We start from the raw sequence: 115,343 nt of genomic DNA, 5'->3' as shown, positions 1-115,343 counted from the left end.
AAACCACGGTACTCTTGCCGGCTTCTTCGACCGACTGTACCTGGGTGGCCAGTCCCTCCAAGGTCTTGCCCAGCCCGTTCAGCCGTTCCAGGTGGGACCCCAATTGTCCTTGGATCCGGGACACTCGGGACCGGAGATTCTCAACGGCCACCCGGTTGGACTCCGCACTCTTCTCCGTCTCCGTGTGCCGGGCCTGGGACTGATCCGCGGTCTCCAGATGGCTCCGGTTCAGTTGTTCCACGGTGCCGGCGAGAGCCTCCAGGGCGCCGCTCAGCTTCTCGATGTCCCCGCGGCTTTCCTCGATTCTCTTCCGAGCCTGCTGGAAGCTGGACCTGACGGCGTTCCGCAGCTTCTGGTCCTCCTTTTCCAGCTCCCCCTCCAATCGTTGGGAGTCGCCGCTGAGGCCCAGCAACCGTGAACTGAGACGCTTCAATTCCTCCCGCTCGGCGTGAAGGTACTCCCGATTCACGGATATCCGCTCCTCCAGAGTCTGGAAGCGGTCGTTGACGTACAGGCCGGCGAGTGCCAGTGCGGTCAGACCGGCCAGGATGCCCAGGACGGGCAGGAGGCCGATCCCCGCTGAGCGGATGGCGGATTGTGGGCGGGACCGGGTGACGATTCCCGGTGTCGTCGTCTGAAGGGTGGACTTCCGCGTCTCCACAGTTCCGCTATCGGGGAGTGTTTTGTAACGTTTTCCGGTTGTTTTTTCCTGTTTGAGAACCAAATATAGCAGATATCGTCCAATCTCTTGTGCCCTGGGGCTCAGGACTTGCAGGGACCGGCCGTCAGCGGAGCGGGTTCGATCCCATCAGACCGGGAGGGAGTGAAAATGAGCGAATTGAACGTCGGAATCGTGGGACTGGGCTGGGTCGCGGGAGCCCACATCGAAACCTTCAAGACCGTCTCGGGGGCGCGTGTCGGCGGCGTCTCCTCCAGGCGCCGGCTGGACGAGTCGGAACTGGAGGCCACGTACGGCGTCCCGCTGAAGGCCTACGGCAGCTACGAGGAGATGTTGGCCGATCCTGAAATCGACGTCGTGGACATCTGCACCCCGCATCATCTGCACGCCGAGCAGTCCATCGCGGCGGCCCGGGCCGGCAAGCACCTCATCATCGAGAAACCCCTCTGTCTGACGGTCGAGGATCTTGCGGCCATGAAGCGGGCCGTCGAAGAAGCCGGCGTCGGGGTCTGTGTCTGTTTCGAGTGCCGTTTCAGCGAGCACTTCACCATGATTCAGTCCTGTATTTCGGAAGGCCTCCTGGGCCGGATCCACTACGCGGAGGTGGACTACTATCACGGCATCGGACCCTGGTATGGGCAGTTCGAGTGGAACGTCAAGAAGAGGTACGCGGGAAGCAGCCTGCTCACGGCCGGCTGCCACGCCTTGGACGGGCTGCTGATGTTCATGGGGGGCCGTGTCGAGGAGGTGGTGTCCCACGGAAATCGATCCTCCAACTCCATTTTCTCTCCCTACGAGTACGACACCACCAGCGTCACCCTCCTCAAGTTCGAGGACGGCCGGTTGGGCAAGGTCGCCTCGGTGGTGGATTGCCTCCAGCCGTACTACTTCCATATCCACTTGGTGGGGAGCGAAGGCAGCCTGCTGGACAACCGGATCTACAGTGCCAAATTGAAAGGGTTGAGCAAGGAGGCCTGGAGTACTCTGGAAACCCAGTTGATCGATTCGGGAGACGTGAGCCACCATCCGTACGAACCCCAGTTCCAGGCCTTCGTGGACAGTGTTCGAGAGGGCCGCGCCATGCCTTTGACCGGGGTCCGCGAGGCGTGGGAGAGCCACAAGGTGGTGTTCGCGGCCGACCGGTCGGCCCGGGAGGGGCGGCCCGTCAAGCTGGCCGAGTTCGATGCGATCTGACCCGCTGGGCGCGGCAGATTGCTTCGGAGGGGCCCTTGTAGCGGCCCTCTTCCGTCCCGCCGAAGCTGGTCGCTGGTGGTGGCGCCGATTTTCCAGCTACCCTTTCGGCGCCTGCCGGATATGGATGTCCTGCTGGGGAAACGGAATCTCGATTCCCGCGTCGCCCAGGGACTTGTAGGCCCGGGTGTGAAGGGCGTCGATGGCCCTGCCCCGCAACTCCGCTTCCGCAATCCAGCAGAGCAGCTCGAAAATCAGTCCCGAATCTCCGAACTGGCGGAACCGCACGCGCGGCGCGGGTTCGGGCCGGACCATGGGTTCCTCCCGCGCCACGGCCAGGAGCAGGTCGCGCACCTGGTCCACGTCCGATCCATAGGCGACGTTGAGCCGGAGACGGACTCGCTGGTGAATCGCGGGTCCGCCGCTCTCGTTGACCAGCGTCGAATTGGCGATGGCCGCGTTGGGAATGGTGATTTCGATGTCGTCACGCGTCAATATGCGGGTGCTGCGGAGTCCGATATGCGTCACCATACCCCGTTTGTTGCCGTCGGTGAGCACGATGTAGTCGCCGATCTTGTAGGGAGCGTCGGCAAGAATGGAGACGCCCGCAAACAGGTTGGCCAGGGTGTCCCGGGCGGCAAAACCGACGGCGAGGCCCATGATTCCGGCTGAAGCCACCCAGGCCGCGATGTCGATTTCCCAGGTCAGCATGCCCACGTAGACGGCGGCGCTGACGAGCGCGACCTTGCTTCCGATGGAAAACAGGGGGAGGCTGGCCGGTTGAACGGCCCGAAACCGGGTTTCATGCTGGCTCATCCAGCGGAAGACGATTCCGGCAAGGGGCATCGCGGCAAACAGCCAGATCAGGACGATCAGGGTCTGGATCAAGTGAGCCAGGAGATTCACCACCTGGTCGTGCAAGCCGGACACTTTGAGGGCAACGTAGAAGCCGATGAGAACCGTGCTCCGCATGACGGGGCGGTGGAGTTGATCGATGATGAGATCGTCCAGCTCGGTCTTGGTGCGCCGCGTCAACCGGTAGAGCAGCGTGCTGACCAACTTGTCCACCAGGCGGGCCGACAACAGGCCGGCCACGGCGATCAGGAGCGCCCACAAGATTCGCTCCAACGACAGTTGGACCAGAGACTGCCAGACCGTCCTGAGTGGAATCAGCCAGTCTTGATCGAGCATCGACTCATTCTCCCTGACTCGGACACGGCGCAACCGGGCTCCCGGTCCGGCGGTCCGTTGCCAAGCCGTGGCGCCATCCGTTACCTTATCGTACCCCGCGCTGAAGCAGGTGTCCCGTTTCAGCGGACGGGCGCGGGAGTATGGGGCTGAAGATGGGCAAGTTCGCCGGATAAACGAGAGAGGGGCGATTCCGTGTACAAGGTGATCATTCTGGGTTCAGGCTGCGCCGGTTCCACGGCCGCCATTTACGCCGCCAGGGCCAATCTGAATCCGCTCGTCCTCGAGGGACATGAGCCGGGCGGACAGCTCTCCCTGACCACCCTGGTCGAGAACTACCCTGGTTTTCCCGATGGGATCGACGGTCCGGAGCTGGTCCAGAGAATGAAGGAACAGGCCCAGCGCTTCGGGGCCGAATACCGGATGGAGACGGTGGTCGAAGCGGATTTGAACCATCCCTTCACGGTCCGGACGGAAGCGTCCAGCTACCGGGCCCTCTCCTTGATCATCGCCTCGGGCGCGTCGGCCCGGCTCATGGGACTGGAGTCGGAGAAACAGCTCATCGGGTACGGCGTCTCCACCTGCGCGACCTGCGACGGATTCTTCTTCAGGGACCAGCGCGTCGCCGTCGTCGGCGGGGGCGACAGCGCCATGGAGGAGTCTCTCTTCCTCACCAAGTTTGCCGCCAGCGTCACCGTTATCCACCGTCGGGACGAGTTGAGGGCCTCCAAGATCATGGCGGCCCGCGCCCTGAGCCATCCCAAGATCAATTTTATCTGGGACACGGTCGTGACCGATATCCTGGACCCGGGAAAGAAACGGGTCGAGGCGATCCGGCTCCGCAACGTGAAGACCGGCGAGGAAAGTCAGATCCCAATGGAAGGAGTGTTCGTCGCCATCGGGCACACGCCCAACTCCCAGGCCTTTCGAGACAAAGTGAAGACCCACGGCGGCTACATCTCCGTCCACGGCGGCTCCCGGACCAGCGTCGAGGGGGTCTTCGCCGCCGGTGACATTCACGACCACGTCTACCGCCAGGCGGTCACCGCCGCCGGGGCGGGTTGCCGGGCGGCCATCGACGCCGAGAAGTATCTGGAGAATCTGGCCCATTCGGACTGACCGGTCCGCCCGTTCGAACCTTCCTTGGCACGGAACCGGCGGTTTCAGCCGCGCTTTCTGAGTTCCCGCTTCAGTATCTTGCCGGTTCCTCCCTTGGGCAGGCCGGGCACGAGTTCGACGATCCGGGGGACCTTGAAGGAGGCCAGCCGGCGCCGGCAATAGGAGACGAGCGCCTTCGGAGTGACACAGTCCGGCGTTCTCGGGACGACCACCGCCTTGGGGATCTCTCCCCAGTGCTCGTCGGGAACCGGTATCACGGCGCATTCCAGGACGCCGGGATGGGTCAGAAGCACCCGTTCCACCTCCAGGCTGGAGATGTTCTCGCCGCCGCTGACGATGATGTCCTTCTTTCGATCGACGATCTGAACGTAGCCGTCCGGGTCGATGGTGGCCAGGTCGCCGGTCCGAAACCAGTTCCCGGCCGCCGCCTCCGGCTCCGCCTGTCCCCAATAGCCCTTCATGACGCCGTCGCCCCGGATGGCGATCTCCCCCAGATCGCTGCCGTTCCAGGGAAGGGAACGGCCCTGCCCGTCCAGCAGCGCCAGTTCCACGCCGGGAATGGGGTAGCCGGTCATGGACTGGACGGCAAGGCGGCGCTCGCCCTGGACCGCGAGATGGCTCTTGGGAAACGAGAGCGTCACCACGGGAGAGCATTCCGTGAGGCCATAGCCGGCGACGCACCGGCAGTCGAAGGCCGCTTCCAATTGCTCCACGAGCCGGGGATTGGCGGCTGCTCCCCCCAGGTTGATCAACCGGACCGAAGAGGTGTCGAACCGATCCCGTTCGGAATGGTTCAGGAGCGAAATGGCCATGGTCGGCACCAGGAAAAAGAACGTGACGCCATGTTCCTGGATCAGGCGGTACGCGTCGCCGGGATGGAAGCGCTTCATGAGGACGTGCCGTCCTCCCAGGCAGGTCAGGAACTGGGGCGTCCCCCAACCGTTCACGTGGAACAGGGGGATGGTGTGCAGTTGGGTGTCCTCTTCCCGGATACCCAATGCCAGGGACACCTCCAGCGCATGAAGGTAGAGGTTGCGATGGGTGAGCATGACCCCCTTGGGTAGAGCCGTCGTGCCCGAGGTGTAGAACATCTCGGCGACGTCCTCTTCGTCGACTCCGGCAATGTCCCGGTCCGGCGCGCACTCGCCGGTTTCCATCAGGCGCCGGTAGGAGCCGGGCTCGACCCAGTCGAGGGACGGACCGGGCTCCAGGAGCAGGAAACGCCGAACGCTGTTGAGGTCGCGGCGAATCTCCTCCACGACGGGGAGAAAGTCAGGATGGAAGATGAGGACCCGAGCCCCCGCGTCGTTGAGGATGTGGCGGAAGTCGGCGGCCCGGAGACGGGTGTTCAGAGGGAGGAGGATGCAGCCGGCCAAGGGGACTCCGTAATAGGCTTCCAGGAGCGGGTGCTGGTTGTATGAGAGGAGAGCGACCCGGGAGCCGGCGGGGAGCCGCCAGGAGGAGAGGATGGCGGCCAAGCGATGGCAGCGCCGGGAAAACTCGCGGTAGGTCCAGCTTCGCCCGGCGTCGACGATGCCGGCTTTGGAACCGAATTGGTCCCTGGCGCGGTAGAGAAACCGCAGCGGAGTGAGCGGCACCCTCATGGCAGGCTGACGAAGATCTGGCGCGCCAGTTCCTCGCTGAGTCCGTGCTCGACTCCATTGACCCGGACATAGACGGGTCCGTTGAAAGGGTCCCGCCTCACCAGGTCCAGCTTGACGTCGGGGAAGATGCCGATGGAGGCCAGGTGGCGCAGGACGTTGGGGTCCTTGTCGCGGACCCTCCGCACCCGGGTTTCCTGGCCGGCGACCATGTCCCAGAGCCTTCCCACCCGTTCCAGGTCGATCTCGCCTTTCTTGGTGGGAATGGGATCGCCGTGGGGGTCCTTGCGCGGGTATCCCAGCGCCTGGTCGATCTTCTCTTCGAACTCCTCGGAAATGACGTGTTCCAGGAGATCCGCTTCCTCGTGCACCTTGTCCCAGGTGTAGCCCAGGACCTCGGACAGGTACAGTTCCAGCAGCCGGTGGTGCCGGATGATCTCGAGCGCGATCCGGGTTCCGGCCGGAGTCAGGCGGACTCCCTTGTAGCGCTGGTATTCCACCAGCTTCAGGTCGGAAAGGCGCTGGACCATGTTGGTCACGCTGGCCGGCCGGCATGACATGGCGGCGGCGACCCTGGAGGTCGTGACCAGCGAGTCTCCGGCGGCCAACTCGTAGATGGCCTTGAGGTAATCTTCCATTGCACGGCTGATCACCGGTGTCGTCTTGGCTGCCATGATCCTGGCCTGTCCGGCTGCGTCGCTGTTGCCGATCGATACCGGCCGGAGCGGGAAATCCGGCCGGCGGCGTCACAGTATAGCAGCCCGCCGGATGGGAGTCGGGCTCCCGGGGCGTTGGCGGCGGGGGCTGTGGTAGGCTCCCACCGTTCGGAGTGAACCACCGGGAGGGGATGACTGATGACCCACGTGATCGCCGTGCTGCCGGGGGACGGCATCGGTCCGGAGGTGATCGCCGCGGCCGTCGAAGTGCTGGAGTGGTGTGGACGCAACCACGGTCTGCAACTGGATATTCGCACCTTTCCGGCCGGAGGAACCGCCCTGGAGCGCTACGGGGACCCTCTGCCCGATTTTGTTCTCGCTGCCTGCAGGGAAGCGGATGCCGTACTGGTCGGGGCGGCGGGAGATTCCCGGTTCGACTCCAATCCCGCCCCGATGCGTCCCGAACAGGCTCTGCTTCGACTGCGCAAGGAGTTGGGGCTGTTCACCAATCTCCGGCCCGTCAAGACCCATCCGTCTCTCCTGGATACTTCGCCGTTCAAGAAATCGATCATCGAAGACGTCGACATCATGATCGTTCGAGAGCTGACGGGCGGGATCTATTTCGGTGAGCCGCGGGGCAGCGAGCGGCGTTCGGGCGTCCGGTGCGCCTACAACATGGAGATCTACCACGACTACGAGATCGAACGGATCGCCCGGGCCGCCTTTCAACTGGCCCGGGAACGGCGCCGCCTCGTCACCAGCGTGGACAAGTCCAACGTCATGGAGAGCTCGCTGCTCTGGCGCACGGTGGTGGAGGAGGTCGCAAACGACTACCCGGATGTGGGTTTGGAGCACATGCTGGTGGACAACTGTTCCATGCAGTTGATCTCGCGGCCCAGGCATTTCGACGTGCTTCTTTCCACGAACCTGTTCGGGGACATCCTCAGTGATGAGGCGGCGGTGCTGGCCGGGTCCATCGGCCTGCTGCCGTCCGCCAGTCTGGGGGCTCCGGCGGAGGGGGTCCGGAAGGGGCTCTACGAGCCGGTCCATGGCACGGCGCCGGACATTGCCGGAAGAGGACGGGCGAACCCCTTGGCCGCCATCTCCAGTGCGGCGCTCCTGTTCCGTTATTCCCTGGGACGGGATGACATCGCCCGCCGGATCGATTCGGCGGTGGAGACGTGCCTGCACCAGGGCCACCGGACCGCCGACCTGGCGCGGACCGGAGAAGAGTCCATCGGGACCCGGGCCATGGCCGAAAAAGTATTGGAGGCACTGGCGGCGAACCCGGACTCGATGAGCTGAGAAGTCAAGATCGGCCAGAGACCCGTGGCGGCGCCGGCCGCGGCACGCTAGGCATAAATCGACATTTATGGTATGATTGCCCTCAACCTATGCGCAATAATCCGAGAGAATTACTGTTGAATATGCACCGGCAACATGTCAGCGGCTGGCAACAGAAGGACATGTTGACGTTGAGAGGCGTCTATGCCGAGCAGGCGGTGGTATTTGAGAAGGTTCCGCCTCCCCGTTTCTCCGATTTCAAGACATTTGAGAACACGCTTCATCAATATTTCAGTCAGGTCCACGACATAACGTTGCTAACCGACAATATCCAGATCGAGTTCAGCGGCGACGTCGGGTGGATCACTTCCCAGTATCTGATGGCGTATCACGCCAAGGGACGGCTCCAGCGGGAGACGGGCCGTTGGACCGAGATCTATCAGCGCGAGAACGGAGAATGGAAGCTCACTCATTTCCATTCCTCCCCTGACCCCTTCAATTGACCGCCGGCGGCGAAAATCGCCTCTGCCCGATTCCGGTATCCCCGCTCTTCTTGAATTTCGCAGTTTCCTCGTAGAGGTCTGCCAGACGTGCGGCCAGTGGTGCCCAATCGTAGTGTTCGGTCACGGTGCGGCGGCCTGATTCCGCCAGATGAGCCGTGAACGCCGGGTTCCTCAGGAGAGCCGAAATCCACATGGCGAACTCCGCGGGAGTCTCGGCGACGAGGGCGTTCTGCCCGTGGATGGCGCGAATTCCCTGGAAGGCGAGAGGAGTCCCGACGACCGCCTTGCCGCAAGCCCACGCTTCGAGGACCTTGCCTCGGATTCCGACTCCGGTGCGAACGGGAACCACCACGACCTGGGCGCGGGCATAGTACTCCCTCAGGTCCGGTACGAATCCGGTGACGGTGATGGCCGGGTGGTCGTCCATGGCCAGGATCTCCGGCGTGGGGGAGGACCCGACGATATAGAGGTGTGTCTCCGGGATCTCCTCCATCAGCAGCGGCAGCACCCGGTTGACGAAAAACAGCATGGCGTCCACGTTCGGTTCATGGCGAAAGGCGCCGACATAGAGAATGGTGTTGGGCTCGACCTTGCCCGTGCCGGGAATGAAATAAGAGGTGTCGACGCCCGTAGGCAGGACCTTCAGTCTCGCTCCCGGTACGAATCCTTCCAGGTAGGTCCGATCGACGGTAGTGACGCAAACCACCTGGTCCATGCGTCGGCACACCCCGACCTCCCGGAACAGGGTCTGAAGCGTGTCGTAGTGTCTCTTGACTTTGGAGAAGAAATTGGAGGCCAAGCGAAGGCGGCTGTAGTGGGCGGCGTAGTTGACTTCCATCTCCGTGAGCATTCTGGGGACCCGGACCGGAACCAGGTCGTCATACTGGGCCATCTGGGGCCATTCGTAGTGAATCAGGTCGAACTCCTCTTCTTCCAGAACCTTTTCGAACCGGCGGCGGAAATCGGGGCAGTTGAATTCCTCGAAGGGTTCATAGGGAAAAAGGGAGACCGGCTCGAAGTCTCTCCGCGGAACCAACTCCAACCTCGTGCAATAGGGGCGCAACTGATCGACGCCCTCGGACCCGTCGACGCTTTCCGTGAATGAGATCAGATGAATCTGGTGCCGCGCCGAGACGCGGCTGAGGAACTGGAAGACGCGGCCGGCTCCGCCGTGCTGTCCCAGAACGGGAAGATAGGCGCTGACCACCAGAATCTTGAGGAAGCCGGCGGGCGTGGGAGATGGGGAGGAGCGTCCCGGCTTCCGGTGCACGTAGGTCAACGGCCTGCGGCAAAGGTCCATGAGGGCGCGGTCCGAATGCCGCCGGCGCGGTTCGCGCCAGCGAAGCCTCAGGACATCCGGAAGCCGCCTGAAAGCCCGGAAATATTCTCCGGGCCTCAACTCCTTTCCCAGGTGCCAGGGGTAGAGCAGGAGGTGAGGCAGGAGGGTCCTGAGTTGGAAGTTCTTCCACAGGTACCAGAGTTTCCGCTCACCCAACAGCTGCTTCAGGGACTCTGGCGTGAACAGCCGTGAGCTCGTGCTCCGGTGGCGATGGAGGACCCGGCTCCCGGCAGCCAGGAGACAGGTCCAGCCCCGCCGCCATGCCCGGTAGCTCAGATCGGTGTCTTCCAGATAGGCGGGAGAAAAGATGCCGGAGAATCCCCCCAGTTCCAGAAATCGAGAACGGCGGAACGCCGAGGAGCCGCCTCCGGCCCAGAAGACCGGAAGGCATTTCCGGGTCTGGTGGGACTTCCTCAGCGGCTCGTGGGACAGGTGGAGGAAACCTCGGCGCATCCGGGCCTGGGTGTTGCCCGTTTCCTCCCGCCTCTTCTCCGGAGGAAAGTGGATCTGGCTGGAGACGGCGAAGACCTGCTCGTCCGAAAACGGGTCCAGCAGTGGTGGAAGGAAATCCTCCTCGACGATCATGTCGTTGTTCAGGAGAACCACGATCTCGTGCTGCGCCAGGGCAACTCCGCGATTGTTGCCTTCGCCGAATCCCAGATTCGAGTCCAGCTCCAGGATGCGGATTCGGGGCAGATGACTCCGGACCCAGGAGACGCTGTCATCCGGGCTTCCGTTGTCCACCAGGATGAGCTCGTGGGGTTGTCCCGTGGAGCTCACGGCCCGCTCCAGGGCCGGAAGACTCTCCTGCAACAGCGCCTTACCGTCGTGGTTGAGCACGATGATGGAACAGAGCCCGAGGTCCGGCGGCGAGTCCGCCTGCCCCGGGCGCCGGGCCGATCTCAGCCCGAGATGGCGCGCGAGATCCGTGAGGATCAGAAGCAGAGCCAATCCCAACTGCAAGGGCAACAGGCCCAGCCACACGAGGGACTTGACGATCATGGCAGCAGCTCTAAGGATGAGACGACGGCTCCCAGTTCCCTCCGGTCGTCCGACTGTTCCAGCCGATAGGTCCGGCCACAGTTAAGAAGAACCTTGACCATCCTGTCCTCAGGTGGCTGTAAAGGAAGGAAAAAAGTGAGATCGAAGCTGCTTTTCGGGTTCATGGAATGTTCGCCCACGCAGATCTCGTCGACCCAGAATCGGATCCGATTCCCCTGTGGGCTGAAGCCTTGAATCCGGAGGCGCGAGACGGGCCCTCCGAGCTGGAGATAGCAGACGGCTTCCTGTGCAATCCACCGATAACCAGGGGGACCTGGCTCGTGGCCGTACCAGCCCCGGTCGAGCTGGTGGGAAAAGGATTTTCGCGTAAAGTCGATGTGGGACTCGAAGTCCTGCCACACGACCTGGGACGAGTCCCCGTCCAACTGAACCAGCCGGGTCTTGAGCTTGAGACGCAGCCCGGAGCGGGCGTCGGGACGGCAGAGGATGCCCCAGAACTCGGCATGGGGGTACCAACCCAGACCCAGATAGGCGGGAATGGATTTCAGGGGCGAGAGGTGGGACAACTGGTCACGATCCAGGCAGCAGGGCAACTCGTGCAGGAGGGCGAGACCGCTGTCCTCGATGCACTCCCGGAGACGGCGAGGGGTGAGCAGGGGAATGTTGGCGGTCGAACCGTGCTCCTTCAGGAACGACGGACGGCGGCGCCGATGGATCCAGTCGGCCAGCCGCACCGGAAGATAGTGCGCGAAGTAGCTGCGGGAATGGGCGTCGTAGGGATACCAGGAGTTGGGAGTCGTGAAAAGAATCGTGCCCATGGGCTTGAGCACGCGGCGCAGCTCCTTCAGAAAACGAATCTGGTTCGGGAGTCCACCCGGCAGATGCTCCAGAACGTCGAACGCGAAGATGCAATCGAAGGACCGCCTCGCGAATGGGAGCGACAGGCCGCTGGCCTGAACGTACGATCTCCGGGCCGCGGGAATCGAAAATCGGAGGACGTGACGATTCACGTCGACGCCGACGTAGTGGCCGCAACGCTCCCGGAGGACTTCCCCCATGCTCCCGACGCCGCAGCCGGCATCCAGGACCCGCTGTTTGCCCAGGTCCAGAAGGAACACCTCCTCGAATGAGCGGAGCAGGTCGAGATTGCGCTCGCGTCCCCGATTCCAGTAATCGACCCATTGGGCGACTGCGGCCGGGTCCTGGGCCCCGAAGATCTTCTCTGCCGTCTCCTCGAGGCTGGATTCGGTCATGGGAGATTGAAACTCCGTTACCCGGAATGCATCAGTATGAAGAGGTGCAGGGCTTTGGGAAAGCCGAAGCAATATGGAATCGGGACCAGCGACATGGCCAGCATAGGGAACGGAGAAGTCGGAGACAAGATCGTGGCGGCAGGTCCGATTGGGGAGTCGGTTCGCGCCAGGCGGGTCCGATCGCTGGCTCTTTCGGTCTGTTGGATCGCCGCCATTCTCCTGCTTTGGTTTTCGCGGCTCGGGGCCGCGAGCGTGGAGCGCATCAATCTCTTCGAAATGGTCCGAGCCGCGGACCGCATCTTCTGGGGACGATGCCTTCAGGCGGAATCGGGCCGGGAACCGTCCACCGGTCTTCCCATGGCGACCTATACCTTCGAGGTCCTGCGGGGGATCAAGGGAGCCCAAGCCAACGAGTCTATCCGGTTTCGGCAGTTGAGCGGCGGCCCGGCCGGAGGTATCCGCGGCCTGCCCGAGTTCTCCCCCGGCCAGGAAATCCTCCTGTTCCTCTATCCCGACAGCCGATTGGGACTCACCAGTCCCGTGGGCCTGGCCCAGGGCATGTTCCGGGTGGGCAAGGACGGCCGCGGGGGACAGGCCGTATTGAACCGGGTGGGCAACGCCAATCTCCTGCATCGGGCGAGTTCCGGCCAGATTCGCGGTTCGACTCTCAGCGCCGGGGAACAGGCGGCGTTGCGGCCTGGAACTCCGATCTCTCTGGATCGGTTCGAGTCGGTGGTTCGGAGAATCGATCGCTATTGGGTGGCGCTGGAGCCCACCTCAAGATGACGACCCGCGAACCCGGCCCGCGCCCGGCTCCGGGGGCCGGCGCCTTCCTCGTCACGGGGCTGATCCTCGCGCTGGGATCATCCCTCTTCGCCGGCGGACCCCGCGACGTTCTTCGGGGCGGACGAGTCCTCAAGTGGAATGCCGGCAAGCCGGTCCTGTACCTGATCGATCAGGAGTTCTCCGAAACTCGATGGGCTCATCTGGGGACGCGGGTCCACGAGGCTTTTCAGGTGTGGGAGGACGTGGAGACCTCGACGCTCCGGGTCCGGAATCCCGAGCCCCGGTTTCTGGAGGAGAACGTCGATGGTTCCAACTTCACCGAATATGCGGGAAGCCGCCGCCCCGAGAACCTCATCATCTTCGACCAGGACGGCGAGATCGGCAACCTTGTATTCGGAGAGGGGGCCGGCGAGAACATTCTGGGATTCGCCGCGATCCGATTTGCCGACGAAGACGCCCTTGAGTACGAGTTCGGGTACACCGTAATCGGCAAAAACCCGGCATCCCAGCCGGACGATTTCTACCGTGTGACGATGCACGAGATCGGCCACCTCCTGGGATTGGACCATACCCAGGGGGGCAGGGAATGGTTCGAAAGCGGCGATCTCGGGGATCTGGGCTTCGTTCCGGTGATGTACCCCATAGGATCGTTCTTCGGACCGAACGAGCCGCTCCTGGACGATGCAATCTGGATCTCCTGGCTGTATCCGGAGGAGTCTTTTGCTGCCAATACCGGCACCATCCGGGGACGGGTGCTGAGGCGGACCGGAGCCCCCGTCCTCGGCGCCAACGTGGTGGCGGCGGCGGTGGAACTCGATGCGGCAGGCAAGCTGACGGAAGTCAAGGGTGGGCAGGTGGGGGTGGTCTCCGATTTCCTGGTTACCGATGACGGTTCCTATCAGTTGCCCGGCCTGCCGCCCGGCACCTATGTGGTCTTCATCGAGCCGCTGAATCACCAATTCACCGAGGGCAGCTCGGTGGGCCCTTACGATGTCCGTTTCACCGGATTCCCCAAGGATTTCTACAACGGCGCCGGCGAATCGGGGACGTCGGAGGACGATCCGGCGGAGAAGGTGGTCGTGGAGGTCGCCGCAGGCGAAGTGGTCTCCGGGATCGATCTGCAGACCAATGAAGAAGTGAATCAGCTCTCGCTCCTCGAAGACGACGGGGAGATGATTTTCGAATTTCCGGAAGGATTCTCGTTTCCGTTCTATGGCACCACCTACACCGAGGTGGTGGTCAACAGCGATGGGAACCTGACGTTCGGGATCGGCGACGGCCAACCCGGAGTCCCCAGAAGCCGAAGACGTTTCCTCGACGGTCCTCCCCGCATCGCCCTCTTTTTCAGCGATCTGGACCCCGAGGCCGACGGTGAGATCCGGGCCGAGGCCGGGGAAGGGTCTCTGAGCTTCATCTGGGACGGGGTCCCCGAGTTCACCCTGGGGGGGCGGCGTCCCCCGAACGACTTGTCGGTGACCCTGTTTTCCAACGGAGACATCCTGCTGGACTACGGGCAGGTGGACGTCCTCCCGGACCCGGATGATATTCAGGCCATTGTGGGCATCACTCCCGGTTCCCGCGCCGCCGCGCGATCCGTCGACTTCAGCGAGGAACCGGTGGCCTACCGGTTCGGGCCGTCGGGTCTGTACCAGGTTTTCCCGCAGAACGACTTCGATCTGTCCGGCCGGCAGGTTCTCTTCACCGCTCCCGGCCGGGAGCTGCTCTTTCCCTTCTATCGGGGGGACACCAACGATTTCAGCGGTTTCGCCGTCACCAACGACTCCAGGACCGACGCCGTCATGGCGGTGGAGGTGTTTTCGAATCAGGGTGATCCACTTTTCCCCTTGAGTCCCAGCGTCCGCCGGGTGGGGGCCGGTCAGCAGTTGGCGCAACTGGGCAGGGAGTTTTTCGAGGCCCAATTGAGCGCCCGGCGCGAGGGCTGGATGCGGATACGATCATCGACGCCCGAGTTGGCCGGTTTTTTCCTCTACGGCAACGGCCTCACGGGGCCATCCACCAAGATGGATGGAGCGGTGGCGTTCTCCTCCGGTTCGCGGCTGCTGTATTTCACCCGGATCTTCGAAGGTCCGGGCGCATTTCCATCCGAAGACAGCGATCAGGCGGCGCGGACAACGCTGGCCTTGGCGAATCCCGCAGATCAGCGGTCCACCGTGCGCCTGACCCTGTTCGGATCGGACGGAGTTTCACTGGCGGGTCCGGAAATCTTCAATCTCGCCGGCCAGAGCCGGCTGGCAGGGTCGATTACGGAGTTTTTCGGTCCGCTGGGGGGCGTTTCCCATGGTCACGTCCGGGTCGAGGTCACGCAAGGTCCCGGGGTGGTGGGATTCGAATTGATCGAGTTGGGGGACACGGTCCTGGGGCTCAACGCCACCGAAACCGGAACGGCGCGAAGTCTCTACTCGGCCCAGTTGGCGAGCGGGGAAGGGACCGGAGACGCCGGCGGGTACTTCACCAGCATCAAGCTGATCAACTCCGGGGAAGAGGAAACGGACGTCCGGCTGGTGGCTTTTCAATCGGACGGGATGCAGTTGGGCGGGCCCTACCGGCTCCGACTTGCACCCCGCGAGAGCTTCCAGGGGAACGCGTCGGAGGTCTTCGGCCTGGAGGCGCCGCCGCAATCGATCCTGGTCGGTTCCGTAGCGGTGGACAGCACACATCCGGGATTGATCGGCGACGTCATTTTCGGAGACCCCGTCGGCGGGGAATACGCGGCCGCCCTGACACTGCAGACCGAGCCCCTGCGACGGGCGGTCTTCAGCCAGGTGGCCAATGGCGAGCGCAGGCCCGGAGATACGTTGCCGCCCATCTTCACCGGGATCGCGGTCTTCAATCCGGGCGACGTCGCCACGGATGTGAGCCTCCAGGTGTACGACTCGCAGGGAGTCCTGCAGGGTGAGGCCGGCGGGATCGCCATGCAGCCCAAAGCCAGATTCTCCGACCTGATCCAGAACCTGGTTCCCCCGACCCGGGGCCTCCTGGGCGGATTCGTGGTCCTGGAATCGAGCCCGGGCCGAGTGGTCGCCCAGGAGCTGTTCGGCAACGGCCGCACCTTTCTTTCCTCGGTTCCGCCCTCCTCCGGACACTGAGACACCACGATCCGTCAGAGCTTTCTGATAGAAACAAGCGGCCAGCATGGTCAAGGCAGGCCGCCCTCCAGCACAGTCGCACTTCGCTCACGAGAGTGAGGCCAACTTCGCCCGGTTTCTGGACTTCTACCGGGTCGAGTGGCGTTACGAGCCGGTCTGTTTTCCCTTGGACCACGATGCCGAGGGCCGGGTGATCCGGAGTTTCACGCCCGATTTCTACCTGCCGCAGTTTGAGCTCTTTGTGGAGTTGACCACCATGAAACAGAGCCTGGTGACTCCGAAGAACCGGAAAATACGGCGGATGCGCCAGCTCTATCCCGACCTGAAGCTGAAGGTGCTCTACGGGCGGGACTATCGGAAGCTTCTCTTCAAGTTCGGAACTTTGGCATGAGCGAGATTCTCTCCCCGACGGTGAAGAAGCCCTTCCATTCCGTCGTCGATGAGATCGTGTACGACGAGGCCACGATTCTGAAACGGGTCGTGGAACTGGCGCGCCGGATCGAACGGGACTACCGGGGCCGGGACCTCATGGTCGTGGGAATCCTGAAGGGGGCTTTGGTCTTCACCTGCGATCTGATCCGGAGCATGACCACACCGGTCAGTCTCGATTTCATCTCCGTCAGCCGCTACCATCCCCGGCGGGACCAGGGCCGGGTCCGGCTCCTCAAGGACCTGCAGGAGGAGATCACCGGAAGGCATGTGTTGCTGGTGGAGGACATCATCGATACGGGTCTGACCGCCCACTCCCTTCTCGGACTTCTGACTCGGAGGAACCCGGCGTCCATTGAGATCTGCACTCTCCTGGACCGGCGGGATCTTCGACTGGTGGAGGTCCCCATCCGTTACGTGGGATTTCAGGCCAGTGGCGCATTCCTGATCGGGTACGGTTTGGACTACCAGGATCGATACCGCAATCTTCCCTTCATCGCCAGCATGGACCTGGACGCCGCGCGGCTCAGGGTTTCGCAGTCGGACGAACTCGAACGGGAAGACCTTCTTGTCTACCAGGCTGGCTGAACTCAAGCAGGAGTGTCACGCCGCCAGCGGTCGATCCGCCTTCGATCCCGCTTGGTCGGACGGCCCTTGACGCTTCGTGGCGCGGGCGGCATCCCTCCGAAAGGGTCGGCGGGGCTCCGGAGCGGCTCCACGCTCAGATCCTCGTACAGGGTGCGGGCCTGGGTCTTGGGAACCGGTCTGCCCTGGATTTCCTTGACCCGCAGGGCGCGGGTCCGGCCCTTCAGGCGCACCTCGATGCGATCCTCTACCGACACCTTCCGGTGGGCCTTGGCCACGGCGCCTCCCACTCGGACCCTTCCCACAGCGCAGGCCCGAGTGGCTTGGCTCCGGGTCTTGAAGACCCGGGCCACCTGCAGCCACTTGTCCAGGCGCACCGGCATCCGCCGAGTCTACCAGTCCGGGTGGGCACTCATGGCCCGTCCGTCTCCGCCGCGGGCCGGTTTCGTCATGCGTCTGCTCCCCAAAGCCGGGGATTGTTATGATAAAGGCGACCATGTGACCGGCCGAGTGTGCGACGCTGGGCGAAACATGCAGACGGATGACCCGAAGCGAACTCCCGACTTACAGCTTGCGGACAGCCCTGAAACCCGTCCTGCCCGAGTCCGGTTCGTCCAGGTCCGGAAGGTCGTGAGGGGCACGGCGCGGATCGAGTCGGACCTGCTGGCGGTCGAGGAGCCCCTGGAGATTCTCCTGGGATACACCTCCCGGGAGAAACGCGTGGAGAAGACCCTTTCCATTACCATGCGCACGCCGGGGCACGACCGCGAATTGGCGGCCGGATTCCTCTACACGGAGGGAATCGTCCTCCGGCCTCAGGACATCGAGGGGGTCTTTCCTTCCAGGAATTCGGAGGGCGATCTCCACAACGGGGTCCGGGTCGACCTGCGGCCGGGGGTCGATTTCGACGACACGCGGCTTGACAGGCACTTCTACACCACCTCCAGTTGCGGCGTCTGCGGAAAGGCATCGCTCCAGACGCTGCGGGTCCACCCGTCCCGGAAGATCCTGGCGGACCGGCCGAGAGTGGACAGCCGGGTGATCGAGGGGCTGGGTCCGGCGTTGAGGGCCGGGCAGAAGGTGTTCCGGCAGACGGGAGGCTTGCACGCGGCCGGCTTGTTCGATGGCGGCGGCAACCTTCTCTCGTTGCGGGAGGACGTGGGCCGCCACAATGCCGTCGACAAGCTGATCGGCCGGGAAGTTCTGGAAGGACGGCTGCCGCTGGAAGACCGTCTGATGATGGTCAGCGGACGGACCAGCTTCGAGATCCTTCAGAAAGCGGTCATGGCCGGAATCGCCATGGTGGTGGCGGTGAGTGCGCCTTCGAGCCTGGCGGTGGCGCTCGCCCGCGACTTTGGGATGACGTTGGTGGGCTTCGTGCGTCCAGGCCGATTCAACGTCTATGCACACGCCGGGCGGATCGCTTGGAAATCCGCTCCAGTCGTTGCGGAGGGGTAAAGGTGGCTCAACAGAGTTCAGCGCCGGGGAAACGAAACCGGTTGTGGAAATTGCTTCTGGCTGCGCTGGTCGTTGTCATGCTTCTGATGATCCGGAACGATATCGGGCCGTTTCTCAGGCAGGTTCTACAGACCGTTTCCGAGCTGGGCCCCTGGGGTCCGGTGGCCTTTCTCCTGGCCTACGTGGCGGCGACGGTCCTTTTTCTGCCGGGGTTCATACTCACTCTGGGGGCCGGTTTCGTCTTCGGGCTCGGCTGGGGGACGGTTCTGGTCTCCGCTTCTTCGACCCTGGGCGCGACGGCGTCCTTCCTGATCGGCCGCCACCTGGCCCGCGATTGGGTGGCCGAAAAGATGCGGGCCTTTCCCCGTTTCGCCGCCGTCGACGAAGCGGTCGCCGACGAAGGATGGAAGATCGTGGGATTGACCCGGCTCTCGCCCGTGTTTCCCTTCAATCTGCTCAACTACGCGTTCGGGATCACTCAGGTCAAGGTTCGACACTACGTGTTGGCATCCTGGCTGGGCATGCTTCCCGGGACCATACTCTATGTCTATATCGGTTCCCTGGCGGGCGATCTCGCGATGTTGGGCCAGGAAGGACGAACCCGGACGCCCGCGGAAACGGTGTTCTATGTCGTCGGCTTTCTGGCGGCGGTGGCCGTAACCGTCCAGGTGACCCGGCTGGCCCGCCGGGCCTTGGACAAGAGGGTGTCGTAGCCGTTTGCGCTAACCGGAGGGACGAAGCGAAATCATTTCGTTCCGAAACAATGGAAATGCTCCATGCCTGAATCGAGATCCGTTGAAGTGTTGCCCATGGATTCCCACAACCGGCGCCTGGTCTCCCGGGTCCATCCGGGGGATTGGACCAACCCCGAACCGGCGGGCCGCTACAACCTGGTGGCCATCGGAGGCGGAACCGCGGGGCTGGTCTCGGCGGCCGGAGCCACCGGCCTCGGCGCGCGTTGCGCCCTGATCGAGAAGCACCTCTTGGGAGGCGACTGTCTCAACGTGGGATGCGTTCCCTCCAAGGCTCTCATCCGGTCCTCCCGGGCCGTAGCCGATGCCCGTGAGGCCGGCGCGTTCGGGGTCGACGTTTCGGTCGGGGAGAAAGTGGATTTCGCCTCGGTCATGGAGCGCATGCGCCGGCTGCGCTCCGGGATCTCCGCCCACGACTCGGCCCAGCGCTTCCGGAAGCTGGGCGTGGATGTCTTTCTGGGAGAGGCCCGTTTCGTGAGCCGGGACGCGGTTCAGGTGGGCGGGCACACGTTGCGCTTCGCGCGAGCCGTCGTCGCTACCGGAGGACGGGCGGCGGCGCCACCCATCGAGGGCTTGGCGGAATCCGGTTATCTCACCAACGAGACGCTGTTTTCATTGACGGAGCTGCCCCCGCGGTTGGGCGTCATCGGCGGCGGTCCCATCGGATGCGAGATGGCGCAGGCGTTCGGCCGCTTCGGATCCCAGGTCTCCGTTTTCCAGTGCCATCCTCAGATCCTGGACCGGGAAGACGAGGATGCTGGCCGAAGGGTCCAGGACGCATTTCGCCGCGACGGGATCCGACTCTTCCTCGATTCGAAAGTGTTTCGAGTGGAGAGCCGGGCGGGCGAGAAACGGGTTCATCTCGAGTGCAACGGTCAGACACGGCAGGTCGCCGTGGACGAAGTGCTGGTGGCCGCCGGGCGGGCGCCCAACGTGGAGGGGCTGGGCCTGGAGGCGGCCGGCGTCGATTTCGACCGGCGCCGCGGCGTCGTGGTGAACGATCAACTCCAGACCAGCAACAAACGGATCTACGCGGCCGGAGACGTCTGCTCCCAATACAAGTTCACTCATGCCGCCGACGCCCTGGCTCGGATCGTCATCCAGAATGCACTCTTCATGGGACGGAAAAAGGCCAGCGCCCTCACCATCCCCTGGTGTACCTACACGGATCCGGAGGTGGCTCACGTGGGCCTGAACTGCAGGGAGGCATCCCGGCAGGGGATTCCCTATGATCATTTCGTGCGTGATTTTGCCGACGTGGACCGGGCGATCACCGACGGGGAGGAAGGTGGCATGGTGAGCGTCCTGGTGGAGAAGGGGACCGACAAGATTCTCGGCGCCACCGTGGTCGCCCGTCATGCCGGTGAGATGATCAACGAGATCACGCTGGCCATGGTCGGCGGCCTGGGCCTCAAGACCATCTCCCAGGTGATCCATCCGTATCCGACGCAGGCCGAGGCCATCAAACAGGTGGGAGACGCCTTCAACCGGACCCGGCTCACGCCCCGCGCGCGGCGGGTCCTGTCCCGCTGGTTCGCCTGGACGCGCTAGGAGTCTGCGCGGCAGAAATGATCGTAGCGAGAAAGTGGAGAATCGAGGCCAGATTTTCACGATTTGGAGGTGCATAGTCGTTCTATTCGCCGAGAAATCGGGGAAATATGGACCGATTCTACGCTTTCGCAGTAGATTGATTTCTGCCGCGCAGGCTCCCTAGTCCGCCCCGCAGCGAAGAATGCCAGACCACAACACCGGATCCGACAGGCCCTGGTTTCGGGTGGGAGTGGACATCGGGGGGACCTTCACCGATGTCGTATTCCTCTCGGAGCAGGGAGGCGTCCACGTCAAGAAGATCGTGAGCACGCCCGACGATTACAGCCGGGCCGTGCTGGACGCGGTCGACACCGGTCTGCGGGATCTGGAGCTGACGGCCGGCCGTCTCTCCGAAGTGAGCCACGCCTTCACCCTGGCCACAAACGCCATCCTGGAGGGCCGGGGGGTGAAGACGGCGTTGATCACGACCGACGGATTCCGGGACGTTCTGGAGATCTCCCGTCTCAGGATGCCGCGCCTGTACGATCTCTACTACCGCAAGCCTCCCCCGCTGGTGGAACGGCGTCTGCGGCTGGAGGTCCGGGAGCGGGTGGACTACCGGGGCGAGGTTCTGATTCCTCTGGTGGAATCGGACGTGGAGAAAGCCGCCCAAGTGCTGCTGGATGAGGGGATTCGCTCGGTGGCGGTCTGCCTCCTTCACTCCTACGCCAATCCACGCCACGAAATCCGGATCGGTGAGATTCTGGAAGAGCGGATTCCCGGGCTCAGCCTGTCTCTCTCCAGCCGGCTTCTGGCCGAAACCGGCGAGTACGAGCGAACCAGCACCACGGTGATCAACTCCTACATCCGCCCCATCGTGGCCCGCTACCTGGGGCGCCTGGATGAGGGGCTTCGAGACCTGGGTGTGGGCGTCCCCCTGACGGTGATGCAATCCAACGGCGGCAGGGCGTCCGTCCGGATGGCTGCCGAGGCGCCCGTCCATTGCGTCGAGTCGGGACCCGCCGCCGGCGTGGTGGGCGCCCATCATCTGGCGGCGAGGCTGGATCTTCCCAACGTCCTGACCCTGGACATGGGGGGCACGACCGCCAAGTCCTCCATCATCGAGGACGGAAATCTCCTGCTGTCCCGAGAGTACGAAGTGGGCGGGGGAATGAGCTCCGGGCATCGATTGCTGAAGGGCTCCGGGTATATCTTGAGGGTTCCTTCCATCGACTTGGCGGAAGTGAGCGCAGGCGGCGGCAGTGTGGCCCGGGTGGACAAGGGAGGGGCGCTCTGCTGCGGGCCCGACAGCGCGGGCGCGGTTCCCGGTCCGGCTTGCTATGGCCAGGGCGGCGATCTGCCCACGGTCACCGACGCCAACCTGGTTTTGGGCTTTCTCAACGGCCGCTACCTGCTGGGAGGGGATTTTCCGGTCTTCGCGGACCAAGCCCGGGCGGTTGTGGAGCGCCGGCTGGCGGCTCCGCTCGGTGTCTCCGCCGTCGAAGCGGCCTGGGGCGTCCATCAGGTGGCCAATTCCAACATGGCCCGGGCCGTCGCCGCCGTCTCCAGCGAACGGGGCCGCGACCCTCGCCGGTTTACCCTCATGGCGTTCGGAGGGGGCGGTCCCCTTCACGCCGCGGGTCTGGCCCGGTTGTTGCAGATGACCCGGATCATCGTCCCTCCGTCTCCCGGGGTGTTCAGTTGCTTCGGCCTCCTCTTCTCGGACGTGGAGCACCACCTGGTGCAGGCTCAGGTGAAGTCCCTCTCCCAATTGGGACTCGCGTCCATGAACCGGACGCTGGACCGCCTGAGGGAACAGGCCCGCGGCCTCCTGGAGCAGGAAGGGTTCGCCGCCGGGCGGCAGCAATTGGCCGCCGAGGCGGACCTCAAGTACAAGGGGCAGACTTCGCATTTGAGAGTGGGGTTCGAGAGTGCGAACCTGGATCGGGACGGTCTGGAGGCGTTGGAGGCCGCCTTTCACCGGGAGCATGAGGCCAACTACGGATATCGTCTCGACTCCGAACTGGAGCTCGTCAATCTCCGGGTCCGGGCCCGCGGTCTGGACGAGGGGACTCGAGTCCCCGAAACCCTTTCACTGTCCGATGACGGTTTTCGTCCGAAGGTTCGGTCCCGGCGGATCTATCAGGGGCCGTCGCAATCGGAATGGGTCGAAGCTCCGGTTCTGGGCAGATCGGAGTTGGAAGGGAAGGACCTCCCCGGGCCTGCGCTGATCGAGGAATACGACTCCACGACTCTGGTCCCCGGCGGCTGGTGCGCCCGCCTCGACCAGCGGTTGAACATCGTCCTGGAAAAGGAGGCTTGACAATTGGTGGTGAGTGGCACAGGCGCGAAATCGGCACGAGGAACGTCCCCGGACCCATGGACCCGGGAGATCGTCAAGAATTATCTCTACAGCGCCGCCGATACCATGGCCGTGACGGTGGTGCGAACGGCGTCGTCGTCTGTGGTCAAGGACGGGATGGATTTCTCCACCGCCATCTTCGACCCTCAGGGGCAACAAGTCGCCCAGGGCTTGACGCTCCCATTCCATATGGGCGCCATGCAACCGGCCCTGGATGCGGTGCGCCGCCAGTTCGGAAACGACGTTCAACCCGGAGACATCTTCGCCAACAACGATCCCTACGACGGGGCCAGCCATCTCCCCGACATCTTCCTGTTCAAGCCGGTCTTTCTGGAGAACCGGCTCCTGGCGTGGGTCTGCGTGATCGCTCACCACACCGACATCGGGGGGCGGGTGGCCGGAGGGAACGCCTGTGACAACACGGAGATCTACCAGGAAGGCCTGAGGCTGCCTCCGCTGAAGCTGTTCGAGGCCGGTTCTCTCAACCGCTCCGTCTGGCGCATCGTTGCGCGGAACGTCCGGGTGCCGGACAAGGTGCTGGGGGATCTCCGGTCTCAGATTTCCGCCTTGGCGCAGGGGGAGAAAGAATTGCTCCGGTTGGCCCGGGAGTATGGCTTCGATCCGCTTCTGGGGCACATGGCCGGCATTGTGGATCACACCGAACGCCTGACTCGAGCCGAAATCCGGGAGCTGCCCGACGGTTCCTGGGAATTTCAGGACTACATCGATACCGACGGGCTGGATCCCGATCCGATCGCCATACGGGTTCGAATCACCGTGGAAGGCGATGAGATGGTGGTGGATTTCACCGGCACCTCACCTCAGGCCCGAGGCTCCATCAATCCCAACTTCGCCTTCACCCGGTCCACCGTCTACGCGGTCTTCAAGTGCTTGACGGACCCCGGCATCAACGCGAACGCCGGATTTTTCAGGCCGATTCACGTGGTGGCGCCGGAAGGATGTTTCGTGAATCCGCGCCACCCCGGGGCGGTGGCGGCCCGCGGCCTCGGAGGATTCCGCGTCGGCCACGCCGTTTTCGGCGCTTTCGCGAAGGCGCTGCCCCATCGCGTGCCGGCGGCCTGGGGTGGGGGTGACGTGGGCGTCAGCATCGGGGGTTACTACCCGGACGGGAAGCCGTTCGTCTATCTCGAATTCAACAATGACGGGCCTCGAGGCGGCGGTCCCTCAGCCGACGGCGCCGACGGGGTCACCGCCCCCATCACCAACATGGCCAACACTCCGGTCGAAACCATCGAGGCCGATCAGCCGATCCTGATCCGGCGTTATGGATTCGTGACCGACTCCGGGGGGGCGGGCCGGTATCGGGGCGGACTGGGGATGGTCCGCGAGTATCAGCTGCTGGCTGCGGAAGCGACGCTGCAGGTCCGGTCGGACCGGACCCGTTTCCTTCCCTGGGGCAACCAGGGGGGAAGGCCGGGGACACCCACCCGCAACACTCTCAATCCAGGCGCCGAAGCCAGAGCGTTGCCTTCCAAGTTCCTGCTTCGCATGAAGGAGGGGGATGTCTACCATCTGGTCCAGGCCGGAGGCGGAGGCTACGGCGATCCCCTGCGCCGGGACCCCGAGGCCGTGCTGGAGGACGTCCGGCAAGGGAAGGTGAGCCTCGAAAAGGCGCGTGCCGAGTATGGCGTCGTACTCCGGTCCGCCGGCGAGGGTGCGGATCTCGAAGCCAGCAGCGAGCTTCGGGCCCGTTTGAGCCGTTCCCGCGGCCCGCTGCCTCTGGAGCCACAGGCCGAGGAGGTGTCTCAGGTTCCGGATTTCTCCGGACTCGATGCGTGAGCCGGGGATCACCTGGGAGTGGCGTCGGGCAATCCCCCGTCCACCGGCAGGGTCGCTCCAGTGGTGGGGGTCTGGCGGGAAGCGAAGAAGAGGACCGCGCGAGCCACGTGTTCCGCCGTGATCCGGGCCTTCAGGAGGTTCCGCTCCCGGTAGTATTCCTCCAGTCCTTCCCGGTCGAGTCCCCGGGCGCGCATCCGGTCGGGTCCGACCTGTTCCCACAGGCCCGATCTCCGGACTCCATCGGAGAAAACGGCATCGGGAGCCACCATGTTGACCCGAACCCCCATCTCGGCCAGCTCCAGGCTGGCGATGCGAGCCAATTGGTGGGAGGCGGCCTTGGTGGCGCTGTAGGCGCCGAATCCCGCGCCGGGAGCGAAGACGTTCTTGGTGGAGACCAGGACCACGTCTCCGCCGGTGCCCTGGAGGCGAAAGTGCCGGGCGGCTCTGGAGAGAAGGTGGAGCGTCCCCTCGACGTTGACTCTCTCCGATTTGCGAAACTCCCCGCTGTCCATCTCGGCGAGGGAACCGGTGAGAGCGACGCCGGCATTGATCACGACGAGATCGACGCCTCCCCACTCCAAAACAATGGAGTCGAAGGCTTCGGCGACGGACCGAGGACGGGTGACGTCCATCGGGACGGCCGTCACGCGGTTGGGGAACCTGCCGTTCAACTCCGCGGCCAGACCCTCCAGCCGTTCGCCGGGGAGATCGGTCACGGCCACGTGGCAGCCCTCCTCCAGGAGGCCGCGGCTGATGCCCGAGCCAATGGCTCCCGCCGCGCCCGTCACCACGGCAACGTGGCTGCGCAAAGGTTTCTCCATGCCGGCCAGCTTGGCCTGTTGGATGCCGCGGTGCTCCATCAGGTAGAGGTGAGACTCATCGAGTCCCCGGTAGGTTCCTCCCATGCGTGCGATCCGCGCCTTGACCATGAAGGTCTGCCGGGCAATGTCCCGTGCGATTGCCGCCGCCTCGGCGTCGCGTCCGGCACAGGCGGCTCCGATTCCGGGCATCAGGATGAGGCGAGGCGACAGGTCGCCGGAGGACCCGGTCTCCGCACCCGGAATCCGGTGGCGTTGCACGAAGGCCCGGTAGTCCTGGGAGTAGTCGCTCAGGGCCTTCCGAACATGTTTCCTCCAGACCTGGGAATCGTCGCTTTCCGGCCGGTCGATCCAGAGCGGAAGATTCCTGATTCGGATCAGGTGGTCGGCCGTCAGGGGAGGGGTGACGGCAAGAGGCCTTCCTTCATGGGAGTCCACCAGGTCCAGCGTCTCCCGCGACAGGAGAGGGAGCAGGACGACACGCTGCCAAGGCTGGTCGGGGTTCCCCGACGGCCGCGCCAGAAGACCTCTCAGGATCGGCGCCACGCGGTTCCACCCGGACTGCGCAGTCTCCGGAGAGGTGCGGACCCGCAAGGTGAGGGACCGGGAAGCCTTCCGTGACAGGAAGGCTTCGGCTCGGCTCACCAGGTCGATCGTGGCCTCGTAAGACTCCCGGGCCGTTTCCCCCCAGGTGAGCAGCCCGTGCCGCATCCAGACCATGCCCGTCCGGTTCGGATGATGGTGAAACGCCGCGGCCGACGCCTTGGCCAGGGAGAACCCCGGTTCGAAGTAGTCCAGGATCAGGACATGGCCGCCGAGAGCTTCCTGGACCAGCGCTTCTCCGTCGGGTTGATTGGTCAACGCCAGAATGGCGTCGGCGTGACAGTGATCGACGAACTTGGGAGGAAGGAAGGCGTGCACCAGGGTCTCGATGGAAGGGACCCTGGACCTGGGGTCCAGCCGGTGGGTCATGAACTCGTCCACCATCTGCAGGTCGTCGAGCCGCTCCAGATTCCGGAGGCGGATCAGGTGGCTCAGGTCCAGTCCCGTGTGCCCCTCGGGCTCGATCCGGGCGAGGTCGTGTCCGGAGGCCTTCACCATGAGGGCGGAGATCCGGTCTTGCAGCAGATTCTTGATTTCGGTTTTGACCGAGGTGTTGCCGCCCCCGTGAAGGACGAGAGAGGGCTTCCTTCCCAGGAGGCGTGACGTATAGGTTCTCAGCGCCAGGTCACGGCCCCACCGGCGGGCGTAACGGTCGACGAACCGCTCGGCCTCCTGGTCGGACCAACGGCTGTTCATTTGCGGTGTTCCGTGGTTTTTTGGGCCGTCCCGCCCGCACCGGCCGCAGGCCGGAATCGGATCGTCGAAGCCGAACCTGGCGGAGAACGGGCGTGTCCCGACGGCGGCCGATAATCAGGTCGAGGCCAGGCTCTCGGCTCTCATGTCCTGGTAGAGCTCGTAGGCGTGGCTCGGCTTCAACTGGTTGTGGACCACTTGGCGGATCGCCTGGATCATGGCGATGGGAGTGTCGCTCTGGAAGATGTTGCGGCCCATATCCACGCCTGACGCTCCCTGCTGCACCGCGTTGTAGGCCATGGTGAGGGCATCCAGCTCCGGCAGCTTCTTGCCGCCGGCCATGACCATGGGAACGGGGCAGGAGGAGGTCACGGTCTCGAAACCGTCGGGAATGTAGTAGCTCTTGACGATATGAGCCCCCAGCTCGGCGCACATCCTGCAGGCGAGCCGGAAATACTTGGCGTTCCGCTCCATCTCGTGGCCCACTGCCGTCACCGCCAGAACCGGCATTCCATAGCGGTTCCCCAGATCGACGAGCCGGGTCATGTTCAGGACCGATTGGCTCTCGTACTCCCCTCCGATGAAGACCTGGACCGCAAGGGCCGCGGCGTTGGCCCGGAGACCGTCCTCGATGTCCAGGGCGAGTTGCTCGTCGGAAAGCTCCTTGAGGATGCTGGGGCCGCCGCTGGCCCGGAGCACGGTCCCACGGCCGAAGCTGGAGGGGATGGTGGTGCGAAGGATTCCCCGGGTCAGCATCAGGGCGTCGCAGTAGTCCAGGATGGGGACGATGCGAACGTCGATCCGTTCCAGGCCGGTGGTGGGACCCATGAAGTAGCCATGGTCGATGGCCAGCATGACGGTGCGCCCCGAAGCCGGGTTGAAGATCCGGGAAAGGCGGTTCTGCATTCCCCAGTCCAGAGAATTGGATCCCTTCAGAAAGAAGGGCTTATTGGTTGCGGGAATATCCCTGTAGAATTTCTTGGCTTCGCCTGGCCGGTCTGCATCGGGCATGACTCGTTGCTCCTTTCGCTGGCGTTGGACGGATCTTGGACGGCGGTTGCCGCCGTGTCCCGCGGCATGGTGCCGTCGGCCGTTCCGCCAGAAGAATATCGGCCGCCGAGGGGCATTTCAAGAAACGGCCGGGAGTCATTCCTGCCCCCTGTGGTAGCCTGAAACCGCAATCCTCAACCAAAGGAGGCCCACCGTGAAACAGGCCATGGCGTTGATCGTCCTCTCCGCATCTTTCTTTTCGCTTCTCCCCGGACAGGCGTTGCCATTGGTAGACGAAGTCGAGCCCCAGCCGCTGATGGCTCAGGTCGTCCGCCTTGGGGAAGCCCTTTCGTTCCTGGGCAGCCGCTTGGAGAGCCGGGACTGGGAGCGGATCCAGGCCCTGAGGGATCAGGCGCCTTCCGATGCCGTGGTCCGTGAAATCCAGACCGTTCTGGATCCGTATTGCCTCGCCATGGTGTCCATCAACCCCGAGGCCCGGGTCAAGGTGATTCGCGGACCGGCGGCTCCCCTCCTGGTCCAGGGAGGATGGTCCAGCTTTCTGGTCAAGATAGAAAACGACGCGGCCGTCAACGCCCAGCTCCACGCCGAGAGCCCCAATGCGCTGCCGCTGTTTCACAAGTCGACCGGAGCCAAGCGGGTCAAGCCGGAGAACGTGCTCTCGGACGGAGACGTGGCCAATCGTTTCCTGGAGTTGGCCATCTATGGCCGCCGTCCCTTGCACAGCCGCCTTTCGGGTCTGAAGCTGGAGTACGCCATCGTCCAGATCTACGCTCGGGAACAGGGACTGCGCGAGGCCAAGATCGGATTCCACGTGGGGCAGGGGACCCAGGACCTGGGCTTTCGAAACAGCGTGGACATCCTGTTCGATTGCCGCCCTGCGGTTAAGGTCCGGCTCCGGGTCAAGGATCACGACGGTTCTCCCACCATGGCGTCGTTCGTCATCACCGACGGCATCGAACGGGTGATCGAGGATCCGGAGCTGAACCGGCTCCCCTCGGACTACCGGTTGGCTCTGGCGTTGAGGCGTCCCTGGGACCGGACCCGGGGCATCGGCAATACTCCCGGCCCCGTCGGCCGCCTGGTGGGGGTCTACCCGCTGCCGTCGCGGCGGCTCTCCCGCGGAGAATATCCCGATTTCTTCTTCCATCCTCAGGTCTACCGTGCCGACGGGGAGCATGTCTTCCTGCCGGCGGGCGAATATGAGATTCGCGTCCAACGCGGTCCGGAATACCTGGTTCAGAACCGGAGAGTCCGCGTTCGTTCCGGTGTCGAAGAGCAGGAGATCGAATTTCGGCTGCAGCGCTGGACGCATTTGGCGGCCCTGGGCTGGTACAGCGCCGACCACCATGTCCATGCCGCCGGATGCAGCCACTACGAGAGCCCCGACGAAGGGGTCCAGCCGCTTCACATGTGGCGCCAGGCGCTGGGCGAAGATTTGAACATCGCCTGCGTCCTGACCTGGGGACCGTGTTGGTATCACCAGAAGGAGTTCTTCGAGGGCCGGGTGCATTCCCTCTCCAACGGGAACAACCTGATGCGTTACGACGTGGAGGTCTCCGGCTTTCCCTCCTCGCACGCGGGCCATCTCTGTCTTCTGCGCCTGCGGGAAGACGACTACCCCGGGACGACCCGGGTCCAGCAATGGCCGAGCTGGACCCTTCCTGTCCTGCAGTGGGGACAGGGCCAGGGAGCCGTCGTCGGCTACTCCCATTCGGGATGGGGCCTGGAGCCGATGGAATTCACCACCGAATTGCCCAACTACGCAATGGCCAAGTTCGACGGAATCGGCGCCAATGAGTACATCGTGACGGTGACCCACGACGCGGTGGACTTCATTTCCGCCGGAGACACGCCGCTGCCCTGGGAGTTCAACATCTGGTACCACACCTTGAACTCGGGTTTTCGGACCCGCATCAGTGGAGAGACCGACTTTCCCTGCATTTACGACGACCGAATCGGGATGTCTCGCAGCTACGCGAAGCTGGAAGGGGAGTTGGACTTCGACCGCTACATGGATCAGATCCGCGCCGGGCGGAGCTATGTCTCGGACGGCAGATCGCACATTATCGGGTTTCGGGTGCAGGACCGCGAACTGGGTACGGAGGGAAGTGAACTCAGGCTGGCCGCACCCGGCCGGGTGAAGGTCCGGGCCCGGGTCGCCGCCTACCTTCCGGAAAGGCAGGATGACGTGGGCGCGTTGATTGCCTCGCGGGGCTTGACTCAGCCTCCCTATTGGCATCTGGAACGTGCCCGCAGGGGAACCAGCCGTGAGGTTCCGCTGGAACTGGTGGTGAACGGGCAGCCCGTGGGAACCCGGGTCGTGACGGCTGATGGCGACTGGAACGATATCGAGTTTGATCATGAGCTCGCCCGGTCCAGTTGGGTCGCTCTGCGGGTTCTTGCCAGCTCCCATACCAATCCCATCTTCGTCCTGGTGGGAGGCGAGCCGGTGCGGGCTTCCCGCAAGAGCGCCGAATGGTGCCGTCAGGCCGTGGATCAATGCTGGAAGATGAAGCAGGGCAAGATCCGCGATTCGGAGAAGGACGCGGCACGCAAGGCGTATGACCACGCCCGCCGGGTCTATGATCGGATCGTTTCCGAAACCGAGCCCGGAAGCTGACCCGCACCGCAGCGATCGCCGGCAGCCGGGCCTCGATCCGCTCCTCGACTGCAACTCGGCACCCCATGTGTTGACCTGAAGTTTAGACAAGACTAAACTTCAGTTTAGCACCATGAAATACTCTCGCCTCGCTACGGCGGCGGCAATTGCCATTCGATCCGTCCCCGTCCTCCTGCTGGTCGCCGTTTCTGTCGGGGGCGAGATCCGCGCGGCGGAAGGCGATCCCTCGCGGGAGTCCCTGGAAGACCGTCTCGACCGGGTGGAATCCAATCTGGAGCGGCTGATCGCACTCCTGGCCGCCGCCCTGGAGGGCACGCTGGACGAGGACGTGAAAACTCAGCTTCGGACCTTGGCCGCCGAGCTCAAGACCATACGCGGAGACGCGGCCCGGGTCGAAGAGCCGGGTCCGGAACCGGCCGTGGCGGCAGAGGAACCATCGCCGGTGGAGGAGGCGATGGTGGTGGCCGAGGTGGTGGCGGCGCCTGAGGCGATCGACGCTTCAGCGGGATTCTTCGACGGCAGCATGCCCATGTCCGGGTACATGGAGATGCATGTCAACCACGACGGCCTGAACCCGACGACCCTCGATTTTCACCGCTTCGTTCTGAACCTGGGCCACATGTTCGGAGATCGGATCCGGTTCTGGTCGGAGTTGGAACTCGAGCACGGTCTGATCGAGGGCGGCGCTCCCACCGGCGAGTTGGAACTGGAACAGGCCTTCCTGGACTTTCTCATCGACCCGCGATTCAACTTTCGGGCCGGAGTTCTGTTGACCCCGGTGGGAATCATCAACGAAAGACACGAACCCACGGCGTTTCACGGGGTGGAGCGTCCCTTCGTGGATGAGGTCATCCTCCCCACCACCTGGTTCGCCGCCGGCGGAGGCCTGGTGGGAGACCTGGGTGGCGGCCTTTCCTACAAGAGCTATGTCATGAGTTCCATGGACGGCTCCCTCTTCTCGGCGGAAGAGGGATTCCGGGAGGGGAGGCAGAAATCGTTCTTGGAGAACGCGCGCAATCTGGCCTGGGTCGGGCGAGTCGACTATGGACCCCTTCCGGGAATGAATCTGGGCGCCAGCTTCTGGACCGGAGAGACGGGATTCCACCTCAGGGATCTGGACGCCCGATTGCGGATCTTCGAATTCGACGGCAGGTACCGGTTCGATCGCTTTGAAGCCCGAGGGCAGTTTGCCGTGACCCATTTGGGACAGGCTTCCGAAGTCAATGCGGCGATTCGCCGCAACGCCGGAATCAACCCGAACATTGCCCGGGGAATGCGGGGATTCTACCTGGAGGGCTCCAGCAGCCTGGTGCCGTCCGGTTCCAGCCATGATCTGGTCGGGTTTTACCGTTACGAGAACTTCGACACTCAGTACCGGATGCCTCAAGGGTTCTTTCCCCTGAGCCAGTTCGACCGGTCGGCACATATACTGGGCCTGTCCTACTTTCCACATCCGGATGTGGTCCTGAAAGCCGATTACAACTTCATGAGGAACGCCAGCCGGGTCGTGCGGCCCCGAAACCGGTGGAACCTGGGTATCGGCTGGTGGTTTTAGGAGGAACGGCCGTGAAGATCCCGCTGATCCTGCTGACATTCGTCCTGCTCCTGCTCGGTCCGGGAGCCGGTCCCGCGTCCCCCGTTTCAACCGCGGAGCGGAAAGATGACGCGAAGGTCCGGAAGGTTCGGGTCTCGGCGGAGAGGTTTCACTTCATTCCCTCCAGGATTCGGGTCAAGCGGGGAACGCTGCTGGAGATCGAGTTGAGCAGTCAGGACACGTTTCATGGCTTTCGCATCCCCAAGGCCGGCATCGACGTCACCATTCCGGGGCGGGGTCAGGGAAAGATCAAGATCCGTTTCCGATCCCGGAAGGCGGGGAAATATCCGTTCGAATGCTCGCGGCCTTGTGGCGCCGGCCACACCATGATGCGGGGAACCATCATTGTGGAATAAGGGCCGCGGAAGGAACGCCATGTGGAAAGGGTGCCGGATGGTGAAGGGGGGGGCCATACTGGCGACGGCGCTGGCCCTTGCTGCGATGTCCGGTCCGGGGGCCGGACAAGGAACCGTTGTGCGGGGCACCGAGTTCGGCGAACCCATCCAGGGAATCGATGGGGTGGAATTCGAACTTTTCCGCCTTGGACTCGAAGACTTTCTGGAAGTGGAGGACGCCGATGAAGGACTGGGGCCTCTGTACAACGGCCGCTCATGCGCCGAATGCCACGTTACTCCCGCCATTGGGGGGATCAGCACCATCACCGAGGTCCGGGCCGGAACTCTGGACGCCGACGGAACCTTTCAGGATCCGCCGGGCGGATCGTTGATCCATCTCTTCTCCATTCCCGACCATTCGATTCAGGCCGCGGTCCCGGAAGGCGCCAACGTGGTGGCCCGGCGGCAGCCGATCCCCTTGTTCGGAGGCGGTCTTGTGGAAGCGGTTCCGGACGAGGTTCTGGCGGCCCTGGAAGATCCGGAAGACGAGGATGGCGACGGAATCAGCGGGCGGGTCCACTGGGTGGTGGACCGGGACTCCGGAGAGACGCGCGCCGGGCGTTTCGGTTGGAAGGCGCAGCAGTCCTCCCTTTTCACCTTCGGAGCAGAGGCCTACCGCAACGAAATGGGGATCACCAGCGACCTGTTCCCCGACGAGATGTGTCCTGCCGGAGACTGCGAGCCGTTGGAATTCATCGACCCCGTCGCCGACCCTGAAGATGGGCCGGAACTGTCCACGGGGCTGCGAGGAATCGACAACTTCGCGAATTTCATGCGCCTGCTGGGACCGCCGCCCGGAGGTGCGGAAAACGACACGACACGGCGGGGGGAGGAACTCTTCGAGGAAGTTCGTTGTTCCGCCTGTCACGTTCCGACTCTGCAGACCGGCTCCAGCCCGTTCGAAGCCCTCAGCAACAAGACTTTCAGACCATTTGGGGACTTTCTGCTCCACGACGTGGGGACCGGAGATGGGATTCAGGATGGAGATGCCGGTCCGGCGGAGATCCGGACGCCAGCTCTTTGGGGCGTCTCGCATCGCGCTCCGTATCTGCACGACGGGTCCGCGGCCACCATTGAAGCGGCGATTCTGAGGCACGGCGCCGAGGCCGAGTCCAGCCGAACCCTGTTCGAAGCCCTGACCGCGGAGGAACGCGGCGCGCTGCTGGCTTTCCTCAGATCTCTTTGAAGGGGGAGTGGTGTGGGCCGAGGGCCTGATTGCCTTCAGACCGGATCAGCCGGAGTTCGAACCTGTCGAGGCGCGGAACGCGTCGCTCCCGTCTACCACCGGCTTCCCTTGAGGTGCTGGTAGGCCGCCACCGCCAGCTCGTCGCAACGCTCGTTCATGGGGTGTCCCGCATGTCCACGGACGCGCTCGAAGCTCACCTCGTGCTGGTTCCGAATCCGGTCCAGTTGTTCCCAGAGATCCTGGTTCTTGACCGGCTTCTTCCCGGAGGTACTCTTCTTCCAACCGCGAGCTTTCCATTTGTGGATCCAATCCGTGGCTCCCTGCTGGACGTAGGAACTGTCGGTCACCACGTGGACGCGAGCGCGCCGGGTCAATCTGGAGAGACCCTGAATCACCGCCTGAAGCTCCATTCGATTGTTGGTCGTCTGACGTTCCGAGCCGCTGTCTTCCAGTGTCTTGCCCGAGGCCCGGTGCTCCAGGACGAACGCCCAACCTCCGGGACCGGGATTTCCGCTGCAGGCGCCGTCGGTGTAGAGGACCACCTCGGCATCGCCGGAATCGGAATGCGATGCTCCACTCCGTCTGGTCATGGGTTCGTTTCCCGCGCTCGGCCGCTGGTGTGCCTTCACGGCGGAGTTTTGATCGAGGCGCCGCTGCCGTGCGGCTCGACGCAGCAGTCCAGGGAGGCGGCCGGAGGTTCATCTTAGCAGACCGCTCAAGTCCGGTTCCGGCTGCAGGGAACCCTGGTGGTTCCTGTTCTTCCCAAATGGAACAGGGTGGGGAAACCCGTGCGACCGGTCCGATCTTGTAGAGCCGGTTGGTCTTCTGGTATCATCGTGCTGTTCCAGGACATCATGGGTAGCGTACTTAAGAAAAAGAAAAAGCGGCGCGGAAAGCTTCGCCGGAAGCGCCGTCACCAGATCCGTAAGAACTCCCACTCCAAGTAAGGCCGGTCGGCTGCATCCGCCTTTTCCTTTCGGGATCGTCCAGACTTTGTGTGTTTCCATTGCGCCTCCGGGAGGCAATGCGTCCCGGTCCGTGCGGCGGGCGGGTTTTGCCGCCGCCGAGTGCTTGCAAGGTAATCGAAACAGGCTCTATAGTGGGTGCGAAATACCTGCCAACAGCGACAATGTTGTGAAGGAGGCCAAATGAGCAAAAATGGAAAAGAAGAACACGTCACCGCGAACGTTTCGCGGCGTGCCTTCTTGAGAGGAGGCGCCGCCGGCGCCGTAACCACGGGGTTGCTGCAACGGATCAGCGGCGCTCCTTCGGCGATGTCGGGCCACGGGGTCGAGGGTCCGGGAGCCTTGAGCATGAAGCTCAAGGTGAACGGACGGAAACACCGGGTGGAATTGGAACCCAGGACGACCCTGCTGGATGCGCTTCGCAACCATTTGGACCTGACGGGGGCGAAAAAGGTCTGCGACCGCGGGACCTGCGGGTCCTGTACGGTCCTGGTGGACGACAAACCGGTCTACTCCTGTTCCACGCTGGCCATCGAGGCCCAGGGAAAGGACATCACAACCGTCGAGGGGCTTGGGACCCCGGACCGAATGCATCCCGTTCAGGAGGCCTTCGTGGATCACGATGCCCAACAGTGCGGATTCTGCACGCCGGGATTCGTCATTGCGTGCAAGGCGTTCCTGGACCGGAACCCCAATCCCACTCTGGACCAGATCAACACCGGTCTGGGGGGCAACCTCTGCCGCTGTGGAACCTACGCCGGAATTCGCCCGGCCGTGATGCAGGCGGCAGGGGCCCTGAAAGGAGGGACCAATGGCTGATTACTCATGGCCGGAAGCTTCCAAGAGGAGGTACATCGGCAAAAGTGTCTCCCGTCTGGATGGGCCTCTCAAGGTGACGGGAGTGGCCAAGTACTCCTACGACGTCAACCGCTCCGGGATGCTGTTCGCGAGAATCCTCCGCAGTCCTCATGCCCACGCTCGAATCACCGGCCTGGACACTTCGGCCGCCGAAGCCGTACCGGGTGTCAAGGCCGTCCGGGTGATTCAGGGGGTCGGCACCGAGATCAAGTGGGAGTTGGACGAAATCGCGACCGTCGCCGCCGAGACCGAAGAGGCGGCTGAGGACGGAGTTCGGGCCATCAAGGTCGACTACGAGGTTCTTTCCCATTTCGTCACGGAAGAGGACCGGGCCAGCGCTCCGGACCAGGAGGTCGCCAGGGAGGAGACCGAAGGAGATCCGGCCGGCGCCATGGCTTCGGCGGACGTCCGGAGCAAGGGGTACTACGGCATTGCCGCCATCACCCATTGCTGCATGGAGTCTCACGGCCAGGTCTGCGAGTGGGAAGGCGAAGACAAGCTCAATGCCTGGTGCTCCACCCAGGCGGTTTCGGGCCTGCCCGGCCAGTTTGCCGACAAGCTGGGCCTGCCGACCGCCAACGTGCGGGTGATCACTCCCTACATGGGCGGAGGATTCGGGAGCAAGTTCAGCGCCGATCGCTGGGGTATCGAGTGCGCCGAGTTGGCCCGCCAGGAGAACGCCGCCGTCAAGCTCTTCCTGGAGCGGGACGCGGAGTTGGCCGTTGCGGGAGACCGCCCCTCGGCTTACGCCAAAATCGAGGTCGGCGCCAAATCCGACGGTACGATCACGGCTTGGAACTCGGAAACATGGGGCTCCGGCGGGATCTCCGGTTCGCGCGGCAGTCCGCCGGTCCCTTACGTTTTCCAGGTTCCCAACCGGAAGCAGACGCACCATTCCATCGTCATCAACAAGGCCACGGCACGAGCTTGGCGGGCCCCCAACCATCCCCAGGCCTGCTTCCTGACCATGGGCGCCCTGGAGGATCTGGCGGCCGAATTGAAGATGGATCCCCTGGATCTGTTCCTCAAGAACGTCTCCATTACCGGACCTCGAGCCGACACCTACGCCGAGGAATTGAAAGTGGGGGCCGCCCTCATGGACTGGCGGCGCAACTGGCACCCCCGGGGAGACAGCGGACGCGGCCCCGTCAAGCGGGGTCTCGGGCTGGGCCTCCACACCTGGGGTGGAAGGGCTCATCAGAGCAACTGCGAAGTCGTGATCTTTCCCGACGGAAACGTGGAAGCACGATTGGGGAGCCAGGACCTGGGCACGGGCACCATTACGGTCGTCGCCATGATCCTGGCCGAGACCCTGGACCTCCCCCTCGACGCCGTGAGCGTGAAGATCGGCGACAGCCGTTTTCCCGCCTCCGGAGGTTCGGGAGGAAGCACCACCGTCGGAGGCGTGACCTCTTCGACCCGCCGGGCGGCGGTCAACGCGCTGGAGCAGTTGCTGGAACGGGTGGCTCCGTCCCTGGACGCTTCGGCCGATCAACTGGAGGCCGTCGACGGGCGGGTTCAGGTCAAGGGCAATCCGGCCCGCAGCCTCTCCTGGCGGCAGGCGGCGGCCCGCATCGGTCCCAGCCCCATGAGCGCGACGGGTAGCAATCCCGGTCCCGGCAAGCTGAGCGACAGCGGCGTGGGCGGGATTCAGATGGCGGACGTCTCCGTGGACGTGGAGACGGGGATCGTCAAGATCAACAAGGTGGTGGCGGTTCAGGACTGCGGCCTGATCATCGACATGAAGCTTTCCGAGAGCCAGGTCTACGGTTCCTTGATCATGGGAATCGCCTACGCCTTGTGCGAGGAGAAGGTCCTGGATCCGGTGAGCGGCAAGATGTTGAACCCGGACATGGAGTTCTACAAGCTGCCTGGAATCGGGGACATCGGCGAGTTGGTCGTGCACATGATGACGGGTCCCGGGTACGACGAGCGGGGCGTGATCGGATTGGGTGAGCCGCCGGTGATCTCCACCGGCGCGGCGATAGCGAATGCCGTGGCCAACGCCATCGGCGTGCGCGTCCCGTACATGCCCGTGACCCCAAATCGCGTATTGGAAGCCCTTGAGAGAGGAGGAGCTGCCTGATGCAAGCCTTCGAATATGCCAACCCAACCTCGATCCAGGACGCCGTTCGCCTCTTGGGGAGCAACGAAGGAGAGTCGGCCGTGCTGGCCGGCGGAACCGATCTCCTGAGCCTGATGAAGGACTATGTCGTGACCCCCGGGCGTCTCGTGAACATCAAATCCATCGAAGATCTCCAAGGGGTGAGTTTCGACTCGGACGCCGGACTCAGCATCGGCGCCGTCGCGACCCTGGACGAACTGGCCGCCCAGGATTCGGTGCAGACTCACTATCCGGCGCTGATTCAGGCTCTGGACGGTATTCGCAGTGCGCAGATCCAGGCTGCCGGCACGGTCGGCGGCGACCTCTGTCAACGGCCCCGATGCTGGTATTTTCGCCGGGGTTTCGGACTGCTGGCGCAAATGAACGGCAAGTCCATGGTCGCGGACGGAGACAATCGCTACCACGCCATTTTGGGCAACGACGGTCCGGCGCAATTCGTCAATGCTTCGAGCCTGGCTCCCGCTCTGATCGCACTCGGAGCCAAGGTGACGATCCAGGGAGTCTCCGGCTCCCGGGAAATCGCCCTCGAGGATTTTTTCCAGACTCCCGGGTCCCAGAGTGAGCGGGAGAATGTCCTGGCCCCCAACGAGATCCTGACCCGGATCGTGGTTCCGGCGGCCTCGGGAACGCAAAACGCCACCTACGAAGTTCGGGAGAAGGAGGCGCTGGACTGGCCGCTGGCCGCGGCGTCCGTTTCGCTGACCGAAAACGGCGGCGGCGTCGGTCAAGCCCGCGTCGTATTGGGACATGTCGCTCCGGTGCCGTGGGTCTCCGAGAAGGCCGGCATGGCTCTTCAAGGTAAAGCCGTCAGCCGGGAATCGGCGGAAAGTGCCGGTGACGCCGCCGTGGAAGGCGCGCGGGCGCTGAGCCGGAACAAGTACAAGATCCAACTGGCTCGAGTGGCCGTCAAACGCGCCGTGCTCCGGGCAGCCGGGATGGAGGAGAGTTGATCATGTTGGACGTGGAGCAGATCAAGTTTCAACTTTGCAGACGTTTGCGGTGGAAGGGAATGTATGTCGAGGCGGCGCCGGACCTCACGGTGCCTCCAAGCAATGACGCTTTCTTCTGGTGCAACGACACCATGACCTGCCTGGGACCCGACGGGGACCTGGCGAACGAGGAGAAGTGCCAATCGGACAGGGCCTGCCACGAGCCCTTGTAGTCGTGGCTCGATAAGGATACCGGCCAGGTTCGATTTGCAATCGGTGGGTTGCGCGCAAACGGCTGCTCCCGGTTCGGGTTGGACGGCCAGGATTGTCCGACGGGTGCATCTGTTAGGATAAGGACTCAATAACAGAGGGGGTCAGATATGAGATCAGGAATCGTTGCTTGCTTGACCTTGGCCGTGGTCATGACGCCTCTGGTGGCCGCCGACGCCACCATCTCGGGAGATTACCTGGAGGTGCGGACGACGGACGTTTACACCGGGCCCTGTTTCGCCAACGCGGAAGTCAATCTGACGGGGAAAGAAGCCATGCTCGCGTGGCGGGTGCGCCATGGAAGTTGGAACGGCGTTTCGCTTCGGGGACTCAGCGTGCTTGCCATCGTGAAGTCCGCGTCCACCCTGGGTGATCCTCATGCCGTGGACCGTTCCTCCCGGTCTCTGATCGTGGTGGACGAGCGGGCGGACGGAGATCAGGAGGAGGCCCTGCTGGCGTTCGTCCGGACCGAAGCTCCGCAACTGATGGAGAATGTGGTCCAGGTTCAACGCGCTCCCATCGCTCTTGAATTCGGCGCTTCCAAGACGTTTGCGCGCCTGCAGGCGGGGGACATCGCCTCCCTCCGGACCCGGGCACTGAATCACCACGACCATATCTGCGGCAACGAGACGGTCTACTATCCGCCGTTGACCGAGGTGGCCGATGCTCGTCCGGCTTTTACGCTCTCCCATAGGTTCCAGGGAGACGGCCTGGGCAGCAGTTGGGGAACCTACGGAACCCGCGGGGCGTTCGTCGGGAGCTTCACGCGCTGAGGAACCCGTTGCGAATCGGACGGCGAGTTCACGAAAGAACTTGTTTCTTGTCCCGTAGGCTGCTGGCGATCATCCTGGTCGGTATCGTTGTTACGCCGGCCTTCGGTGCGGAAGGACCCTTGGCCGTGGAGACGGCCAAGGTCGACCCGCCGCCGGAGCTTTCCCGGAAGGTTCGGGACTCTCTCCAGCCGGAAGCTCTGCGCGTCTTGCAGGGCGGACAACCATTTGCGGATTTCTGGTTGAGAGCGGATGTGCCGGAGGCATCGTCGCCGTCCACGGAGTTGGGAGTCAGTTTCGGGCAATTGAAGGTCGGAACCCTGGTCGGCGCCGTGCGCTTTCCGGCCAAGTGGTCCGACTACAAGGAACTGCCGATCCCGCCTGGCGTCTATACCCTCCGCTATGCCGTCCAGCCGCAGGACGGCGCTCACATGGGGGTTTCCATTTACCGGGATTTTCTTCTCATGATCCCTGCCAAGATGGATGAAGACCCGGATACGGAATACCGCCCGGACGAGTTGGTGCAGGCCAGCGCCGAAGCCGCCGTCGGACGGCATCCCGCCACCCTCAGCCTCTTCCCCATCTACGATGAGGTCAGCGGCCCCACGCTCGTCAAGAACGACATGGACCAGTGGACGCTGGTCGCCCAATCAGGATCTCTGACGCTGGGCATGGTGATGCTCGGCCACGGTGAGATCGAATAGCCTTTACCGGATGTTCAGTGACCCGGGGCCGGGTTGCCGCCACCCAATCGGGAGGCGATCCATCCCGTCGCAAAGGTCACGCTGGTTCCCACCAGAACATACCAGGGCCACGCCACTTCTCCCGTCCAGTGGATCACGAGCATGGTGGCAAGTCCCGCCGCCATGCCGGTCAGCGCTCCCCTCTGGGTGATGCTGCGACGGCGCAGAGCCAGCAGAAACACACCCAGCACGCTTCCCATGGTCAGGCTCGGTATGGTCAGGCCCGCTTCCAGCACAGACCCCCAGTTCCTGGCCAGCAGGGCGATGACCACCAGAATCCCGCACCAGCCCAGGGTCAGCAGCCGGGACACCCGCAGGTAGTGGGCTTCGGTTCCACGCCGCCAGCCGCGGTAGAAGTCGTGGATGGAGGAGGCGGACAGGGAGTTCAGGGAGCTGCTCAGGGTCGACATGGCCGCGGCGAAAATGGCCGCGATGATCAGCCCCGAGATTCCCGAGGGCAACTCCCGGACGATGAAGATGGGGAAAATCCGGTCGGTCTGGACCAGTGCCTGATCCAGAGGGAAGTGCTTGTAGAAGACGAACAGCAAAGCTCCCAGGAGAAGGAAGAGTGAGAACTGCGCCAGGATCACAACGCCGCTGGCGATCAGGGCGATCTGGCTGCGCCGGGGGGTGCCGCTGGAGAGATAGCGCTGGACCATCATCTGGTCCGTGCCATGGGTCGCCAGAGTGAGAAAGGCGCCGCCCACGAGGCCTGCCCAGAAGGTGTAGGGGGTGGCGAGAGCCAGATCGAAGTCGAAGACCTGCAGCTTGGCGTGTAGTTGCGCCTCACTGATGGCCTGGGACCATCCTCCGGGAATCTTATCCAGCAGGACGTAGAGGGCGATGACGGCTCCCGACAGGTAGACGACCAGCTGAACGACGTCATTGAAGATGACCGACAGCATTCCTCCGTAGAATGTATAGGCGACGGTGATGGCGCCGATCAGTAGCACGGCCCAAAAGTCGGAAATTCCGGTGACCACCGAAAGCACCAGCCCGGTGGAAAAGAGACGGACTCCGTCCGCCAGGGAACGAGTTCCCAGAAACAGGAAGGCGGAGAATTTTCTCACCCCTTTCCCCAGACGGTAGGCCAGGAGTTGGTAAGCGGTCTGGAGCCGCTGCTTGAAGTAGGCTGGCACCAGGAGAAAACTGACCAGTACACGTCCCACGACGTACCCGAAGACCAACTGGAGGAAGGTGAAATTTCCGGTGTAGGAGAGGGCCGGGACCCCGATGAAGGTGAGGGTGCTGGTCTCGGTAGCGACGATGGAGAGACAGACGACCCACCAGGAGAGATTCCGGCCGGCCAGGAAATATTGACCCAGGTCCTTTCGGCCCCGGCCCAGCAGGATGCCCAGGATGGCCGTGGCCAGGAGATAGAGGACCAGGATGGCGTAGTCCAGGAGCGAGAAACCCACGGGCTGTTATGGTCCTACGTTCCCGGACACCGGTCAATCGAAGCTATTCTGAATTCAGGATCCGGGACAGGGGTGAGCGATCCAGCAGGTAGGCGCTCCGGCCGTCCATGAAAAAGAAATCCGAGGCGCAGTAGCCCCTTTTCAGGTAGTGGACGAATATTTCACGGATCTTTCGCTGCCACTCCCGAGCCAGCTTCGGCTCCGTTCTTCGAAGCGTGCCGAAGGCGCCGGGCACCTCCACCAGCAGCCGTTTCGAATCCAGGTCGAGCCGGAACCCGCACAGGCGTACAAGACCGCTGATCGGATCCGGTTTCACCCGGGTCGCCCGGGGCAGTCCGGCAACCCTTGACGTGGACGAGGACGAGCGGTCAACCCTTCCCCGGACGCGTTGCGACTTGACGAACCAGGACACCCACACCCGGTCGGAAGCGATTCCCCTGGTGAAGCGGCTTTGCAGGTTCCCGTAGTAGTTGGGGACGTACGACCGAATCACGGATCCCAGCTTCTTCAGGTTCAAGTGCGCATTCGCCGCAATAAGGGGATCGAAGGTCCACTTGATCAGTTCAAGTCCCGAGTCCAGAGCGTAGTCTCGTTGGAACAACTTCAATTGGTAGCCGATCCCGTGGGAACGGTACGCGGGGAGGACGCCCATGAGTTGGCTGTGGAGATAGGGAACTCGCGTCCCGTTTTCCGAGCCCAGCCAGGAGAGGGCGAAGCCGACCAGATCTCCGCCGGCGAAGGCGCCGGCCACCAGCCCGCCGCTCTCGGCCACGGCGAACAGGGCCCGGGCGGGGTAGGGGGAATCGGATCCGGGTGCGCCATACCCCCAGATCTGTTCCTCCAGGTCGACGACCTCATCCATTTCTCCGATGGTTGTGAGGGCTCTGAGACGAATGGCTTGAGTGCCGGTCTGGACCGTCCGTTCAGGTAGGAGATCAGCCATGTTCGGCTCCCATCCGGGTCCGCTGCCGGATTATAGCAGTTCCGCTCCCAAGACCCTCTTGGTGGTCGAATGCCGCGACGACTTTTACCGCGGGCTGTCGAATACTTGACGAAAAGAGGGTTGCACCCCGAGAATGACCGGCATGCGGCTGGCGGAGCGAATGTCCAATTTGGGGACCGAGACGGCCTTCGAGGTTTTGGCCCGAGCCAAGGGTCTTGAAGCTCAAGGACGGGACATCGTCCACCTGGAGATCGGAGAGCCCGACTTCAATACCCACGAAGACATCGTCGAGGCGGCAGTCGGGGCGTTGAGAGACGGCCACCACCACTACACTCCGTCTGCGGGTATCCTTCCCTTGCGTCAAGCCATCGCCCGGGAGATCTCTGAGACCAGGCAGATCGCAGTCGATCCGGACGAGGTCGTGGTGACACCCGGCGCCAAGCCGATCATCTTCTTTTCGATTCTGGCTCTGGCTCAGAAGGGGGACGAGGTGATCTATCCCGATCCGGGGTTCCCCATCTACGAGTCGATGATCCGCTATGTGGGGGCGCGCCCGGTGCCCGTTCCCTTGCGGGAGGAATTGGATTTTCGGATGGATATCCAGGAGCTGGTCGACTTGTCCAGCCCGCGCACCCGTCTCATCATTCTCAACTCTCCCAACAACCCCACCGGTTCGGTGTTGAACCGGGGAGACATCAGCGCCATCGTCGACGCGTTTGCGGATTCCGATGTTTGCTTTCTCTCCGACGAAGTCTACAACCGCATCATTTACGACGAACCCCACGTGAGCATTGCGTCTTTTCCCGGCATGAAGGAGCGGACCATATTGTTGGACGGGTTTTCCAAGACCTACGCCATGACCGGCTGGAGAATGGGTTACGGTGTCATGCCCAAGGAGCTGGCGGGGCATGTGACCAAACTCATGGTCAATTCCAATTCCTGTACGGCCGCCTTCACTCAGATGGCCGGCATCCAGGCCCTCCGACAGGACCCCAAACCGGTTCACGAGATGGTGAAGATCTTCCAGACCCGGAGAGACCGGATCGTCGATCTTCTGAACAGTGTCGAGGGCGTCTCGTGCCGGCAGCCAAAAGGCGCCTTCTACGTCTTCCCCAACACGCGGGCACTGTCGGAAGATTCCCCGAAGCTGGCCGATTACCTGTTGCAGGAAGGGGGCATCGCGCTCCTTTCCGGCACCTCCTTTGGAAACATGGGACAGGGCTACCTGCGGCTTTCCTATGCCACCTCCCTGGAAATGCTGGAAAAGGGAGTTCGGAGGATGAAGGCCGCTCTGGCGAAGTGGCCGGCTGTGGTTTGACACCAGAGCCCGGACCGGTGCGAAGCGAGAAACGGGAGTCGAAAGCCTGATGAAGAGTTATCGCGTCTACGCCACCTGTGACATTGGAGAAGAGGGCCTCAAGCGCCTGACGGATCGGGGATACGAGGTAGAAGTCTATCCCGAAGTGGAACCTCCACCGAAGGCGCTGATCGTTGAGAAGGTCGCGTCGGGAATCGACGCGCTCATCACCACCTTGCGGGATCCCATCGATGAGGAGGTGTTCCAGGCGGGCCGGGAAACCTTGAAAGTCGTATCCCAGATTGCCGTGGGAGTCGACAATATTGACGAGGAATCAGCCCGCAAGTTCCGGGTCCCCTATACCCATACGGCCGTGGTGCTGACCGATGCTACGGCCGAATTCGCCTTTTTCATCATGGGTTGCGTTTCGCGAAAGCTGTACCCGAGCGAGCGGTTGGTGCGGGAAGGCCGGTGGGAGACATGGCATCCCTATCTCCCTTTCCTGGGGGACGAGGTTACGGGCAAGACGGTCGCCGTCATCGGAACCGGACGCATCGGGCGGGCTTTTCTGCTCAAGTGCACGGGACTGGACACCGACATCATCTGCTGCGACCTGTTGCCGGAGGATCGGTCCTTCGTGGAGTCGGTGCAGGCGCTCTTCGACTTCAAATACGAACAGGGATTGTCGAATCGGCGCGCCACCATTCGGTGGACATCGTTCGAGGAGGCGTTTCGCCAGGCGGACTACATCAGCCTGCACGTCCCTCTCACCCCCGACACGCACCATCTCATCAACGACAGGGCCTTGGAGATCATGAAACCGACGGCCTTTCTCATCAATACCTCGAGAGGTCCGGTGGTGGACCCGGACGCGTTGGTCAGAGCTCTCCGCGCGGGCCAGATCGCCGGCGCCGCTCTGGATGTCTTCGAACAGGAACCGCTTCCCATCGACTCCCCCTTGCAGGACCCGGAATTGGCGGACCGGTTGCGGATTTTCCACCATTTCGCCAGCGCCGGAAGGCGGACGCGGCTCTCGGGAGACCCGGAACTGGGCATGGCGGGTCGAACCGCCCAAGGCGTCATCGACGTTCTGGAAGGGAATTACGGAGGAGATCCGTCGAAGATGCCCTACGTGTTCAACAAGTCGGCGTTTGCTTGATTCTCCCGCCTCTCGCTCGATCCGAACCGGGCCCGGTCCAGGACCCGCCCAGTCATTTCAGCTTGATCTCCCGCCGGGAGAACAGGATGCAGCCTGCCAGGAGGACGGTCATCGAGTAAAGGATATTCTCGACCATGACACGAGCGTAGAGGGAGTAGTCCGGTTCAAGCGGTTCCCGCTCGAAGCTGTCGGCCAGCAGATCGGTCGGCATATGAGCGGGACCCAGGTAGTAGACCACAGCCGCCAGGCCCTTGAGCGCCCAGTGGGGATGGCGGAACAGAAACTCGATCATGTTCGGTAGGCTGGCCAGCAGCAACGTCACGCCTCCAGCCAGAATCGGATTCAGCACTACGCTCAAGCCCAGGCTCACCCCCGTGTACAGAGTGGCATAGGCGAACATCTCCAACATGCTGAACCAGAACAGAGGACGTATCTCCAGTTCGAACGTCCAGATGATGGCAAGGCCGATTCCAAGGCCCAATACGAGCAGGAGGCAGACGAAAAACTGGGTGCCCAGCCACTTGCCCACCAGGTACGCCCATCGTGGAATCGGTCTGACGAGCACCGGAACGATGGTCTGAGTCCTGATTTCCGTGGCGAGGGCGACTGCTCCCAGAAACAGTCCCAGGACGGCGGTGCAGAAACTCCACATGCCAAAGAAGAACTGCGTCTGCGAAGTCTTCATCTCCAGCAGGATCTCAGGCTCCTCGGCTTCGGAGGCCATATTCATGAGAGACGTCTGGCCCAGCCAGATGACGATCATGAGAACTCCGAGCAACAGCAGGACGTAGATCACCTTGCGCCGAAGAATCTCCCGAAAGGTGTTGGCGGCGATGATCCAGATCTCAGGCACCGCGCCGTCCCTTGACGTGTTCCATATAGATTTCCTCCAGCGAAGGGGCGGCGCGCCGGATGACACCCACGTCGAGAGACAGGTCCAAAACTCGACGGAGCAGGTCATTCTTCTCGGCCCTCGAGCATTCGAAAAAGGCTGCCGCGCCGTCCACTCGGACGGGACGGAAACCCGCCCTTGCCAGATCGGCATCCGCTCCGGCGTCCCAACCCAGCACCTCGATTTCCCACCCGTCCTGGTGCAAGCGGGCTCCGATCTCCTGTTTGAGCACGACCTCGCCATTTCGAATCATGATCAACCGGTCACAGGTCCGCTCGATGTCCGAAAGTATGTGGCTGCTGAGAAAGACGGTTGTGCCGTTCGCCTGTTCCTCCTGGATGATGTCGGCCACCAGCTTGCGTCCCTGCGGATCCAGTCCCGTGGTCGGCTCGTCCAACAGGAGCAGTTCGGGCCGATGGAGCAAGGCCTGCGCCAGTCCCAGCCGCTGGATCATCCCCTTGGAGAAGCTCCCGACTTTCCGGTCCATGGAGTCGCCCAGGCCCAATCGTTGGAGTTGGTATACGACAGCTTCGGCAAGGTTCTCGCCAGGCTGACCCGAGAGTCGGCCGTAAAACTCCATGGCGCCCCTGGCGGTGTGGAACGGGTAGGGGTGAAAGATCTCCGACTGGAATCCGATTCTCCGCCGAGCCTCCCTGGACCCGGCCTCGAGGCCGAAGACCGAGACGCGGCCCTGGTCCGGTTTGAGGAACCCCAGGACAGTATTGATGGTGGTGGTCTTGCCTGCTCCGTTGGGACCGACGAAGGCGGTGACCGTGCCCCGCGCCACGGTCACGTCCACGCCCCTGAGGGCATGGACCGGCAGCCGCCGCAGCCCGGAACGGAAGGTTTTCGACACTCCGCGGATCTCGACGACTGGGTCGTTCACGGTTCTGCAGCTTCCTCCGGAGAGGACGTCGTCTCAAGACGAGCCTCGATCTGGTACTTCAGGAACCTGTCCAGGCCCTCGATGACTCGCTCAACCTTGCCGTCGGAATTCACCTGAAAGGTCGTGGGAAAGGCGCGAATCCCATACTGCTCGGCCACCGTCCCCTCGGGATCGAGAAGGACGGGGAAAGACACGGGCTTCTTGTCGAGATATTCCTTCACGACCTTCGATTCCTCTTCGACGCTGATGGCGAGTATTTCGAATCCTTCCTTCCTTTTTTCGAGGTAAATCTTTTCAAAGACGGGCATTTCCAGACGGCAGGGACCGCACCATGTGGCCCAGAAGTTGACCAGGACCAACTTGTTTTCCTTCGCGGTGCGGTGCAGCTCGATGGGGTTTCCCTGGAGGGTGCCCAGGGAGAAGTCGGGTGCGGCATCTCCGGTTCTGACCTTGGTGGTCTCGGTTGGACGCCGCAGATCGAGTTTGACACTGAGGCTGAACCCGGCGAAGACAACGAAAAACAGGCCGATCAGGATCGATCTCATCGAAGCCGGGATCCCGCCCGGACGTCCCGTCACGGAGCCGCCACCCGGGAAAAGACAGTGAAGAACCTGTCTTCGAAGAGGGAGTATTCCGCGGTCATCTCGAACCCGACGCCGGCCATCCATTCCTTGACCTGATCCAGGCTCATCTGCATTTCGGGCTCTTTGTGTCCGTCGACCAGGTCGATGATGACGATTCGGGCATTGGGCTTCAGGTACCCGGAGAGCGTCTCAAGGTAGGCCGGGCGTCCCTCGATGTGGTGCAGGACGTTGTGAAAGAACGCCAGGTCCAGGTTCCGGACCGGCAGCTTGGGATCGGTGAACGCTCCTAACACCGGGACGACATTATCCACGCCTTTCTGCTGCGCTCCCTCCCGGATGAATTCGAGGAACCCCTGGTCCACTTCGACGGCATACACGGTGCCTCCGGGGGCCACGGCTTGCGCCAGAGGCCAACTGAAGACGCCGCTGCCGGCGCCGACGTCCGCCACCAGGTCACCCGGTTTCAGATCCAGCCGGGCCATGACCTCGTCGGTCTTGAGCTTGGCGAGGCGTTCGGGCCGTTCCATCGACTCGATCCAGTCCTTGGCCGGCTTGCTTCCCAATTGCAAGGCGCTGGCGGCCGGCCAGGCGCACAAAAGGAGCGTGGCGAAGATGGAGATACGTTTGAACATGGTGAAATCCTTCATGGGTGTCATGGACGGCGTTGGTCAGTCTACTACGATGCGGGTGAAGAGAGGAGAGGGAAAGGGATCGATGGGGGAACGCGGTCTCAGGAGCCATCCAGGCGGGTGGTTTTGAGGACCGGCTTGGTGACCTTGCCCATGGCGTTTCGAGGCAGGGAATCGACGATGAGAAACACCCGGGGACACTTGAAGAGAGCCAGCGCGGACCGGCAATGAGCCGCCAGGTCCTCCTCGCCGGCTGTCCCGTCCGTCACCACGAACGCCGCCACCTTCTCTCCCAGGTCCGGGTCGGGAAGTCCGACCACCGCCACTTCCCGGACTCCCGGGTGACGCTCCAGGACATCCTCCACCTCCCGGGAGCCGATGCGGTAGCCGCCCGATTTGATCAGGTCCACGCTCAGGCGGCCCACCAGGTGGTAGTAACCGTTCTCGTCCCGGTACCCCGCGTCGCCCGTGCGCAGCCAATCCCCCAGGAAGGCCTTGGACGTCGCCTCCGGATCCTTCCAGTAACCGCCGAAGACGTTGGGGCCGCGCACGCAGACCTCCCCGATCTGCCTTTCTTCCCGGATATCCCTCATCCGGTCGTCGATGAGGCGGAGCTGGACCGAGGGCAGCGGAAGGCCGACCGATCCGGGGAGGCGGCCATGGAAGGGATTGGACGTGTTCATGATGGTCTCCGTCATCCCGTACCGTTCCAGGATCGTTTGACCCGTCATTTCGCGGCATTTCCGGTGCAGTTCCACCGACATGGGAGCGGAGCCGCTGATGGCGAGACGCAGGGTATCGAAGCTGTGGATTTGCGGGTCGAAGGCGGAGACCATCCGGTGGTACATGGTGGGCACGCCCATGAACAGCGTGCAGCCCCCGTGGGTGAGCAGGTCCAGGACATGAGTGGGATCGAACTTCCGGGTGAGGATCGCCCGGCACCCCGTCATGGCCCATCCGTGAAGCGCCACGACCAGTCCGTGCACATGGAACAGGGGGAGCGTCAACAGGAGCCGGTCCTCCCGAGTCCATTGCCAGACCTGGATCAGGTCCCGGAGGTTGCTCCTGATGTTCCGGTGAGTCAGGAGGACCCCCTTGGGCCGCGCGGTGGTCCCGGAAGTGAAGCAGAGGAGGGCCGGCGCCTCCGGGTCGTCCGATTCCGGAAATCCGCCCTGTTGTTCCTGCACCGCCTCCCAGAACTCTTCCTTCAAGAGTTGCATTCCCACTCGTCCCGGAAACGGATCGGAACCGACGAGGCCCGAAATCTCGGCCCGGCCGGCCACGTACTCCAATTCCGTCATCGTCGCAACGGAGATGACGGGAACCGTCACCACGCCCAACAGGTGGTTGCCCAGGAGCGCCACGACCAGTTCGGGTGAATTCGGCAGATGCAGGGCGACCCGGTCGCCGGCCCGAATCCCCCGCCGGTGGAGGAGGGCGGCGTAACGCCCGGCCCACCGGGCAATCCGGCGTCCGGAAAAGGATTGCAGCGCGGCCTCCGGGGACGGGATGAATTCCAATCGCGTTTCGGAGGTCTCGTCCACCAGCAAATATCGCATCGATTCATTCCGTCAGGTCTGGGCCCGGAGATATCGATAATAGACCCGGAAGCTTCCGAGGATAAGGTTTTTTCGCGATGGGCCGGCAACAATAAATAAGTGCGGCACAGAGACCATTAGCGGCCAGACTGCCCGGGTTGCCATAAAGACTATGGCGGACGTACTCTCTGCCCCGTGTCCACGAATCACATTCCGGCCATGGCGCGCGCTCTCTTCGGATTGCTTTTCCTCATCTGTCCGCACACCCATGGCGCAATTTCGAGCTCGCAGACCGGTACGACGGCAACCGGAGGATCGGAAGAGCCCAGCCTGGAGGTTCGGCTTGGACAGGTTCTGTCGGCGCCGGTTCTGGTTCGGTCCTCCTGGGGAGTCCAGGTCCGGTCCATGGACACCGGGAAGATCCTGTTCGCCGAGAATCCCCAAAAGCGTTTGATACCCGCTTCGAATCTGAAGCTGCTGACCGCCGTCGCCGCCGTCGAAGACCTGGGGCCGGACTTCCGGTTCACGACGCGGATCTGGACCGATGGCCGAATCGAGGACGGGACCCTGGAGGGCAACCTCATCATCCAGGGAGGGGCAGACCCGACCCTTGGTGCGCGCTTCTTCAGTCCCGATCCGGAGAAGATGGAGGAGGGGGATCCTCTCGCCGTGTTCCGGAAGTGGGGAGAGAATCTGCGGGAATTGGGGATTCAGCGAATTCGGGGACGGCTGCTGCCGGACGACAGCCTGCTGGAGGCGGAAGCCCCCGGGCGGGGGTGGTCATGGGACGATCTGGTTTACGGCTACGGCGCCGTTCCCAGCGGTCTGCAGTTCAACGAGGGTGTGGCCCTGGTCCGCGTCTCCCCGGCCGGCGCCGGATCTCCGGCCCACCTGCTTTGGCGCCCGCCGACGCCGCTGATCCGTTGGCGAAACCGGATCCGGACCGGACCGCGCGAAGATCTGGAGCTGAAGTGGCGACGCCGGGAAGATGAGGTCGAATTGGCCGGTGCCGTGGAACCCTCTCAGATTCCGATCTGGCTCAGCGTCGCGGTCCGGAATCCGGTCCGCTATTTCACCAGCACTTTTGCCGAGGTCCTGAGATCCGGTCACCTGGAACTGATGGGGCACCGGGAGGGCGAGAGCGGCCATGGACACCCCGGTGCCTCCAGGACGGAGCTCTTCTCCCACGACTCTCCTCCCCTCTCCCAGGTGCTTCGGGTCTTCCTGAAAATCAGCCAGAACCTCTACGGAGAGACGATCGTGAGAATGCTGGATCCGGCCCCGAGTGGGAAGCGCGGCGAGGCGGGTCTCATGAGGATGGAGTCGATACTCGTTCATCGAGCCGGTCTGGAGCCGGACAGCTTCCGCCTGGCGGACGGCTCCGGCCTCTCCCGGCACAATCTGGTCTCGGCGGGCGCCGTGATCCGGCTCCTGGAATACGCGCACCGTCAATCCTACGGGACCGCCTTTCGGCAATGGTTGCCGGCGGCGGGAACCGACGGCACTCTTCGCCGGCGGTTGAGGGCACCCGGTTTGAAGGGCCGGGTCCAGGCCAAGACCGGATCCATGGAGGGAGTCCGGGCACTGTCCGGATTCGTCGAGACGGTGCATGGGGAAACCCTGGCCTTTGCCATGCTGGTCAATGCCCTCAAGGGAGACGAGGCCGGCCTGCAAGCTCTCCAGGAGGAATTTCTCCAGGTGTTGGTCGACGCCCCCAGGACCGGGAACCCGCCTTCTCCGCCGCAGTGATTCGATCCGGAGGTGCTCCGGCGTCCGATGGGGGCCGGAACACGGGAGATCGGCAACCCGGCGGTATCTTCGCTACTTGTGGCGGCGTTTCTTCAGCGATTCGACGATTTCCAGCCGCGTCCGGACGTCGCGCTCGAAACCTTCGCCGCCCGGTTCGTAGTAGCGCCGGCTCGCCAGATTGGGAGGCAGACAGGCCATATCGGCCACTCGGTCCGGTTCGTTGTGGGCGTAGCGATAGTTCCGGCCGTAGCCGAGCTCCTTCATCAGGTTGGTGGGGGCATTCCTCAAGTGCAGGGGAACGGGCTGGTTACGAGTTCTGGAAACGTCCTTCTCGACCCGCGAGTAGGCCTCGTAGATCCGGTTCGACTTGGGCGCCTGGGCCAGATAGACGGCCAACTGGGCCAAGGCGAGCTTGCCTTCGGGAAGGCCGATGAAATGAACGGCCTGCATGGCGTCGATGGCGCGTCCGAGCGCGTCCGGATCGGCCAGACCGATGTCCTCGGAGGCAAAACGGACCATCCGCCGGGCGATATAGAGAGGGTCTTCCCCCGCTTCCAACATCCTTCCCATCCAGTACAGGGATGCGTCAGGATCGCTGTTGCGCAGGGACTTGTGAAGAGCCGAAATCAGATTGAAGTGCTCCTCGCCTGACTTGTCGTAACGGAGAGTCCGTTTCTGCAACGCCTCTCCTACGATTTCCCGTGTGATACTCGGATCTCCCGATCTGGACCGCCGAACCAGTTGCGCCGCCAATTCCAGCGAGTTGAGGGCCACGCGCGCATCCCCATCGGCAAAGCGGGCGATCGCCCGTAGGCAACCCGGCTCCACCTCGATCTTCCAGGGGCCCAGTCCACGGTCCTCCTTGAGCGCTCGCCGGAGCAACGTGAGCAAGTGCGATTCTTCCAGAGCCTCGAGAACCAGAACCCGGCTGCGGGAGAGCAGGGGAGGGATGACCTCGAAGGAAGGATTCTCGGTGGTCGCGCCCACCAGAATCAGGGTCCCGTTTTCGACGTGGGGAAGGAATGCATCTTGCTGAGCCTTGTTGAAGCGATGAATCTCGTCCACGAACAACACGGTACGGTGTTGCCGGAGGCGCCACTCGGTGCGCGCTTCCTGCACGATCCGCTTGACCTCCTTGACACCCGCCAGGACCGCGCTGATGGCGATGAAGTGGCAGTTTCCCTGGTCCGCCATCAGGTGCGCCAGGGTCGTCTTGCCCACGCCCGGGGGGCCCCAGAGGAGCAGGGACGGGATCTCGCCCGAGTCCGCGATTTCCCGCAGGATTTTTCCAGGACCCAGAAGGTGCTCCTGCCCGACGACCTGTTCCAGGGTGAGGGGGCGCATTCGATCCGCGAGGGGCGCCTTCGGTCCTCCCTCTTTCCCAACTGGGGCCATGCCGGGGAACAAATGCTCATTCATGGCCAGGCTCCCGCCGAAAGACTTCGTAGAGGGCGAGAGAGCCGGCGACGGCCGCGTTCAGGCTCCCCGCACCGGACCCCATCGGGATGTGCAGGTGATGGTCCGCTTCGTCCATGATTCGGCCTGGAAGCCCGTTGCCTTCGTTCCCGACAAGAACTGCAAGTGGGGGACGGAATCGGGCCTGAAACAACGAGGTGCCGCCCAGATGGGTGGTGGCCCAGAGCTGGAAACCTCTCGACCTGAACGATTTCCACGGTATCGCCTCCAGCAATGGCAGGCGCAGGGCCGCTCCCACCGAAGCCCGGACCGTCTTGGCGCCATAGCAAGCGACGCTACCGGGAGAGGTCACCAACGTGAACAGTCCCGTTGACTCGGCCGTTCTCAGCAGCGTTCCCAGGTTGCCCGGATCCTGGATCTTGTGAGCGTAGAGGACGTAGGGCCCCAAATCGGACCAATGCCATTTTCGTTTCGGAAAGAACGCGGCGACTCCCTGGGGATTTTCCACGTGGGAGAGCGCTTGGAACAATGGCTCGGAAAGATGAAAGATGTTTCGGCTCTGGCGCCTCAGCTTGGCCAGCCGGATATCGCTGTCCTGAGAGTAGAGGAGGACTTCGATTTCAAGAGTTCTGGAAAGATCCGAAACCTGTTTCCATCCCTCCACCAGGGCCCAGGGACAATCGGAGGAGGCACAATTGGCCGCCAACTTGCGCAGCCGTTGAAATCGCCGGTTGGACCGGCTTCGGATCACCTCCGGAGAAGTGGACACCGGGTGGTATTCTAGCAGCCTGTGGCGAGGGCCGTCCCGTGGTCCAACTAGCCGGGGTAGGGTGCGGACAGATGAAGGACGTTGGTCAAGGTTGGAGAAGAAGGTTGGAGGTCGATCTTCACCGGCCCGATCCGGCCATCGTCGAGGTGGCATCCCGGGCGGTCCATCGCGGGGAAGTCCTCATCTATCCCACCGATACCGTTTACGGAATCGGTTGCCACGGATTGTGCAAGCCAGCTCTCGAGAAGATCCTGCAACTGAAACGCCGGACTGCCGACAAGGGTCTGTTGCTCTTGATTCCAGACCTGGAGGCGGCCGAACGACTCACCGACGGATTGCCGCGACAGTTTCAACACCTGGCGGATCGACTTTGGCCCGGACCGGTCACCTTCCTGGTGCCGGCTGCGTCTACGATCCCGGCGCCCGTCACCGGAAACCAGGGCAAGGTCGGGATCCGTTGTCCCAGCCTGCCTTTCCTCCGGCTGTGGCTGGAAAGCCTCGCCGTTCCCATCGTTTCCACCAGTGCCAATCTCTCGGGACAGCCGGCCCCGGAATCCGGATCCCGGTTGGAAGCCCTCTTCGGGCCCAGGGTCGATCTGTTTCTGGACGCGGGCACACTTCCGGAGTCGGCGCCTTCTACGGTCTTGGATCTGTGCGGAGAGGCGCCCCGGATCGTGAGGAAGGGCGCGATGGACGAGAAGATACTCCGCTTGCTGGCGGAGGATTCCGCTTCCGGGTAGGGGAGGATGCGGAGCCGGTTACCCGGCGGCGACCCGGACCGGAGCGGACTTCATTCTGGCCCGGTCCAGGATTTTCTGAACGAAACGCTGCTTGTGATTTCGTTCATGCACGCCCTTGCGGATGGCGATCAATTCAGCCACGACGCTGATGGCGATCTCCTCCGGCGTCTCGGACCCGATGGCCAGGCCGATGGGGGCGTAGAGCCTCTTGAACCGGTCGGGGTCATACCCTTGCTCAAGCAAGTGCTCTACGATCAACTGGATCTTGCGGCGGCTCCCCACCAGTCCCACGTATCGGGCGTCGGTCCGGATGGCCTGTTCCAAGGCAGCATGATCATGGCTGTGACCGCGGGTGATGACCAGGATGAAGGTGTTGACGGTGACGGAAGTTTGCGAGAGGCCCGTCCGGAAGGAGTCCACGATCACCTCCCGGGCCCGGGGGAAACGCTCGCGATTGGCAAATGACTCCCGATCATCGAGGACAACGACCTGAAAGCCGACCCGGTCGGCGGCCTCGGCGATGGCCTGTCCCAAATGGCCGGCCCCCATGAGAATCAACGTGGGCTCGGGGATCACGGGCTCGATGAAGATCTCCACGGTTCCTCCGCAGACCAGACCCTCGTTTTCCGTGTCTTCCTGGGTCAATTCGTATTTGACCAGAGTGGCCCGGCCGCTCTCCATGACCTGGTTGGCATGCCGCCAGACCTCGGCCTCGACACAGCCACCGCCCACCGTGCCCACAAAGCTGCCATCCTGGCGGACCAGCATTTTGGCATGGTCTTTGCGGGGAGTGCTCCCCAAGCGGCGAACGATGGTCGCCAGTGCGCCCGAGCTTCCCTCGCGCCGGAGACGGACGATCTCCTCGTAGACATCCATGTCCACATTTTGCGGAAGTGGCTCGGACCAAGTCAAGAAGGGGAAGGGCGTATCCGAGACTTTGCGACTCTCCTCCGTCAACGGCCTGGAAGCGGGATTTGCCAGTTGTGACAGGCTTTACAGGGTGTCTGGCACTGGTGTAGCCTGACCTTCCCAGCGGGCGGCGACACTCGATACCGGATCATCTCTCGCAGGAGCCGAAACCGTGGCCAGAATCCGAGTGCTGTACTGGAAAGAGATCCCGGTTCAGGTGCAAGTCGAAGCCGGCGGCGATCGGGTTTCCGAGATGCTGGACCACCGGTTCCAGGAGGCGGTGGATGCCGTCGCCATGTTCGAGGGCAGCATGGGGAGCGACGCCTATCTGGAGGGTTGGGAGTGGCTGGATCACGGGCGCGCCTCTGGAAATCCCCGGCGGCTGGCTCAAGATATGGCCGGGAGATTCAATCGGGGACTTCCAGAAGATCTGGCGGCCCGGATTTGCCGGCTTCACCGTGCAGGTCAGCGGGATGAGCGTCCCGGCGCGCTGGAGCGCTGGATCAGCGACCGTCCGTCCGGCAATACCCCCGGGAGTATTTCGTCATGAAGGGAAGGAACGGCAAGCTTTCCCAGGTCGAGAAGACGATTCATCGTTATGGGCGCTGTCTCGAACTGGTTTCCATGGATCCGCATTTTCACAACATCACCGTGGCTCTCTATGAGAAGGACGGCGTCTTGACCGTTTGGACCTACAGCAGGAAGCCGGGCGTCGAGGAACGGGTCGAGAGAATCCGGGACCAACTTTGCAATCTGGGTGGCCTGGTTCCCGTGGAGGGCAGCAGGAACCAGGTTCGGTTCCCCTGCGGACAACTCCATTCCCGTCCTCTGAAGTTCCTGATGCCGCAAGCCGTGGAAAAGGATCCCGACTTTGCTCATCCCACGGGTGAGATGGTGATCAGGGATACCCGAAGTCCTCTGACCCTGAAGCTCACGCCGCACCATTCCGAGAATCGTTGGATCTACCAGGTCTCGTCGCTGGGGGACGCGCGCAACGCGCCTTTTCGCCTGCGTGCCATCGTCGTGGGCTTTCGAAAGTACGGCGAGATGGAGCAGGCGGGAAACTTCGGTGTCACCTTCAGTTGTGGACACCGCCATGAGCCGCTGGTCCGGCTCCTGTTTCCCTTCTCACGAAACATCAGCGCCGTGGAGAACATGTTGGAGAGTTCGGCAATGAGAGGTCAACTCACCACCGGAACCGCGGGCTTCAGCCCTCTTTGATCGCAAGGAGTAGACGGTATGCCATTCGTGGAGACCATGACCGGTAGAGAGCGGGTGATGAACGCGCTGGCCGGAAAGCCGGTGGATCGCCCGCCGGTCTGCAATCCGACCAACGTCGCAACCGTGGAACTCATGGACATGGTGGACGCTCCGTTTCCGGACGCGTGCCGTGACGCCGAGCTCAATGCGCGCCTGGCGGCAACGGGGTACACCGAGTTGGGCTACGATTGCATCATGCCCGTCTTCACCATCATCCAGGAGTCCTCGGCTCTGGGATGCGACATGCAGTGGGAGGTCAAGGACAACTGGCCCACGGTACGGATGAACAACCCGATCTGGTCGGGGCCGGACGACATCCACATGCCGAAGGATTTCCTGACCCATCCGGACAACGTCTGCGTTCTGGACGCGCTCCGAATCCTGAAGAAGGAGTATGGAGACGAGGTGGCCATCATCGGCAAGGCCATGGGGCCCTGGACGTTGGCGTATCACGTCTTCGGCGTGGAAAAGTTCCTGCTCATGAGTATCGACGATCCGGGGATGACCATGCTCTGCCTGGATCGGCTCAAGGAGATCTCGGTTGCGTTCTCCATTGCCCAGATCGAAGCCGGCGCCGATGCGCTCACCTTTCCGGATCATGCCACGGGAGATCTGGTGAGCGGTGAGTATTACCGCAGGTTCCTGTTGGAGATCCACAAGGAGATGCGTGAGCGAATCCCGTGCCCGCTCATTCTCCACATCTGCGGCCAGACGCTGGACCGCCTCGACTACATCGCACAGTCCGGCATGGCCTGCTTCCACTTCGATTCCAAAAACGACCCTGCCGAAGCCATGAAGATCGCTTCCGGGCGGATCCGCCTGGTGGGGAATCTGAACAACCCGGAACTCCTCTACAGCCGGGGTCCGGAGGACGTCCGAGCCGCCGTCAACGAGTGCATGGCGGCGGGCGTCGACATGATCTCTCCCGAGTGTGCCATTCCCCTGGCGACCAAACTGGAAAACCTCATCGAAATTCCGCGGGCAGTCAAGGACTGGTGCCGGGATCACTACGCCTGAAGCGCCCAATCGGGTATTCCATGTCAAAGCTCGTGACAGACTCCGGCGATCTGATCATCATCGGCGAAAATATCCATACCACCCGCATCGTTTTGCGGAATGGCATAAGGACTGCGACGACGCCCGACGGAGCCGAAGCCGTCTTTTTCGACCCCAGTCCCGGGGAGCGCCGATACCTCCGGGTGCCGGAGAGCGCCAAGAAGACTCAGCCCTACGAGCAGGGTCAGATCAAGCATTTCATGATCGCGGTCCAGAAGGGGATCAGCGGCGATCCCGTGGAGGAGGAAGAGGGGAGCGCCTACATCGAGTTCGAGGTTCGCCGCCAGGAAGCCGCCGGCGCCCATTTTCTGGATCTGAACGTCGACGAAATCTCCTACGACATCAAGGTCCAGAACCGAGCCATGACCTGGCTCGTGGAGAGAGTCCAGGGCATGACGGACCTGCCTCTCAGCATCGATTCTTCCAACGCGGAAATCATCGCCACGGGATTGACTGCGCACACCCGGAGATCGGACCGCCCACTGGTCAATTCCGTCGCGCTGGAACGGTTGGAGACCCTGGATCTGGTCCAGGAAAACGATGCCCGTATGATCGTGACGGCCGCCGGAAAGGACGGAATGCCGGAGAGCGCGGACGATCGTGTCTCCAACGTGGAACAGGTCATGGAGGCGGCTGTCAAGCGGGGATTCCCTCTCGACGACGTATTCATCGATTGCCTGGTCTTCCCGATTTCGGTCTCGCCGGACTTTGGGCGCCATTTTCTGGATGCCGTCGAGGAGGTCCGGCGTATCTTCGGCGATGACGTGCACGTCACCGGCGGGTTGAGCAACGTCTCCTTCGGTCTTCCCAATCGAAAGCTCATCAACGCCACTTTCATTCACCTGAGTCTGGAGGCCGGTATCGACGCCGCCATCATGGATCCCGTCCAGAATCGCGTGCAGGACGTGTTTGCCCTGGACCTGGATTCGGAGAGAGTCGGCCTGGCTCGGGACATGCTGCTGGGCCGGGACGATTTCTGCATGAACTACATTCAGGCCTGGAGGGATGGCCGGTTGACCGGGCCGTGACACCCCCTGTCCCGTTCGGCGTCAGGTTTGACAAACCTTGACCCGAAAAGGTTTAATTTCCCCCTTAGTGCGCCTTGGCGTCTGTCAAATTCAACGATTTGGGTAGTAGTGCGGGTATGTCGCAGATCAACGAGGGCCTGACCAGGGAACTCCGGCACGTGGCTCGCCGGAACGAGCGAGAGCACATCAAATCGCTCTTCCGGAACGCCGATCCATTGATGCAGGACATCAGTTACGCCCTGATCATCGGCAACCAGCACGAAGTCGACCGCCTGACGAGAGAGGCTCTGGACACCGGGTACACCGCCAATACGGTTTTGGATGACGGGCTGATCGCCGGCATGGCGCTGGTGGGGATCAAATTCCGGGACAACATCATCTTCGTTCCCGAAGTGTTGATTTCGGCCCGGGCCATGAAGGCCGGGATGGCGCATATCGAGCCCATCCTTTCCGCTTCCGACATTCCACCCGTGGGCACCGTGGTCATGGGGACCGTCAAGGGAGACCTCCACGATATCGGAAAGAATCTGTGCATCATGATGCTCCGGGGAGCCGGTTTCATCGTGCACGATCTGGGGGTCGATACCAAGCCGGACGAGTTTGTCGATGCGGTTTTCGAATTCGAACCCCAGGTCATTGGGATGTCCGCCCTATTGACGACGACCATGCCCAACATGGGACGGACCATCCAGGCCTTGGAAGATGCGGGTCTGACAGATGTCGTCAGCACCATGGTGGGTGGAGCTCCGGTGACCCAGGAGTTCGCCGACGATATGGGGGCCGACCGCTATGGCAAGGACGCCATTGCCTGTGTGGAAAAGGCCAAGGAACTCGTGGGTGTCCGGCAGGAAACGCCGCAGCAAGCCGCCTCCGACTATTCTTAAATTGAGGCGGCTCCCCGACGGATGCAGGCCAGTGTCGCGAACAGACGTACCCGGGAAATTTCGACCTGTCGACAAGGCGAAACTCAATGCCAGCATGGATCGCCTCTGGGAGATCTACCGGCAGATCGGCGAAACGGCCAACCTCGTATCCAAACGGCGGTGTCCCTACAAGGATGCCCGGGATCGCTGCACCGCCCGTTTCGGTTGCCGAAACCAATTCCGGCGTCCCGGTTCCGAAGGGTTGCCTCTCTGCACCGGAAGCGACGATCTGAATTATCAGGATGCCTGGGAAATCTAGCAGCCCGTGGCGGCTCGGACCACACGCTGTTGGATGACCGGATTCCGCGGCCACTTTCTCTAGAGGAACCTGCAATCGCGTCCGCGTCGTGCTGGCGCAGGAAATTGCGCTGCCATGTCCCCCCTCCACTACGGTGACCACAAGCTGGACCTGGTGTCCGGCAGGACGGTTTTCGACTACGCCGATGACCTTCAGGTGCGGGTCCCCACCTCCTGTCGCCGCAGCGGAGAGTGTCACGAGTGCATCGTCCAGATCGTCCGGGGCGGGGAAGCGCTGACCGCCGCCACCCAGGCGGAGAAGTTCCTCCGTGAGGGCTATCGCTTGGCCTGTCAGGCCCAGGTCCTGGATGCCGGCGCCACCATCGAATTTGCCCTGCTGCGCCGACGTCCGCGGATCCTGACCCAAACGGTCCGCCGTCATGCCCCCGTCGAGCCGCTGACGCGGCTCCAAGGGGCGAATGTCGTTTTTGACGGCAGTACCATCGATACCTACCGGGGCGGGATCTACGGCCTTGCGGTCGACTTGGGGACGACGACCATCGCCCTCAATCTGGTGGATCTTGAAAACGGCGCGGTCCTGCACACCGCCTCGTTCGAAAACCCGCAGAGATTCGGCGGAAGCGACATCATGCGCCGGATTTCCTATGACGGCGGACCCTACCGGGGGGAGCTTCATAACTCGGTGATTGCCGGGCTCAACTACGAGATCCGGGAGCTGAGCCGATTGACGGGGGTGCCGCGGCGCCAGATCTACGAGGTCGTCATCGTGGGGAACGCCGCCATGCGTGACCTGTGTTTCGGCCTTGACATCCAATCCATCGGCGAAAAGCCGTACCAGTCGGTCACCCAACTGGAAATGGAACGGGGCGAAAGAGTCGACACCGTCCTGAATTTCCAGGCCCGGGACCTGGGACTGAGAGTCCATCCCGCGGCCAACCTCTACGGGGGGCCGTTGATCGGTTGCCACGTCGGCGCCGACGTGGCCGCCGACCTTCTGGCCGTGGGGATGGATCAGGAAGAAGACGTGGTCATGCTGGTCGACGTGGGGACCAACACCGAAGTAGTGGTCGGAAACCGCCATGGGATGATGGCCGCTTCCTGCCCGGCGGGACCCGCATTCGAGGGTGGTGAGATCACCTTCGGCATGCCCGGATACGAAGGCGCCATCGAGTCGGTGGAACTCCGGAACGGAGAGGTGATTTGGAGGACCATCGGCGGAGCCGCGCCGGAGGGGATCTGCGGCTCGGGCTTGATCGATCTTCTGGCGGAGTTGCTTCGGGTCGAGGACATGAACTACCTGGGTGTTCTTGCCGGTGGACTGGACCGGTTCACCATTCCGGGCGAACGGGGGATTTTCCTGTCCCGGGCCGACATCAGCGCCCTGGCGCAGGCGAAGGCGGCCAATTACTCGGGTCAGTGGATCGTTTTGAGGAAGTACGGGATCTCGCCGGTTCAGCTCAAGCGGCTCTATCTGGCGGGGGGCTTCGCCAATTACGTCAACGTGGACAACGCCATGTCCATCGGGTTTATCCCACCCCTTCCCCAAGGCCGCGTCGCCAAGGTGGGGAACAGCGCGCTCGAGGGAGCCACGCTCATGTTGACCAGCCGGACCCTCAGGCGCCGTCTTGAGGAGATGGTCACGCGAATTGAACACATCGAGTTGGAGACGACCGAAGACTTCTTCGATATTTTTGTGGAAGGATGTCTGTTCCAGGCCATGCCGGGGCAATTGGATTCGGATCCAAGTAGTTGAACGAGGGCAGGGGAGAACCGTGAGATTTCTTCAGAATCACCCTCAAATATTAGAGTCGATCTATCTTCTAAGTGTGAAGATTCTTGGGCTGTTCCGTTCCCGGCTCAAACCCGGAAGCCGTTTCGAACGGTTCCTGATTCCGGCGGAGCGATTGACCAAGGGCGCCGTTTTCGACTGTCGCATGTGCGGTCAATGCGTCCTGCACAGCACCGGGATGACCTGTCCCATGACCTGTCCCAAGAATCTCCGCAACGGACCCTGCGGCGGGGTGCGGCCCAATGGACATTGCGAGGTCGTTCCGGAAATGCCGTGTGTCTGGGTACAGGCTTGGGAACGGTCCAGGAAGATGCCCCGCTTCGGTTCCGAGATCCTCCACGTACTGCCACCGCTGAGTTACGACCGCCAAGGATCGTCCGCCTGGGTCAATCACTTCTCCGAAGGCGAAAAGGCAGGTCCCCATTGGAAGCGGTGAACCCCCTGAAGTCGGGCTCGCGGCTGGAGCGGGTGCTTCGCTCGGGTGGCTTCGCCGTCACCGCCGAGATCAACTCCCCCGACACCGCAGACCCCGAAACGGTCGCCGAAAGGGCGCTGGTCCTGGCGCCGGTGTGCGACGCCATCAACGCCACCGACGCTTCCGGGGCCCATGTCCATATGTCCAGCGTCGCCGTCTGTGCCTTGCTGGTGAGGGCCGGCTACGAGCCGGTGCTTCAGGTCGCCTGCCGGGACCGGAACCGCATCGCCATTCAGGGAGACCTGCTGGGGGCCGCGGCCCTGGGAGTCCGGAACGTCTTGTGCCTGACGGGCGACGGGGTGGGAGTCGGGGACCATCCGGATGCCAAGCCGGTCTTCGATCTGGATTGCATGACTCTATTGAGAACGGCGCGCCTGCTCCGGGACGAGGGACGCTTCCTGAGCGGAAGGAAGCTGGAATCCAATCCCCGGATTTTCCTGGGGGCCGCCAGCAATCCCTTCGTTCCCCCCTACGACTATCGTCCGTTCCGCCTGCTGAAGAAGATCGAAGCGGGAGCGGACTTCATCCAGAGCCAATACTGTTTCGACATGCCTCGGCTTCGCCGCTTCATGAATTCGATTCGGGACCTGGGCCTGCACGAGAAGGTCTTTTTCCTGCTGGGCGTCGGTCCCCTGCGCTCGGCCAAGGCGGCTCAATGGATCCGGAAGAACATTCCGGGAGTGGTGATCCCGGACGAGGTGATCCGTCGTCTCAAGGGAGTTCCGGGCAATCGTCAGCGCCGCGAAGGAATGCAGATCTGCGTCGAGATCATCCGGGAGGCGCGGGAGATTCCCGGAATCAGCGGAGTCCACATCATGGCGTACCGGCAGGAGGAGCTGGTGGCTGAAATCGTCGAGGCGGCTGGATTGCCGCCCAGAGCGTCCGACCGGCCCGCCTCTCCCTGATGCCGCTGGAGTCCGGAGACTCCCCGTAGATCCGCTTTTCGATTTTTAACCTATCGGATCCGGCAGCTTGGGCACACGAGCCGCGTATGGATCTCCCGCCACGTAGGTCTCCTGCGTGACGTCCGCGACCCGGCGGCTCAGTAGGATCAGCGCTATGAGATTGGGAAACGCCATTGCGGCGTTACAGATGTCTCCCACGTTGGTGATGATGGAGGAATAGCGTCCCGTGAGCAGCGCTCCCGCGAACAGGAGCACCACGAAGAGGACCCGGTACGGTTTGACGACTTTCAGGCCGAAGAGGTACTCGCAGCAGATCTGGCCGTAGTAGCTCCATCCGATCAGCGTGGTGAACCCGAAGATCAGGGAAGCGAAGGCGACGACCAGGCCGCCCCACCCTCCGGTCCAGTCGGGCATGCCCACGGCGAACGCGTGGACCGTGAGGTCGGCTCCCCGGAGACCGTCCTCCACCAGGAAGGAGGCGCTGCGGTACGCGCCGGAGACGGTGATGGCCAGTGCCGTCAACGTGCAGACGATGATGGTGTCGATGAAGGTGCCCATCATGGCGATGCCGCCCTGGACGACGGGATATCGAGTCCGGGCGGCTCCATGGGCGATGGCCGCGCTTCCCAGGCCCGACTCGTTGGAGAGGACGCCGCGGGCCACTCCGAACCGCATGGCCTGTTGAACTCCGATGCCCACGCCTCCCCCAAAGACCGCCTCGGGACTGAAGGCGGACACCACGATCAGCCGGAAGGCGTCCGGAACCAGCGAGATGTTGCTGATGATCACCAGCAACGCTCCGGAAAAATAGAAAATGATCATCACCGGGACCAGGCGCTCGGCCACGGCCCCGATGCGGCGGATGCCGCCAATGATCACCAGCCCCACCAGCAGGCTCATGACCAGGCCGGTCGCCCACTGAGGGGTTCCGAACTGCTCGCGGACCGCCATGGCCATGGACTGGGACTGGAACATGTTTCCGGTCCCCAGAAGCGCGGTCGCCGCGCCGCACACCGCAAAGATGCCCCCCAGGACGAAACCGAGCTGCCCCCGGACGCCGTCCCGGCAGTAGTACATGGGCCCGCCGGCCATGGTTCCGTCCCGCATGCGGCGGCGGAAGAGGATGGCCAAAACGGCCTCCGAGTACTTGGTGGCCATTCCGAAGACGGCGGTGACCCACATCCAGAAGGCGGCTCCCGGTCCGCCGGCCGCAATGGCCGTCGCAACACCGGCGATGTTTCCGTTGCCCACAGTGGCGGAGAGGGCGGTCATCAGGGCCTGAAACGGTGTGATGTCTCCCTGGGAACGCTTCTGGTCCCGGGTTTCCGCCCGAGGTCCTTTTAGAATCTGCCGAATCGAGCTGCCCAAATGACGAATCTGGACGAAGCGGGTCATTGCAGTCAGGAGCAGCCCGGTGCCGAAGAGGAGCACGATCATGGGGAGGCCCCAGATCCAGCCCGAGACCGTCGTCGTGTTCGTCAGCAGCCAATCCAAAACCTGCATGGGATTACTCCGGGGTCGAGCCGGCCGAGTGCGATGGGGATTCCTGTTCCTTTCGGATCGTCCGGCTGAGAATGTAGGTGGGCTTGCCCTGCGATTCGTGGTACGTCCGAATGATGAGCTCCGCCACCAGGCCGAAAAGAATGAACTGGATCCCGACGATGCAGAGGAACACCGAAAGCAGGAGGAGGGGGTTGCGGTGGACCTTCACATCCTGAAGAAATTTCTGGTAGAGGGCGAGCGCGCTGAGCAGCCACCCGAAGAGGATCGAGACCAGTCCCAATCCGCCGAAGAGATACATGGGCTTGGTGGAATAGGTGACCAGAAACTTGACGGTCATCAGGTCCAGAGGAACCTTGAGGGTCCGCAGGAGGCCGTACTTGGATCGTCCGTGCCGCCGGGGATGATGGCGGACCGGGATCTCGGTCACTTTGGCGCCGGTCCAGCTCGCGTAGACTGGAATGAACCGGTGCATTTCTCCATAGAGCCGGATATGTTGCAGAAACTTGCTCCGGTAGCCCTTGAGGGTGCATCCGTAGTCGCGGAGACGGACGCCGCTGATCCAACTGATGATTCGATTGGCGGCCCGGGAGGGGAGTTTCCGGGTCAGCCACGGGTCCTGCCGGTCCTTTCTCCAACAACTGACCACATCGTACCCCTCGTCGAGCTTGTCCAGGATCTGGGGAATGTCGGCGGGATCGTTCTGGAGATCGGCATCCATGGGAATGATGATCTCGCCCCGGGCATGGTCGAAACCGGCCGAGAGGGCTGCCGTCTGGCCGAAGTTCCTGGCGAACTGCAAGACCAGGACATGGTCGTCCTGCTCGGCGAGGTCCGCCAGGATCCGAGTCCCTCCGTCGTTGCTTCCGTCATCGATGAACAGGATCTCGTAGTCGACCCCGAGCCCTTGGAGTACCCCGGTCAGACCCTGGTACAGGTCCGCCAGGTTGGCTTTCTCGTTGTAGACGGGAACGATGATGGACAGTCTCGGTTGGGGCTCATCCACCCTGGTTGCTGACCAGGTAGACGGGGCGGGTCCAAGCCTCGGGACGGATGTCGAGTCGGCCACGTTTCCAACCTTCGACGAGCGTGGAGGCGGTAGTATACAGCTTGGGCCGGACTCCCTCAATTTTCAGGACCGGCCCCAGATCCCGCTTCAGCCGGGGGTAGTCCTCGGCGGCCATGATCAGGTAGACGGGGCCGGGGGCTCGCAGCACCTCCAGGGCCTGTTCCGGCGTGCCAAGCTCCAGAATGGTTGAATTCAGGTAGTAGGCGAGGCTTGGAGTCGACAATCGATAGTAACCGGCCGTCACAGGGGCTCCGGACGGACTTCCGGAAGGGATGATCTTCGACAGGTGACGGACCGGCCGGTACTCCTCCAGAGGTTGCAGGTAGACGAGGTAAGCCAGAGCGTAGAAGAGACTCAAGGTCCAGGCCGCCAGGCGGATCCGTGATCCCGCCACCGCCGGTCCGGCCGCGGCGAGGCAGAGAAGGGGAAGCCACCACCCGGCCACGTCCCGGAACAGGGAACAGGCGACAACGGCCAGGGATGCGGCCGCGGCGAACAGGACGCCGCAAACCAGCCACCGGCACCAGGCGGGCAACGACTCCCGGTCCAGATAGGCAGCCAGCCACAGGGAGGCCACCGGATAGACGGGGAGGATGTAGTACTCCTGCTTGTTGAGAGAAAGGGAGAAGAAGAGGAGAAACGATCCCATCCAGAGCGCGACGAGGATGGAGAGGCTGCGGTCGGGGAAGCGGCGAGCGGACCACCTGCCGGCCAGAGCGCCGAGCAGGAGGATCGACCAGGGGAAGTAATCAGCCAGGAAGACCAGGGGATAGTATTGGAGCCCCCGTTGCGGTCCGAAGTCCACGTGGGTGAAACGGCCCAGATTCTCCTTCCAGAGGAAGTCCGACACCGAGTCCCAGCCTTGGGTGAACCCCAGCAGCAGGTACCAGGAACTCGCGACCAGAAAAAACACTAGCAGCGAATGCACCCAGGGGGCCCGGCGCAACCGGTCGGACGGCACGGACCAAAAGGTGAAGGCGGCGAGGATGAGCGCCGGCAGGAAGATGACCGGTCCCTTGGCCAGCACTCCCAGACCCAGAAAAAGAGCCGCCAGGATCAGGCCTGAACCACGGCCCCGCTTCCACCAGTAGAGGAAGGCGGTCAGCGCCGCCAGGATACAGAACAGGAGCAGGATGTCGATGAGCAGCCGTCGAGCCAGGATCTGGAAGCGAAAGGTGGTGGTGAAAAGGACGGCGGCCAGCAAAGCCGCCCGTTCCGAGATCAGAATCCGTCCGGAAAGAAAAACCGCCCACACCGAGGCGTAGGCCAGGAGGGCCAGTATCAGCCGTTCCCAAAAGATGGAGACGCCAAAAACCGAATAGGGCGCGGCGACCAGCCAATAGCTGAGCGGGGGCTTGTTCACCCGCGGTTGGCCGTTGAAGCGGGGAACGATCCAGTCCCCGTGTTCCACCATTTCGCGAGGGGTCTGGACGTAGAAGGCTTCATTGGAGTCCCAGACGGAGGAGGTGTCGAGAGACACGAACAGCGGGAGCGCCAGCAATGCCATTCCGCAGAGCGTGGATCGCTTCAATTTGCTGTCCCCACGGAACCTGCCGGCGGCGCCTCGGTGGGACGATCCTGAAGTTTCGAGGCCGGAATCAGAAGAGAGTCCCCTGATGCTGTTCGAAGGGCTCGGAAACGTGAGGCTGCCGGGAATTGCCCGAGAGGTTGAGTTCCTTGCGTTCCAGCCGGGAAAGGATCTCCCGCGCGCGCCCGACTACGCTTCTGGGCAGCCCTGCCAAGCGGGCGACCTCGATTCCATAGCTCTTGTTGGCGACGCCCGGTAGAACCCGGTGGAACAGTAGAATCCGGTCCCCCGACTCCTTCACGGCAACCCGGTAGTTCTTGACGCCGCTGTAGATCGTTTCCAACTGGGTCAGTTCCTGGTAGTGGGTCGCGAAGAGGGTTCGGGCCCGTCGGTCCGGTTCGGTCAGGAGATATTCGGCGACGGCCCAGGCAATGGAGAGCCCGTCGAACGTTGCCGTGCCGCGTCCGACTTCGTCCAGCAGAATGAAGCTTCTTCGCGTCGCGCTGTTGAGGATGTTGGCCGTCTCGATCATCTCCACCATGAAGGTGGAGCGGCCGCGGGACAGATCGTCGCTGGCGCCGACTCGAGTGAAGATCTGATCCACCAGGCCGACGCGCGCCTGCTGGGCCGGCACGAACGATCCCATCTGGGCCATGATGACGATGAGGGCGTTCTGGCGAAGATAGGTGGACTTGCCCCCCATATTGGGACCGGTCAGGATGAGCATCTGATCGGATTCGTTGTTCGCCAGCAACGGGTTGGGCACGAATGGCTCCCCTGCGTCCTGAACCTCCAGCACGGCATGCCGTCCCTCGTGGATGTCCAGCTCGCAGGAGTCGTCGACCTGCGGCCTGCAGTAGCCATACTTCCTGGAGGCTTGGCCCAAGGAGAGCAACACGTCGAGTTCCGCCACGCGCCGGGCCGCCTGCTGAATCCGTGCGGCTTCAGCGGCGACCTCCCGGCGGAGCTGCAGGAAGAGGTCCCGTTCCAGCTCGAAGATCCGCTCTTCGGCTTGGAGGACTTTTTCCTCGTGGACCTTGAGTTCGGGAGTGATGAACCGCTCCGATCCCACCAGGGTCTGGCGGCGGACGTAATGGTCCGGAACCGAAGAGGCATGAGTCTTGGTGACCTCGATGAAGTAGCCGAAGATCTTGTTGTACCGGACCTTGAGACTCGGGATCCCCGTCTGCTCGCGTTCCTGGGATTCCAGCTTGGCCAGGAACGACTTGCCTGAGTGGGCAATCTCGCGAAGTTGGTCCAACTCGGAATGGAAGCCGGGAGCGATGATCCCTCCCTCCGTCAGGCTGACGGGGGGATTGCGGGCCAGCGAAGTCTCCAACGCCTCAGCCACGTCCGGCAGCGTGTCCTCGAGGGGTTCCAGCAACCGGCTGCCGTATTGCTCCAGCAAGGGAGCCAACCGGGGCAGGATCTGGATGGACGATTTGAACGCGGCCAGATCTCTCGGGTTGGCGGTGCCCAGAGTGACGCGGCTCAGCAGGCGCTCCAGATCCTGGATCGAATCCAGGAGCTTGCCCAAGCGCTCCATCTGGAGGAGAGACGACTGTAATTCGGCGACGGCGTCCTGTCGTCGGCGGATCTGCTCCAAGTCGAGGGAAGGCCGCAAGATCCGTTGGCGCAACAGGCGGGCGCCCATGGCGGTTCGGGTGAAATCGAGAGTCGAGAGGAGGGTCCAGCGCCGGCCCCCGTTCAGCTCGCGGACCAGTTCCAGGTTTCGGACGCTGGTCTCGTCGATCTTGAGGTAGTCTCGCGTCTCCAGGAGGCGCATCTCGGTGATGTGGTCCAGGGGAGCCTTCTGGGTCTGGCGGACGTAATGGAGCAGGGAACCACCGGCCGAAACGGCCGCGCCCTGTCCATTGATGCCGAAGCCCTCCAGGGTGGATACCTGAAAATGTTCCAGGAGCAGGCGACGGGCGTAGTCGGTATCGAAAGTCCAGTCTTCCTGAACGGTCCGGGAGATCTGCCTGTAATCGGCAGCCGACAATTCTTCGCCGATCCGCGAGCCATCCTTCTCGGCCAGGACCAGTTCCCGCGGGCCAAAGAGCGCCAACTCTTCCCGGGCCCGCTGCCAGGACTCCCGTCCGCTGAACTCGGTGATCCAGAATTCCCCCGTGGAGAGATCGAGAAAGGAGAGGCCGACCCGGTCATTGTGCTGCAGGAGGCTGCCCAGGTAGTTGTTCTCCCTGGAGTCGAGGACGCCCTCCTCGATCACGGTCCCGGGAGTGACGATGCGGACCACCTCGCGTCGGACGAGTCCCTTGACCAGGCGCGGATTCTCGACCTGCTCGCACAATGCCACCTTGTGGCCCTTTCGGATCAGCCGTCCCAGATAGTTATCGATGGCGTGGTGGGGCACGCCGCACATGGGAATGGGTTGACCCTTGGCGTTGCTGTTCCGGGAGGTGAGGGTGATCTCCAGGTCGCGGCTGGCGACGACGGCATCCTCGTAGAACATCTCGTAGAAATCGCCCAGGCGGAAAAAAAGCAGGATCCCCGGGTGCCGGAGCTTGATCTCATGGTACTGTTTCATCATCGGGGTGAGACGTTCCACGATCATTTACTTTAGCAGCAACGTGTGAAATAAACTCCGGGATTTTCGCCAGTTCCGGGAGTGTCTGCCATGTACATCCTGGCCCTCGATACGGCCACCAACAGCGGCGGGATCGCCTTGAGCCGCAACGCCGAAGTGATCGGCCAGGTCATGCTGAAGGCGCCGCTGCGGTATTCGGAAGAAGTGCTCCCGTGCCTGGATTTACTGCTGGACGGTCTCCGGGTGAACCGCAGCCAATTGGGGTGTTTTGCGGTGGCGGCGGGTCCGGGCTCATTCACCGGACTGCGAATCGGCGTGGCCACGGTCAAGGCGTTTGCCCAGAGTCTGGATCGGCCTGCCGTGGGGCTGTCCACCCTGGAAGCACTCGCTTTCCGGTTCCGCTGGTCGCGGAGCCGGATCGTTCCCATGATCGACGCGCGAAGGCAACAGATCTATGGAGCCTGTTATCGCACCGGTCCGGAAGCGGGCGTCCGCCTCGAGATTGAGGAACAGGTGGCGCCCCCCGCGGAGTTTCTGAGGCGGGTCCCCCCGGGAGACCACCTCTTCGTCGGCGACGGGGCGCAGCAGTACCGCACCACCATCCAGGCGCTGCATCCCGGGTCCCGGGTCGCCAGTTCGGACAACTGCATCCTGCCGGAGCTTTGCCTCCTGGCCCACCGGAGGCACATGATGGGCGAGACCGGTGGCGCACGGCGCTTGGAGGCCAACTATCTGCGCCCTTCGGATGCCAGGATTCCTCCCCGCGCCCCGCATCTCAGCCATCCATGAGCCGTTTTCGTGAACGCTGGACCATTGGCGCACTGTTTGGAGGGCTGTTGCTGGCCGCCGTCGACGCCCAGATGCTGATCCCCCTTCTGGGGCGCCTGGAAGCGGACTATGGGACTTCGGTGGAGGGGATGGGGCGGCTCTTCAGCGTCTATGCGCTGACGGCCGGCGGATTCAACCTGCTGGTGGGCCCCTTCACCGATCGTTGGGGGCGGCTTCCTTTTCTCCGGGCGGGTCTGGCGGTTTTCGCCCTGCTGTCTCTGGTCACCCACTTCTCCCAGGGATATCTGCAGCTCCTCTGGCTACGGGCCGGCACGGGAGCGGCATCGGGACTCATCTCGACCTGCACGGCCGGCCTGGTGGGAGACATCTTTCCCTACCGTCGCCGGGGCCGGGTCATGGGCATCGTCCTGAGCGCCTACTTCGTCGCCTTGATCGTAGGAGTTCCGGCCGGAACCTGGATCGCCGATCGCTGGCAGTGGAGGACCGTGTTCCTGGCTTCGTGCCTCCTGGCCGCGGCGGTCCTGGCCTCGCTTTGGGGGCCGCTGTCCGGCTTCCGCTCGGGCGCCCCGGCGGGTGGAAGGATTCGGTTTGCCTACCGCCGTTTTTTCTCGGCTCGTCCCCTGAGAAGCGCCCTGCTGGTCTCCTTTGCCGTCGCCGGGGGCACCATGGCGCTGATGGTCTATCTCTCCGGCTACCTCATCGGCCGGTTCGGCGTGACGCCGATCCAGATCTCCTGGTTGTTTGTGGTGGCGGGGATCGCCGCGGTCACGGGCAGCCTGATCTCGGGTTGGGTGGTGGATCGTTGGACCAAGCGAAAGGTGTTTCTGTTGTCCAACCTGGCCTTTATCCTCACCATTTCGGGCCTCATGACGATGCCCTGGGGAGCGGGTCTCATCGGCCTCTTCTTCGCCGTAAGCCTGTGCGTAAGTTTCCGTCAGACCGCTTTGCAGACCCTGCAGACGCAACTGGTGGGGATCGATGCGCGCGGTTCATACCTGGCTCTTCGAAACTGCTTCTCGCAAATGGGAATCGCGGTGGTGGTCCTGGTCTCGGGCTGGTGCTATTCCTGGTCCGGATACGGGGGCGTCGTTCTCCTGGTCGGGCTGCTCTCGGCGGCGGCCGGCATCCTCTTCTTCCTGAGTGTCCAGGAGCCTCGAGGATCTGCCCGATAGTATAATTGGGTCCATGAAGAGGACGGAATTCTGGAAGCTGGTTCTGGCCAGCAGTCTGCTTTCCACCGCGCTGGTGGTCTTCCTGATTCGGTGGCCGGTTCCCGAGCCGGCCCATGCCGGGTACACCAAACCCCGGACGCAGACGGTCGGCACCGTCCGAACCCAGGACGAAGACATCAACATCCGCATCTATGACGAGCTGGGACCGGGCGTGGTCAACGTGACCAGCACCACGCTGGAGCGGAACTTCTGGTTCGACGTCATCCCGCGGCGGGGGGTGGGCAGCGGTGTCGTCATCGACCGCAAGGGCCGCATCGTGACCAATTTCCATGTCGTTCAGGAGGCCAGCCGCATCGAAGTCACCCTCTACGACAAGAGCAGCTACGAGGCCAAGGTTCTGGGGACCGATCGATTCAACGATCTGGCGATCCTGGAGATCGATTGTCCGGCCGAAAAACTTCATCCCATCGAGCTGGGGAGCAGCGACAACCTGAAGGTCGGGCAGAAGGTTCTGGCCATCGGCAATCCCTTCGGATTCGAGCACACGTTGACGACGGGAATCATCTCTTCCCTGGGCCGGAGCCTGAGAACCGACTCGGGAGTCATCGAAAACGTCATCCAGAGCGACGCCGCCATCAATCCCGGAAACAGCGGGGGGCCGCTGTTGAACACTGAAGGGGAGCTCATCGGAATCAACACCGCCATCTACTCCAGATCCGGCGAGAGCGCCGGGATCGGTTTCGCCGTCCCGGTGAACATACTGCGTCGTATCGTTCCCGATCTGGTCTCCCTGGGATACGTTCGCCGTCCCTGGTTCGGAGTCCAGGGACGAGCGCTGACGCCGGGGTTGGCGAGCGCACTGAAGCTGCCGGTTCAGGAAGGGCTTCTGATCGAACGGGTGGAGCAGGGGAGTTCTTCGGATCTGGCCGGACTGAGGGGCGGCCGCCGGAGGGTCCTGCTGGGAAACTTCTTCCTCATCATCGGTGGTGACATTCTGGTCTCCCTGGACGGCCAGCCCGTTCGGAGCCACGATGACCTGGTCCGTTTGCTGGCCGACAAGCGGCCCGGAGACCGGATCGGCGCCAGCTTCCATCGAGGGGATCGACGAATCGAGACGGTCATCGAACTGGTCGGATACGAACGGTTCGGGGCACGCCGCATCTGAACGGACCCACCGTCCGCCGAAACCTGCCAAGCGGGTCGACTCTCCGAGGGGGCAGTGCGGTTGCAGGCCGGCACGCGTTTTTTTCGGGGTCGGTCGTTATAGTGAGAAGGAGGATTGAGGAAGGAGGTTGAGAATGGTCAACAAGGCAATCTTGGTGGGAAGACTGGGTCGGGACCCGGAGGTTCGACACACGGCGTCGGGTACTCCGGTAGCCAACTTCTCCCTGGCGACAGACGAGTCCTGGACCGATAAGAACGGGGAGAGGCAACGCCGGACCGAGTGGCACCAGATCGTCGTCTGGAGCAGGCTGGCGGAGATTTGCGAGCGGTATCTGCGTAAGGGACGCCTCGTCTTTATCGAGGGGCAAATCCAGACCCGGGAGTGGGAGGATCGGGACGGAAACCGACGGCGCACCACTGAAATAGTGGCTCGAAACATGCAGATGTTGGGTTCTCGGTCAGACGAGATGGGGATGGGGCAAGGAGCCCAGCGGCCTGCCTCCCGCGCTTCGCAGCCGTCTCAGCCGTCCCAGGAGGTGGAGATCACCGACGACGACATCCCGTTCTGACCCGTCGACGCGGAGTCATCTGCGGCTGGAACGCCGATTGGTCTGGGCGACATCCACGCCCATCCGCTCCAGTTCCTGTTGCGCGCGGACCGCTTCCTGAGAATCCGGAAAGATTTCGATCAGTTCCCTAAAGGTGTCGATGGCATCCGTATTTTTCTGCAGGTGCTGGTAGACCTGAGCCTTCTTGAAATAGGCCTCCGCTGTCTTGTCTCCCTTGGGATACAGGTTGATGACCTGGTCGAAGTTTTGGATGGCCTGTTCGTAGCGCTTCTGCTCCAGTGAACACCTGCCGCTGTAGTAGAGGGCGTTGTCGCTGTACTCGCTGTCCGGATGGCTGGCCAGGAGGTCCTGAAAACCGGCGATGGCCAAGTCGTAGTTTCCGATGATGTAGTCATTGTAGGCGGCAGCGTAGGCTTGATCGGGCTGGATCCTGCCCTCGGCGCTCGCCGGCGCCGTTCTCAGCGACTGCATTCTGAGTTGCTGCTCTTCCTGCTGTTTCTGCACGGACGCCAGCCGGTTGTTGGTGTCGTCCAGTTTTACGCTTAGATTCTGGACTTCCGATCGGATCGAAGTGACCAGGTTGAAGACATCCGTCTTCTGATCCTGCATGGTCCGGTGCAACTCATCGGTCGCCAGATTCATCTGTGCCACCTGATCATTCAACTGTTCCAGAAGGGACTTGAACACGGATCCGGTCTCGTCGTTGCTCTTCTGGAGCAAGCGAATCTGGTTCGAGAGCTGAAGAACATCGCTCTGCAGACGAATGATCTCCTCCTTGGTGCCGCCCATCGAGAAGGCGAATAATCCGAGCGATACTGGCGTGAGAACGGCTGCTGACAGTTTCATGGCCTGCTCCTAGGTTGAGTTCCTCCGGTAATGGCCGGACATCCCGTACAATCCACCGCCGGCATCCGTGGGACCGGGGCAAGCTGTCTCTCCTGTCCCACGACCGAGCGGAAAGTTCAACGCCTGCCCCTATCGTTTGACGGCGAAATGGGCGCGGCGGTTCTTGCTCCAACAGGTCTCGTCGTGACAGCTCTCGAAGGGACGCTCCTCGCCGAAGGAGAGGGCTTCCAACTGAGTCGGACTCACGCTGGCGTCCAGCAGGTAGTCGCGAGTCGCCTGGGACCGGCGATCTCCCAGAGCCAGGTTGTACTCTTCGCTGCCACGTTCGTCGCAGTGTCCCTCGACGATGACCGTCGCCGTCGGGAACCTTTTGATCCAGCGAGCGTTCTCCTCCAGGATCCGCTGCGACTTGGAGCTCAACAGGGCCTTGTCATAGTCGAAGAAGATGGGACGGACCCTCCCATCGTCGATGGCCCGCTGAAGTCCTTCTATATCCGTGACCGACAGTTTGTCAGCCCTCTTGGGCACCACCGTTACACGGGTGCTGTCACGGGCACTGCCGCCGCTGCCGCGGGCGATGGCCGTATACGTGGTGGACTCCGCTGGAGAGAGGACCAGGGAACCGGTTTCGGCGACGTTGCCAACACCTCCGTCGATAAGTACGGAAGTGGCATCCGTGCTCTTCCAACTCAACGTCGTTTGGCTGCCCCGCTCGATGGTGCCGGGCTCCGCCGTAATTTCAATGGTCGGCATGACGGCCGCCGGTTTGGTGGGGGCCGCCACCGCTGGAGCGTCGGCAGCCGCAACGGCCGGAGGGGGCTTTTTCTTGCAGCTTCCCACCGCCAGCAGAATTAACACACAGGGAACGAATCGCACTGTGACCAGAAAGCCTCTGTTCATTGGACCTCCTTGGAAGGAAAAATCACACTCAGGGACGGGTCAGGTAGCCTGACCAAGCTGGACTTTCGTTTATACCATAGGCCGTAATTTGCCTTCTACTCTTGCCGTCGGCATTCATGATGAACAGTTGTTTGGAACCGGTTCGAGTACTCTGGAAGACGATGTGCCTGCCGTCCGGGGACCAGTCGGGATGTTCGTTGCTTCCGGTTCCCGAGGTCAGCTGGAAAATCTTTCCGCTGGCCACTTCTACTATATAAACATCGTGTTTCCAACGTTTTGGGGCCTGCCAAGAGTAGATGATGTGTCTTCCGTCCGGGGCCCAACTGGGACTGTCGCAGTGGCCTCCTTCCGACACCAATTGCCGGAGGTCGGATCCGTCGGCATCCATGAGCCAGAGTTGGGGCCGTCCGGTCCGGTCCGAGATGAAGGCGATCTGCCGGGACGAGGGGCTCCAGGTCGGCGAAGTGTCGATAGCCGGATGGTTGGAGATGTTGTTCTTGCCGGATCCGTCAGCGTTCGACACATAGATGTCCGCATTGGAATGCCCGCGGCCGCGGGCGGAGTAGGCGATCTGCCGGCCATCGGGGGAGAACGCCGGTGACGACACATATGAAGTCGGTGTTGGAATGACGCTCCGGCCCCCTTGCAGGCTCTGGATCCAGAACTGCCAGCGGGCGCTTCCGGGCAGAATGGTCACGAAGGCCAGTTTTGAATTGTCTTCGGACCAGTCGGGAAACTTGTTGATTCCCTGGTTGGCGGTGACGGTTCGGACGTTGGAACCGTCATAGTCCATGGTGTAGATTTCCTTGCTCCCCGATTTCAGCGAGCTGTAGGTGATGTGCGTGCTGGCCACACCCTGGCTGGTGCCGGCCGACAACTGGTAGACGATCTGGTCCGCCAACTGGTGGGCAACCCTTCGAATCAGCGTCACGTCGGATACGGAATAGCGCTTTCCAAGCACCTGCTGGCGCGTTTTCACGTCGTAGAGGTAACCTTCGATCATGGCTCCGGCGGCATCCACGTGGAGGTTGCCGAAGGCCAGAAAGTCGACGTCCAGAGTCGGCGCCTGCCAGTGATCGAAACTCACGTCCTGCGGCGACCGCAGCGGCTTCAAGGGATAGAAGCTCTTGGACGGCATTTCGAAGAATGCCGAAAATTTGAGATCCGTCCAGAGAACGTCATTGAAGACCTTCGCGGCCGTCCGGGTCTGCGGAGTGACCGCTGTCCGGGCCACGAAGTCGGCCACCGCCAGGCGCGTGCTCTCTCGAGCCTTGGGGTAGATCTTGACGTCGGACGGCTGCGCCATTCCCGTCGGCGCGAGGAGCGTGAGGATGAGGACAGTGGCCAAAGACGAAATGGCTGGAGACATGATGCAATCCCTTGATTTCACCGTGGGGGATATTGGAAGTAGGTCACAAATCGCACTCTTCGGTTTCGCAACTCCGGTGGAAGAGCGGGCAATGGGCTGCTGGCGCGGATGGCGCGTTGAGCGGCCAGATCAACGGCTCGAACGCCGCTGGCCTGCTCCAATTTGATCCGATGGATCCGGCCGTTTCGCAGCACCTCGAAGCTGACGACCGTTTCCACGGGTCTTGCCAGCCCACCCAACGAAGCCCGGAGCCAGTTCTGTCCCACCCGCTGCTCGACCTGGCGAGCGTACCAGGAGTGCAATCCCTCCTGCCCGGTGCCGCTGCCGACGCGCACTCCCTGTCCACCGCCGAATCCACCCCCGGATCCCGACGGGGCTCCACCGGTGCCACCGCTGCCGGCGTCGGCTTTCCGGGGGACTTGGGCCTTGGCGTTGGATTGGGAGTCCTTGGAACCGGCGCGGGAGGGGACAGGAGCTTTTTTCTTGGGACGTGACCGGCGCTTGCGCGAAGTCTTCTGCTGAAACTCGATCTGGTCGGGCGCGGGCTTCGGGGTCACCTCCTGTTTCCGCTTGGTCTGGGGAGGAGGAGCCGCCTGGACTCTGGGGGTCACTGCCGGCTTGTACATGCCGGCGCCGCCGCCCAGATCGGCCGCCAGGCCGACCGAGACCAGGTTTCCTCCCTGGCCTCCGCCCGCGCCGGTGCTTCCGCTGACGATCTCCACAGGTGGGAAAAGGTCGGTCACGAAGGTGGCGCCCAGAAACAGAACGGCGTGCCCCACCGTCGAAAAGACGAAGGGACGCGAAAGGCGGTCGCTCTTGACGTGGGTGATCAGGATTCGGCTTTGCGGCATCGGTTTCCTGCGGCGGCCTACGGGGCCTTCTCCTTGAAAGGCCGGGTCACGACCTGGATATTCGTGTATCCCGAGAGCCGGATTGCGTCCATGACGGTGACGATCGTTTTCCAGCGGACGTCCTCGTCGGCCTGGAGGAACACGGGCAGGTTCCCGGACCCGATATCGGTCTTCAACCGGTCGCCCAACTCATTGAAATTCAAAGGTGAGGACCCATAGTACAGGGTTTCCTCGCGTCCGATGGTCACCACGGCGCGCTGCTCCGGATCGACGTTGGAAACAGTGCGCGTCCGGGGAAGATTGACTTCGATTCCGGTCTGGAGGATCGGCGCCGTCACCATGAAGATGATCAGGAGGACCAATACGACGTCCACCAACGGAGTGACGTTGATCTCGGACATGGAAGGCCGAGTCGGATTTATGCCGGAGAAGGCCACGCAGCCCTCCTGTTGCAAAGGCCGCTGTGCCGCCGGACGCAAGCTGACGGGTACCGTTCCGTCCGAAAACGCAACTGCCGGACGAATCGGCCGCCGCGGCTGCGGATCCGTTCCATCAGGCGAAACTCCGCTCGATCAGGTTCAGGAGCTCGGTGGTGAAATCGTCCATTTCGATTCCGATGACTTTCAGCCGGTTCAGAAAATGGTTGTAGGCAATCACCGCAGGAATTGCGGCGAACAGGCCTGCCGCCGTCGCGACCAAGGCCTCGCTGATCCCGGGAGCGACGGCCTGGATGGTGGTGCCCGAACCCTCTCCCAATCCCTGAAACGCGTTGATGATGCCGATGACCGTTCCGAAGAGGCCGATGAACGGGGTGACCGATCCCGTCGTCGCCAGCCAACTCAGGGAGCCTTCCAGCGTGGTCATCTCGGCTCCGGCCGCCTTGCGCAACGCTCTCTCCAACCCGCCTATGCTGCGTATGGCAACGTGCTGGTCCATGGGGTTGGTCCGGCTCACGTCTCCCTTGGCTTGAATCCAATGATCCAACTCCCGATAGCCGGCCTTGAATATTCCGGCCAGCGGCGAAAGCGGGTAGTCGTCACAGGCCCGGTGGATCTCGGAGAGACTCGAACTGCGCCGGAAGAACTCGGTGAACTCGTAAGACTGCTCTTCCACCCTCTTGTAGGCCCTGACCTTGGATACGATGATAGTCCAAGACAGAACGGAGAAGAAGAGCAGGACCAGAAGCACCAGGAGGGCCACAGGCCCGCTCTGGGCGATGAGAGACCAGAAGCTGCCGAAGGAACCCTGAGCAATCAGCCAACCACCTGCCATTATTCCCCCGCTGCTACGGTCAATCCCTTCGAGAACAACCCACCGAATTGTAGAACAGGCCTATGTCATATCCGGGCTCGCGCGTCTCCCGGAGCAGGCCCGGTTTCCCTATAATGATTCCTGTTTCCGGGCCAAGGGCGAAACCGGACCTCGCCTCCCCTCGACATGACATGCTCAAGTACCTTCGTATCAGCAACTTCGCGTTGATTGACCGGCTGGAGCTGGATTTCGCCCCGGGGCTCAATCTGATCACCGGCGAGACCGGATCCGGGAAATCCATCCTGGTGGATTCGGTGTCCCTACTGGCAGGAGAACGGGCCTCCCAGGAGATGATTCGAGAGGGCTTCGGCAAGGCCCGGGTCGAGGGCGTCTTCTCCCTGAAACCCGGGCATCCTGCATGGTCCCTTCTGGAGGAAACGGGCCTGGAGGCCGAAGACGGCGAAATAGTGATCCGGCGCGAGATTTCCCGGACCGGCGCCAATCGAATCTTCATCAACGGAAACCTTTCGACGCTGGGCGCCCTGGTTCGCCTGGGGAGCCTGATGGCGGACATCCACGGCCAGCACGATCAACAGAGCCTGTTGCGGCCGCGAACCCACCTTCGGCACCTGGACGGTTTTGGCGAAAACGGGGAACTGGTGGACCGGGTCCGGCAGGTCTACGTCGATCTGGAGGCGGTCCGCCGGCGTCTCGAACGGCTCCGGGAAGGCGCGAGCCGGCGGCGCGAGAGAATGGAGACGCTCCGTTTCCAGCGGTCGGAGCTGGAACAGCTTTCCCTGGAACCGGGGCTGGACCGTAGGCTGGAGCGGGAGCGGGATCTCCTGGCGACGGCGGAGAGCCGGCACCAGGCCGCATACGAGAGCTATCGGCTGCTTTACGATCAGGAGTCGAGCGTTCTCGCTCTTATGGATCAAGCCCACAAGCGGCTGCATGATCTCAGCCGTCTCGACCCGGATATGGAATCCGCGGCCGAGCGCAGTCTCGACCTCCGTTACCAAGTAGAGGAAGTGGGCCTGGAATTGCGGGACTACGCCGCGTCGATCCAGTGGGACGCGGCGCGCCTGGACGAAGTCGGAGAAAAACTCTCGGCCTTGGAGGGCATCAAGAGGAAGTATGGGCCGTCATTGGAGGAGGTTCTCGAACACCAGGCGGAAATCGAGGAAGAGTTGGCGTCGGCGGACTCCTCCCGGATGCGGGAGGAAGAGTTGATTCGGGAGGAGAGTGACCTTGAATCGCGGTATCTCTCGCTGTCCCGGAAGCTCTCACAGAAACGCCGGACAGACGCGCGAGAGTTTTGCCGGCGGGTGGAGGACGAGCTTTCCCAACTGGCCATGGGCGGTTGCGTATTCCGGGTCGGGATCGAAACCGACGAGTCGGTCCAGACGGGGCAGGGAACGGATGCCGCCGAATTCCTCATCAGTTCCAACCCGGGGGAGTCGCCCAGGCCTCTGGGGCGAACGGCGTCGGGAGGCGAGCTTTCGCGAATCACGCTGGCCCTGAAATCGGTGGTCGCGTTCGCGCCGTATCCCAAGACCCTGGTCTTCGATGAGGTGGACGCCGGCATCGGCGGCCGCGTGGCGTCCACCGTCGGCCTGAAATTAGCCCGCCTGGCCCGCCGCGACCAGGTGTTCTGCGTTTCCCATTGGCCTCAGTTGGCCTGCCACGCGACACGCCATCTGCACGTGGACAAGGGAGTTCGCGGGGGACGGACCGTGATTCGGGTCCAGGCCCTGGAAGGAGACGAGCGGGTTCGGGAACTGGCTCGGATGACGGCCGGCGATTCGCTGACGGAGACGACGCTCCGGCAGGCCCGGGAACTGCTTCGGCGAGCGACGTCCGGCTCCGGTTCCGGGTCCCGGGACGATCCTCAGGCGCCGGCCTCTCAGCCCTCCTGATCCCGTTTTGACCCCATGCAATTGTCTCGCCTTTTGAGCATCGGCTAGAATGAATTCCGTTGCGGCGGCCGAACGACCGGCTGCCGGGCGGGCCGGCGGAGTTTGAAGGATGCGTTCTGAGTGCTTTTTTATCGAGACCTTCGGATGCCAGATGAACGTGCATGACTCGGAGAAGATCTCCGGGCTCCTGGTTCATCGCGGGATGACTCCGGTCTCGACGCCCGAGGAAGCCGATCTTTTCCTGCTCAACACCTGCAGCGTCCGCGAAAAGGCGGCCCAGAAGGTCTACAGCCGTCTGGGACAGATGAAGGAGCGAAAGCGCAAGGAGGACAACTTCAGAATCGGGGTGGTGGGTTGCGTGGCCCAGCAAGAGGGCGAGCGAATGCTGAAGCGGGCTCCGTTTCTTGATCTGGTTGTAGGGACCCACCTCTACCACTCGCTGCCCGATCTCCTGGACGAGCTGGATTCCAAGGATTCGGATCATGACCCGTCCCGGCGGGTCCGCACCGAATTCCTGGCGGACTCGATTCCGGTCGAGATCGAACCGGTGCTGCGGTCAAGCCGATTCAGGGCCCAGATCACCATCATGGAGGGCTGCAACAAGCGCTGCACGTTCTGCATCGTGCCTTTTACGCGGGGCAAAGAGCGAAATCGGCCTGCCGAAACCATTTTGGCCGAAGTCCGGCGCGCAGCCGACCTGGGCTTCGTGGAGATCGTCCTGTTGGGGCAGACCGTCAACAGTTATCGGGACCCCCGGCGGCCCCGGTTCCGCTTCGCCGAACTCCTGGCCCAGGTGGCGCGCGTGGATGGAATCCGGCGAATCCGGTTCACCTCTCCGCATCCGCGCGAGTTCAACGACGACGCCATCGCGCTGATGGCGCAGGAACCCCGCATCTGTTCCCAGGTCCACCTGCCGGTCCAGAGCGGGTCCAATCCGATTTTGAAGCGAATGCGGAGGCAGTACACTCGCGAGAGATACCTGGAGATCGTCGACAAGTTCCGCCGCTGGAATCCCGATTACGCGTTTTCCACCGATGTGATCGTCGGGTTTCCGGGGGAGACGGAAGACGATTTTCAGCAGACCATGAGCCTCCTGGAAGCGGTCCGCTACGAGTCCATGTTCTCTTTCAAATACTCCCCCCGGCCCTATACGGATGCCGAACACTGGACGGATGACCAGACCGACCTGGAGAAGACCCGCCGACTGATGCAGTTGCAGCGCCGCCAGAAAGAGATCCAGCTCGAGCTCCACCGGGACCGGTATCTGGGCAGGGAATTCGAGGTTCTGGTTGAAGGCCCCGCTCGCGACGGCGTGAACATCTTCGGAAGGACCGCGACCAACAAGGTGGTCAATTTCCCGGGTCAGGATCCCCCCGGATCATTCGTCTGGGTCCACATCACCGGAATCGGAGCCAACAGTCTCCTGGGGACCAGAATCGGTCCCGAGACCAGCCACTAGGAGTCCACATGGAGCGAGAATTCAAGATTCGCGGACTGATGATGGATCCCATCACCAATTCTCCGATCATCATTCTCCAGGACGTAAAGAGGAACACGCTGCTTCCGATCTGGGTGGGGATTTTCGAGGCCAACGCTATCGCGCTCCAGGTGGAGCGGATCGACACGCCGCGTCCCATGACCCACGATCTGATCAAGAACATCCTCATGCACCTGGACGCCGAGATCTACAAGGTCGTCGTCACGGAGCTCAAGGACAACACCTTCTACGCATTGATTCATCTCAAGCTCAATGGGGAACCCATCGCCATCGACAGCCGTCCCAGCGACGCCATCGCCTTGGCCCTCCGCACCGACTCCCCCATCTTCGTCACGGAAGACGTCATCAACAACAGCCGCAACATCACTCTCGACAAGGAAAACCTGGATCCGGAAGAAGTGCGCAAGTGGCTGGAGAATCTGAACCCGGAAGAAATGGGCAAATACAAGATGTAGCGTCCACGAGTCGACCCCCTCGGGTTCAGACTCTTGTTGGGTAAAATTCCCTAAATACCTCTAAAATAAAGCGAATTACATCCTTTCCCGATCTCCGACCCGATTCGTATACCAACCCCAATAGTTTACATAATATTCATTATGCGACGTTCTGGAATTGGGAACGGAGGGGGTTGGCGCGGTGGTTTCCGGGGATGGTTCCGGGCAGGACGGGCCGCCTTCCCCGTCAGGCGGCGCCCGGAACGCCCGGGCCGGCGCGAGCTTGCGGGAGAGCCGATCCGGGAGATACGCTCTGGCGTGCAATCGAATCGTCGGCGCCTGGACGAGGGAGAGTTTCCGGTGGATATCAAGAGCTACGTCGCGGCCTACAAGAAAAACTCCCTGCGAGTGCTGGAAGGGGTTCCGGACGATCTGGTCGCGGACCTGGCGAGCCGATTGGAATCGGCCCGGAGGAACGGGCGTCAGATATTCGTCTGCGGGAACGGCGGCAGCGCGGCCTCTGCCTCTCATCTGGCCAACGACCTGGGAAAGGGGGCGTCCTATGGCCGGAGTCCGCGGTTCCGGGTCCTCTCTCTCACCGACAACATTCCCTGGATCTCGGCGGTGGCCAACGACTACGACTACGATCAGGTCTTCGTCGAGCAGCTCAGAAACTACGGCCGTAGCGGAGATCTGCTATTGGCCTTCAGCGGCAGCGGAAATTCCCCCAACGTGATCAACGCCGTCGGCTGGGCCAACCGCAACGGAATCGCCACCGTCGGCATTACGGGAAGATCCGGAGGGAAACTCTCCCAATGCGCGCGCCACGTCATCCGCGTCGATTCGTCCCACATGGGGCACATCGAGGAAGCTCATTTCCTGATTCTCCACCTGGTCTCCTACTTCTTCATGGAGACGCCGGAGGACCCGGGCCGGTAACCGCGGCGTCCTGAACGACGACAACCGGCTGTTCCCTGCCGGACCGGTGGTTCCCCGGAAAATCCGGGCGAGGATCTTTCGGGGGGGGCGCATGCCGTTGTACCATGAGCCCAAGCGGGTCTTTTACCACTTTTACCACGGACTGTTACGCGAACAATTCTAGAACCAGCATTAGGAGGAACCTCGCTTATGGATGCCAGAGAAGTGATTAATCTGATTCGAGATCAGCAGATTCAGGCCGTGGATCTGCGGTTCTGCGACCTTCCGGGACTGTGGCAGCATTTTACCATCAGCGCCGGCGATCTGGACGAGGACAGTTTCGTGGAAGGGTTCGGTTTCGACGGGTCGAGCATTCGGGGCTTTCAGCAGATTCAGGAAAGCGACATGATCCTGATCCCCGATCCGAGCACCTGCTTCGAGGACCCCTTCTCCAAGGTCAGGACCCTGATCCTGATCTGCAACATCGCCGATCCCATCACCCAGGAGCCATACAGCCGGGACCCCCGCTACATCACTCAGAAAGCCGAGAAATACCTGGTGTCGACCGGTATCGGCGACACCGCCTATTTCGGACCCGAGCCGGAGTTCTTCGTGCTGGACGATGTCCGGTTCGACCAGTCGTACAATCACGGCTACTACTACGTCGATTCGGTGGAGGGTTTCTGGAACAGCGGGCGGGAGGAAAACCCCAACCTGGGATACAAGCCTCGATACAAGGAAGGCTACTTTCCGGTTCCTCCCATGGACACGCTGCAGGACATGAGGACGGAGATGATGCTTGCCCTCCAGGATGCCGGCATCCAGGTGGAGGTCCACCATCACGAAGTGGCAACGGCTGGCCAATGCGAGATCGACATGCGCTTTGATTCCCTGGTAAACATGGGAGATAAGCTGCTGAAGTTCAAGTACATTATCAAGAACGTGGCGCGCCGTTACGACAAGACGGTCACCCTGATGCCCAAGCCCATATTCATGGACAACGGCTCCGGGATGCACGTCCATCAGAGCCTCTGGAAGAATGGCCGGAACGTCTTCTATGGCCCCGGGACCTATGCCGATCTGAGTCAGGAGGCCGTCTACTACATCGGCGGACTCCTCAAGCACGCCGCCGCCGTTCTGGCCTTCGGCGCTCCCACCACCAATTCCTACCGGCGGCTGGTCCCCGGCTACGAAGCGCCGGTCAATCTCATCTATTCGATGCGCAACCGCAGCGCCTGCGTCCGAATCCCCACCTACTCCAGCAGCGAGAAGGCCAAGCGGGTCGAGTTCCGTCCTCCCGATCCTTCGGCCAACGGCTACCTGGCATTCGCGGCCATGCTCATGGCCGGCCTGGACGGGATTCAGAACAAGATCATGCCGCCCGATCCCATGGACAAGGACCTCTACGACCTCCCTCCGGAGGAGATGGCCGACGTGGAGTCGGTTCCGGGGAGTCTGGATCAGGCCTTGGACGCCTTGGAGGGCGACCATGACTTTCTGCTCAAGGGAGACGTCTTCACTCCGGATGTGATCGAGACCTGGTTGAACTACAAGCGGGAGCGTGAAGTCGACGCCATGCGGCTGAGACCGCATCCCTACGAGTTCGCTCTCTACTTCGACATTTGATCTTCCCCGCCCTGCGGCTCTATAGGCGGCCTTCACGTGGACGGGGCGTTCGACAATCCGAACGCCCCGTCCATACCCGAATCGAGTTTCCCGGTCCACGGCGGGAGTCCATGGTGAGAGTCTCCCGTAGCGCCCGAACCGGCCGACTTTCTTGACCGCTTTTGCCGCGGGCTGCTGGATCGCCTGAAATGCGCGCCCGGGAATTGTTCCTGTCCTCCCGCTTGTCCGACGAGGAGGCCAGCCGGATTCTGGCCCGGTCCGGCTTTCGAAAGCCCTCCAGAGTGGCTCAGAGTCTTCGGGTGATACGCGGTCTGTGCCGCCATCGCCCCGAATTGCCCGAATTCGCCGAAAATCTGTTTCGGGAGGCGCTGCGGGCCGCGGATCCGGACGCCGTCATCCTCCACTTGGCAACGCTGATCGAATCGGCGTCCAGTCCCGGCGCATTTCTTGACCTGCTGAATCAACGGCCGCGTGCGCTGAGAACCTTGTCCGGGGTTTTGGGGGCCTCGGCCTACCTGGCCCAACTCCTGCTGCGGAGTCCCGAATACGTCGATTGGCTCCTGGAAGAGAACCGGCTCGCATCGATCCCAGGCAGAGAGGGCTTCCTTGCACAGGCCCGGTCGGCGGGTCCGCCGGAGAGTCCGGAGACGGCGCTCGAAAACCTGCGGCGGCTTCGCCGGCGGGAGACTCTCCGCATCGCGGCACAAGATATTCTGGGTTTCTGCACGCCGGACGAGACGGCCCGTCAAGTGTCCCATCTCGCCGACGCCGTGCTCCAGCGGACCTTCGACCTTCTGGCGCCGGCGGGGCTGGACTCGAAATCCGATTTTTCGGTTCTGGCCCTGGGGAAGCTGGGCGGAGAAGAGTTGAATTTCAGCTCCGACGTCGATCTCCTGTACGTCCGTGGCGACGGGACCGATTTTGGACGCACGGCCCGCTTCGCCCGTGATTTGACCCGGGCCTTGTCCGCCATTACGACGGAGGGCAGGCTCTACCGGGTCGACCTCCGGTTGCGGCCCATGGGCAGATCCGGGGAGATCGTGTATTCGCTGGACGCCTACCGCTCCTACTACCAGACCTGGGGGGACACACCCGACCGCTTGGCGCTGATCAAGTGCAGGCAGGTGGCGGGAAGCGCCGGCTTGGGCGCCCAACTGGTGGGAATCGTTCAGGAAGAATTCGTCTACAAACGATATCTGGATTTCGCCGCCATCGAGGAGGTGCGATGGCTCAAGCGGCGGGCGGAGCGGCAGACGGAGCAGGCGGGGAGCGAGAGTTGGGACGTCAAGTTGGGCCGGGGCGGGATTCGGGAAATCGAGTTCTTCGCCCAGGCCTTCCAACTTCTCTACGGCGGGTCCCGGCCCGAGATCAGAACCCCCAACACCTTGGACGCCCTGGACCGCTTGGTGGACGGCGGACTCATCTCCGCCGGCGACCATCGGAGGCTGCGCGGCAGCTACCTGTTTTTGCGTGACGTCGAGCACAAGCTGCAACTCGTCCATGACCTGCAGACCCACCGTCTTCCCCGGGATCCGGGCAAGTTGTTGCGCCTGGCCCGGCGCTTGGGATTCGGCGCCGTACCGGGCGGTCCGGCGGCCGAGCCCGAGACCGATGCGTTCCAGGAAGAGTTGGAGCGAAGGAAGGACCAGGTCCAGCGAATCTTCGAGTCGTTGTTCGGGCAGGATCCGACTCAGCGGGGTCTGGAACGGCTGGTGCTCAATCCGGATATGAGCCGCGAGGAGGCGTTGGAGATTCTCCGAGCCAACGGGATCCGCGACGGGGAAGTCCTGGAGGGCATCGCCGTTTTGGAGAAGGCCCCCTCTTTTCCTCATTCGCCCAGCCGGATGCGGAATCTGCTGGCCAACCTGGTGCCTCACCTGATCGACTACATGGGCCTGGCCTCGAAAGCCTCCCACCTGTTCACACGGCTGGACCGCTTCAGCGAGTCGCTCAATGCTCGCGCCGATCTGTATTCCGAACTCATTGAGAACCGGGTTTTCCGGAAGACCCTTCTGACCGTATTGGCGACCAGCGAGTTCTTGTCCGAGACCCTGATCCACAACCCGGAGTTGCTGGATTCGGTCTCCCGGATTCCACCGTTGGAGGACGATGCGCCCGGCATGCGGCAATCGCTGGAGCAACTGGCGAAAGGGGCCAAAAACCGGGGGGACGCGTTGCGGATCTTCAAGCGCCGGGAGGAGTTCAAGGTGGCGCTGCACGATCTGTTGGAACCGGGGACCGCCGGGACCAGGCTCCGCCTCAGCCACTTGGCCGATACCTGCCTCCGTCACGTCATCGGGGAGATTCTCGAGGACTTCCCCGCCCTCCGGGACGAGTCCTTCTGCCTCCTGGGTCTGGGAAAGCTGGGAGAGCAGCAGATGACGTATCACTCCGATCTGGATCTGTTGCTGGTTTATGGCCTCCGTCCGGACCAGGATCTGTCCAGCCTCTTCATACGCCTGGTCCGGAGACTGATTCGGGAGATGGAGGACTACACCGGTCAGGGGCGTGCCTACCTGGTGGATTTCCGGTTGCGCCCCGAAGGCCGCCACGGGGCATTGGCAATTCCCTTCCCGGCGCTTGAACGCTACTTCGCGACCCGGGCCGACCCCTGGGAACGAATGGCTTACGCCAGTCTTCGTCCGGTCTACAGCCAGGGAGACCCCTTGGACGCAAGGTCCCTGATCTGGCACGGCCGGCCGTTCACGCCGGATCAGGTGCGGGATCTGGACCACGTCCGCCGGCGCAAGGAGCGGGAGGTGGGAAAGGAAAAAGATGGAGTCGACTACGATTTCAAGGTCGGCCGCGGTGGGCTGATGGACGTCCAGTTCGTGGTAAAGTATCTGCAGCTGCAACACGGGATCGAGGGAAGAGGGACTCGGTTCGGCATCTCCAGGCTCGTCGAGGCGGGTCATCTCGGTGCTGACGAGGGACGGGTCCTGAGCCGGGGCGCGGGATTCCTCTTCCACCTTGAGGCTCTGCAGCGACTATTGGCTGAAAGTCCGGCGACCAGACTACCCTGCGATCCGGCCCGGTGTGCGGTCACCGCCAGGCTCATGGGTTTGGACTCGGGGGACTCGCTCTTGGAGCGTTATCGGTTCGAAACCACCGCGATCCGGCAAATCTACCGGAAGTTCTTTTCCAGCTAGCTCATGTCCTTACGTCAGTCACGAATCAAACGCCTGCTGGCCGCCAATCGCAGTGAAATTGCGATTCGCGTTTTTCGATCGGCACACGAATTGGGCATCCGGACGGTTGCTCTCTATTCGGAAGAAGATCGGTTTTCTCTGCACCGGTACAAGGCGGAAGAAGCCTACCTGATCGGCTCCGGGATGGATCCCATCCAGGCCTATCTCAACGTCGAGAACGTGATCGCGCTGGCCGTGGAGAAGCGAGTCGACGCGATACATCCCGGCTACGGATTCCTCTCCGAGAACCCGGTCTTCGCCCGGGCCTGTGCGGATGCCGGGATTCTGTTCGTCGGTCCCCGGCCCGAGATTCTGGAGCAGTTGGGCGACAAGACGGCGGCTCGAGCGCTGGCGGCCCGATTGGGGGTTCCCATACTACAGGGCAGCGACGAGCCCCTCTCGGATCTGGAGGAGGCCAGGAGCCTGGCTTCCGCCATGGGTTTTCCGGTGATTCTCAAGGCGGCACACGGCGGCGGCGGGCGCGGCATGCGTGTCGTGACCCGGGAGGCGGATCTGGAAGCGCAGTTTCAAGAGGCGCAGCGTGAATCGCTGTCCGCGTTCGGCCGTGAAGAAATCTTTCTGGAGCGATTCGTGTCCCGGGCCCGGCATTTGGAAGTGCAGATTCTGGGAGACCGGCATGGCAATCTCGTCCATCTCTACGAGCGGGATTGTTCCCTGCAGCGGCGTCATCAGAAGTTGGTGGAGATGGCCCCAGCCCTCAATCTGGCGCCGGACCTGAGACGGGAGATCTGCGACGCCGCGGTAGCTCTGGGCCGGGCCATCGGGTATGACAACGCGGGAACGGTTGAGTTCCTGCTGGACCAGGATACGGACCAGTTCTATTTCATCGAGATCAACCCCAGGATCCAGGTCGAGCACACGGTGACGGAAGAGGTGACCGGCGTCGACCTGGTGCACCATCAGATTCTGATCGCCGAGGGGCTTGCGCTGGGACATCCCGAGATCGGACTGGCCAGTCAATCCGATGTGCAGGTCCGGGGCCACGCCTGCCAGTGCCGGGTCACGACGGAGGATCCGGAGAACTCGTTCATCCCCGACTACGGACGCATTCTCCACTATCGGTCGGCGTCCGGGGCGGGAATCCGGCTGGATGCCGGGACCGCCTTTTCCGGGGCCACGGTGACCCCCTTCTACGATTCCCTCCTGGTGAAGGTCACCGCCTGGGGCCTTCGGTTCCCCGAAACGGTCCGCCGGATGGAGCGTTGCCTGCAGGAATTCCGAATCCGCGGCGTGAAGACGAACATTCCCTTTCTGATCAACCTGGTGGACCATCCCGAGTTTCGGAACGGCAATTGCACGACTCGTTTCATCGACGAGAATCCGGACCTCTTCCGTTTCCCGGCTCGCCGGGACCGGGCGACCCGCCTGCTTCGCTTTCTGGGAAATCAGGTGGTGAATGAAACTCCCGTGGTCAAGGAGTTTCACGGCAAGGTCAACCGCAGGCCGGCGCCGGTTCCCTGGCGCCCGACCGGTGGAGAGATTCCCGAGGGCCATCGTTTTCGGCTGGTCAGGGACGGGCCGCGGAAATTCGCCGAGTGGGTTCGAGGTCGTTCCGAGGTGCTCATTACGGACACCACCCTCCGGGATGCGCACCAGTCCCTCTTGGCCACTCGAATGAGAACCTATGACATGAGCCGGATCGCGGACGTCTACGCTCATTGTCACAGCGACTTCTTCTCACTCGAGCTCTGGGGCGGAGCCACGTTCGACACGGCCATGCGTTTCTTGCGGGAGTCCCCCTGGGATCGCCTGGACCGCCTGCGCCAGGCTATCCCCAACATTCCCTTTCAAATGTTGCTTCGAGCCTCGGCCGCCGTGGGCTACACGAGCTATCCCGACAACGTGGTCCGGGAGTTCGTGCGGCACGCCGCCGAGTCGGGCATCGACATCTTTCGCATCTTCGATTCACTCAACGATTCCCGCAACATGCAGGTCGCCATCGAAGCGGTGGTCCGGAGTGGAGGCGTGGCCGAGGCCGCCATCTGCTACACCGGCGACATCCTGGATCCGGATCGGAGCAAGTACTCCCTGGACTACTACCTGGAGTTGGCCCGGGAGTTGGAGCGCATGGGCGCCCATATGCTGGCCATCAAGGACATGGCCGGACTGTGCAAGCCCTACGCCGCCTACCGGTTGATTCGGGCGCTGAAAAACGAAGTGGGCATACCGATCCATTTTCATACCCACGATACGAGCGGCGGCCAGATGGGATCGCTCCTGAAGGCCGTGGAGGCGGGCGCCGACATCGTGGATGCCGCCATGGCTCCCCTGGCCGGGCTCACCTCTCAGCCCAGTCTCAACACGCTGGCGGAAATGTTGCGGTTTGCTCCCCGGGACCCCGGTCTCGACACTGCGAGCCTCGAGGAAACGGCTCATTACTGGGAGGTCGTGCGGCAATATTACTGCGCCTTCGAGTCGACGCTGCGGACGGGTACGGCGGATGTCTACAAGCATGAGATGCCGGGCGGGCAATACACCAACCTGTATCAGCAGGCGGCGGCCTTGGGCCTGGAGGAGAACTGGCCGGAGGTCTGGCGAACCTACGCCCGGGTGAACGAACTGTTCGGGGATATCGTCAAGGTCACCCCATCGTCCAAGGTTGTCGGCGATCTTGCCCTCTTCATGTTGACCAATGATCTCTCCCCCGAGGACTTGACCGACCCCTCCAAGAAGATCGATTTTCCCGAGTCGGTGATCGATTTCTTCCAGGGCCGGCTGGGGACGCCGAAAGGGGGTTTCCCCGTCCGGTTGAGAGATCGAATTCTGGGGGATCTGCGCCCCGTCCGGGGCCGGCCGGGCGAGTCGCTGCCTCCCGCCGACCTGGAAGCCGTGCAGGAGGACCTCGAGGGGCGGCTTCGCCGCAAGTTCAGTGAGCGGGACACGATTTCCTACATCCTGTACCCGCAGGTGTTTCAGGAGTTCATTCGTCACCAAACCCGGTACGGAGATGTTTCGGTGCTCCCTACACCCGTATTTTTTTACGGGATGGAGACGGAAACCGAGGTCTTGGTGGAGCTGGAGGCCGGCAAGACGCTGATTGTCAAGCTGATGGCCGTGGGGGAGCCGGACACCCGGGGAAACTGCACCGTCTTTTTCGAACTCAACGGCGTGCCGAGGGAGGTGCAGATTCCCAATCAGTCCGTGATTCCCCAGGTGTCGAAACGGGCCAAGGCAGACCCGGGCAATCCGCTTCACGTCGGCGCGCCCATGCCCGGAATGGTCATTTCCGTCTCGGTGGGAACCGGAGCGAAAGTCGCGCAGGGAGAAAAGCTGTTGACGCTTCAGGCCATGAAGATGGAGCTCACGCTCTACGCCGACCGGGAAGCCGAGATCGAGGACCTGCTGGTGGAGGCGGGAGATCGGGTGAATACCAAGGACCTGCTGCTGACCTATCTCCGCCAGCCGGCCGAAGCCGGTTGATGAAAGAGGTCCAAGCCGCCTGTAGGCCTCTGATCAGAAGGTTGAGCCCCTCACGCCGCCGTGGTGGGGAACCCGGTTCGGTGGGCCGGTGAGAGGCGGATCAGTCGTTCTCGCCGGTGCGGATGTTGTACTGGCTTTCCACGGGAAGCACGAAGACGCGGCCGTCGCCGATTTCGCCCGTGCGAGCCGTTTCCATGATGGTTTCGATGGTTTCTTCCACCAGATCGTCCGCCAGGACGATCTCCATTTTCATCTTGGGCAGGAGGGTGACACTGTATTCTTTGCCGCGGTAGATGGCCGTATGTCCTTTCTGGCGTCCGTGACCGCGAACTTCCGAGATCGTCATGCCTGAAACGTTCAGCTTGCCCAGCGCATCCTTGACCTCTTCCACCTTGCTGGGGCGTACGATCGCCATGATCAATTTCATCGACTCACCCTATCGCCTGAAGAATCTGAGCTTCCAGTTCCTGCTGTAGATCGGGCCCAAGTCTACACCCATCCCGCGACAAGTAAAAGACATCCACGGCTCTCTCACCCTCCGTATTGATCAGGACCAGATCGATGTTGCAGCGAAGGGACGAGATCCGCTCGGCGATGGTGTAGAGGAGGCCGACGGCGTCGGGAGCCACGAGTTCCATGATGGTGTAGCGCTGTGTGGGCTCATCCTCGAAGTAGACCGAGGGGCGAAACCGCGCCGGCGAAAAGTGCGGGTTCACCAACCTGCCGTTGCCCTTGAGATACGTCTCTACGGAACGTTCATCCCGAATCACCCGGCTGACCAAATCCTGAAACGTCTGTTTCTCACTGGGATTCAGGGCGAAACGCCGGCGGACGTCGGTGAAGTGGAACAGGTCCAGAGTCGTACCCGCCCGGTTGGACATGGCATAGCCGCGGAATATGTTCATGCCGAACGAGGCGAGGACGCCGGCGATCCGGGCAAACAGGTGGAAGCGATCGGGAGTCACCACACAGAGCTTGTAGCCGTCGAGATCACGGGTCAGCCGCAAGCGCACCGGCCGATCGGTTCTCAGACCTCTAGCCAGGCGATAATGCTCGTAAATTTCGGAATGCGGGGTGATCTTGACGTATCTGAGAGGAAGTCCCTCGAGGAACCTTCCGAAATCCCGGGCGTCGAGGTCGCCGGGCAGATCTCTGAAGAGGAGGTCCGGGGTTTCTTCTTCCACCGAGTCCACGCCAAATCCCAGAGTGAGTTTCCGGTACGCGGACACGTACAGTTGCCACAGGAGATCCTTGGTCCAATCCTTGAGCACTCCGGGCCCGACGGCCTTGATGTCCGCGTAGGTGAGAAGACAAAGGAGCCGGAGCCGATCGGGATCGCCGACGCGGTCGGCGAAGCGGTCGATCACCCTCGGGTCCTCCAGATCCCTCCGGAATATGACTCTGGTCATGGACAGATGTTGTTGGATCAGAAACGAGACGGCCTCGATGCATTCCGCGGGAAAGCACAGGCGCCGCAGCGCCGCGCCCGCCATTCGCGTGCTTCGGTCGGCGTGATGTCCTTCGCGGCTCTTACCCACGTCGTGCAGTAGAAGGGCCAGAGTCAACAGTTCCGGGTGGGTCGCCTCGTCGAGCAGGGCCGCGAACCGGGCATCCCCGCCGGAATTCCCTGCCCTCAATTCCTCAATATTGCGTATGGCCATGAGGCTGTGCTCGTCAACGGTGTACTGATGGTAGAAATCGCGCGTGACCTTGGCCTTGATGCCGCCGAACTCGGGAAAGAGAGCCTCGAGGACCCCCAGTTCGTACATTTCGGTCAGGGCCCGGTAGAGGCCGGGCCGGGGATGGAAGAGTTCCATGATCGATCCCGGTTGGGGATGGCGGCGCAAGCTGGCGGCCAACTCGGAACTGCCACGGGCAATCGACATGCGGGCCCCGTCGCTCAACGGTTTTGACCGGGTCATGGAGTCGCGAAAAACTTTGAGGATGATGGGGCCGGCCCGTTCCGAAGAGACTCCGTCCAGGTGGATCTGAGTCGACGGGTCCACCGGTCTCCTGGGGACCAGCCCGTAGCGGCAACACCCGTGGATGACCCGTGCATTGAGATAGTACTCCTGCATCATGGACTCGACGCCCATCCGATCGTCTTCGGATTCATATCCGGCCAGAGGAGCGATTTTTTCCTGAAGCCGATACGTCAGGCGGTTCAGATTTCGCCCGCGCACCAGGTGGACCAGCATGCGCATCCGCTTCATGAAACTGGACGCGGCATCGATGCGCTCTTGGCTGTACGGGACGAATTGTCCCTCCCCCCGGAGCTTCGACAGCCATCCGCCCGCCAGGACATCCCGGAGTCCGCCCGGGCCCTCCTTCAGGTCCGGTTCCAGATGGAAGATGGTGTTCTGGAAATTCTCATGGCGCTGACGGGTCAGGCAGTCGATTCCAAGACGAAGTTCCTCGGTCTCTCCTCGATGCCAAACGGGAAGAAAGTCGCGGAGAAGGAGATTTCCCAATGCCGCGCTTCCGGTTACGATGCGAGCATCCGACAGTGACAGGGCCAACTCCAGGTCCGGGCCCTGGGCCGTCATTTCCTCCAGCGACCAGACTTGATGCCCCAGGTCCAGGCGGAGGTCCCACAAGTCGTGGAGCAGGTGTTTGATGGCCTCCTCGGCGGCTTCCTGATCTTCCCCCCGGAACAACAGCAGCAGATCCACGTCCGAGTGGGGGAACATCTCGCGGCGGCCGTATCCGCCCAAGGCGAGGATGCAAAACAAACCGGATCGAAGGTGTCGCTGAGCGACTTGGGAGACCAGGGTGTCCATGGCCTGGGTCAGGTCCTCCAGCGCCGCCTCGGGACAGAGGTCCGACCGAAACGATTGCTCGACGAGGCGTCGCCGAGCCGAATAGGTTTCCCAGGCCTGCGCACGAGTCGTCGTGGCCATTTCCGGCCATTCTGCCATATTCGTTCCCGGGGACGCGCCCTGCGATGATGCCCTTTCGGTTCCCGCGGCAGGGCGTTCCAGGGACAGTGACGGATCGGTCGGGAGTCGCTCCTGCCTTGACTCCGGGGGCCAAAGTGCTTATACGGGACACGCTATGGTTCAGTTGCTTTCGTTACTGGTCGAAAACAGATCGGGTGTCCTGGCCCGGGTTGTGGGGCTGTTCAGCCAGCGGGGCTACAATATTGAGACTCTGAACGTCGCTCCGACCTCCGACCCCACCATCTCCCTCATCACCCTTTCCACGAAGACGGATGTGGCGGGCACGGAGCAGGTCATCAAGCAGTTGAACAAGCTCATCGATGTCATCAAGGTGATCCCATACAATCCGCAGGTCCATATGGCTCGCGAGATGGCGCTGATCCGGGTGCGTGTCACGGAATCCACCCGGTCGGAGATCCTGGAACTCTCCAAGGTGTTTCGGGCGCGCGTCGTCGACGCCAGTCCTCAGAGCTGTGTCTTCGAGGTCACGGGAAACCCGGAGAAGATCAACGGATTTCTCCAGAACATGCGGGTGTACGGTGTGCGCGACGTGCACCGTACCGGGTGCCTCTCACTCAGTCGCGGAAGCGCGGAAAAAAGACGGGGTTAGCAGTCCGTGGCGAAAGTCCCACGCAACGCCCCGGGGCTGCGCCCGCCGGACAAGGCGCTCTGAGCATACCGGGCGTATGCGACCGAGGACCAACGCGTTTCCTCCGGGAAGGCTCCTTCGAGGTCCGTTGCAGAAAGCGAATCGGGGTTTTTCGGGACAAACTCCCAGGCGCTCATAGAAGATACGTATAACAGCTTTATCGTAGTCTAAGACGCGGCCCTGACGGCCTGATTTTGCGGGGAACACCATAGCAAAGTGTCCCCTCGGTACCGGTCCGGGAACCGCCGTCGCTTCTCCGATGGACGTTGTCAACGGGCTCTGGTCGCCTGAGCCGCCCCACCGGCAAGTGGTGCCCGGTTCTGGTCCTCGAGGCGTCCGGTTGTTATTCTCCAACGTGCCTCAGACAGGGGCGCGCCCGGACCACACCATGCTGACTCGCATTGAGCTACCGAAGGCGCCCGTTTGATCCATTCTCTGCTGCGTCCCTTATCGGCTTCCTTTTTTGCTTGGTGGCTGCTTTTCGTCCTTTCACCGACGCAGACTGGCGGCCCCCCATCAGAGAACGTCCGCCGGTCGGCAGAGGACTCGATCACCCGCCAGACACAGGACCCGGCAGAGACGATCCTCTACTTTCCCGACTACGTGGACGGTGGGGGCTGGTCGCTGCAGCTGGTGCTGAGCAACGTCGACCCGGCCGCCGCCGCCGAGGTCCGGGTGGAAGTCTACGATCCCGAAGGACAGCCCGTCCTGGATCTGTTCGATTCCGAATTGACGTTGGAGGTCCCGGCGCTGGGCAGCCGGGTGTTGAGGAGCTCGGGCACGGGGGCGATTCGCCGCGGCTGGATCCAGGTCCGCGCCGGTACGGACTCGGTGAGTGGACTCTTGACCTACCGGCACGCCCGGTCGGGGATCGAAGTCGGCGTCCAGCCCGTCGATTTGGGCTCGCAGTTCGCGTTGTTCGTGGAGGAATCGCCGACAGTCGGCGCGGGCGTCGCCGTCTTCAAGCCGGAAGTCTCGCCTCGCCTCGAGCTTCGCATTCGCGACGAAGAGGGGAACGATCCCCTGGAGGGGGTCGTCTCCTGGGGTGATTTCCACCAGGCGGCACGCACGCTCCCGGAATGGTTCGCCGTGGAAGGAATCGATCCGGGATTTCTGAGGGACTTCCGCGGGCTGTTGTTCCTGGAGACCGGGGACGAATCCCCGTTCGCCCCGCTCGGGCTGCGGTTCGGGAAGAGGACCTCCTCACTCTCGGCGGTGCCGGCGATCCGGACCCAAAGCGACGAACCTCAAGAAACGAACCTGGTCTTCCCCGACTATGTGGACGGCGGGGGATGGTCGGTGCAACTGGTGCTGAGCAACGTCGACCCGGCCGCCGCGGCCGAGGCTCGGGTGGAAGTCTACGATCCCGAAGGACAACCGGTCCTGGATCTGTTCGATTCCGATTCGACGTTCAAGGTCCCGGCGCTGGGCAGTCGTGTCTTGAGAAGCGCCGGCTCAGGAACCATTCGGCGGGGTTGGATCCAAGTCGAGGCCGATGCGGCCACGATCAGTGGACTCCTGACCTACCGGCATGCCCAGTCGGGGGTCGAAGTCGGCGTCGAGCCGGCGCAGCTGGGGAAGCAGTTCGCTCTGTTCGTGGAGGAATCGGGAACCGTCGGAGCAGGACTGGCCCTCTTCAAACCAGATGCCGAATCCAGGATCGAGTTGCGGCTGCGCGACGAGGAGGGAGACGATCCATTGAACGGATTGTTCCTGCCCTGGAAAGACTTCCACCAGGGGGCGCGAACGCTCCCGGAGTGGTTCGACGTGCCCGGGGTGGAGGCAGGATTTCTGAGGGACTTCCGGGGTCTTCTGTTCCTGCGAACGGGGGACGAATCCGGGTTCGCCCCGCTGGGATTGCGATTCGGCAAGGGCACCTCGTCACTCTCGGCGGTGCCGGCGATCCGGATACCGGACGATGCCGGGATCGAGGGCGGCCAGGCTCCGCCACCGACGGTGAAATTGTCAGCATCGCCGACCTCGATCGAGCGGGGCCAGAGCACGATGTTGACGTGGTCGTCGACGAGCGCGGAGAGCGCGGAGATCACTCCGGACATCGGCCCGGTGTCCACTTCGGGCTCGCGGAAAGTGTCGCCGAACGTGACCACGACCTACCACATCATGGTTACGGGCGCGGACGGACAGACGGCCACGGCGTCGGTCACGGTTACGGTGTCCGTTTCCGAGCGGGCGGTGCTGATGGCGTTGTACCAATTCACCGGCGGACCCGATTGGTTTAAAAGCACGAACTGGGGAAGCAGCCGGCCACTCAGGTATTGGCGTGGGGTCATCGTCGATGACGACGGGCGCGTGACGGGGCTAAGTCTCGGGGGGAACGGCCTCACGGGGCCGATCCCGTCCGAAGAACTCGGAAACCTCTCCAACCTGGAATGGCTGAATCTCGAAAACAATGACTTGGCGGGGGCGATCCCACCGGAACTCGGGAATCTCTCCAATCTGGAATTTCTAATTCTCGGCAACAATCGGCTGACAGGCCGGATCCCACCGGAACTCGGAAACCTTTCCAAACTGGAAGGGCTACGCCTCAACAGTAACGAACTGACGGGTCCGATCCCGCCCGAACTCGGGAACCTTTCCAACCTGGAAGGGCTAAGCCTCAGCAGTAACGAACTGACGGGTTCGATCCCACCGGAACTCGGAAACCTTTCCAAACTGGAAGGGCTAAGCCTCAGCATCAACCATCTGACGGGCCCGATCCCATCCGAACTCGGGAACCTCTCCATCTTGCGCTTCCTAGGACTCACCGAAAATAACCTGACGGGTTCGATCCCGCCGGCACTCGGGCAGCTCTCCAACTTGGAAGGACTCTATCTCGAACGCAATTTGCTGCGGGGGCCGATCCCGCCCGAACTCGGGAACCTTTCCAACCTGAAAGGGCTGGGTCTCAGCGACAACGAACTGACGGGGCCGATCCCGCCCGAACTCGGAAACCTCACCAACCTGGAAAACCTATATCTCAACAACAACCATCTGACGGGTCCGTTACCGTCCTCCTTCCTGGATATGGACTCGGGGCAGCAATTCTGGCTCGATTCAAACTATGGTCTTTGTGTTCCTGGATCCACCAGTTTCGTACGGTGGTCGAAGCGGATTCCGGACTTCAAGGCGGGAGCATACTGCAACGATTCGGACAGAGCCATCTTGAATGCGCTGCACGAAGTCACTGGCGGTTCGGATTGGACAAGCTCGTCCGGCTGGCGGGGGGACGGTGCACTGGGTGAATGGTACGGGGTCAGTGTGGACTCTCTCGGTCGGGTCACGGAACTCGATCTGAGTCACAACGGACTCAGGGGCCAAGTCCCGGGCAGTCTCGCTCTACTGTCCCAGATGGCAAAGTTGAAAATTGACGGCAACTCTATTTCCGGACGCTTGCCGATGTCACTGTCTTATCTCCGTTCCCTTCGCGAATTCCACTACGCTGATACGAAACTGTGCGTGCCGACCGCGGCATCGTTCCGCGATTGGCTGAACACCATTTCGTCGCACGAAGGAACCGGCGTGAAGTGCGCGCCGCTGACGGATCGCGACATCCTCGTCGCGCTCTACGACGCGACGCAGGGAGCGAACTGGTACCAGAGCGAGAACTGGCTGACCAAGGCGCGTCTGAAAGAATGGCATGGGGTCAGTATCGATGGCAACGGGCGCGTTATCCGGATGGAACTTCAATCGAACCATCTAGAAGGTGTGATCCCACCGGAACTCGGCTTCCTCTCCCACCTGGAGCAACTGGATCTTGCTTTTAACGATTTGTCAGGTCCGATCCCGCCGGCACTCGGGAATCTGTCCCGGTTGACGGAACTGGATCTTTTGGGGAACCGATTGACGGGTCCGATCCCGGAAGTACTCGGGAGGCTCTCCCGCCTGGAGGTGCTGGATCTTTTGGGGAACCGATTGACGGGTCCGATCCCGTCGGCACTCGGGAGGCTCTCCCGGCTGGGGGGACTGGATCTTGCTGGGAACCAACTGACCGGGACGATTCCGCCGGCGCTGGGGAATATCTCCTCAATGTACTGGTTGAATCTTTCGGGGAACCGATTGACGGGTCCGATCCCGTCGGCACTCGGGAATCTCTCGAAACTGGGGGGACTGGATCTTGCTGGGAACCAACTGTCAGGTCCCATCCCGTCGGCACTGGGCAGACTGGAACAACTGAAGATCATGTCCCTGACGAAAAACGTAGGCTTGGCTGGACCATTGCCCGCCCAGTTGACAAACCTCCGTCGCCTTGAAGAGCTTCTGGCCGGCGGGACAGGTCTCTGTGCCCCCGCCACCGCCAGCGTCCAGAGGTGGTTGGAGCCGGTTTGGAAACGCCGGATCGCCATTTGCTTACGCGACGGCCCGGTGGCAGCGTACCTGACCCAAGCAGTGCAATCGCGCGAGTTTCCGGTGCCGCTTGTTGCCGGGGAGGACGCGTTGCTTCGTGTGTTCATGACGGCGGAGCGTTCTACGGGGAAACAGATCCCACCCGTTCGGGGCAGATTCTACGTGCGGGGACGGGAGCGGCACGTATTGGACATCCCGGGGAAGTCTGCCCGGATCCCAACCGAATTGAATGAGGGCTCGCTCTCGGCCTCGGCCAATGCCGAAGTTCCAGGGGAGATCGTGCAGCCGGGCTTGGAGATGGTCATCGAGATCGACCCCGAAAAGACGCTGGGACCAGCGACGGGACTGCCGACGCGGATTCCGGAAGCCGGGCGGCAGGCGGTAGAGGTCCGGGCACTGCCCACGTTCGATCTCACGTTGGTTCCGTTCCTCTGGAGCCCGGCCCCGGACAAGTCGATTCTCGGCCTGGTTGAAGCCATGGCCGAGGACGCCGAAGGCCATGAACTGCTCTGGCATACGCGAACGCTTCTTCCGATCGAAGACCTGGAGGTGACCGCCCACGAACCGGTGCTGAGTTCCAAAAACGATAAATATGCATTGCTGAGTGAAACCGTAGCGATCCATGCCATGGAGGGTGCCAGTGGCCACTACATGGGGATGATGTCAGGAGGAGTCCCGCGCGGCGGGGTAGCATCGGCTGGCAAAAAGGTAAGTTATTCGGATCCCAGCGGGCATATTATGGCGCACGAATTAGGGCACAATCTAAGTCTTGGACACGCGCCCTGCGGCAATCCTTTTTTTCCGGACCCGGCGTTCCCAGAGCCCGACGGCTCCATCGGCGCATGGGGATATGATTTCCGTGAGGGAGGACAACTGGTGCCACCATCTCGGCCCGATCTGATGAGCTATTGCCCCCCCAGTGGATCAGCGACTACCATTTCGCCAACGCGCTCCGGTATCGCTTGCACACGGCCGCCATGGGGGGACAATCGTCCCTCGTCGCCGCACCGGCGACGTCCCTCCTACTATGGGGCGGCGTGGATGGCGGAGAGGTTCCGTTCCTCGAACCCGCGTTCGTGGTCCGGGCCCCAGCGTCACTTCCGCGATCCAATGGTGAGTATGAGATCGTCGGACAAAGTGCAGCCGGAAACGAGTTGTTCTCGTTCAGCTTCGAGATGCCGCAAGTGGCCGATGGAGACGGGAGTTCCTCCTTCGCCTTCGTCCTGCCCGCGCAGCCCGATTGGGCCGATCAGTTGGACAGCATCACTCTGACCGGACCTGGTGGCTCGACCACGCTGGATCAGGACACGGACCAGCCAGTCACCATCCTGCGCAATCCAAGGAACGGGCAGATTCGTGCCATCCTCCGCGGCGCGGAGGCCGCTCCCCAAAGAGTGGACGCCACACTGTCGACGCTGTCACTGGGCCCGGGATTGGAGCGATTGACCAGCCGCGGGATCCCCGATCCGGAAGCCTGGACGCAATAGAAGAAAGCGGAGCAGCCATCCAAAAAATGATCTCCATAGACTGACGTCCGTCAACTGAATTTAACGGAGGTAGCCTGCCTGCCACGCGTGATTCGGAACCCGAAACGTCGTGGCCGATCCACCCCCGGGACCGGATCGCGGTTACGACGTCGACCGCAGCGTTCAGTACCAGTCGAGAATCCTGACCTCGACGTCTTCGGCCGTCACCATACGCTCGAACACCTTCACGTCCGATCCCCTGTGGTGATAGGGGTAGACGGCCTTGGGCCGGAAGCTGTTGACGCATTCGGCGGCTTCTTCGGGAGTCATGGTGTAAGGAAGGTTCATGCAGACGAACGCCAGATCGATGTCCTTCAACGCCTTCATTTCGGGAATGCACTCGGTATCTCCGGAGACGTAGACTCGCTCTTTCCCGAACGTGAGGATGTATCCGTTTCCCCTGCCCCGGGTGTGGTAGAGCTTTCCCGCCTCCGGACCCCGTTTCAGGTTGTACATGGCGACCCCCTCCACCTGGATCCCGAGGGGACGGATGGTTTCGCCATTGCTCACCACCATGGCCTCCGGTACCGACTTCTGCACCGCCGCCGGGGCGACGATGACGGTCTCGTCCTTCCGGATTCGGGAGACCTGCTCGGGATCCAAATGGTCGCCGTGGATATCGGTGATCAGAATGAGGTCCGCCGGGGGTTGTCCGGTGTAATCTCCCCGGCTCCAGGGGTCGATGTAGACCACTTTATCCTGCCATTTCAGGATGAGGGATCCATGGTGGATCGGAACCACCTCCACTCCGCCAGCCAGCCAGGTCAGGTTGAAGATGCCGATCACAAACCACTGAGTGAGACTACGCATCAGTCGCTCCTTCCGGTTTCTCCGGCTCCCGTGCACACTGGATTCGGCACGGTGCGGGTCATGCCTCCCGTTTCACCGCAATTGCTAACGGCCCACCGCGTCCCGGAGTCTCTTGGCCATCTCCTGGACGTGGTAGAGATGCACCAGCATGGTCTTTCTGTCCCGAAGGTCTTCGAAGCTCACGGTGTTCGTCGGTTTGTAGAAGAAATCTTCGATGCGCCGTTCCGCCAGCATCAGCTCCCTGTTCAGGTACAGCACCTCCGGGCGATAGCCGTCCCGTCCGCCCCAAGAGCGGACCCGGGGCCGTTTCGAGTCTTTCCGGGCCAGTCCGAGCAGGATGCTCCCGATGAGGTTCTTGAGACCTCTTGCATCGCGGGAGAGATCCCCCAGCGCTTTCCTCCATTTTTTCCGGAATTCGGGCGTCATCTGAAGGCTGTTGTCGATCATGGCGTTCGCCCGAATCTCCTGGACCTCCTCGCAGTGCACCTTGAGCATGACCAGCGCGGAGCGGATACGCGTCAGGTAGTAGCCGATCTGGCGGTCCACGTATTGTGTGACGAAAGGATCGTTGGTTCTGGGTCCGACGGAGGTCACGCTCTTGTAGTACTGGGATCGGAAATGGGATCTCAGTATCTGGTTCTGGTAGGCGGGAATGGACTTGGAGTCCTTAAGGATGTCTTCCGCCGTGGCCGTCACAGGGACGTGCAGAAAATAACCAAGGCCAGCAAGAAGCGATAGGCGACAAACGGCAGCAGCGTACGCCGCTCGAGAAAGCGAAGAAAAAACCGGATACATAGGATGCCGCTAACGAAGGACGATGATACACCAAGGAGTAACGTGGAGTCAGCCAGACCGGCAGCCGCGGCCGCGCTTCGGGCGGAGAGCAGTTCGTAGGCGGCAGCCGCCCCTGCCAGCGCCATGACGGGGGCGGAAAGGAGGAAGGCGAACCGGGCGGCGTCCGATCGATTCAGGCCCAGAGCGAGACCTGCGGTCAGGGTGACGCCCGCCCGGCTCACCCCCGGAATGAGAGCCACAGCCTGGGCCAATCCGATCAGAATGCCGTCTTTCCGGGTCAGGCTCCGGAGGGACCGGCTCTTGGCGCCGCGGCGGTCCGCCCACCAGAGGACAAGGCCGAACAAGGCCAGGCAGAATGCGGTCACCGCGGGCGTCCGGAGATGCTCCTCGATGACGCCTTTCAACAGTCCACCCGCCACGACCGCGGGAATGGTCCCCAGGAGGATGGCGTCCATCAGGAAGGAGTTCCGGTTCCGGGCCCGGCCCGTCAACCGTTTGAACGCCAGTACGGAAAACTGTTTCCACTCGTGCCGGAAATAGACCAGTACCGCCAGGAGTGTACCGACATGGACCATGATGTCGAAGATCAGTCCCAGGGGCTGCCAGCCCAGAAGCCAGGGGACCAGTATCAGGTGACCCGAGCTGCTCACCGGCAGGAACTCCGTCAGTCCCTGCAAGATGCCCAGGAGGATCCCCTGAAGTGTCTGCTCGCCGATCATTTCGGAGATGGTCCCGCCTGTCCGGACTCGAGTCAAGGGGAATCAGGCAGTGACGGACCGGGGTCTTCGGGGTCAGAACCGCGTGCTATACTCCGCTCCCGTCACTGGGCAAAGGGCCGATCCCGCACCCGCGAGGGCCGATTCCCGCTCCGAGCCAAGAGGTACCGTTGAGCAGCCGGGAAGTCATCGTCATTCTCGACTTCGGGTCGCAATATACGCAGTTGATCGCCCGCCGGATTCGTGAGGCCCAAGTCTTCTCGGAGGTGGTTCCGTACCACACGCCGTTTCAGGAAATCGAGAGCCGCCGGCCCACCGGAATCATCCTCTCCGGAGGGCCCCGGTCCGTATTCGAGGAGGGTGCTCCGCATCCTGATCCTCAAATCTACTCCTGTGGCGTCCCGCTGCTCGGAATCTGCTACGGAATGCAGCTCCTGGCCCACCGGTTCGGCGGTCAGGTTCACCCCTCCCGCCGTGAATACGGAAAGGCCCAACTGGAACGGTCCCGTTCCTCGCCTCTGCTGGAGGGCCTTCCCCGGACGATGCAGGTCTGGATGAGTCACGGCGACCGGATCGAGGCGGTGCCTTCCGGGTTTCGGCGGGTGGCGTCCACGCACAGCGCTCTCGCCGTCATGGAAAGCCGGGAGCGGAGGATCTTTGGCGTCCAGTTTCACCCCGAGGTGGTTCACACGCCGCTGGGGCGGGAAGTATTTTCCAACTTTGTGGAGCTCTGCGGCTGCAAGCGTGATTGGACCGCGACCTCTTTCATCGAGAGCACCGTCGAACAGATCCGGGACCGGGTGGGATCGGGACGAGCCGTTTGCGGGTTGTCCGGTGGGGTCGACTCGACCGTAGCGGCCATCCTGGTCCACAAGAGCATCCGTCGACGTCTCACTTGTGTCTTTGTGGACAATGGCTTGTTGCGGGCAGGAGAGTTCCGGCAGGTGCTCGCTACGGTGCGGGACGAATTGCAATTGAACGTGGTGGGGGTGGAAGCGAGGTCCCGGTTCCTGGATCTTCTGGCGGGTGTGGAGGAGCCGGAGAGGAAACGGAAGATCATCGGGGAAACCTTCATTCGAGTCTTTGAAGAGGAATGCCGCAAGCTCGGGGATGTGCGCTTCCTGGTCCAGGGGACGCTCTATCCCGACGTCATCGAATCGGTCTCCGTCAAGGGTCCGTCGGCCGTGATCAAGAGTCATCACAACGTCGGGGGACTGCCGGAGGAGATGGATCTGGAGTTGGTGGAGCCGCTGCGGGATCTGTTCAAGGACGAGGTTCGCCAGGTCGGCCGGGAGTTGGGCCTGCCCCGGGAGATCCTGTGGAGACAACCCTTTCCGGGTCCCGGCCTGTCCGTCCGCATCCTGGGCCCGGTGACCGACGAGAGGTTGGCGCTGCTGCGCCAAGCGGATCGAATCGTGGATGAGGAGATTCGCCGGGCGCGTCTCTACGAGAAGATCTGGCAGTCTTTCGCCGTCCTGTTGCCGGTCAAGAGCGTCGGCGTCATGGGAGACGGGAGAACCTACGAGCACGTGGTTGCGATTCGAGCCGTCGACAGCGTCGACGGAATGACCGCGGATTGGGTCTCCCTGCCCCGGGAGGTTCTCGCCCGGATCTCCGTCCGCATCGTCAACGAAGTCAGGGGTGTCAACCGGGTGGTCTACGACGTGACCTCGAAACCGCCGGGCACCATCGAATGGGAATGATCAGACCCGCCTTTGCAAACCCGACGGGACATCTACCCTTCCGTCCAACGGTCCCGCCACCGCACAGGAATTAAACACAGGAATTAAACGAAATGGGCCAAGCCGAATTTGTCCATCTTCACGTTCACAGCCACTTCAGCCTGCTTGACGGCGCCAACAAGATCGACGCCCTCTTCCGGAGAGCGTCCGAATTGAAGATGCCGGCCATCGCCTTGACGGATCACGGCAACCTGTTCGGAGCCATCCAATTCCACGACGCGGGAGTCGATGCCGGGGTCAAACCCATTATCGGCTGCGAGGTGTATGTGGCCCGCGAAGGACGAACGGTCAAATCGGGCCGGTCGGATGGGAGCAACCACCTGGTTCTCCTGGCACGAAATCAAAAGGGCTATCGGAACCTGGTCAAACTCGTCTCACTGGGTTATCTGGAGGGATTCTACTATCGGCCGCGCATCGACCGTGAACTGCTGGAGCAGCACAGCGAAGGATTGATTGGGCTGTCGGCCTGTCTCAAGGGGAGCGTGGCCTGGAATCTGCACCAGGATCGCTACCAGGAGGCGCGCAAAGAGGCGGGCGAGCTCTCCGAGATCTTCGGCAAGGACCATTTTTACCTGGAAATGCAGGACCACGGCATTGAGGCGCAGAAGTCGGTCAATTCCGGAATCCTGAGTTTGGCCAAGGAGTTGGATCTCCCGCTGGTGGCGACCAACGATTGCCACTACCTCTCCCAGGACGACTCGTTTCCCCATGATGTTCTGCTATGCATCCAGACCGGAAAGACGGTCCAGGACACCAACCGGCTGAGCTACCGGACCGATCAATTTTTCTTGAAGACCCCGGAGCAGATGGCCCAACTCTTCGGCCACGTCCCCGGCGCGCTTTCCAATACCCTTGCTGTCGCCGAGCAGTGTGAATTCCGTTTGCAAGATGGTGGATCGGTGTTTCCGGAGTTCGAAGTTCCGGCGGGAAATACGTTGGATTCCTACTTCGAGTCCGTGGTCAGGGAGGGTTTCTCCCGGCGGTTGGAGACCTTGAAAAAGCAGCCGGGCTCGGACGGGCCGGCCCATCCGGTCCAGGAGTATTCCCAGCGTCTGGATCAGGAAATCGCCATGATTCAGAAAATGAATTTTTCCGGATATTTCCTGATCGTCTGGGATTTCATGAGATACGCGCGGGAACAAGGGATCGCCGTGGGTCCCGGACGGGGGTCCGCTGCCGGCAGTCTGGTCTCCTATGCCATGCAGATCACCGATGTGGACCCGCTCCAGTATGGTCTGCTCTTTGAACGTTTCCTGAATCCGGAACGTGTCACTCCACCCGACATCGATATCGACTTCTGCATGCATCGCCGGAACCAGGTCATCGACTACGTGACCGGGAAGTATGGCCGTGACAACGTCAGTCAGATCATCACCTTCGGAACCATGGCTGCCCGGGGAGCGATTCGGGACGTTGGACGCGGCCTGAACATTCCCTACGGAGAGGTTGACCGCATCGCCCGCCTGGTCCCCTCGGGTCCTGATGTCACCTTGAAAAAGGCTCTGAAGACGGTCAAGGAGCTCCGGGACCTCACTGCCGGCGATGAGCGTTACCAGCAACTCATGACCGTGGCACAGCGCCTGGAGGGACTGGCCCGGCATGCCTCCACTCACGCCGCAGGCATCGTCATTGCCCCGAGACCGCTGATCGATCTCATCCCCCTGTACAAGTCCAGCAAGGATGAAATCACGACCCAATACACCATGAACGACCTTGAGCGGCTGGGGCTGCTCAAGATGGATTTCCTGGCGCTGACCACACTGACGCTCATCGAACAGACCTTGGAGCAGATTCGAGAGCAGTCGAACCCGAAGATCGATCTGGATCAAATCGATCTCCAGGATGAAGAAACTTTCCGGCTCTTCAGCGAAGGCCGAACCACCGGCATCTTCCAGTTTGAGTCGCGGGGGATGAGGGAAATCCTGAAACGGCTCCAGCCCAGCCGTTTCGAGGACCTCATCGCCATGAACGCCCTCTATCGCCCCGGACCCATCCAGGGGGGAATGATCGACGATTTCGTGGACCGCCGGCACGGCAAGGTCCGAATTCGGTATGAAGTGCCCGAACTGGAGGAGATCCTGCGGGAGACCTACGGGGTCATCGTCTATCAGGAACAGGTCATGCAGATTGCCAGTGTACTGGCTGGTTTCTCTTTGGGTGAAGCCGACCTGCTCCGCCGGGCCATGGGAAAAAAGAAGAAGAAGGTCATGCGGGGCCAGAAGAAGAAATTCCTGGCGGGTTGCCGGGAACGGGGCGTCGACCCGAAGAAGGCCCAGAAGATCTATGACCTGATCGAGCAGTTTGCCGGGTACGGTTTCAACAAGAGCCACTCGACCGCATATGCGATCCTGGCCTATCAGACCGCCTGGCTCAAGAGCCACTATCCGGTGCAGTTCATGGCGGCCCTGCTCACCAGCGAAATCTCCAACACCGACAAAATGGTCCAGTACCTGAACGAGTGCCGCGACGTGGGCATACGGATTCTGCCACCCAACATCAACAGTGGAACTCTCCATTTCTCAGCCCGCGGGGAGAGCATCGAGTTCGGTCTCGCCGCCATCCGCAACGTGGGCGAGGCAGCCATCCGGTCGATTCTCTCGTGTCGAGATGACGTGGAGTCCTTCACCAGTTTTTCCCACTTCCTGGAATATGTAGACCTGAGGACCCTCAACAAACGGGTCCTGGAGGCGTTGATCAAGTCCGGAGCATTCGATTGCCTGAGCCCGACTCGACGGGGATTGCTGGAGAACTTGGACCGCGCCATCGAGAGGGGGCAAAAGGCGCAGAAGGACCGGCTCAGCGGACAGTTGAATCTCTTCCAGTCGCCGACGGGAACGGAGGCGGCGCCAGCGCCCGGAAATGAATCCGGGCAAGAGTGGCCGGACGACCTGAAGTGGCGGCATGAGAAAGAGGCTCTGGGGCACTATGTGACCGGTCACCCACTCAAGGGATACCAGGCCGAGTTGGCTCGCTTCTCGGACATCCGGACGAATGAGGTTTCCGAGGAGACGGCAGGCCGGGAACTCTCGATCGGAGGCTTGATCAGCGAGGTCAAGCGTCTGACGACTCGAAAGGGAGACGCCATGGCGACCTTCGTTCTGGAGGACCTCGCAGGAAGCGTTGAAGTTCTGGTCTGGCCCAAGGGCTATCGGAAGTTCCAATCCCTTTTGGAGTCGGCTCCCCCTGTGTTGTTGCGCGGCCGCTGCGAAGCGGACGCCCGCGGCAAGGTGCGCATTCTTTGTTCCGACTTGGTCCCCTTGGACAGTCTCTGGAACGGAGCCGTCCAGTCCGCACGGATCACCATCCCATTGCCCTCCCTCGACAACGACAAGGTCAGTGGCCTCCACGACCTGGTGATCCGCCACCCTGGAAAGTGCCCCCTGAGGTTCGAGCTGGTCGAGCAGGAGGCGTACCGGATTCGACTGATCCCAGAGGAGGAGCTTGCTGTGAACCCGATTCCTTCCTTCGTCACCGCGGTGGAAGATCTTTTTGGGAAAAGCTCCGTCACCTTGTATACTCGGGCCTGACGTCCGATCCGAAAACAGGAGTCGAATTCTCGCAGCCGCACGACTCGTGCCGCCCGATCGGCTCACAAACAACTACCCACGTGACCTTCGAAGTGAGCTTATGACCATTGAGAAGGCACGAAAAGTCGTTTCACTCAGAGGTCCGATGGAAGAGCGTTCGCGATTCCAGGCTCAGGAACAGACTCGTCAGCCGGATGAGCACCGGACCAGTCCGGCGTCCCCTGGGAAAGCGTGGGACAGAGTGCAGATCTCCCGGCACCAGGATCGACCCTACACCCTCGATTGCTTCGACCGTCTGTTCGATTCGTTCCGGGAGATCCACGGCGACCGCAAGTTTGCTGACGACCGGGCGATCGTGGGCGGAATGGCCAGTTTCAAGGGCGCTCCCGTCATGGTCTTGGGCCACCAGAAGGGGCGTAATACCAAGGAGCGCCTGGAGCGCAATTACGGGATGCCGAAGCCTGAGGGATACCGCAAGGCGTTGCGTTTGATGAAGCTGGCCGAGAAGTTTGGGCGTCCCGTTCTCACTTTTATCGACACTCCTGGCGCCTATCCGGGGCTGGGAGCCGAGAAGCGGGGACAGGCGGAAGCGATCGCCTACAACCTGCGTTCCATGGCCGGACTTCGGGTCCCCGTCATCGCGACCGTTCTGGGAGAAGGTGGCAGCGGAGGCGCCTTGGCGGTGGGTCTGGCCGATCGGATCCTCATGCTGGAGAATTCCATCTACTCCGTCATTTCTCCGGAGAGCTGCTCCGCCATCTTGTGGAAGGACCAGAATCATGTTCGCGAGGCCGCCCAGAGCTTGAAGCTCACTGCTCCGGATCTGAAGCGGTTCGGAATCGTCGATGAAATCGTGGCGGAGCCTCCGGGAGGCGCCCACAACGATTGGGACCAGACGACGAGCGAACTGTCCCGGGCGCTTTCCCGCCACCTGGAAGAGGTTTCCGCTCTGGATCCCCAGGATCGCATCGATTCTCGTCATGAGAAGTTCCGGAAAATCGGAGAGTACGCGAGCCGGGTATGAGTTGACCCGGACTCTTCAGCGGTCTTCGCCAAGAACCGCCGCCGGTGCGGGGCCGGTCCTGATCTCCGGTACAGGATTCACGAGACGCCCATAATTCACGCTAATCCGAATGCGGGACCGCAGCCCGGGTGGAACAGCCCCCTCTCCGTCTCCCGGAGGAGACCCTTCCCTGACGTGAGCCCTGTCCGGCTTTCGAATCCAGGGGGTAGGGTATAATCGGGCCCCATCATGAACGTTCGCTCAGTTCGGGGAACCCACGACATTCTCCCCGGTAGCGTGGAGTTGTGGCAGGAGATCGAAGAAAAGACTCGCCTGCTGTTTCGGCGCTACGGCTACGGCGAGATCCGGACCCCGGTTTTGGAGGAAACCAATCTGTTCTGCCGCAGTCTCGGACAGGAGACGGACATCGTACAGAAGGAAATGTACACGATACCGGCGCGACGGGGCCGTGGCATCAGCCTCCGGCCCGAGGGGACCGCGCCCGTGGTTCGATCCTATTTGGAAAATCATCTGAATCGGGGGAGCAGTCTGACGAAGCTCTACTATGTCGGACCCATGTTTCGCAGGGAGAGACCTCAAAAAGGCCGCTATCGCCAGTTTCATCAGATCGGGGCCGAGGTTCTGGGTTCGGATCATCCGGGCATCGAAGCGGAAGTGATGGAGATGCTCCATGTCTTGCTGGACGACCTTGGAGTTCGGGGAGTCCGGCTATTGGTGAATTCCGTGGGCTGTTCGTCCTGCCGGCCGGCCTACGTTCGCGTCCTCCAAGAAAGGTTGCTGGCCGAATCGGATCTTTGTGCAGAATGTCAGACGCGGTCCCGGCGGAATCCCCTTCGCGTTCTCGACTGCAAGCGGCCGTCGTGTTCTCCCACCATCGAAAATCTGCCATCGATCCTTGACCACCTGTGCGGGAAGTGCCGGGAACACTTCCGGCGCTTTCGGGACCTCCTGGATCTCATCGGGATTCCGTACGCGGTGACGCCTCGATTGGTTCGAGGCCTGGATTACTATGTGCGGACCACGTTCGAGATGGTGACGGATCGTTTGGGCCCGACGCAGAACGCGTTGCTGGGAGGGGGCCGCTACGATGGACTGTCGGAGCTCCTGGAGGGTCCACCGGCGAAGGGGTTCGGCTTTGGCCTGGGTCTGGAGCGTCTGGTGCTCCTCCTTTCGCGGAAAAATGAATTGGCTGCAGGCTATCGTTCCCCCCGGCCTGAGATCTTTCTCGCCTATCTGAATGAGGCGTCGTTGCAAAAGGCGTTCATTCTGGCTCGAGATCTTCGTCGAGAAGGGGTTTTCGCCTACGTGGACTTCGGCGGACGCAGCCTACGGGCCCAGATGCGCCTGGCCAATCGGCTCGGGGCGCAGTTCGCCTGCGTCATCGGAGACGACGAGATTCGCACCGGGCTTTACTCCATCAAGAGAATGTCTGACGGCGCCCAGACTCGATTGCAGCAGGGAGGCATCCCCCGACACGTAAGATCGGCGTGAGAGAGGAGGATCAGGGAAGTGGCAATCGCCGGCAAGCAAGCACTGAATCGACCTGCCTACCACATCGACGGCATGGGGAGTCTCCACCGGAGCCACCGCTGTGGAGAGATACGGCCAAGTGATGTGGGCAAACGTGTGACCGTCATGGGGTGGGTAGACCGGACCCGGGACCTGGGAAACCTGATCTTCGTGGATCTCAGAGATCGGGAAGGGACGGTCCAGGTCGTGGCAAGCGCGGAGGACCGGTCAGTTCTCGACAAGGCGAAAGAGCTTCGGTCCGAGGATGTCGCCGCGGTCGTGGGTAACGTGATCGATCGCGAAGAAGAGACGGTCAATGACCAGATTCCTACGGGCACGGTTGAAGTTCGGGCGGAAGAAATCCGGCTTCTGAGCGCCTCCAGGACCCCGCCTTTTCCCATTTCCGAGGAACAGGGGACTTCGGAAGAGACCCGGCTGCGTTACCGCTATCTGGACTTGCGCCGGCCACGGATGCAGGCCAATGTGCGGCTGCGTCACGAAATCTGCCTGGAAACCCGCAAACTCATGGACAGTCAGGGATTCCTGGAAATCGAGACGCCCTTCCTGACCAAATCCACCCCGGAGGGCGCTCGGGACTACCTGGTTCCCAGCCGTGTTCACCGGGGGCAATTCTACGCCCTGCCCCAGTCGCCTCAGTTGTTCAAGCAGCTCCTGATGGTCTCCGGCTTCGATCGGTATTTCCAGATCGTCCGTTGCTTTCGTGACGAGGATCTCCGAGCGGACCGGCAACCCGAGTTCACACAGATCGACATCGAGATGTCCTTCGTTCAACCTGAAGATATCTTCCGGCTCGTGGAGTCCGTGCTCCAACGGATCTTCAAGGTTGCCGGTTACGATCTGACAGTTCCCTTCCCCAGGCTCAGTTACGGGGAGGCCATGTCCCGGTACGGAACGGATCGGCCCGATACCCGGTTCGGATTGGAATTGCGCGACGTGGGGAACGCGTTTGCGGAGAGCGGATTCCAGATTTTCCGCCGAATCCTGGGGGAAGGAGGGTGCATTCGGGGAATCCGGGTTCCCGGAAAGGCCGATTACACCCGCCGGGAGACCGATGAATTGACCCGGTTTGTCACCGAGCTCGGAACCGGTGGTCTGGCGTGGATCAAGTCCACGGCAGGTGGCTTCAGAAGTTCCTTGCCCAAAAGCGTCGGAGCACCGGTGCTTCGGTTCGCGGCGGAAATGGGTGAACTTGAAGCCGGCGACATCCTGCTGATGGTGGCTGGAACCGAATCGCAGGTGAACAATACCCTGTCCGTGCTGAGGCTCCATCTGGCAAAACAGGAAAACCTGATCCCCGACAATCGGCAGGACTGTCTGTGGGTCTACGATTTCCCGCTCCTGCAGTGGAGCGAAGAGGACTCCCGTTTTCTGGCTTGTCACCATCCGTTCACCTCGCCGAAGGAGGAGGATCTGCACCTGTTGGACACCGCGCCGGAACGGGTCCGTGCCAAGGCGTACGATGTTGTTCTGAATGGCACCGAGATCGGCGGCGGATCCATTCGTATCCATAGCCAGGAGTTGCAGGCGCGGGTCTTCGAGGCATTGCGGATCGGCCCGGAGGAAATGCAATCCAAGTTCGGATTCCTCCTGGATGCGCTCCGTTTTGGCGTGCCCCCGCATGGCGGTATTGCTCTGGGCCTGGACAGAATCGTGATGATTCTGGCGGGCGAACAGTCCATCCGCGATGTGATCTGCTTTCCCAAGACCGCGAGAGCAATGGATCTCATGTCGGGCTCGCCGTCGGGCGTCAGCCTGCGCCAGCAACGGGAACTCCATTTGCGCCTGACCTGAGATACCGGATTTCCGTAGACCTGGCCCCGAGCGGGAGTTGCTATACTCCTCCCAATGGGCAAGGTTCAGCTTTTACCGGAAGTCCTGACCCATCAAATCGCAGCAGGGGAGATCGTCGAGCGTCCCGCTTCCGTTCTCAAAGAGTTGCTGGAAAACTCGCTGGACGCGAGCGCGACCTCGATTTCGGTACAGGGAGAGGCTGGTGGTCAGCGCCTGATCTGCGTCCGCGACAACGGCGTGGGAATGAGTCCCGACGACGCCCGGCTCGCATTCGAGCGGCACGCTACCAGCAAGATCAGCACCCTTGAAGATCTGACGCGAATTCGGACGCTGGGTTTTCGGGGAGAGGCGCTTCCGTCTATTGCTTCCGTCTCGCGTCTCAGGCTCAGGACCTGTCCCAATACCCGGTCCGGTTCTGCGGATCCGGGAACCGAAGTGCAGATTCAGGGAGGCCAACTCGTCGAAGTCCGAGAAATATCCTGTGCCAGGGGCACTGAAGTTCTGGTAGAGGATTTATTCTATAACGTTCCAGCAAGAAAGAAATTTCTAAAGTCTTATTCTACGGATCTTGGACACCTGACGAGACAGCTCACCCACTATTGTCTCGCTTATCCGTCCGTCCGGTTCCATTTCACCCACCATGGCCGATTGCTGCTGGAGGCGGATGTTTCCGAGGGGCTCGAGGACCGGGTGTTCCAGGTCTTGGGTGAGTCCTTTCTGCAAAACCTGGTTCCCGTCGACTACCGCAAGTCCAACCTTCGAGTGAACGGATACGTTTCTCTGCCTCACGACCATAGAAGCAGTACGGCGTCCCAATTCCTGTTCGTCAATAGGCGAATGGTCCGCGACCGGGTCATGGCCCACGCCGTTCGACAAGCCTACCGGGATGCCATGCCGGCCCGTTCTCATGCCCGGGTTCTGCTCTTTCTTGAGGTCGATCCCGAGGACGTGGACGTCAACGTCCACCCGTCCAAAACAGAGGTTCGTTTTCGTCACAGCGGGGCCGTGCATTCCGCTGTATTGCACGCAGTCGAGGAAGCCATGCAGCGAGGCAGAGTCGATCTGTCGAGCTTGGCGAGAGACCTGCCGCCGTCTTTCTCCCGAAATGCGCCCCGACCTCCGATGCAGGCGCGATTGCGTCCTGGCCCTACCGCGGCTGGCCTCTTTTCTCCGCCCTCTCACGAAGGGGGCGCCAGCCTCAGCCGAGACTCCGTCGTTCCGGCGCCGGCACCGCTGGTTCGGGAAGGTGGTGCCGACCCTCATTTGGACAACATCCCGGAGACCACCGGCATCAGCTCGGTCCCCGTCGTCCTGGGGCAGTTCGTCGAAAGCTTCATAGTCGCGGCGGACAGAGATGGTGTTCTACTGATCGACCAACATGTCGCGCACGAAAGGATCCTCTTCGACCAGGCCGTCAAGGAGTTGGGCGACGCAGAAGATCCGCCGACCCAGTATCTGTTGGAACCGCTGAAGCTGGAATTGACGCCTGAGCAGAAGGCTATGCTGGGGGAGATTCTGGATGATCTCAACCGAAATGGCTTTGCCGTGGAATGGTTCGGGGACAGGACGATCCTGGTTCGCGGCGTACCGGCGCTGGCCCGATCATGTGACACCCTGGAGCTCTTTCAGGAGATCATGAACAACTTTCAGGGTGAGGAAACCCACAGGACTGCGGAGGCCTCTTCTCTTCGACGCCGGCGGGAGAAGATCGCCATCAGTCTGGCCTGTCGTAGCGCCATCAAGATCAACACTCCACTGTCGCGGGAGAAGATCCAGTGGCTCCTGGATCAGCTCATGGTCTGTGAGACCCCATATACCTGTCCTCATGGGCGTCCCATCGTTCTCAGGGTCGGTATCGAAGAGATCCTTCGTGGCTTCAAGCGGATCTGATCCGGCTGAACGGGAGAACTGCGGGCCCAGCCGAGCGGAATCACGGTAAGCAGACACAAAAGGAAAAGGGCCTCGCAAGGAGACCCTTTTCACAAAAATCCCGGCAACGACCTACTTTCCCACACAGTCACCCATGCAGTATCATCGGCGCTGGAGGGCTTAACTTCTGTGTTCGGGATGGGAACAGGTGTAGCCCCTCCGCCATAGTCACCGGAAAACCCTCTTCATCTGGAAAAAGCGGCAACCCTTGCCTCTTCAAGGCGACAACTGATCTCCGCGGCAGCGAAAAATTCTAGGTCAAGCCGCACGGCTGATTAGTACAGGTCAGCTTCATGCGTTGCCACACTTCCACTTCCTGCCTATCTACCTCGTCGTCTCCGAGGAGCCTTCAGTCCCGTTAAACGGGAGGGAGATCTCATCTTGGGGCGAGCTTCACGCTTAGATGCATTCAGCGTTTATCTCTAATGCACTTGACTACCCGGCGGTGCCCCTGGCGGGACAACCGGTACATCAGAGGTGCACCCAGCCCGGTCCTCTCGTACTAGGGCCAGCCCCCCTCAAATCTCCTACGCCCACAGCAGATAGGGACCGAACTGTCTCACGACGTTCTAAACCCAGCTCACGTACCGCTTTAATCGGCGAACAGCCGAACCCTT

General features: G+C 62.3%; 91 protein-coding genes and 2 rRNA genes (1 of these 93 running past the window's edge). 56 read left to right on the top strand and 37 right to left on the bottom strand.

Annotation, left to right across the window (positions count from 1 at the left end; translation table 11 throughout):
- Window positions 1-661, bottom strand: partial view of a hypothetical protein gene (locus OXT71_01805; GenBank protein MDE2925116.1) — the 5' portion only. 122 nt of this gene lie to the left of the window's left edge; only the first 661 of its 783 coding nucleotides appear in the window; its start codon is at window positions 659-661; its stop codon lies beyond the left edge, outside the window.
- Between the two features lie 168 nt (window positions 662-829).
- On the opposite strand from OXT71_01805, the gene OXT71_01800 reads away from it, so the two are divergent.
- Entirely contained in the window at window positions 830-1,873 is a 1,044-nt protein-coding gene (locus tag OXT71_01800) for a Gfo/Idh/MocA family oxidoreductase (GenBank protein ID MDE2925115.1), read from the top strand.
- Between the two features lie 96 nt (window positions 1,874-1,969).
- Here OXT71_01800 and OXT71_01795 read toward each other — a convergent pair whose 3' ends face one another.
- Window positions 1,970-3,061, bottom strand: a complete 1,092-nt coding sequence (locus tag OXT71_01795) for a mechanosensitive ion channel family protein (GenBank protein MDE2925114.1) — start codon at window positions 3,059-3,061, stop codon at window positions 1,970-1,972.
- A 192-nt stretch (window positions 3,062-3,253) separates the two neighbouring features.
- Between OXT71_01795 and trxB the strand changes: the two genes are divergently transcribed.
- Window positions 3,254-4,177 carry a thioredoxin-disulfide reductase gene (gene trxB / locus OXT71_01790; GenBank protein MDE2925113.1) on the top strand — a complete coding sequence of 308 codons (924 nt, stop codon included), beginning with the start codon at window positions 3,254-3,256 and terminating at the stop codon, window positions 4,175-4,177.
- Between the two features lie 44 nt (window positions 4,178-4,221).
- Here trxB and OXT71_01785 read toward each other — a convergent pair whose 3' ends face one another.
- Window positions 4,222-5,775 carry a long-chain-fatty-acid--CoA ligase gene (locus tag OXT71_01785; GenBank protein MDE2925112.1) on the bottom strand — a complete coding sequence of 518 codons (1,554 nt, stop codon included), beginning with the start codon at window positions 5,773-5,775 and terminating at the stop codon, window positions 4,222-4,224.
- Between the two features lie 2 nt (window positions 5,776-5,777).
- Window positions 5,778-6,452 carry a metal-dependent transcriptional regulator gene (locus OXT71_01780; GenBank protein MDE2925111.1) on the bottom strand — a complete coding sequence of 225 codons (675 nt, stop codon included), beginning with the start codon at window positions 6,450-6,452 and terminating at the stop codon, window positions 5,778-5,780.
- A gap of 180 nt (window positions 6,453-6,632) precedes the next feature.
- On the opposite strand from OXT71_01780, the gene leuB reads away from it, so the two are divergent.
- Complete coding sequence (leuB, locus tag OXT71_01775) at window positions 6,633-7,739, top strand: 3-isopropylmalate dehydrogenase (protein ID MDE2925110.1); 1,107 nt, start codon at window positions 6,633-6,635, stop codon at window positions 7,737-7,739.
- A gap of 122 nt (window positions 7,740-7,861) precedes the next feature.
- Entirely contained in the window at window positions 7,862-8,221 is a 360-nt protein-coding gene (locus OXT71_01770) for a nuclear transport factor 2 family protein (GenBank protein MDE2925109.1), read from the top strand.
- Here the strand turns inward: OXT71_01770 and OXT71_01765 are convergent.
- Both OXT71_01765 and OXT71_01760 read right to left on the bottom strand, forming a co-directional pair.
- Window positions 8,214-10,562 carry a glycosyltransferase gene (locus OXT71_01765; GenBank protein MDE2925108.1) on the bottom strand — a complete coding sequence of 783 codons (2,349 nt, stop codon included), beginning with the start codon at window positions 10,560-10,562 and terminating at the stop codon, window positions 8,214-8,216. The two genes, OXT71_01770 and OXT71_01765, sit on opposite strands and share 8 nt — an antisense overlap.
- On the bottom strand, window positions 10,559-11,815 hold the full coding sequence (locus tag OXT71_01760) for a class I SAM-dependent methyltransferase (GenBank protein MDE2925107.1): 1,257 nt from the start codon (window positions 11,813-11,815) through the stop codon (window positions 10,559-10,561). Before OXT71_01760 ends, OXT71_01765 begins: the two co-directional genes overlap by 4 nt.
- Before the next feature lie 36 nt (window positions 11,816-11,851).
- On the opposite strand from OXT71_01760, the gene OXT71_01755 reads away from it, so the two are divergent.
- From OXT71_01755 to hpt, 4 genes are read left to right on the top strand one after another with little or no spacing between them, the layout of a single operon-like run.
- Window positions 11,852-12,601 (top strand): hypothetical protein, encoded by a 750-nt coding sequence (locus OXT71_01755; GenBank protein MDE2925106.1) that lies wholly within the window; start codon window positions 11,852-11,854, stop codon window positions 12,599-12,601.
- The gene (locus OXT71_01750) at window positions 12,598-15,708 is read left to right on the top strand and encodes a matrixin family metalloprotease (GenBank protein MDE2925105.1); all 3,111 of its coding nucleotides are present in this window, start codon (window positions 12,598-12,600) and stop codon (window positions 15,706-15,708) included. The genes OXT71_01755 and OXT71_01750 overlap by 4 nt, the downstream gene beginning before the upstream one ends.
- Before the next feature lie 46 nt (window positions 15,709-15,754).
- A complete protein-coding gene (locus OXT71_01745) occupies window positions 15,755-16,099 on the top strand; it encodes a hypothetical protein (GenBank protein MDE2925104.1) in 345 nt (114 codons plus the stop codon).
- Window positions 16,096-16,725: a hypoxanthine phosphoribosyltransferase gene (gene hpt, locus OXT71_01740; protein ID MDE2925103.1), complete on the top strand. Its 630-nt coding sequence runs from the start codon at window positions 16,096-16,098 to the stop codon at window positions 16,723-16,725. The genes OXT71_01745 and hpt overlap by 4 nt, the downstream gene beginning before the upstream one ends.
- Before the next feature lie 2 nt (window positions 16,726-16,727).
- Here the strand turns inward: hpt and OXT71_01735 are convergent, their stop codons facing one another.
- On the bottom strand, window positions 16,728-17,105 hold the full coding sequence (locus tag OXT71_01735) for an RNA-binding S4 domain-containing protein (protein ID MDE2925102.1): 378 nt from the start codon (window positions 17,103-17,105) through the stop codon (window positions 16,728-16,730).
- A 148-nt stretch (window positions 17,106-17,253) separates the two neighbouring features.
- Between OXT71_01735 and fdhD the strand changes: the two genes are divergently transcribed.
- From fdhD to OXT71_01710, 5 genes are all read left to right on the top strand, one after another.
- Window positions 17,254-18,180, top strand: coding sequence for a formate dehydrogenase accessory sulfurtransferase FdhD (fdhD, locus tag OXT71_01730; protein ID MDE2925101.1), 927 nt, complete (start codon window positions 17,254-17,256; stop codon window positions 18,178-18,180).
- Window positions 18,181-18,266: 86 nt separating this feature from the next.
- A complete protein-coding gene (locus OXT71_01725) occupies window positions 18,267-18,893 on the top strand; it encodes a TVP38/TMEM64 family protein (protein MDE2925100.1) in 627 nt (208 codons plus the stop codon).
- 63 nt (window positions 18,894-18,956) lie between these two features.
- Window positions 18,957-20,483 (top strand): mercuric reductase, encoded by a 1,527-nt coding sequence (locus OXT71_01720; protein ID MDE2925099.1) that lies wholly within the window; start codon window positions 18,957-18,959, stop codon window positions 20,481-20,483.
- 181 nt (window positions 20,484-20,664) lie between these two features.
- Window positions 20,665-22,785: a hydantoinase/oxoprolinase family protein gene (locus tag OXT71_01715; protein ID MDE2925098.1), complete on the top strand. Its 2,121-nt coding sequence runs from the start codon at window positions 20,665-20,667 to the stop codon at window positions 22,783-22,785.
- Between the two features lie 9 nt (window positions 22,786-22,794).
- The gene (locus OXT71_01710) at window positions 22,795-24,624 is read left to right on the top strand and encodes a hydantoinase B/oxoprolinase family protein (protein MDE2925097.1); all 1,830 of its coding nucleotides are present in this window, start codon (window positions 22,795-22,797) and stop codon (window positions 24,622-24,624) included.
- A gap of 8 nt (window positions 24,625-24,632) precedes the next feature.
- Here OXT71_01710 and OXT71_01705 read toward each other — a convergent pair whose 3' ends face one another.
- Both OXT71_01705 and lsrF read right to left on the bottom strand, forming a co-directional pair.
- Complete coding sequence (locus tag OXT71_01705) at window positions 24,633-26,741, bottom strand: bifunctional aldolase/short-chain dehydrogenase (protein ID MDE2925096.1); 2,109 nt, start codon at window positions 26,739-26,741, stop codon at window positions 24,633-24,635.
- Window positions 26,742-26,855: 114 nt separating this feature from the next.
- A complete protein-coding gene (lsrF, locus tag OXT71_01700; protein MDE2925095.1) occupies window positions 26,856-27,749 on the bottom strand; it encodes a 3-hydroxy-5-phosphonooxypentane-2,4-dione thiolase in 894 nt (297 codons plus the stop codon).
- A gap of 193 nt (window positions 27,750-27,942) precedes the next feature.
- Between lsrF and OXT71_01695 the strand changes: the two genes are divergently transcribed.
- The 4 genes from OXT71_01695 to OXT71_01680 all read left to right on the top strand — a co-directional run bounded on the left by OXT71_01695 (window position 27,943) and on the right by OXT71_01680 (window position 33,544).
- Window positions 27,943-30,369 carry a CehA/McbA family metallohydrolase gene (locus OXT71_01695; GenBank protein MDE2925094.1) on the top strand — a complete coding sequence of 809 codons (2,427 nt, stop codon included), beginning with the start codon at window positions 27,943-27,945 and terminating at the stop codon, window positions 30,367-30,369.
- A 112-nt stretch (window positions 30,370-30,481) separates the two neighbouring features.
- A complete protein-coding gene (locus OXT71_01690; protein ID MDE2925093.1) occupies window positions 30,482-31,924 on the top strand; it encodes a hypothetical protein in 1,443 nt (480 codons plus the stop codon).
- 11 nt (window positions 31,925-31,935) lie between these two features.
- Complete coding sequence (locus OXT71_01685) at window positions 31,936-32,319, top strand: cupredoxin domain-containing protein (protein ID MDE2925092.1); 384 nt, start codon at window positions 31,936-31,938, stop codon at window positions 32,317-32,319.
- 19 nt (window positions 32,320-32,338) lie between these two features.
- Window positions 32,339-33,544, top strand: a complete 1,206-nt coding sequence (locus OXT71_01680) for a c-type cytochrome (protein MDE2925091.1) — start codon at window positions 32,339-32,341, stop codon at window positions 33,542-33,544.
- Window positions 33,545-33,636: 92 nt separating this feature from the next.
- On the opposite strand, the gene rnhA is transcribed toward OXT71_01680, so the two are convergent.
- On the bottom strand, window positions 33,637-34,134 hold the full coding sequence (gene rnhA / locus OXT71_01675; GenBank protein MDE2925090.1) for a ribonuclease HI: 498 nt from the start codon (window positions 34,132-34,134) through the stop codon (window positions 33,637-33,639).
- Window positions 34,135-34,692: 558 nt separating this feature from the next.
- Between rnhA and OXT71_01670 the strand changes: the two genes are divergently transcribed.
- The 6 genes from OXT71_01670 (at window position 34,693) to OXT71_01645 (ending at window position 40,165) form a co-directional block, all read left to right on the top strand.
- Window positions 34,693-35,328, top strand: a complete 636-nt coding sequence (locus OXT71_01670; protein MDE2925089.1) for a (2Fe-2S)-binding protein — start codon at window positions 34,693-34,695, stop codon at window positions 35,326-35,328.
- Complete coding sequence (locus tag OXT71_01665) at window positions 35,321-37,453, top strand: xanthine dehydrogenase family protein molybdopterin-binding subunit (GenBank protein ID MDE2925088.1); 2,133 nt, start codon at window positions 35,321-35,323, stop codon at window positions 37,451-37,453. Before OXT71_01670 ends, OXT71_01665 begins: the two co-directional genes overlap by 8 nt.
- Window positions 37,453-38,442 (top strand): FAD binding domain-containing protein, encoded by a 990-nt coding sequence (locus tag OXT71_01660; protein MDE2925087.1) that lies wholly within the window; start codon window positions 37,453-37,455, stop codon window positions 38,440-38,442. Before OXT71_01665 ends, OXT71_01660 begins: the two co-directional genes overlap by 1 nt.
- A 2-nt stretch (window positions 38,443-38,444) precedes the next feature.
- A complete protein-coding gene (locus tag OXT71_01655; GenBank protein ID MDE2925086.1) occupies window positions 38,445-38,654 on the top strand; it encodes a hypothetical protein in 210 nt (69 codons plus the stop codon).
- A 147-nt stretch (window positions 38,655-38,801) separates the two neighbouring features.
- Complete coding sequence (locus OXT71_01650) at window positions 38,802-39,464, top strand: DUF1326 domain-containing protein (GenBank protein MDE2925085.1); 663 nt, start codon at window positions 38,802-38,804, stop codon at window positions 39,462-39,464.
- Between the two features lie 47 nt (window positions 39,465-39,511).
- A complete protein-coding gene (locus OXT71_01645) occupies window positions 39,512-40,165 on the top strand; it encodes a hypothetical protein (GenBank protein MDE2925084.1) in 654 nt (217 codons plus the stop codon).
- 14 nt (window positions 40,166-40,179) lie between these two features.
- Here OXT71_01645 and OXT71_01640 read toward each other — a convergent pair whose 3' ends face one another.
- Together OXT71_01640 and OXT71_01635 are read right to left on the bottom strand one after the other, a co-directional pair.
- Window positions 40,180-41,622 carry a sodium:solute symporter gene (locus OXT71_01640; protein MDE2925083.1) on the bottom strand — a complete coding sequence of 481 codons (1,443 nt, stop codon included), beginning with the start codon at window positions 41,620-41,622 and terminating at the stop codon, window positions 40,180-40,182.
- A 43-nt stretch (window positions 41,623-41,665) separates the two neighbouring features.
- The gene (locus tag OXT71_01635; protein ID MDE2925082.1) at window positions 41,666-42,565 is read right to left on the bottom strand and encodes a GNAT family N-acetyltransferase; all 900 of its coding nucleotides are present in this window, start codon (window positions 42,563-42,565) and stop codon (window positions 41,666-41,668) included.
- 160 nt (window positions 42,566-42,725) lie between these two features.
- On the opposite strand from OXT71_01635, the gene OXT71_01630 reads away from it, so the two are divergent.
- Window positions 42,726-43,883, top strand: coding sequence for a pyridoxal phosphate-dependent aminotransferase (locus OXT71_01630; GenBank protein ID MDE2925081.1), 1,158 nt, complete (start codon window positions 42,726-42,728; stop codon window positions 43,881-43,883).
- A gap of 49 nt (window positions 43,884-43,932) precedes the next feature.
- Window positions 43,933-45,021, top strand: a complete 1,089-nt coding sequence (locus OXT71_01625) for a D-glycerate dehydrogenase (protein ID MDE2925080.1) — start codon at window positions 43,933-43,935, stop codon at window positions 45,019-45,021.
- A 52-nt stretch (window positions 45,022-45,073) separates the two neighbouring features.
- Here the strand turns inward: OXT71_01625 and OXT71_01620 are convergent, their stop codons facing one another.
- The 5 genes from OXT71_01620 to OXT71_01600 all read right to left on the bottom strand — a co-directional run bounded on the left by OXT71_01620 (window position 45,074) and on the right by OXT71_01600 (window position 49,571).
- Window positions 45,074-45,874: an ABC transporter permease subunit gene (locus OXT71_01620; GenBank protein MDE2925079.1), complete on the bottom strand. Its 801-nt coding sequence runs from the start codon at window positions 45,872-45,874 to the stop codon at window positions 45,074-45,076.
- On the bottom strand, window positions 45,867-46,799 hold the full coding sequence (locus tag OXT71_01615) for an ABC transporter ATP-binding protein (protein MDE2925078.1): 933 nt from the start codon (window positions 46,797-46,799) through the stop codon (window positions 45,867-45,869). Before OXT71_01615 ends, OXT71_01620 begins: the two co-directional genes overlap by 8 nt.
- Window positions 46,796-47,344 carry a TlpA disulfide reductase family protein gene (locus OXT71_01610; GenBank protein ID MDE2925077.1) on the bottom strand — a complete coding sequence of 183 codons (549 nt, stop codon included), beginning with the start codon at window positions 47,342-47,344 and terminating at the stop codon, window positions 46,796-46,798. Before OXT71_01610 ends, OXT71_01615 begins: the two co-directional genes overlap by 4 nt.
- A gap of 29 nt (window positions 47,345-47,373) precedes the next feature.
- Complete coding sequence (locus tag OXT71_01605) at window positions 47,374-48,015, bottom strand: methyltransferase domain-containing protein (protein MDE2925076.1); 642 nt, start codon at window positions 48,013-48,015, stop codon at window positions 47,374-47,376.
- Window positions 48,016-48,113: 98 nt separating this feature from the next.
- Window positions 48,114-49,571 (bottom strand): acyl-CoA synthetase, encoded by a 1,458-nt coding sequence (locus tag OXT71_01600; protein ID MDE2925075.1) that lies wholly within the window; start codon window positions 49,569-49,571, stop codon window positions 48,114-48,116.
- A 174-nt stretch (window positions 49,572-49,745) separates the two neighbouring features.
- On the opposite strand from OXT71_01600, the gene dacB reads away from it, so the two are divergent.
- Window positions 49,746-51,299 carry a D-alanyl-D-alanine carboxypeptidase/D-alanyl-D-alanine-endopeptidase gene (gene dacB, locus OXT71_01595; protein MDE2925074.1) on the top strand — a complete coding sequence of 518 codons (1,554 nt, stop codon included), beginning with the start codon at window positions 49,746-49,748 and terminating at the stop codon, window positions 51,297-51,299.
- 72 nt (window positions 51,300-51,371) lie between these two features.
- On the opposite strand, the gene OXT71_01590 is transcribed toward dacB, so the two are convergent.
- Together OXT71_01590 and OXT71_01585 are read right to left on the bottom strand one after the other, a co-directional pair.
- On the bottom strand, window positions 51,372-52,718 hold the full coding sequence (locus OXT71_01590; protein ID MDE2925073.1) for a replication-associated recombination protein A: 1,347 nt from the start codon (window positions 52,716-52,718) through the stop codon (window positions 51,372-51,374).
- Window positions 52,711-53,484, bottom strand: a complete 774-nt coding sequence (locus tag OXT71_01585) for an RNA methyltransferase (GenBank protein ID MDE2925072.1) — start codon at window positions 53,482-53,484, stop codon at window positions 52,711-52,713. The genes OXT71_01590 and OXT71_01585 overlap by 8 nt, the downstream gene beginning before the upstream one ends.
- A 104-nt stretch (window positions 53,485-53,588) precedes the next feature.
- Between OXT71_01585 and OXT71_01580 the strand changes: the two genes are divergently transcribed.
- Window positions 53,589-54,224 carry an L-threonylcarbamoyladenylate synthase gene (locus OXT71_01580; protein ID MDE2925071.1) on the top strand — a complete coding sequence of 212 codons (636 nt, stop codon included), beginning with the start codon at window positions 53,589-53,591 and terminating at the stop codon, window positions 54,222-54,224.
- Between the two features lie 18 nt (window positions 54,225-54,242).
- Here the strand turns inward: OXT71_01580 and OXT71_01575 are convergent, their stop codons facing one another.
- A complete protein-coding gene (locus OXT71_01575) occupies window positions 54,243-55,136 on the bottom strand; it encodes an XdhC/CoxI family protein (GenBank protein ID MDE2925070.1) in 894 nt (297 codons plus the stop codon).
- A 169-nt stretch (window positions 55,137-55,305) separates the two neighbouring features.
- Here OXT71_01575 and OXT71_01570 point away from each other — a divergent pair, with 169 nt between their 5' ends.
- The 9 genes from OXT71_01570 to OXT71_01530 all read left to right on the top strand — a co-directional run bounded on the left by OXT71_01570 (window position 55,306) and on the right by OXT71_01530 (window position 62,827).
- Complete coding sequence (locus tag OXT71_01570) at window positions 55,306-55,683, top strand: virulence factor (GenBank protein ID MDE2925069.1); 378 nt, start codon at window positions 55,306-55,308, stop codon at window positions 55,681-55,683.
- A complete protein-coding gene (locus OXT71_01565; protein MDE2925068.1) occupies window positions 55,680-56,354 on the top strand; it encodes a hypothetical protein in 675 nt (224 codons plus the stop codon). Before OXT71_01570 ends, OXT71_01565 begins: the two co-directional genes overlap by 4 nt.
- An 18-nt stretch (window positions 56,355-56,372) precedes the next feature.
- Window positions 56,373-57,410, top strand: a complete 1,038-nt coding sequence (locus OXT71_01560; GenBank protein ID MDE2925067.1) for an MtaA/CmuA family methyltransferase — start codon at window positions 56,373-56,375, stop codon at window positions 57,408-57,410.
- Window positions 57,411-57,430: 20 nt separating this feature from the next.
- The gene (locus tag OXT71_01555) at window positions 57,431-58,477 is read left to right on the top strand and encodes a dihydropteroate synthase (protein MDE2925066.1); all 1,047 of its coding nucleotides are present in this window, start codon (window positions 57,431-57,433) and stop codon (window positions 58,475-58,477) included.
- 116 nt (window positions 58,478-58,593) lie between these two features.
- Entirely contained in the window at window positions 58,594-59,361 is a 768-nt protein-coding gene (locus tag OXT71_01550; GenBank protein ID MDE2925065.1) for a corrinoid protein, read from the top strand.
- Window positions 59,362-59,392: 31 nt separating this feature from the next.
- Window positions 59,393-59,659, top strand: coding sequence for a hypothetical protein (locus OXT71_01545; protein ID MDE2925064.1), 267 nt, complete (start codon window positions 59,393-59,395; stop codon window positions 59,657-59,659).
- A gap of 114 nt (window positions 59,660-59,773) precedes the next feature.
- Entirely contained in the window at window positions 59,774-61,411 is a 1,638-nt protein-coding gene (locus OXT71_01540; GenBank protein ID MDE2925063.1) for an ASKHA domain-containing protein, read from the top strand.
- Between the two features lie 58 nt (window positions 61,412-61,469).
- Window positions 61,470-61,883: a methylenetetrahydrofolate reductase C-terminal domain-containing protein gene (locus tag OXT71_01535; GenBank protein MDE2925062.1), complete on the top strand. Its 414-nt coding sequence runs from the start codon at window positions 61,470-61,472 to the stop codon at window positions 61,881-61,883.
- The gene (locus tag OXT71_01530) at window positions 61,880-62,827 is read left to right on the top strand and encodes a methylenetetrahydrofolate reductase (GenBank protein MDE2925061.1); all 948 of its coding nucleotides are present in this window, start codon (window positions 61,880-61,882) and stop codon (window positions 62,825-62,827) included. The genes OXT71_01535 and OXT71_01530 overlap by 4 nt, the downstream gene beginning before the upstream one ends.
- Window positions 62,828-62,872: 45 nt before the next feature.
- Here OXT71_01530 and OXT71_01525 read toward each other — a convergent pair whose 3' ends face one another.
- The 4 genes from OXT71_01525 to mutS all read right to left on the bottom strand — a co-directional run bounded on the left by OXT71_01525 (window position 62,873) and on the right by mutS (window position 69,475).
- The gene (locus OXT71_01525) at window positions 62,873-64,330 is read right to left on the bottom strand and encodes an amino acid carrier protein (GenBank protein ID MDE2925060.1); all 1,458 of its coding nucleotides are present in this window, start codon (window positions 64,328-64,330) and stop codon (window positions 62,873-62,875) included.
- Between the two features lie 4 nt (window positions 64,331-64,334).
- The gene (locus OXT71_01520) at window positions 64,335-65,333 is read right to left on the bottom strand and encodes a glycosyltransferase family 2 protein (GenBank protein MDE2925059.1); all 999 of its coding nucleotides are present in this window, start codon (window positions 65,331-65,333) and stop codon (window positions 64,335-64,337) included.
- Window positions 65,326-66,927, bottom strand: coding sequence for a glycosyltransferase family 39 protein (locus tag OXT71_01515; GenBank protein MDE2925058.1), 1,602 nt, complete (start codon window positions 66,925-66,927; stop codon window positions 65,326-65,328). Before OXT71_01515 ends, OXT71_01520 begins: the two co-directional genes overlap by 8 nt.
- A gap of 67 nt (window positions 66,928-66,994) precedes the next feature.
- The gene (mutS, locus tag OXT71_01510; protein MDE2925057.1) at window positions 66,995-69,475 is read right to left on the bottom strand and encodes a DNA mismatch repair protein MutS; all 2,481 of its coding nucleotides are present in this window, start codon (window positions 69,473-69,475) and stop codon (window positions 66,995-66,997) included.
- Between the two features lie 87 nt (window positions 69,476-69,562).
- Between mutS and tsaB the strand changes: the two genes are divergently transcribed.
- From tsaB to OXT71_01490, 4 genes are all read left to right on the top strand, one after another.
- Window positions 69,563-70,261 (top strand): tRNA (adenosine(37)-N6)-threonylcarbamoyltransferase complex dimerization subunit type 1 TsaB, encoded by a 699-nt coding sequence (tsaB, locus tag OXT71_01505; protein MDE2925056.1) that lies wholly within the window; start codon window positions 69,563-69,565, stop codon window positions 70,259-70,261.
- Window positions 70,258-71,433 (top strand): MFS transporter, encoded by a 1,176-nt coding sequence (locus tag OXT71_01500; GenBank protein ID MDE2925055.1) that lies wholly within the window; start codon window positions 70,258-70,260, stop codon window positions 71,431-71,433. Before tsaB ends, OXT71_01500 begins: the two co-directional genes overlap by 4 nt.
- Before the next feature lie 13 nt (window positions 71,434-71,446).
- On the top strand, window positions 71,447-72,598 hold the full coding sequence (locus tag OXT71_01495; GenBank protein MDE2925054.1) for a trypsin-like peptidase domain-containing protein: 1,152 nt from the start codon (window positions 71,447-71,449) through the stop codon (window positions 72,596-72,598).
- Window positions 72,599-72,731: 133 nt separating this feature from the next.
- Entirely contained in the window at window positions 72,732-73,166 is a 435-nt protein-coding gene (locus OXT71_01490) for a single-stranded DNA-binding protein (protein MDE2925053.1), read from the top strand.
- Between the two features lie 15 nt (window positions 73,167-73,181).
- Here OXT71_01490 and OXT71_01485 read toward each other — a convergent pair whose 3' ends face one another.
- The 6 genes from OXT71_01485 to OXT71_01460 all read right to left on the bottom strand — a co-directional run bounded on the left by OXT71_01485 (window position 73,182) and on the right by OXT71_01460 (window position 78,404).
- Entirely contained in the window at window positions 73,182-74,012 is an 831-nt protein-coding gene (locus OXT71_01485) for a tetratricopeptide repeat protein (protein ID MDE2925052.1), read from the bottom strand.
- Window positions 74,013-74,141: 129 nt separating this feature from the next.
- Window positions 74,142-74,912, bottom strand: coding sequence for a peptidoglycan-associated lipoprotein Pal (gene pal, locus OXT71_01480; GenBank protein MDE2925051.1), 771 nt, complete (start codon window positions 74,910-74,912; stop codon window positions 74,142-74,144).
- A gap of 28 nt (window positions 74,913-74,940) precedes the next feature.
- Entirely contained in the window at window positions 74,941-76,281 is a 1,341-nt protein-coding gene (locus OXT71_01475) for a hypothetical protein (protein ID MDE2925050.1), read from the bottom strand.
- A 17-nt stretch (window positions 76,282-76,298) separates the two neighbouring features.
- A complete protein-coding gene (locus OXT71_01470; GenBank protein ID MDE2925049.1) occupies window positions 76,299-77,132 on the bottom strand; it encodes a TonB family protein in 834 nt (277 codons plus the stop codon).
- Between the two features lie 17 nt (window positions 77,133-77,149).
- On the bottom strand, window positions 77,150-77,569 hold the full coding sequence (locus tag OXT71_01465; protein MDE2925048.1) for a biopolymer transporter ExbD: 420 nt from the start codon (window positions 77,567-77,569) through the stop codon (window positions 77,150-77,152).
- Window positions 77,570-77,684: 115 nt separating this feature from the next.
- Complete coding sequence (locus OXT71_01460) at window positions 77,685-78,404, bottom strand: MotA/TolQ/ExbB proton channel family protein (protein ID MDE2925047.1); 720 nt, start codon at window positions 78,402-78,404, stop codon at window positions 77,685-77,687.
- Window positions 78,405-78,574: 170 nt separating this feature from the next.
- Between OXT71_01460 and recN the strand changes: the two genes are divergently transcribed.
- The 7 genes from recN (at window position 78,575) to OXT71_01425 (ending at window position 91,404) form a co-directional block, all read left to right on the top strand.
- Window positions 78,575-80,299, top strand: a complete 1,725-nt coding sequence (recN, locus tag OXT71_01455) for a DNA repair protein RecN (protein ID MDE2925046.1) — start codon at window positions 78,575-78,577, stop codon at window positions 80,297-80,299.
- 109 nt (window positions 80,300-80,408) lie between these two features.
- Window positions 80,409-81,758, top strand: a complete 1,350-nt coding sequence (gene miaB, locus OXT71_01450; GenBank protein MDE2925045.1) for a tRNA (N6-isopentenyl adenosine(37)-C2)-methylthiotransferase MiaB — start codon at window positions 80,409-80,411, stop codon at window positions 81,756-81,758.
- Window positions 81,759-81,766: 8 nt separating this feature from the next.
- Window positions 81,767-82,252: a bifunctional nuclease family protein gene (locus OXT71_01445; GenBank protein MDE2925044.1), complete on the top strand. Its 486-nt coding sequence runs from the start codon at window positions 81,767-81,769 to the stop codon at window positions 82,250-82,252.
- Between the two features lie 297 nt (window positions 82,253-82,549).
- Complete coding sequence (locus tag OXT71_01440; protein MDE2925043.1) at window positions 82,550-83,170, top strand: SIS domain-containing protein; 621 nt, start codon at window positions 82,550-82,552, stop codon at window positions 83,168-83,170.
- A gap of 189 nt (window positions 83,171-83,359) precedes the next feature.
- A complete protein-coding gene (gene glnA / locus OXT71_01435; protein ID MDE2925042.1) occupies window positions 83,360-84,775 on the top strand; it encodes a type I glutamate--ammonia ligase in 1,416 nt (471 codons plus the stop codon).
- A 188-nt stretch (window positions 84,776-84,963) separates the two neighbouring features.
- Window positions 84,964-87,924 (top strand): hypothetical protein, encoded by a 2,961-nt coding sequence (locus OXT71_01430; protein ID MDE2925041.1) that lies wholly within the window; start codon window positions 84,964-84,966, stop codon window positions 87,922-87,924.
- Window positions 87,925-87,927: 3 nt separating this feature from the next.
- Window positions 87,928-91,404: a pyruvate carboxylase gene (locus tag OXT71_01425; protein ID MDE2925040.1), complete on the top strand. Its 3,477-nt coding sequence runs from the start codon at window positions 87,928-87,930 to the stop codon at window positions 91,402-91,404.
- Window positions 91,405-91,504: 100 nt separating this feature from the next.
- Here OXT71_01425 and OXT71_01420 read toward each other — a convergent pair whose 3' ends face one another.
- Both OXT71_01420 and OXT71_01415 read right to left on the bottom strand, forming a co-directional pair.
- Window positions 91,505-91,831 carry a P-II family nitrogen regulator gene (locus OXT71_01420; GenBank protein ID MDE2925039.1) on the bottom strand — a complete coding sequence of 109 codons (327 nt, stop codon included), beginning with the start codon at window positions 91,829-91,831 and terminating at the stop codon, window positions 91,505-91,507.
- 4 nt (window positions 91,832-91,835) lie between these two features.
- A complete protein-coding gene (locus OXT71_01415; GenBank protein MDE2925038.1) occupies window positions 91,836-94,322 on the bottom strand; it encodes an HD domain-containing protein in 2,487 nt (828 codons plus the stop codon).
- 136 nt (window positions 94,323-94,458) lie between these two features.
- On the opposite strand from OXT71_01415, the gene ilvN reads away from it, so the two are divergent.
- The 3 genes from ilvN (at window position 94,459) to OXT71_01400 (ending at window position 100,823) form a co-directional block, all read left to right on the top strand.
- The gene (gene ilvN / locus OXT71_01410; protein MDE2925037.1) at window positions 94,459-94,953 is read left to right on the top strand and encodes an acetolactate synthase small subunit; all 495 of its coding nucleotides are present in this window, start codon (window positions 94,459-94,461) and stop codon (window positions 94,951-94,953) included.
- A 462-nt stretch (window positions 94,954-95,415) separates the two neighbouring features.
- Complete coding sequence (locus OXT71_01405) at window positions 95,416-100,608, top strand: M66 family metalloprotease (protein ID MDE2925036.1); 5,193 nt, start codon at window positions 95,416-95,418, stop codon at window positions 100,606-100,608.
- Window positions 100,590-100,823 carry a hypothetical protein gene (locus OXT71_01400; GenBank protein MDE2925035.1) on the top strand — a complete coding sequence of 78 codons (234 nt, stop codon included), beginning with the start codon at window positions 100,590-100,592 and terminating at the stop codon, window positions 100,821-100,823. The genes OXT71_01405 and OXT71_01400 overlap by 19 nt, the downstream gene beginning before the upstream one ends.
- A gap of 162 nt (window positions 100,824-100,985) precedes the next feature.
- Here the strand turns inward: OXT71_01400 and OXT71_01395 are convergent, their stop codons facing one another.
- The 3 genes from OXT71_01395 to OXT71_01385 form a co-directional block, all read right to left on the bottom strand.
- The gene (locus tag OXT71_01395; protein MDE2925034.1) at window positions 100,986-101,672 is read right to left on the bottom strand and encodes an MBL fold metallo-hydrolase; all 687 of its coding nucleotides are present in this window, start codon (window positions 101,670-101,672) and stop codon (window positions 100,986-100,988) included.
- Window positions 101,673-101,756: 84 nt separating this feature from the next.
- Window positions 101,757-102,368 (bottom strand): hypothetical protein, encoded by a 612-nt coding sequence (locus tag OXT71_01390; GenBank protein ID MDE2925033.1) that lies wholly within the window; start codon window positions 102,366-102,368, stop codon window positions 101,757-101,759.
- Window positions 102,365-103,186, bottom strand: coding sequence for an undecaprenyl-diphosphate phosphatase (locus tag OXT71_01385; GenBank protein ID MDE2925032.1), 822 nt, complete (start codon window positions 103,184-103,186; stop codon window positions 102,365-102,367). Before OXT71_01385 ends, OXT71_01390 begins: the two co-directional genes overlap by 4 nt.
- 167 nt (window positions 103,187-103,353) lie before the next feature.
- On the opposite strand from OXT71_01385, the gene guaA reads away from it, so the two are divergent.
- The 6 genes from guaA (at window position 103,354) to mutL (ending at window position 114,687) form a co-directional block, all read left to right on the top strand.
- Complete coding sequence (gene guaA / locus OXT71_01380) at window positions 103,354-104,886, top strand: glutamine-hydrolyzing GMP synthase (protein ID MDE2925031.1); 1,533 nt, start codon at window positions 103,354-103,356, stop codon at window positions 104,884-104,886.
- 92 nt (window positions 104,887-104,978) lie between these two features.
- Window positions 104,979-108,452, top strand: coding sequence for a DNA polymerase III subunit alpha (gene dnaE / locus OXT71_01375; GenBank protein ID MDE2925030.1), 3,474 nt, complete (start codon window positions 104,979-104,981; stop codon window positions 108,450-108,452).
- 100 nt (window positions 108,453-108,552) lie between these two features.
- Window positions 108,553-109,476: an acetyl-CoA carboxylase carboxyltransferase subunit alpha gene (locus OXT71_01370; GenBank protein ID MDE2925029.1), complete on the top strand. Its 924-nt coding sequence runs from the start codon at window positions 108,553-108,555 to the stop codon at window positions 109,474-109,476.
- A gap of 228 nt (window positions 109,477-109,704) precedes the next feature.
- On the top strand, window positions 109,705-110,967 hold the full coding sequence (gene hisS, locus OXT71_01365) for a histidine--tRNA ligase (protein MDE2925028.1): 1,263 nt from the start codon (window positions 109,705-109,707) through the stop codon (window positions 110,965-110,967).
- Window positions 110,968-111,039: 72 nt separating this feature from the next.
- The gene (gene aspS / locus OXT71_01360) at window positions 111,040-112,797 is read left to right on the top strand and encodes an aspartate--tRNA ligase (GenBank protein ID MDE2925027.1); all 1,758 of its coding nucleotides are present in this window, start codon (window positions 111,040-111,042) and stop codon (window positions 112,795-112,797) included.
- Window positions 112,798-112,851: 54 nt separating this feature from the next.
- Window positions 112,852-114,687: a DNA mismatch repair endonuclease MutL gene (gene mutL / locus OXT71_01355; GenBank protein ID MDE2925026.1), complete on the top strand. Its 1,836-nt coding sequence runs from the start codon at window positions 112,852-112,854 to the stop codon at window positions 114,685-114,687.
- 98 nt (window positions 114,688-114,785) lie between these two features.
- Here the strand turns inward: mutL and rrf are convergent.
- Window positions 114,786-114,902 (bottom strand): 5S ribosomal RNA (rrf, locus tag OXT71_01350).
- 78 nt (window positions 114,903-114,980) lie between these two features.
- A 23S ribosomal RNA gene (locus OXT71_01345) occupies window positions 114,981-115,343 on the bottom strand; the annotation flags it as partial.

Source organism: Acidobacteriota bacterium (assembly GCA_028874215.1).
GTDB lineage: Bacteria > Acidobacteriota > UBA6911 > RPQK01 > JAJDTT01 > JAJDTT01.
Note: the sequence above shows the minus strand (reverse complement) of the source record. Positions and strands in the feature narration are given on the sequence as shown.

Coding starts and splice junctions, on each gene's coding strand:
- OXT71_01565 (MDE2925068.1), top strand. CDS start 55,680: ATGAAGGGAAGGAACGGCAAGCTTTCCCAGGTCGAGAAGACGATTCAT.
- leuB (MDE2925110.1), top strand. CDS start 6,633: ATGACCCACGTGATCGCCGTGCTGCCGGGGGACGGCATCGGTCCGGAG.
- ilvN (MDE2925037.1), top strand. CDS start 94,459: ATGGTTCAGTTGCTTTCGTTACTGGTCGAAAACAGATCGGGTGTCCTG.
- OXT71_01490 (MDE2925053.1), top strand. CDS start 72,732: ATGGTCAACAAGGCAATCTTGGTGGGAAGACTGGGTCGGGACCCGGAG.
- OXT71_01430 (MDE2925041.1), top strand. CDS start 84,964: ATGCGCGCCCGGGAATTGTTCCTGTCCTCCCGCTTGTCCGACGAGGAG.
- OXT71_01720 (MDE2925099.1), top strand. CDS start 18,957: ATGCCTGAATCGAGATCCGTTGAAGTGTTGCCCATGGATTCCCACAAC.
- OXT71_01525 (MDE2925060.1), bottom strand. CDS start 64,330: ATGCAGGTTTTGGATTGGCTGCTGACGAACACGACGACGGTCTCGGGC.
- OXT71_01370 (MDE2925029.1), top strand. CDS start 108,553: ATGACCATTGAGAAGGCACGAAAAGTCGTTTCACTCAGAGGTCCGATG.
- OXT71_01415 (MDE2925038.1), bottom strand. CDS start 94,322: ATGGCAGAATGGCCGGAAATGGCCACGACGACTCGTGCGCAGGCCTGG.
- OXT71_01625 (MDE2925080.1), top strand. CDS start 43,933: ATGAAGAGTTATCGCGTCTACGCCACCTGTGACATTGGAGAAGAGGGC.
- OXT71_01485 (MDE2925052.1), bottom strand. CDS start 74,012: ATGAAACTGTCAGCAGCCGTTCTCACGCCAGTATCGCTCGGATTATTC.
- OXT71_01610 (MDE2925077.1), bottom strand. CDS start 47,344: ATGAGATCGATCCTGATCGGCCTGTTTTTCGTTGTCTTCGCCGGGTTC.
- OXT71_01420 (MDE2925039.1), bottom strand. CDS start 91,831: ATGAAATTGATCATGGCGATCGTACGCCCCAGCAAGGTGGAAGAGGTC.
- OXT71_01795 (MDE2925114.1), bottom strand. CDS start 3,061: ATGCTCGATCAAGACTGGCTGATTCCACTCAGGACGGTCTGGCAGTCT.
- pal (MDE2925051.1), bottom strand. CDS start 74,912: ATGAACAGAGGCTTTCTGGTCACAGTGCGATTCGTTCCCTGTGTGTTA.
- OXT71_01550 (MDE2925065.1), top strand. CDS start 58,594: ATGTCGCAGATCAACGAGGGCCTGACCAGGGAACTCCGGCACGTGGCT.
- OXT71_01660 (MDE2925087.1), top strand. CDS start 37,453: ATGCAAGCCTTCGAATATGCCAACCCAACCTCGATCCAGGACGCCGTT.
- lsrF (MDE2925095.1), bottom strand. CDS start 27,749: ATGCCCGATGCAGACCGGCCAGGCGAAGCCAAGAAATTCTACAGGGAT.
- OXT71_01770 (MDE2925109.1), top strand. CDS start 7,862: ATGCACCGGCAACATGTCAGCGGCTGGCAACAGAAGGACATGTTGACG.
- hisS (MDE2925028.1), top strand. CDS start 109,705: ATGAACGTTCGCTCAGTTCGGGGAACCCACGACATTCTCCCCGGTAGC.
- OXT71_01560 (MDE2925067.1), top strand. CDS start 56,373: ATGCCATTCGTGGAGACCATGACCGGTAGAGAGCGGGTGATGAACGCG.
- OXT71_01680 (MDE2925091.1), top strand. CDS start 32,339: ATGTGGAAAGGGTGCCGGATGGTGAAGGGGGGGGCCATACTGGCGACG.
- OXT71_01705 (MDE2925096.1), bottom strand. CDS start 26,741: ATGAACAGCCGTTGGTCCGACCAGGAGGCCGAGCGGTTCGTCGACCGT.
- OXT71_01735 (MDE2925102.1), bottom strand. CDS start 17,105: ATGCCGGTGCGCCTGGACAAGTGGCTGCAGGTGGCCCGGGTCTTCAAG.
- OXT71_01800 (MDE2925115.1), top strand. CDS start 830: ATGAGCGAATTGAACGTCGGAATCGTGGGACTGGGCTGGGTCGCGGGA.
- OXT71_01635 (MDE2925082.1), bottom strand. CDS start 42,565: ATGGCTGATCTCCTACCTGAACGGACGGTCCAGACCGGCACTCAAGCC.
- OXT71_01425 (MDE2925040.1), top strand. CDS start 87,928: ATGTCCTTACGTCAGTCACGAATCAAACGCCTGCTGGCCGCCAATCGC.
- OXT71_01655 (MDE2925086.1), top strand. CDS start 38,445: ATGTTGGACGTGGAGCAGATCAAGTTTCAACTTTGCAGACGTTTGCGG.
- OXT71_01650 (MDE2925085.1), top strand. CDS start 38,802: ATGAGATCAGGAATCGTTGCTTGCTTGACCTTGGCCGTGGTCATGACG.
- fdhD (MDE2925101.1), top strand. CDS start 17,254: ATGCAGACGGATGACCCGAAGCGAACTCCCGACTTACAGCTTGCGGAC.
- OXT71_01725 (MDE2925100.1), top strand. CDS start 18,267: ATGATCCGGAACGATATCGGGCCGTTTCTCAGGCAGGTTCTACAGACC.
- rnhA (MDE2925090.1), bottom strand. CDS start 34,134: ATGACCAGACGGAGTGGAGCATCGCATTCCGATTCCGGCGATGCCGAG.
- OXT71_01780 (MDE2925111.1), bottom strand. CDS start 6,452: ATGGCAGCCAAGACGACACCGGTGATCAGCCGTGCAATGGAAGATTAC.
- OXT71_01715 (MDE2925098.1), top strand. CDS start 20,665: ATGCCAGACCACAACACCGGATCCGACAGGCCCTGGTTTCGGGTGGGA.
- OXT71_01540 (MDE2925063.1), top strand. CDS start 59,774: ATGTCCCCCCTCCACTACGGTGACCACAAGCTGGACCTGGTGTCCGGC.
- OXT71_01755 (MDE2925106.1), top strand. CDS start 11,852: ATGAAGAGGTGCAGGGCTTTGGGAAAGCCGAAGCAATATGGAATCGGG.
- recN (MDE2925046.1), top strand. CDS start 78,575: ATGCTCAAGTACCTTCGTATCAGCAACTTCGCGTTGATTGACCGGCTG.
- miaB (MDE2925045.1), top strand. CDS start 80,409: ATGCGTTCTGAGTGCTTTTTTATCGAGACCTTCGGATGCCAGATGAAC.
- OXT71_01760 (MDE2925107.1), bottom strand. CDS start 11,815: ATGACCGAATCCAGCCTCGAGGAGACGGCAGAGAAGATCTTCGGGGCC.
- OXT71_01750 (MDE2925105.1), top strand. CDS start 12,598: ATGACGACCCGCGAACCCGGCCCGCGCCCGGCTCCGGGGGCCGGCGCC.
- aspS (MDE2925027.1), top strand. CDS start 111,040: ATGGGGAGTCTCCACCGGAGCCACCGCTGTGGAGAGATACGGCCAAGT.
- OXT71_01385 (MDE2925032.1), bottom strand. CDS start 103,186: ATGATCGGCGAGCAGACACTTCAGGGGATCCTCCTGGGCATCTTGCAG.
- OXT71_01605 (MDE2925076.1), bottom strand. CDS start 48,015: ATGTTCAAACGTATCTCCATCTTCGCCACGCTCCTTTTGTGCGCCTGG.
- OXT71_01445 (MDE2925044.1), top strand. CDS start 81,767: ATGGAGCGAGAATTCAAGATTCGCGGACTGATGATGGATCCCATCACC.
- mutS (MDE2925057.1), bottom strand. CDS start 69,475: ATGATGAAACAGTACCATGAGATCAAGCTCCGGCACCCGGGGATCCTG.
- OXT71_01495 (MDE2925054.1), top strand. CDS start 71,447: ATGAAGAGGACGGAATTCTGGAAGCTGGTTCTGGCCAGCAGTCTGCTT.
- glnA (MDE2925042.1), top strand. CDS start 83,360: ATGGATGCCAGAGAAGTGATTAATCTGATTCGAGATCAGCAGATTCAG.
- hpt (MDE2925103.1), top strand. CDS start 16,096: ATGAGCGAGATTCTCTCCCCGACGGTGAAGAAGCCCTTCCATTCCGTC.
- OXT71_01470 (MDE2925049.1), bottom strand. CDS start 77,132: ATGCCGCAAAGCCGAATCCTGATCACCCACGTCAAGAGCGACCGCCTT.
- OXT71_01475 (MDE2925050.1), bottom strand. CDS start 76,281: ATGTCTCCAGCCATTTCGTCTTTGGCCACTGTCCTCATCCTCACGCTC.
- OXT71_01745 (MDE2925104.1), top strand. CDS start 15,755: ATGGTCAAGGCAGGCCGCCCTCCAGCACAGTCGCACTTCGCTCACGAG.
- OXT71_01665 (MDE2925088.1), top strand. CDS start 35,321: ATGGCTGATTACTCATGGCCGGAAGCTTCCAAGAGGAGGTACATCGGC.
- OXT71_01765 (MDE2925108.1), bottom strand. CDS start 10,562: ATGATCGTCAAGTCCCTCGTGTGGCTGGGCCTGTTGCCCTTGCAGTTG.
- OXT71_01600 (MDE2925075.1), bottom strand. CDS start 49,571: ATGCGATATTTGCTGGTGGACGAGACCTCCGAAACGCGATTGGAATTC.
- OXT71_01460 (MDE2925047.1), bottom strand. CDS start 78,404: ATGGCAGGTGGTTGGCTGATTGCTCAGGGTTCCTTCGGCAGCTTCTGG.
- dnaE (MDE2925030.1), top strand. CDS start 104,979: ATGGGCCAAGCCGAATTTGTCCATCTTCACGTTCACAGCCACTTCAGC.
- OXT71_01555 (MDE2925066.1), top strand. CDS start 57,431: ATGTCAAAGCTCGTGACAGACTCCGGCGATCTGATCATCATCGGCGAA.
- OXT71_01630 (MDE2925081.1), top strand. CDS start 42,726: ATGTCCAATTTGGGGACCGAGACGGCCTTCGAGGTTTTGGCCCGAGCC.
- OXT71_01500 (MDE2925055.1), top strand. CDS start 70,258: ATGAGCCGTTTTCGTGAACGCTGGACCATTGGCGCACTGTTTGGAGGG.
- OXT71_01590 (MDE2925073.1), bottom strand. CDS start 52,718: ATGAATGAGCATTTGTTCCCCGGCATGGCCCCAGTTGGGAAAGAGGGA.
- OXT71_01670 (MDE2925089.1), top strand. CDS start 34,693: ATGAGCAAAAATGGAAAAGAAGAACACGTCACCGCGAACGTTTCGCGG.
- tsaB (MDE2925056.1), top strand. CDS start 69,563: ATGTACATCCTGGCCCTCGATACGGCCACCAACAGCGGCGGGATCGCC.
- mutL (MDE2925026.1), top strand. CDS start 112,852: ATGGGCAAGGTTCAGCTTTTACCGGAAGTCCTGACCCATCAAATCGCA.
- OXT71_01690 (MDE2925093.1), top strand. CDS start 30,482: ATGAAATACTCTCGCCTCGCTACGGCGGCGGCAATTGCCATTCGATCC.
- OXT71_01395 (MDE2925034.1), bottom strand. CDS start 101,672: ATGCGTAGTCTCACTCAGTGGTTTGTGATCGGCATCTTCAACCTGACC.